The organism is Streptomyces sp. NPDC034103 (assembly GCF_055575395.1).
The window spans coordinates 16,614-131,956 of sequence record NZ_JBVISS010000006.1; the positions used below are offsets into that span (position 1 = coordinate 16,614).

Below are 115,343 nucleotides of genomic sequence, written 5' to 3' on the forward strand. Positions count from 1 at the left end.
GTCCCGGTGTCCCGGTGTCCCGGTGTCCCGGTGTCCCGGTGTCCCGGTGTCCCGGTGTCCCGGTGTCCCGGTGTCCCGGTGTCCCGGTGTCCCGGCGCGTCGGCCCGCCGGCGTGTTCCGGCGGCCCTAGCCGTCCCCTCCTTCAGGGGCTCCGCCCGTTCGAGAGGTCGGGTCGGCCGGCAAGTAGGGGGCCGTCGACGGCAGGCCCAGGTCCGAGGGGAGCAGGGAGCCCACCCAGCAGTCTCGTCGTACGCCCTTGTTGTTGAGCGCGGAGCGCAGGGTGCCCTCGACGGTGAAGCCGGCGCGTTCGGCCACCGCGCGGGAGGCGGTGTTGCCGACTTCCGCGCGCCATTCGAGGCGGTCGACGCGCAGGGCGGTGAAGGCCCAGCGGGTGGCTGTGGTGGTGGCCTCGGTGATGTAACCGTTGCCGCGGTGCTCCTTCGCGGCCCAGAAGCCGAGCTCCGCGACGCCGAGGGAGTGCATGGTGATGGCGAGCATGCCGGTCAGGTCGCCGGCGGGGAGGAAGACGCCGAAGGTGAACATGGAGTCGTTCGCCCAGCCGTCCGGGACGAACTGTTCGGTGAAGGCCCGTGCGTGCTCGGGGAGATAGGGCGAGGGGAACTGGGGGATCCAGCGCTGTGTCTCGGGGTCCTGGGCGGCCGCGTGCACGGCGTCGGAGTCATCAGGGCCGACTGCGCGCAGAACCAGGCGGCCGGTGATGAGCGTGACGGGTTCCATCGGCCGATTCTGCTCGGGGGTCACGCGGGAATGCCATCTATTTGCTCCGTGCGAGCTTTGTGTGAGCGCGTGATCACGGTTCGCGCAATTCGTCGGGAGAACGCGGCACCATCCACGACCCCCGCCCGTTGTCCCCTTTGACGGAGATTTGAAGCACCGGACGTTCGGCGTCCTCGGCAGGCTCCCGGCGTGGCCGGGTCCTCGCATACGATGGCCGTTGCTCAGCCACGTCATATGGAAACCGACCGTCCCAGGCCCGACCGGCAAGGAGACCAACCCCCGTGTCCGTCCTCTCGAAGATCATGCGTGCAGGCGAAGGCAAGATCCTGCGCAAGCTGCACCGCATCGCGGACCAGGTCAACTCCATCGAAGAGGACTTCGTCGACCTCTCCGACGCCGAGCTGCGAGCCCTGACCGAGGAGTACAAGCAGCGCTACCTCGACGGCGAGACGCTGGACGACCTGCTGCCCGAGGCGTTCGCCACCGTGCGCGAGGCCGCCAAGCGTGCCCTCGGTCAGCGCCACTACGACGTGCAGATCATGGGCGGCGCGGCCCTGCACCTCGGCTACGTGGCCGAGATGAAGACCGGTGAGGGCAAGACCCTGGTCGGCACGCTGCCCGCGTATCTCAACGCGTTGTCCGGCAAGGGCGTCCACCTCATCACGGTCAACGACTACCTGGCCGAGCGTGACTCCGAGATGATGGGCCGCGTCCACAAGTTCCTGGGCCTGAGCGTCGGTTGCATCCTTGCCAACATGACGCCGGCCCAGCGCCGTGAGCAGTACGCGTGCGACATCACCTACGGCACGAACAACGAGTTCGGCTTCGACTACCTGCGCGACAACATGGCGTGGTCCAAGGACGAGCTCGTCCAGCGCGGCCACAACTTCGCGATCGTCGACGAGGTCGACTCCATCCTCGTCGACGAGGCCCGTACGCCGCTGATCATCTCCGGCCCGGCCGACCAGGCCACCAAGTGGTACGGCGACTTCGCCAAGCTGGTCACCCGCCTGAAGAAGGGCGAGGCCGGCAACCCGCTCAAGGGCATCGAGGAGACCGGCGACTACGAGGTCGACGAGAAGAAGCGCACGGTCGCCATCCACGAGGCCGGCGTCGCCAAGGTCGAGGACTGGCTGGGCATCGACAACCTCTACGAGTCGGTGAACACCCCTCTGGTGGGCTACCTGAACAACGCCATCAAGGCGAAGGAGCTCTTCAAGAAGGACAAGGACTACGTCGTCATGGACGGCGAAGTCATGATCGTCGACGAGCACACCGGCCGTATCCTCGCCGGCCGCCGCTACAACGAGGGCATGCACCAGGCGATCGAGGCGAAGGAAGGGGTGGACATCAAGGACGAGAACCAGACGCTCGCCACGATCACCCTCCAGAACTTCTTCCGCCTCTACAAGCGCCACGACCACGACGGCAAGGAACAGCCCGGTCTGTGCGGCATGACCGGTACGGCGATGACCGAGGCCGCCGAGTTCCACCAGATCTACAAGCTCGGCGTCGTCCCGATCCCGACCAACCGGCCGATGGTCCGCAAGGACCAGTCGGACCTGATCTACCGCACCGAGGTCGCGAAGTTCGAGGCGGTCGTCGACGACATCGTCGAGAAGCACGAGAAGGGCCAGCCGATCCTCGTCGGCACGACGTCGGTCGAGAAGTCCGAGTACCTCTCGCAGCAGCTCAGCAAGCGCGGCGTCCAGCACGAGGTGCTCAACGCCAAGCAGCACGACCGGGAGGCGATCATCGTCGCCCAGGCCGGCCGCAAGGGCGCCGTCACGGTGGCCACCAACATGGCCGGCCGTGGTACGGACATCAAGCTCGGCGGCAACCCCGAGGACCTCGCCGAGGCGGAGCTGCGCCAGCGCGGCATCGACCCCGAGGAGCACATCGAGGAGTGGGCGCAGGCCCTGCCGGCCGCTTTGGAGCGGGCCGAGGCGGCCGTGAAGGCCGAGAAGGAAGAGGTCGAGAGGCTCGGCGGCCTGTATGTGCTGGGCACCGAGCGGCACGAGTCGCGCCGTATCGACAACCAGCTGCGCGGTCGTTCCGGCCGTCAGGGCGACCCCGGCGAGTCCCGCTTCTACCTCTCGCTCGGCGACGATCTGATGAGGCTCTTCAAGGCCCAGATGGTCGAGCGCGTGATGTCCATGGCGAACGTGCCGGACGACGTGCCGATCGAGAACAAGATGGTCACGCGCGCGATCGCGTCCGCCCAGTCGCAGGTCGAGCAGCAGAACTTCGAGACGCGTAAGAACGTCCTGAAGTACGACGAGGTCCTCAACCGTCAGCGTGAGGTCATCTACGGCGAGCGGCGCCGCGTCCTGGAGGGCGAGGACCTGCACGAGCAGATCCAGCACTTCATGGACGACACCATCGACGCCTACATCAGCGCCGAGACCGCCGAGGGCTTCGCGGAGGACTGGGACCTCGACCGGCTGTGGGGCGCGTTCAAGCAGCTCTACCCGGTGAAGATCACCGTCGAGGAGCTGGAGGACGCGGCCGGCGACCGGGCCGGACTGACCGCCGACTTCATCTCCGAGTCCATCAAGGAAGACATCCACGAGCAGTACCAGGCCCGTGAGACGCAGCTCGGCTCCGAGATCATGCGTGAGCTGGAGCGCCGGGTCGTGCTGTCGGTCCTGGACCGCAAGTGGCGCGAGCACCTCTACGAGATGGACTATCTCCAGGAGGGCATCGGTCTGCGCGCGATGGCGCAGAAGGACCCGCTGGTCGAGTACCAGCGCGAGGGCTTCGACATGTTCACCGCCATGATGGAGGGCATCAAGGAGGAGTCCGTCGGCTACCTGTTCAACCTGGAGGTCCAGGTCGAGCAGCAGGTCGAGGAGGTCCCGGTCGAGGACGCCGCGCCGTCGCTCGACAAGCAGGACTCGGTGCCGGCGCAGGCGGGTGCGCGTCCGGAGATCCGCGCCAAGGGGCTGGACGCTCCGCAGCGCCGCGATCTGCACTTCTCCGCGCCGACCGTGGACGGCGAGGGTGGTGTCGTCGAGGGTGAGTTCGCCGACGACGACGAGCCGGTGCGGTCCGAGGCGGACGGCCTCACGCGCGCGGAGCGTCGCAAGCAGTCGCGGGGTGGGCGTCGCCGCAAGAAGTGACGCTGTCCGCGACGTCTTAGCGGCTGGAGCGGTGTGAAGGGCCGGGTCACCTGGGGGTGGGCCGGCCCTTCGGCGTGTGGTTGCGGTGGGGGCGAGCGTGGCCTACGGCTGGGGCTGGCCCCGGGGAGCCCGTGGGTTTCGTCGGCGGGCGCGGGTGGCGCTTGTGAGGGCGAGCGCGGTCGCGGCGGCTGCCAGGGGCCGGGGCGTGGGTCGGGCGGGGCCAGGAGGGGCTTTGCGGGGCTTCCGGCCCCTGGTGTCGATGGTCGTCGCGGTGGCTGCCGGGGGCCGGAGCGTGGGTCGGGCGGGGCCAGGAGGGGACCTGCGGGGCTTCCGGCCCCTGGTGTCGGTGGTCGTCGCGGTGGCTGCCGGGGGCCGGAGCGTGGGTCGGGCGGGGCCAGGAGGGGCTTTGCGGGGGTTCCTGACCCCTGGTGTCATCGTCGTCGCGGCAGCTGCCGCGGGGGCCGGAGCGTGCCTCGGGCGGGCCAGGAGGAGCTATGCGAGGCTTCCGACCCCCGGTGTCAGTCCTCGGCCCGGCGGCTGCCGCCTGGGCCGCCCAGTTCCACCGCGGTGCAGCGCCAGCGGCGGTCCCGGCCCTGCTCCAGGCGGAAGGCCATGGCGCGGAGCTGGTCGCCGGCGCCGATGCGGGCGAAGGCCTCGACCGCGCCGTCGCGGGGGACGTAGTAGCCGATGTCGCGGACCACGGGCCGGGTGCCGCGGGTGCGCAGGGGGCCGCGTTCGGCGAGCTCGGCGAGTTCGTCGTAGGCCTGGCCGACGGTGTGGCGGAGCATCGAGTGGACGGGGCGTTGGCCGCTGAGGACCGCGAGGAGGAGGTCGGCGAAGACGTCGGTGGGGCGGGGCTGGGGGACGGAGACCGGCCTGCGGGGGGTCTGGGCGGGCACGACGGGGGCGGTGGGCGTGCTCGTGGGGGCGTCCGGGCCGGTTGTGCGCGGGACGTGTGCCGCTGGGCTTGTGGCGCGGGTGGTCGGGCCCGTCGTGGTGACCCGCGTGGTGGACGTGGGGCCGGAGGCCGGGCGGTTGTCGACGGGGGCCGTCCGCGTCCCGGGGCCGGTCGACGGGCCCGGGCGGGCGCCGTCAGCGGCCGTGAGGGTCGCGCCGCCGCTCGGGGTACGGGGCGGGGTGGTGCCCGGGCGACGGGAGTCGCGGCGGCTCGGCGGGCGGGTGCCGGGACGGTGCTGTGCCCTGGTCATGACCTTGTTCATGGGGTCCCCGTTTCAGCGGGCCCGGATGTGTACCGGGCAGTAACTTCCGTGGTTGAGGATCTTGTACGGGGTCGCGGGCGGCGGCGGCAAGGAAGCGGCGGCCCGGGTCGGGCGGCCGGATTCTTCACTTATCCGAGTGAGCGCGGGCGCCGGAGGCCCATGACGGCGGGGCGGCGCCGGGTGAGTTCCCGGACGGGGGTTGACGCCTCCCGGGGTCCGGGCAGGGACTCGAAAGGGGACGCCCGCACGTATCCTGAAGGCCCTCACCGAGGCCCTCGCGGAGCGTTCCGACCCCGCCCTCCGACCACGAAAGCGGCAGCCCATGCGTGTCTACGTCCCCCTGACCCTCTCCGGTCTCGCCGAGGCGTACAAGACGGGCGAGCTGGGCCCCGGACCGCTCCTCGCCTACGCCGTGACGCCCGCGTTGCGCGAGTGGTACCTCTCCGACGACATCGAGGAGCTGGAGTACGCGGCGCTGAACCGGGCCGCGTTCGCCTCGCTGCGGCTGTTGGCGGCGGACCCCGAGGCGGTACGGCGCCGGGTCGTGGTCGCCGTCGACGTGCCCGACGGCACGGCCCATGCCGACCCCGACCGCGGGCTCGACCCGGCGGCGCTCGGCGAGGTCAACGTCGCGGGCGCCGTGGCGCTGGCCAAGGCGGCGGCCGTCCACGTCGACGCCGGTGACGCGGAGGCGGACGTCACCGCCGCCGCGCAGGCACTGCCGGCGGCGGACGGCGGGGACGACGACGCGCAGTTCGTCGTGGACGGGGCCGAGGACCACGAGCTGCTCTGGTACGCCACGCAGGAGATCCCGAACCTGGTCGGGCTGGGGGACTGAGGGGCGCGACCCTGCTTGGAGGTGGGGGCGGTCCCTGCGCGACCCAGCCCGGAGACGCGTGTTCCTGCCTGGAGACGGGGGTGCGCCTGCCCGGATGCCCGGAGATGCGCATTACTGCCTCTGTGGCCTGCGGGCCCCTTGATTGTCAGTGGCGGCGGGTACCTTTTTGGGCATGGGGAAGCAAGCGGGCGCGCACATCGTCTGGGACTGGAACGGCACCCTGTTCCACGACAATGACGCGATCATCGGGGCGACCAACGCCGCATTCGCCGAGCTGGGGCTCGAGCCGATCACGCTGGAGCGGTACCGGGCGCTGTACTGCGTGCCGGTGCCGAAGTTCTACGAGCGGCTGATGGGGCGGCTGCCGACCGACGCCGAGTGGATGGTCATGGACGAGACCTTCCACCGGTACTACACCGAGCACCGGGTCCGGTGCCAACTGACGGCCGGAGCGGTCGAGTTGCTCGCGGGGTGGCGGTCGGCGGGGCGCAGCCAGTCGATCCTCAGCATGTACGGGCACGACGATCTCGTCCCGCTGGTCCGCGGGTTCGGGATCGAGGCCCACTTCCTCCGTGTCGACGGGCGGACCGGGCCCTCCGGGGGCAGCAAGGCCGAGCACATGACGCGGCATCTCTCCGCGCTGGTCGGGGTGGATCCGGCGCGGACGGTGGTGATCGGGGACGCGGCGGACGACGCGGTGGCGGCGCGGTACGTGGGGGCGCAGGCGGTGTTGTACACGGGGGGTTCGCACGGTCGGGCCAGCCTGGAGACGGCGGGGGTGCCTGTCGTGGACACGTTGGCGGAGGCTGTCGTGGAGGCGGAGCGGTTGGCGGCGTAGGGGGAGGGCGCGCCGGTGAGACGGGGCGCTGGAGCGAGGACCGCAACGGCACCCCGGCCCCTACGGCATCCCCCTCAGGCCACGGGCGCCTTGGCCCGCAGGATGATGGTCAGGAACTCGCGCATCCAGCGGGAGTGGTCAACCGACGGCCCCGAGCCGACCCGCGCCCCCGCCTACGGCTCCGAGCCGACCCTCGTGCCCGTGGCCCCGGGCCGATGCCCCCCGGACCGACCCGCGCCCCCGCGCCTACGGCTTCGAACCGCCCCGTACCCACGTCCCCGTACCCGCGCCCCCGCGCCTACGGCTTCGGACCGCCCCATACCCACGCCCCCGACCGCTCCCCGTACCCCCGCCCCCCACCAACCGCCCCTGTGCAGAACGTCAAAGTTCGACCCCCGGTTTTGTACACATACGGCTCATGACGGGCCCCCTGTAAGGAGCGATAGCCTTGGTGGCGTGATCAGCGCGATAGTTCGCGGGGGCATCGTCGCCCTTGCCCTGCGCCCGGAGAGCACGGACGACATCCGTGACCGGGCGGCAGTCGCTGGTCTTCGCGGGCGGGGCGGGGGTATACGGACCCCCGGGGCGCCGCACATCTCTCCGGAAGCGGCGTCGTGGAGAGCGGCGTCACATCCGTCAGGCGTGTCGAGAATGGCTGATAACCCCCCGCTCATCTCCCCTTGCGGCATAGCGTCGGAGCAGACCGGACACCCCGCGTCACGGCGTCACGTCGTAAGGGAAGCGACCGTTTTTCCTTCAACGTCACGCAATGGCGCGCGACAGGAGCCAGAGGACAATGCAGACCAAGCTGGACGAAGCCAAGGCCGAGCTGCTCGAGAGGGCCGCCCGGGTAGCTGAGAACAGCCCGGTCGGGGGGCACCTACCGACCGGGACGACGGACGAGAGCACCCCGGACCGGGAGACCGTGCTCGCGTTCCTCCAGCGCTACTACCTGCACACCGCCCCGGAGGACCTCGCCGATCGCGACCCGGTCGACGTCTTCGGAGCCGCGTACTCGCACTACCGGCTGGCCGAGAACCGGCCACAGGGAACGGCCAATGTGCGGGTGCTCACGCCCACCGTCGAGGAGAACGGCTGGGCCTGCACGCATTCGATCGTCGAGGTCGTCACCGACGACATGCCCTTCCTCGTCGACTCGGTCACCAACGAGCTGACCCGGCAGGGGCGCGGCATCCATGTCGTCATCCACCCGCAGGTCGTCGTCCGACGGGACGTCACCGGCAAGCTCGTCGAGGTGCTCCCGCAGCGGCCCAGCGGAGAGCTGCCGCACGACGCGTACATCGAGTCCTGGATCCACGTCGAGATCGACCGTGAGACCGACCGCGGGGACCTGAAGCAGATCACCGCCGATCTGCTGCGTGTCCTGTCGGACGTCCGCGAGACCGTCGAGGACTGGGAGAAGATGCGGGACGCGGCGCTGCGGATGGCCGATGAGCTGCCCGCCGAGCCCATCGCCTCCGACCTGCGCGAGCAGGAGATCGAGGAGGCCCGCGAGCTGCTGCGCTGGCTGGCCGCCGACCACTTCACCTTCCTCGGGTACCGCGAGTACCAGCTCCGCGAGGACGACTCCCTCGCCGCCGTGCCGGGCACCGGTCTCGGCATCCTGCGCTCCGACCCGCATCACGCCGAGGACGAGAGCCACCCCGTCAGCCCCTCCTTCGAGCGGCTGCCCGCCGACGCCCGCGCGAAGGCGCGCGAGCACAAGCTCCTGGTGCTGACCAAGGCCAACAGCCGGGCGACCGTGCACCGGCCGTCGTACCTCGACTACATCGGGGTGAAGAAGTTCGACGCCGAGGGCAACGTCGTCGGTGAGCGCCGCTTCCTGGGCCTGTTCTCCTCGGCCGCCTACACCGAGTCCGTCCGCCGGGTTCCCGTGATCCGCCGCAAGGTCGAGGAGGTGCTCCAGCGCGCCGGGTTCTCGCCCAACAGCCACGACGGGCGCGACCTGCTCCAGATCCTGGAGACCTACCCGCGCGACGAGCTGTTCCAGACCCCGGTCGACGAGCTCCAGGCCATCGTCACCTCCGTCCTCTACCTCCAGGAGCGGCGGCGGCTGCGGCTCTACCTGCGCCAGGACGAGTACGGGCGCTACTACTCCGCCCTCGTCTACCTCCCGCGCGACCGCTACACCACCGGCGTCCGGCTGCGGATCATCGACATCCTCAAGGAGGAACTCGGCGGTATCAGCGTCGACTTCACGGCCTGGAACACCGAGTCGATCCTCTCCCGGCTGCACTTCGTGGTCCGGGTCCCGCAGGGCACCGAGCTGCCGGAGCTGTCCGACCTCGACAAGGAGCGCATCGAGGCGCGTCTGGTGGAGGCCGCCCGCTCCTGGGCCGACGGTTTCACCGAGGCACTCAACGCCGAACTCGGCGAGGAGCGCGCCGCCGAGCTGCTGCGCCGCTACGGCAACGCCTTCCCCGAGGGCTACAAGGCCGACCACACCGCGCGCGCCGCGGTCGCCGACCTGGTGCACCTGGAGAAGCTCACCGAGGAGAACGACTTCGCGCTGAGCCTGTACGAGCCGGTCGGCGCCGCCCCCGAGGAGCGCCGCTTCAAGATCTACCGCAAGGGCGCCGCGATCACCCTGTCCGCCGTGCTGCCGGTCCTCAACCGGCTCGGCGTCGAGGTGATGGACGAGCGGCCCTACGAGCTGCGCTGCTCGGACCGCAGCATCGCCTGGATCTACGACTTCGGGCTGCGCATGCCCCGGTCGCAGAACGGCGCCGGTGACTACCTCGGCGACGACGGCCGCGAGCGTTTCCAGGAGGCCTTCGCCGCGACCTGGACGGGCCTGGCGGAGAACGACGGCTTCAACGCCCTCGTGCTCAGCGCCGGGCTGAACTGGCGTCAGGCGATGGTGCTGCGGGCGTACGCCAAGTACCTGCGGCAGGCGGGCTCCACCTTCTCGCAGGACTACATGGAGGACACCCTCCGCAACAACGTCCACACCACCCGGCTGCTCGTCTCCCTGTTCGAGGCGCGGATGTCGCCGGACCGGCAGCGCGCTGGGCACGAGATCGTGGACGCCCTCCTCGAAGAGCTCGACGCCGCCCTCGACCAGGTGGCCTCCCTCGACGAGGACCGGATCCTCAGGTCCTTCCTGACCGTCATCAAGGCGACCCTGCGCACCAACTTCTTCCAGGAGGCGAAGGGCGGCAAGCCGCACGAGTACGTCTCCATGAAGTTCGACCCGCAGGCCATCCCGGACCTGCCGGCGCCGCGTCCGGCGTTCGAGATCTGGGTGTACTCGCCGCGCGTCGAGGGTGTGCACCTGCGCTTCGGCAAGGTCGCGCGTGGCGGTCTGCGCTGGTCCGACCGGCGCGAGGACTTCCGCACGGAGATCCTCGGCCTGGTCAAGGCGCAGATGGTGAAGAACACTGTCATCGTGCCGGTCGGCGCCAAGGGCGGCTTCGTCGCCAAGCAGCTGCCCGACCCGGGTGTGGACCGGGACGCGTGGCTGGCCGAGGGCATCGCCAGCTACAAGACGTTCATCTCGGCGCTGCTCGACATCACCGACAACATGGTGGCGGGCGAGGTCGTGCCCCCGGCGGACGTGGTCCGCCACGACGAGGACGACACCTACCTGGTCGTCGCCGCCGACAAGGGCACCGCGACCTTCTCGGACATCGCCAACGGGGTCGCCGAGCAGTACAACTTCTGGCTGGGCGACGCCTTCGCCTCCGGTGGTTCGGCGGGCTACGACCACAAGGGCATGGGCATCACCGCGCGCGGCGCCTGGGAGTCCGTCAAGCGGCACTTCCGGGAGCTCGGTGTCGACACCCAGAGCGAGGACTTCACGGTCGTCGGCATCGGTGACATGTCCGGTGACGTGTTCGGCAACGGCATGCTGCTCAGCGAGCACATCCGCCTGGTCGCCGCCTTCGACCACCGGCACATCTTCATCGACCCGAACCCGGACGCGGCCACCTCCTACGCCGAGCGCCGCCGTGTCTTCGAGCTGCCGCGCTCCAGCTGGGCCGACTACAACGCCGAGCTCATCTCGGCCGGCGGCGGCGTGTTCCCCCGCAGCGCCAAGGCCATCCCGGTCAACGCGCACATCCGCGAGGCCCTCGGCATCGACGGCAAGGTCGCCAAGATGACCCCGGCCGACCTGATGAAGGCCATCCTCCAGGCGCCGGTGGACCTGCTGTGGAACGGCGGCATCGGCACGTACGTCAAGGCCTCCACCGAGACCCAGGCCGACGTCGGCGACAAGGCCAACGACCCGATCCGGGTGGACGGCGCGGACCTCAGGGTCAAGGTCGTCGGCGAGGGCGGCAACCTGGGGCTCACCCAGCTCGGCCGGATCGAGTTCGCGCTGCACGGCGGCAAGATCAACACCGATGCCATCGACAACAGCGCGGGCGTGGACACCTCCGACCACGAGGTGAACATCAAGATCCTGCTCAACGGCCTGGTCAGGGACGGCGACATGACCGTCAAGCAGCGCAACAAGCAGCTCGCCGAGATGACCGACGAGGTCGGCCGGCTGGTTCTGCGCAACAACTACGCGCAGAACACGGCCATCGCCAACGCGCTCGCCCAGTCCAAGGACATGCTCCACGCCCAGCAGCGCTACCTGCGCCACCTGGTGCGCGCGGGCCTGCTGGACCGGGCGCTGGAGTTCCTGCCCACGGACCGCCAGATCCGCGAACGCCTGGGCGCCGCACAGGGCCTGACCGGCCCGGAGACGGCCGTCCTCCTGGCGTACACGAAGATCACGGTCTCCGACGAGCTGCTGCACACCTCGCTCCCGGACGACCCCTATCTGCGCGGGCTGCTGCACGCGTACTTCCCGAGCGCGCTGCGCGAGAAGTTCGCCGAGCACATCGACAACCACCCGCTGCGCCGCGAGATCATCACGACCGTGCTGGTCAACGACACGGTCAACACCGGCGGTACGACGTATCTGCACCGGCTGCGCGAGGAGACCGGCGCCTCCCTTGAGGAGATCGTGCGGGCGCAGACCGCGGCGCGTGCGATCTTCCGCTCGGCCATGGTGTGGGACGGCGTGGAGGCGCTCGACAACCAGGTCCAGGCCGACGTCCAGACCCGGATCCGGCTGCACTCGCGCCGGCTCGTCGAACGCGGCACGCGCTGGCTGCTCAACAACCGGCCGCAGCCGCTGCAACTCGCCGAGACCGTCGAGTTCTTCGCCGAGCGCGTCGAGGAGGTCTGGTCCCAGCTGCCGAAGCTGCTCAGGGGCGCGGACCTGGAGTGGTACCAGCAGATCCACGACGAGCTGTCCGGCGCGGGTGTCCCCGACGAGGTGGCCACGCGCGTGGCCGGGTTCTCCTCCGCCTTCCCGACGCTGGACATCGTCTCGGTGGCCGACCGCATGGGCCGGGACCCGATGGACGTCGCCGAGGTCTACTACGACCTCGCCGACCGCCTCCACATCACCCAGCTCATGGACCGCATCATCGAGCTGCCCCGCGCCGACCGCTGGCAGTCCATGGCCCGCGCCTCGATCCGCGAGGACCTCTACGCGGCCCACGCGGCGCTGACCGCGGACGTCCTCGCGGTGGGCGACGGCACCTCGACCCCCGAGCAGCGCTTCAAGGCGTGGGAGGAGAAGAACGCCGCGATCCTGGGCCGGGCGCGCACCACCCTGGAGGAGATCCAGGGCTCGGAGACCTTCGACCTCGCCAACCTCTCGGTGGCGATGCGAACGATGCGCACCCTGCTGCGGACGCATTCGTAGCGGATACGACGAGAAGGGCGCCCCGGGCCGTGACGGTTCGGGGCGCCCTTCTCGTCTGTCGGCCGGGGGTGTTCCCGCACGAGGTGCCGATGACGGCGAGGGTCTAGACGGCGGCCTTCGGCTTGGGCTTGGGCTTCGGCTTGGTCGTCTTGTCGCCGGTGAAGGCCTCGTACTCCTTCAGGACGTCCTCGGTGGGCCCGTCCATGCGCAGCTCGCCGCGCTCCAGCCACAGCACCCGGTCACAGGTGTCGCGGATGGACTTGTTGTTGTGGCTGACCAGGAACACCGTGCCCGCGTGCTTGCGCAGTTCGCGGATGCGGGCCTCGGAGCGCTTCTGGAAGGAGCGGTCGCCGGTGGCGAGGGCCTCGTCGATGAGGAGGACGTCGTGGTCCTTGGCGGCGGCGATGGAGAAGCGCAGCCGGGCGCCCATGCCGGAGGAGTACGTACGCATGGGCAGGGTGATGAAGTCGCCTTTCTCGTTGATGCCGGAGAAGTCGACGATCTCCTGGTAGCGCTCCTTGATCTGCTCGCGGGACATGCCCATCGCGAGGCCGCCGAGGTAGACGTTGCGCTCGCCGGTCAGGTCGCCCATCAGGGCCGCGTTGACGCCGAGGAGGGAGGGCTGGCCGTCGGTGTAGATGGCGCCGCTCTCCACCGGCAGCAGTCCGGCGACCGCCTTGAGCAGGGTCGACTTGCCGGAGCCGTTGGTGCCGATGAGGCCGATCGCCTCGCCCTTGTAGGCGACGAAGGACACCTTCTTCACGGCGTGCACCTTGCGGACGCCGGAGGCCTTCTCGGTCTGCTCGCGGCGCAGGATGCGGTTGAGGGCGGCGGTCGCCGAACCGCGGCCGGCGCCGGTGCCGTTGACGCGGTAGACGATGTCGACGTCGTCGGCGATGACGGTGGGGGTGGTCTCGTTCTCAGCCACGGCCGTAGGTCTCCTCAGCCTTCCAGAAGTAGATGAAGCCGCCGACTCCGGCGAGCAGCGCCCAGCCCGCCGCGATCGCCCACACGTGGTGCGGCAGCTGGCTGGAGTGGAAGCTGTCGATCAGGGCGTAGCGCATCAGGTCGATGTAGACGGCCGCCGGGTTGGCCTGGAGCACCGGGCCGACCCAGGACGGCAGGTCGTTGTGCTTGCTGAGCAGGTGGTCGATGCTCCACATCACGCCGGAGACGTACATCCACGTGCGCAGCACGAACGGCATCAGCTGGGCGATGTCCGGGGTCTTGGCGCCGAGCCGGGCCAGGACCATCGAGACGCCGGCGTTGAAGGTGAACTGCAGGATCAGCGCCGGGATCGCCAGCAGCCAGGACGCCGAGACGGGGACGCCGAAGCAGAGCAGGATCACGACCAGGGCGGCCATCGAGAACAGCAGCTGCTGGAGCTGCTGGAGGCAGAAGGAGATCGGCAGCGCGGCCCGCGGGAAGTGCAGGGCGCGGACCAGGCCGAGGTTGCCGGAGATGGCGCGGGTGCCCGCGAGGATCGAGCTCTGGGTGAAGGTCCAGATGAACACGCCCGTGACCAGGAACGGGATGTAGTCCGGCACGCCGTTCTTGGTGCCCAGCAGCACGCCGAAGATGAAGAAGTACACCGCCGCGTTCAGCAGCGGGTTCATCACCTGCCAGATCTGGCCGAGCTTCGCCTGGCTGTACTGGGCGGTGAGCTTGGCGGTGGAGAACGCGGTGATGAAGTGGCGCCGGGCCCACAGCTGGCGGATGTACTCGGGCAGGGTGGGGCGGGCACCGCTGACCGAGAGGCCGTGGCGGGCGGCGAGGGCCGCGAGGTCGCCTTCGGCGGGCGCGGGGACGGGCGCCGCCGTCGGGGGCGGTGTGTGGAGGACCTGGCTCACATCCGCTGCTTTCGCTCGGGGGGTGGGGTCGTGCGGGGTGGTGCGTCGGGACTGCGTGCGGCCGGCTGCCCGTTCCCCGGCGTTTCCTTACGCTTCTCTTCACGTTCTCTTACGTCGGGACGGGACCGTATCGTCGCAACGTGAGCGTAGGCCGAGTCGGCGTCGGAACGCAACCGTTTCGTCGTGACGGATGGGTCGGGACGGGTCCGTTCCGTCGTCACGTTCCGCGTGGGGACGGGACCGTATCGTCGTAACGCCCTATGCTGGTCCGCATGACGAACGCCGACGAGCCGCAGCCCCGTCCGCGCCGCCGGGCCCCCGCCGGAGCCGCCGTGCTCCGGGAGGATGTGACGGACGCCATCCGGGCGGCGGTCTTCGAGGAGCTCGCGACGGTCGGTTACGCGCGGATGTCCATCGAGGGGATCGCGCGCCGGGCCGGCGTCGGCAAGACCGCGGTCTACCGGCGCTGGCCCTCCAAGCTGCACCTGGTCCTCGACGTGGTGTCGGCACTCGCCGTGCGGGGGCTGCCCGCGCCGGACACCGGCGCGCTGGAGAGCGACCTGCGGCTGCTGTACGAGGTGACCTCCCGTGCGCTGCGCCACCCCGTGGCCTCGCAGATCCTGCCGGACCTCCAGGCCGAGGCGGCCCGTAACCCCGAGATCGCCGAGGCGGTGCAGAAGGCGCTGCGGGACGGGCAGGAGGAGGTCGCCAGCAAGATCATCGTGGCGGCGGAGCAACGCGGGGAGGTCCGGGCGGGCCTCGACGACGAACTGGCCCTCGATCTGATCTCCGGGCCGCTGTACTGGCGGTCCGTGGTGATCCGGAGCCCGAAACTGCCCAGGGGCTACCTGGACGCGCTCGCGCGGGCGACGGCGGCGGGGCTCAAGGCGCTGTAGCCGGGCTCGGTCCGTTGCTCGCGGCGCAGGCACACCGGGGCCGGGACAGTGAGCGGAGAGGCCGGACGACGGTCGTGGGGCGGCGTGCTCCGACCGTGCCCCCCGCTGGTGCCGCCAGGTCCTAGTTCCGCGCCGCCTCCGGATGCAGGTGCACCCAGCCGTCCCAGGCCGAGGTGATCATGTCCTGGACGTCGTGGCGGGACTTCCAGCCGAGTTCGGTGGTGATGCGGTCGGCGCAGGCGACGACGCGGGCGGGGTCGCCGGGGCGGCGGGGGGTGACCGTCGGGGGACGGTCGTGGCCGGTCACGGCGTTGATGCGGTCGATCATCTCGCGGACCGACACGCCCTCGCCGCGGCCGATGTTGAGGGTGAGGTCGCGGCCGGGGGAGGCGTGCAGGGCGCGGGCCGCGGCCACGTGGGCCTCGGCCAGGTCGACCACGTGGATGTAGTCGCGGACGCAGGTGCCGTCCGGGGTGGCGTAGTCGTCGCCGAAGATGCGCGGGGGCGCGTTCTGCGTGAGCATCTCGAAGACCATGGGGATCAGGTTGGAGACCCCGGTGTCCGCGAGGTCGGGGCTCGCCGCGCCCGCCACGTTGAAGTAGCGCAGCGCCGCCGTGGCCAGGCCGGTCGCGCGGCCCGTCGCGCGGACCAGCCACTCCCCGGCCAGCTTCGTCTCGCCGTACGGCGACATGGGCGCGCACGGCGTCTCCTCCGTGACCAGCTCCACGTCCGGCATGCCGTACACCGCCGCCGAGGAGGAGAAGACGAAGGACGCGACGCCCGCCTTGGTCACCTGCTCCAGGAGGACGCGCAGGCCCTCGACGTTCTCCCGGTAGTAGTGCAGCGGCAGGTCCACCGACTCGCCCACCTGCTTCTTCGCCGCCAGATGCACGACCCCGGTGACGGCGTGGTCCGCCAGGGCCCGCGCCACCCGCCCGCCGTCCAGGGTGGACCCCACCACCAGCGGCACACCGGCCGGCACCCGCTCGGCGATCCCCGTCGACAGGTCGTCGTAGACCACGGCGGTCTCGCCCGCCTCGGTCATCGCCCGTACGACGTGCGCCCCGATGTAGCCGGCGCCGCCGGTGATCAGCCAGGTCATGTGCGGCCGTCCCCTCGTCAGTCCGGCTATCAGTGAATCAGGCGCCGCAGACCGTCGCGCACCATCGCGACGACTCCCCGTGAGCGCGCCGCTACGGCAGGTGTCCCTCCGGGGTCGTGTCCCTCGCGTATCGCCTGCGCCAGCTCCTCGCGCCCGGCGGCCAGCAGGATCCCGTGGGCCAGCCGGTAGGCCTCCCGGAGCGCCGGTGCGTCGGGGTGCGATGGGGCGCGCGGGACGTACACGCGCGCCGGTACGAGCGCGATGCGTGGGCTCGCGGCGAGCACGCGCGCGTGGAAGACGACGTCCTCGTGCGCGAAGCGGCCCTCGGGGAAGCGGATGCCGTTCTCGTGCAGGAAGCCGGTGCGGTAGAGCTTGCTGCCGCTCGCGGTGTCGTGGACCAGGGGCGGGCGCTGGGAGCTCAGCGCGCACAACCCGCTCGCGACCTCCGCGCGCGCCCCGACCAGCGCCTCCAGTGCGCCGGGCAGCAGGACGTCACCGCCGTCCTGGAACATCACATACGGCGCCGTCACGCGGTCGAGCCCGGTGTTGCGCGGGCTGCCGCGGCCGCCGCTGTGCACCCGGCGGCGGAGCACGCGCACGCGTGGGTCGACGCGGGCGAGACGGGCCAGCCGCTCCCCGCTGCCGTCCGTGGAGCAGTCGTCCACGACCAGGACCTCGCGCACGACGGCGCCCTGGGCGAGCGCGGAGCGCACGGTGTCCCTCACGCGCGGGGCGTTGTCGTACCCGGTCACGACGACGCAGACCTCGGGGGCGCGGTAATCCATGGCGGGTGTTCCGGAATCGTGGGACGGGGGACCGGACCCCGGTCAGGGGGCTGCCGGCGTCCGGCCCGGAAGACGGGGGGAGGCCTCGCCGGGTTCACTCGGGGGCGACGGGTCCGCCGCCGCCCGGGTGGCGCGCCACAGGCGGGTGAACGACAGCGCGGCGGCCGCGGCGAGCAGGCCGTTGCGTACGAGCATCAGCGCGCAGCCGGTCCAGGTGGCGGCCTCGACCTCGCCGTACAGGACCGGGTACACGACCGCGCTCAGCGCCGTCGCCGCCAGGATCAGCGCGGCCACCGGGCGCTGTGTGGTGTGCCGCGAGGTCAGGCAGACGGCGGCCAGGCCCAGCAGCCAGATCATGTACTGCGGGCTGATCACCCGGCTGGTGACGGTGAAGAGCAGGACGGCGGCCAGCGCGGCGTCGTACGGCGTCGCCGCGCTCCAGCGACGGGCCCGCACCCGCCACAGCAGGAGCAGCGCGAGGGCGGCGGCGGTGGCCGCGAGGCAGGCGGCGGCGACCAGCGACACGTACGGGCCGGTGTACTCCATGGCGCCGTACCGGTAGCGCACCACGCCCGGCCACCCGGCGTGCGTGGCGAGACCGAGTGCCGTGCCGCCGAAGGACTCGATCTGCACGCCCCGGCCGCCCTGCTGGCTCAGGAAGGCGAGGGGATGGGCGAACAGCACGGCGAGGACGGTGAGCGCCGCGGCCCCCGTCACCGTCGTCCACGTCCACGCCGACCGGGTCGCCCGCCCCCTCGGCGCGCCGACCAGGACCAGGGCCGGCCACACCTTCACCAAGGCGCCCAGCGCCGCGAACGCGCCGCACGCGCGCGTGGAGCGCTCCAACGCCAGCAGGGCGATGACGGCCAGGGCGGTGGCCTGCACGTCGTAGCGGGCGAGCGGGACGTGCAGGAGGAGCGGGAGGCCGCCCGTCCACAGGGCGGCGCCGCGCAGGCTGCGGCCCGGGCGGGTGCCCGCGCGGGCCAGCGCGACCGTGATCACCGCGTCGGAGGCCAGGGCGAGGGCGATGAAGGCCTGGAAGTACGTCAGGCCCGGCAGCAGTCCGGGCGACAGCAGGACCGGGCCCGCGCCCGGGGGGTACTGCCACAGCGTGTCGTGCGCCGGGAAGGCGCCGCGGGCCAGCACGTCGTACCACTGCCGGTACACCCACCACACCTCACGGCCGACCCCGCCGCCGCCCAGCAGGGGCGAGGTGCCGTGGGCGAGCAGCCACAGCATCAGGGCGCGGGTGGCGAGCCAGGCGGCGGCGAGGGCGGGGAGGCGACGTTTCATCACGGCGGATCGTAAGCCGGATGAATTGCCTTTTCATGGACATAAGGCGCGTATCCGGCGATCACGACCCGCTTTCTGGCGGCACCGGGCTCACGCCTCACCGTCCCGGGCTCACGCCTCACCGTCCCGGGCTCGCGCCTCACCGTCCCGGCTCGCGCCGCGCGGTTCCGGGCTCGCGCCTCACCGCCCCGGGCTCACGCCGTCCCGCGCTACTCCTCCAGCTGGGCCGAGTCCAGTGCTGTGGTCAGCTCGTCCAGCCTGGCCCGCAGCTCGCGGATCTCGTCCATGTCGAAGCCGGTCGCGGCGGCGATCCGGCGCGGCACCTCCAGCGCGCGCTCGCGCAGCGCGTCGCCCTCCTCGGTGAGCCGGACCTCCACGGAGCGCTCGTCGCGGACGCTGCGCTCACGGCGGACCAGGCCGGCCGCCTCCAGGCGCTTGAGCAGCGGGGAGAGCGTGCCGGAGTCCAGGCGCAGGTGTTCGCCGAGCTTCTTGACGGGCAGGTCGCCCTGCTCCCACAGCACCAGCATCACCAGGTACTGCGGGTACGTGAGGCCGAGGTCCTTGAGGATCACGCGGTACACGCCGCCGAAGGCGCGCGAGGCGGCGTTCAGGGAGAAGCAGATCTGCTGATCCAGGCGGAGCCAGTCGGTGGCGGGTGCAGGCGTGGTCATGTCTCCAGAATAGCGCTTGTTCGTCATTTAGTTGTGCGCAATTGAATTGTGTGCTCTACTTGTCGTCGTGAGCGGCCCGGACCGAAGGGAAAGGGCCGACCGCCCCCGCTTGACTCTTCTGAGAGGGATGGAACCCATGAGCGCGCTCTACACCGCTGTCGCCACCGCCACCCACGGCCGCGACGGTCGTGCCGTCAGCAACGACGGCCAGATCGACCTCCAGCTGGCCCCGCCGGCCGCGCTGGGCGGCAACGGTCAGGGCACCAACCCCGAGCAGCTCTTCGCCGCCGGTTACGCCGCCTGCTTCGGCAGCGCCCTCGGTCTCGTGGGCCGCCAGGCCAAGGTCGACGTGAGCGACGCCTCGGTGACCGGCGAGGTCAGCATCCACAAGCAGGGCGAGGGCTTCGGCCTGTCCGTCGTGCTCCGTGTCGAGCTGCCCGACACCGTGGACGAGGCGACGGGCCGCAAGCTCGTCGAGGCCGCCCACCAGGTCTGCCCCTACTCCAACGCCACCCGCGGCAACATAGAGGTCGAGCTCGTCATCGAGTAGTCACCGGCCCGGACCCCGGCGACGCTCTCCACGGCCGCCCGCACCCCTGCGGGCGGCCGTTCGTCGTCCGCGCGGGCAACCGCCCCTGACCGGGCACCAGATGCCGTACGCCCCGCCCCCCTCAGAGGCGTGCTCCGCCGGGGCGGCCGGACGGGCGCCAGGTGTGCGGTCGGGTCGGGGTGGGTCCCGAGCTGTTGGAGGGCATACGAACTCCCCTGGGTGCGAACGGCGTTCAGACGGTTTCGGTGACGACCGCAGGTGACGCCGGGCGCGGCACGAGAGCCGGTGGCCGCTCCTCCAGGGCCGCCGCCGCGGACGGGACCGGGAAGCGCTCGGCGAGCGGCACGAACGGCACCGGGTCGCTCTCGCCCAGCACCACCCGCCGCACCACCCGCTCGGCGGCGCGGCCGTCGTCCCAGGGGCAGAACCGCTCGCGGAACGCCGAGCGCAGCTGGGTGGAGCGGGAGCCGCGCCAGTGGCCGGTGGCGAAGATGTCGGTCAGCTCGTCCTCGCTGCGCGCGATCGCGCCCGGCGGGAAGGCACGCAGATCGAAGTAGGTGCCGCGAGCCGCCTCGTACGCCTCCCGGTCGTCGGCGTGGATCACGATCGGGCGGTCCAGGCCCGCGTAGTCGAACATCAGGGACGAGTAGTCCGTCACCAGGGCGTCCGAGGCCAGGCACAGGGACTCCACGCTCGGGTGGTCGCTGACGTCGATGACCCGCCCGCCGCTCGCCCAGAGCGGGCCGCCGTGCCGGTGATGGGCGCGGGCCAGGACGACGAAGCCGGGGCCCAGGCGGCGCGTGACGCGGTCCAGGTCGAGGGCGGGGCGCTGGGTGCGGCGGTAGTCGCGGTGGGTCGGCGCGTACAGGATCGCCACCGTGCCCCGCGGGATGCCGAGCGACTCGCGCAGCCGCGTCACGTCCTGCGAAGTCGCCTGCTGGAACACGTCGTTGCGCGGACAGCCGTACTCCAGCGTGGTGTACGCGCCCGGGTAGACCCGCTCCCAGGTCAGGGTGGAGTGGCGGTTGGCGGACAGCAGGTAGTCCCACTTGTCGACGTCCTCCAGGAGGGCGCCGAAGTCCACCTCGCGGGCGGCCGCGGGGCGTTCCTGGAGGTCCAGGCCCATGTGCTTGAGGGGGGTGCCGTGCTGGGTCTGCACGAAGACCTGGCCCGGCCGCTTGACCAGACGGCGATCGAAACCGACGTTGCTGACCAGGTACTTGGAGCGGGCCAGCGCCGTCCAGTAGGCGGCCGAACCGGGGCGCACCCGGCGGGTGGCGGTCGGGATCGTGTGGTGGTGCTCGGCGCCGGCGATCCACGCGGTGCGGAGGTGCGGGGCGTAGGTGCGGAACGCCTCCTCCAGCGCGCCCGGGTTGCAGCCGTGGCCGCGGCTGCCGTAGGCGGCGAAGACGGCGTGGTCCTCGCGCAGGGGCAGGCGCAGCTGGACGCGGTAGTGCAGCCGGAGGGCCGCCGCGCGCAGGGCCCGGGCGAGGCGGGTCGTGCGGCGGGCGGTGCGCCGGCCCAGCCTCCTGGCCGACTCCAGGGTCCGGTAGGTGCGGTGCAGGCCCAGGCGGACCAGGGTGTGGCGGAGCCGGGCGCGGAGCGGGACGGGGTGGCCGGGGGTCCGGTAACGGCGGTAGTGGGCGCGGGCCTTGAGCAGGAACTCGGCACGCATACCGCGCGGCAGGCTACGCCGCTCGGTGAACACCGTCGACAGGTGGTCGACCATGCCGCGGAACAACGCCGGTCGCCAGCCCGCGAGTTCGGGAGACTGGTCGACGTAGGCGAAGACCCGGTCGTACTGGTCGAAGACGTCGAAGTGGCGGCGGCCGGCGGTGCCGGGGACGCTGCCCCGGCGGCGCCGGCGGTGGTGGACGCAGACCCGGTCCAGGGTCGCGAGGGTCTCGGCGCTCATCAGGGCCGGGTACGTCCAGGGCGTGTCCTCGTACCAGCCCGGCGGGAAGGAGAACCGCGCCCGCTCCACGAACTCCCTGCGGTACGCCTTGTTCCAGGCCGCCGCGCGCACCCGCAGCAGTCCCGGCCGGTCCTCCAGGCGGAAGGGCGCCGGGCCCTGCTCGGTGAGCTGCGCGGCGCGGCCGTCGCGGACCGCCTCGCCCGTCCAGTCGGTCAGCGCGTGGTCGTAGACCAGCACGTCCGGGTCGCCGGTCTCCTTCAGCCGGTCGGCGATCGCCCGGAGCGCGTCCGGGGTGAGGGTGTCATCGCCGTCGAGGAAGACCAGGTAGTCCCCGGTCGCCACCGCGAGGCCGGCGTTGCGCGCGCCGCCCAGGCCCCGGTTCTCGGCCAGGTGCACCGGCCTGACCCGCGGGTCACGCGCGGCGAACTCGTCGATGACCGCCCCGCAGGCGTCCGGCGAGCAGTCGTCGACGGCGATCAGCTCCAGATCCGGGTACGACTGCGAGAGCGCCGAGTCCAGGCACGCGTGCAGATACGCCTGAACCTTGTATGCGGGGACGATGACACTGAACCTGGGCAAGGCACATCCAAGAGTCGGCGAGTCGGCGCGGGCGTTCGGCCCGGGAACTGCCGGCGGGGCGCGTTGGTTACGTGGTGTGCTGCATACGGGGGATTCTCGACGCATGACGAAGGGGTGGGCCGGTCGCGGCCCACCCCTTCAACGAAGCTGCCACAGGGGCTACTTGACCGCCCCGGCCATCACCCCGGACACGAACTGCCGCTGGAACGCGAAGAACACGGCCAACGGGATCACCATCGAGATGAAGGCACCGGTCGCCAGGATCTCGATGTTGCTGCCGAACTGCCGTACCTGCTGCTGGAGGGCGACCGTCAGCGGCTGGGACTCGGAGTCCGAGAAGACCAACGCGACCAGCATGTCGTTCCACACCCACAGGAACTGGAAGATGCCCAGCGAGGCCAGCGCGGGCGCCGCCAGCGGCATCACCACCGTCAGGAACAGCCGGGCCTCGCCCGCCCCGTCCAGGCGCGCCGCCTCCAGGAGTTCGCGGGGGATCTCCGCGAAGAAGTTGCGCAACAGGAAGATCGCGAACGGTAGTCCGAAGGCCACGTGGAAGAGGATGACCGCGATGATGTCACCGAAGATCCCGATGTCCCGGAAGAGGAAGGTCAGCGGGATCAGCGCGATCTGCACCGGCACCACCAGCAGCCCCACCACGACCATGAACCACGTGTCGCGGCCTTTGAACTCCATCCACGCGAACGCGTAACCCGCCATCGCGCCGATGATCACCACCAGCAGGGTCGCGGGCACCGTGATCCAGACGGTGTTGAACAGGGAGTCGGTGATCGCGCTGTTCTTCAGGATCGTCTCGTAGCTGTTCGCGGTCAGCTGGCCCGGCGAGCCGAACACCTTCCACCAGCCCGAGGTGGCGATGTCGGTCGGGTCCCGGAACGACGAGACCAGCAGCCCGAAGGTCGGCACCAGCCACACCAGCGCCACGATGATCAGGAAGACCCGCATCACCCCGCCGGCCGCCCCGCTCGCCACCCGGGAGGCCAGCGAGCGCTTCGCGCGCGGGGACGTGTCGAGAGCGGTCACCGCTCACGCTCCTTCCGCAGCCGACGGAGATTGACCCACATCACCGGCACCACCAGCAGCAGCAACAGGACGCCGATCGCACTGCCGATGCCGTAGCTGGCGCCCCCGCCGAACGAGGACTGGAACAGCTGCAGCGCCAGCACGTTGGCGTCGTCCTGGCTGGGCTGCGGGGCGATGATGTAGACCAGGTCGAAGATCTTCATCACGTTGATCATCAGCGTGACGAGGACGACCACCAGGACCGGCGCCAGCATGGGCACGGTGATCTTCCGGAACACCTGCCACTCGTTGGCGCCGTCGACCCGCGCCGCCTCCAGCAGGTTGCGGTCCACCCCCGCGAGTCCGGCCGCGATCAGGATCATCGCGAACCCCGCCCACATCCACACGTACGCCCCGATGATCGCCGGCGTGATCAGGGTCGGGCCGAGCCAGTCGATGCCGTTGTAGGGTGCCGCGAAGTTCGAGCCGGGCAGCCGGAGTTGGGCGCCGTCCGCCTCGCCGGGCAGGCTGAAGGTGCCGTCGGCGCCGCTCCGGGTGGAGGCGACCACCTTGCCGCCCTTCACGGCCTCGACTTTGACGCCCTCCAGCGCCTTCTCACCGGCGTCGATCTGTCCCTTCGTGCCGCCGCCGCCCAGCTTGAAGTCCAGCCAGACCGTGCCGGTGACGCCGTCCTTGGTGGGCGCCTTGGCGTCCTCGGGGCTGCCGGGCAGCTTGGTGGGCGCGATGCCGACGAGCGGGAGCAGCGCGGGAGTGCCCGCGCGCACGGTGCCGGTCGAGGTGAACGAGCCGCCGCCGGAGGCCTTGAGGTCGCTGACCGCGGCGTTGGGCCGGGCCTTGGGGAAGACCGAGGAGTCCACGAAGGTGTCGTGCACGCTCGTTACCACCGCGTTGGCGACGCCCTGGTCCGGGTCGGCCGAGTACACCAGCCGGAAGATGATGCCCGCGGCCAGCATGGAGATCGCCATCGGCATGAAGACGATCAGCTTGAACGCCGTTCCCCAGCGCACCCGTTCGGTCAGCACCGCGAAGATCAGACCGAGTGCGGTGACCAGGGCGGGGGCGACCGCGACCCAGATCGCGGTGTTCTTGACGGCGGTCAGGGTGGCGTCGTTGCTGAAGATGTCGCCGTAGTTGTCCAGCCCGACGAAGCCGGAGCCGTCGGCGTCGTACAGGCTGCGCCAGACCGACCAGCCGATCGGATAGACCACGAGCGCGCCGAGGAGCACCAGCGCGGGCAGCAGGAACAGCACCGCCGCCCACAGCCGGGTCCCCGTCACGCTCTTGCGCGGAGGCACGGAGGGCGTCGGCATGGCGCCGGCGCCCTCCGTCGTGTTCGCCACGGAGGCCATCGCGTCAGCGGGCGCCGTACGCCTTGGCGGCGTCGGCCTCCAACTTCCGCTGGGCGCCCGCGACATCACTCGGGTCGGCCAGGAAGTCCTGAAGGTCCTTCCACTCGCCGGTGCCCTGCGTGCCGCCGAACGCCGCCGGTGCCTGGTCGGACATGTCGAACCGGAAGTCGTCGCCCGCGTCGATCAGGGCCTTGGCGATCTGCCGGGTCACGTCGTCCTTGTACGTGCCCTGGTCCATCTCCTTGTTGGGGGAGAGGATGCCGCCCTGGGCCGCCCAGACCTCGGCCGCGTCGGTCGAGGCGAGGAAGGTCAGCAGCGCCTGGGCGCCCTTGCTGTCCTTCAGCGCCACGGCCACGTCGCCGCCGCTGACCACGGGGGAGTCGGAGCCGACCGCCGGGAACGGGAAGACCTTGGCGTCCGTGCCCACCTTCGCCTTGGTGTCGGCGTTGATGTTCGCGGTGACGAAGTCGCCCTCGAAGACCATCGCGGCCGGGGTGTCACCGGTGAAGGTCTGGGTGACCGACTTCGGGAACTCCGTGTCCAGCGCGCCCTTGCGGCCGCCCGCCAGCAGGTCGTCCTTGCCCCACAGCTCGGCGAGCGTGGTGAGGGCCTGCTTGACCGAGGGGTCCGTCCACTTGATCTCGTGCTTGGCCAGCTGGTCGTACTTCTCCGGACCCGCCTGGGACAGATAGACGTTCTCGAACCAGTCGGTGAGCGTCCAGCCGTCCGCGCCGCCGACGGACACGGCGGGGGAGCCGGCGTCGGACAGCGTCTGCGCGGTGGTGAGGAACTCCTTCCACGTCTTCGGTACCTCGGTGATCCCGGCCGCCTCGAAGGCCGCGGTGTTGTACCAGATCAGCGACTTGTTGGCGGCCTTCGCGTAGACGCCGTACTGCTGGCCCTCGTACGCGCCGAGGTCCCGCCACCCCTGCGAGAAGTTCTTGTCCAACTGGGCCTTGGCCTCGGTGCCGAGGGGCTTGAGCCACTTCTTCTGCGCGAACTGGTGCAACACGCCGACCTGCGGCAGGAACGCCACGTCCGGCGGCTGCCCGCCCTCGATCTTGGCGGCGAGGAAGGTGGAGGTGTTGTTGCCGGTCGGCACGAACTTGACCTTCGCGCCGGTGCGCTTGGTGAACTCGTCGAGGACCTTGGTGAAGTTCTCCTGTTCGGCTCCGGTCCAGACGGCCGCGACCTCCAGGGTCTGGCCGTCCAGCTTGGGGAGGGTGACGGAGGTGCCGCCGGTCTCGGTGTTGCCACCGCCGCCGTCCCCGCCGTCGTCGTCATCGCCGCCGCACGCGGTGAGCGCGAGGGCTCCCGCGAGGAGGGCGGCTGTCGCGGTAGCCATACGTGCCCGGTAGGTGCTCCTGCTGCGCATCACACTGCCCCGTTCTTCGTTCCTCATCGAACGTCGAGCGTCCCGTGGGCTCTGGTCTACGCCGGGGGCATGGGGTCGGCAAGACCGCGTGCGGTGTCAACCGGAAGATCGTGACCCCGTCGTAACGGGACAGCCCTCGTTCGGAGGAGGACGCGACCTACAGCAGAGACGGCACCTCGGTCGCCGCGACCTCCCGCGCCGCCCGCTCCAGGGCGCTCGCCAGCAGCGCCAGGTCCGTCGGTCCATTGCCCAGCTCCCGCACCGGGCGGCGGGCCGGCGGATCGCCCATGCGGTGCCAGTCCAGGGCGACCACCGTGGGACGCAGGGTCGCGGTGCGCGGGATGCGGCCCGTCACCCGGCCGCCCTGGAAGGCGGTCGTACGGCCGTCCGCCCAGGTCAGGCGGCCACGGCCGGGCGCCGGTTCGTCCGGCCCCGGGGTCGGGGCGTCCAGCGTGACGCGCAGGGCCGCGCGGCGGGCGGCCTCCGACTCCGCCGTACGGCCGCCGGAGGCCGCCGCGGCCACCAGGTGGACGCCGAGCCGCTCGCCCTCCCGGGCCACCGCCTCCAGCGCGCGCATCACCGAGCCCGCCGACGGCCGGCCGGGCGAGCCCAGCGCGGGGGAGACCAGGGCGTCCAGGTCGTCGACGATCACCACCAGCCGGGGCAGCGGCGGAGCCGGCTCCGCCTGCCGACGGGCCGCCGCGGGCCGCAGCCGGATCGTGGAACTGGGCGGGGTCTCCAGGTCCCCGGCCCCGCCGGAGGCTCCCCGCTGCGCGACCATACGGCCGGACAGCTCCCGCCCGGTGTGCCACTCGGCGAAGTCGGAGCGGCCCAGAAGCTCCCCGCGCCGCTTCAGCTCGGCGCTCAGCGACTGGGCGAACTCCCGCATCCGCACCGGGTCGTTGGCGGTCAGATGGGTCGTGACATGCGGTACGTCCGTACAGACCCGCAGTCCCTCGCCCTGGCCGCCGGAGCCCGCGCCCACGCTGTCCCGGCCGTCCATCAGCACGATGCTCAGCCGGTCGGGCCGCTCGGCGGCGGCCAGCGAGGCGACGACCGCCCGCAGCAGTTCCGTACGGCCGCTGCCCGCCGGGCCCTCGATCAGCAGATGCGGGCCGTCCGCGACGAGGTCCGCGCAGACCGGCCCGCGCGGCCCCGCCCCGAGCACCGCCCAGGCCCGGCCGCCGAGGGCCTCCGTGTCGTCCGCCGCGTCCGCCCAGCGCGTCATCAGCGACGCCGGGGTGGCCCGCGCCAGCCCCAACTCGTCCAGCAGCCGCGCCATCTGGGGCAGCGGCGCCGACACCCGCGGCTGCCGCTCGCCCCCGGCGCCGTCCGTACGCAGCGGCGCCAGCGCCCGCGCGAACCGCTCCGCCCAAGCGGGGGAGACGGCGTCCACCGCGGCGACCGTGCCGTGACCGACCGGGCCGGTGGTGTGCGAGCGGGGCGGCGCCGAGTGGCCACCGGGGGTGTCGGCGGCCGGACGGCGGCGGTCACCGGCGTCGGGCACGAGGGTGCTGTCGGTGCCGTGGGCCCCGCCCCGCGCCACCCGCATCAGCCGCAGCGCCGTCGCCACGTCCCCGCTGAGCAGCGCGACCGCGCCGCACTCCCGGAACGTCGGGGCGGCCGCGCACGCCGACTCGTAGGTCTCCGTCACCGGCGACGCGGGCGAGGCCGGCGGGGACTCGGCGAGACACACCACGTGGATCCCGGCCCGCGGACCCTCCAGCGCCAGCCGCGCCACGGCCTTGCGGACACCGGCGCCACCGGGGTCGCCGTCCACGAGCAGGACCGTGTACGGCCCCTCGAAGCCGGGCGCCGCCGCGTCGTCGTGAGCCCAGGACGGCCGCCGGGGCGTGCCCGGCGTCTCACCGGCCGTCGGCTGCGGTGTCTCCTCCAGCCGCCGCAGGAGCTCGTCCGTACGGGCCGTGGCCTGCTCCCGGTCGTAGGCGAGCAGCAGCCGGCAGTCCTGGCCGTGGCCCGGGCGCAGATGCGGCAGCCAGCCCAGCCAGGACCACTCGGCGGTGCGCTCCTGAAGCGGGCGCGCGCGGTCCGCGCTGAGCAGGACGATCTCCAGGGTGTCGGGAGAGTGCAGGGCTGCGAGCTGGGCCACCACCGCGCGGGCCAGCCCCGCCAGCCGCGCGCGCGGGCCCGCCAGCCCCAGCGCCCCCACCTCCCGCAGATCGGCGGTCACCGGTACCGCGGGCAGCAGACCCGAGCCGTCGGGGGCCGCCCGGTCGGCTGTGCCGAGCCGCACCGTGAGCGCCTCGGGGTGGTCCGGGCCGCGCTCCCAGAGCCGGGGGCCGGGGCCCAGGGCCGTCAGCAGCAGCGCCGCCGGGTCCGGCCAGGTCTCCGGCTGCTGGGGCGCGGGGGACGCGGGCGCCGGCGTCGGCCGCGGTGCCTCCTCGTCGTAGGTCTCGCTCTCGGCGGCCTGGCTCGGCTCGCCCCGGTTGCCGGTGAGCCTGCGGGCCCACGCGCCGAGCCCGCCGCGCTTGCGGACGCCCTGCGGCACGTCGGCGCCCCGCAGCGGGGTGCCCCCGCGCCGGCTGCCCGCCTCGGGGTCCGTGGCGCGCGCGTGCTCGTCGATGGCGGCGGGACCGCCGGGGGCGGGCGCGGTGTGCTCGCCGGGTGCCGGGGTGCCCGCGGGGGCGGGGGTCCTCGGGACCCCGCTGCCGGTGCCGGTGCCGGTGCCGAAGTCGCGGGCCGCTGCCGCCGTGCCGCCGAGGGGTCGGTCCGGCGCGGCGCCTCCCGGACGGCCGCCGGGGGCCGTTGAGGACCCGGAGGGGCGGTTCGTCGTGGTCGCGTCACCCGAATGGCCGCCGGGGCCTGTCGAGGTGCCGAGGGGTCGGTTCGCGGTGGCCGCATCACCCGAGTAGCCCCGGGCTCCTGTCGAGCCGCTGAGGGGTCGGTCCGACGCGGCGTCACCCGAATGGCCGCCCGGACCCGTCGATTTGCCGGAGGGTCGGTTCGTCGTGGCCGCGTCACCCGAATGGCCGCCGGGGCCTGTCGAGGTGCCGGGAGGTCGGTTCGCGGTGGCCGCATCACCCGAGTAGCCCCGGGCTCCTGCCGAGCCGCCGAGGGGTCGGTCCGGTGCCGCGTCACCCGGATGGCCCCCGGCGCCCGTCGAGGCGCCGACGCCCTCGGCGGAGCCGGTCGCTCCGAGGCGCCCCGCGTGGGTCTCGCCGCCGTCCCGCGCGTACGCGCCCCCGGAGACCACTCCCGGGGCCCCGGCGACGCCGGACACCCGACGGCGGGAGACGGCACCCCGGGTCTCGTACGGCCGTGCCCCCCTGCTCTCGATCCGGGGCGCCTGGCCCTGTTCCGGGACGGCCGGCTGCTGTCGTGCCGGGGCCAGGTCCGCCGTGCCGTACGCATGGCGGGTCGGTCCGGGAGGGCCTCCGGGAGCGGCGTCGGTCCGCGTCGCGGCCGTCACGCGCACGTGCCCCTCGCCGTCCGGGGCCGTGGGCAGGCGGGTGCCGGGGCCACCGGCCGGGGCCAGCCGGAGGGCGGACTCGCCGATGCGGAGCAGCGCGCCCGGAGGGAAGCGGACCGGGCGGGGACCCACGCGCGTGCCGTCCAGGACCGTGCCGTTGGTGGAGTCGAGGTCGGCGACCGAGACCCGGCCGTCGGTGCCGACGGTGACCGCGCAGTGCAGCCGGGAGACGTCCGGGTCGTCGAGCGGGACGTCGGCGTCGGCGGAGCGGCCGATCTCGATACGGCCGCCGTGCAGCAGATGGACCCCGCCCGCGTCCGGGCCCGCGACCACGTCGAGGCGGGTGGGCGCGTCGTCCACCTCGGGGTGCGGCTCGGGGTCGGTGGGGGCGCCGAGGGCGAGCACGGCGCCGTCGGTCAGCGGGGGTTCGCCGAGGGTGCAGCGCTGGGCGTCGAGCCGCTCCGCGCCGACGTACAGCGCGGGCTGGCCGCTCCCGCCGGTGAGCGCGCCGTCGCCGGTGACGGCCGAGGCCAGCGCGGACGTGATCGCCGCGAGGGCCGTCCCGGCGGGCGCCGTGACCAGCACGTCGCAGCTCGCGGCACGGCCGGGGGCCGCCTCCGCGGACGGGGCCAGCGGGTCTACGACGGTCAGCCGGATCTGCATCGCCGTCAGCGGTCCCTTCTGCGCGGCACCCGCGCAACGGGACGAAGCCGCCCCACGGTCCCCCACACCGCGGACTTCCCCCACCGCCACACGAGCACATCGGCCAGTACTGGAGGCATCCTCGCACCTGCCACTGACACTCTGCCCACGTCCCGGCATCAAGTGATCTTGATTGGTCAGCTCTGCCCCTAAAAGTGCCTGACCGGTGCGGTGCCGGTGATCACTTGAGATCAGTCACGTCCAGGGGTGGCAACCGGGAGGCGGAGGTGGGCGTCTTTCCTTCGAACAGGCTTCGCAGCACATACGTAGTGCCCAGGGAAGCGGCACTACAGTGGGTCGGAACATACGCAAGCAACAGGGAGCGCATGACGTGCGGCCGGTAGGCAGCAAGTACTTCCTCGAGGAGCCGCTCGGACGCGGGGCCACGGGCACCGTCTGGCGCGCCCGGCAGCGGGAGGCCGCGGGCGCCGAGGCGGCCGTGCAGGGCCAGCCCGGAGAGACCGTCGCGATCAAGGTCCTCAAGGAGGAGCTCGCGAGCGACCCGGACATCGTGATGCGGTTCCTGCGGGAGCGCTCCGTCCTGCTCCGGTTGACCCACCCGAACATCGTCCGGGTGCGCGACCTGGTCGTCGAAGGCGATCTGCTCGCCCTCGTCATGGACCTCGTCGAGGGCCCCGATCTGCACCGCTACCTGCGCGAGAACGGCCCCTTCAGCCCGGTCGGCGCCGCCCTGCTCACCGCGCAGATCGCCGACGCGCTCGCCGCCAGCCACGCCGACGGCGTCGTGCACCGCGACCTGAAGCCCGCCAACGTCCTGCTGCGCCAGGACGGCGGCGGGATGCACCCGCTGCTCACCGACTTCGGCATCGCGCGTCTCGCCGACTCCCCCGGCCTGACCCGCACCCACGAGTTCGTCGGCACGCCCGCGTACGTGGCCCCCGAGTCCGCCGAGGGCCGCCCGCAGACCTCCGCCGTCGACATCTACGGCGCCGGCATCCTGCTGTACGAGCTGGTCACCGGCCGTCCGCCGTTCGCAGGCGGCTCCGCCCTCGAAGTCCTCCACCAGCACCTCAGCGCCGAACCCCGCCGCCCTTCCACGGTCCCCGAACCGCTGTGGACGGTCATAGAGCGCTGTCTGCGCAAGAACCCCGAGGACCGGCCCAGCGCCGAGAACCTCGCGCGCGGCCTGCGGGTCGTCGCCGAGGGCGTCGGCGTGCACGCGAACTCCGCGCAGATCGCCGCCGCCGAGAACGTCGGCGCCCTCCTCGCCCCCGACCCGGCCCCCGCGGCCGTACCGGGCTCCGCCGACCCCACGCAGGTGCTGCCGCACGGCGCGGGCGCGTACGACCCGAACGCCGCGACCAACGTCCTGCCGCACGTCGGCGCCGCCGACCCCACCGCCGTACTGCCCCATCGGGGCGCCGCCGACCCGACGGCCGTCATGCCGCCGGTGCCGCCCGGTCAGCCGGGACAGCAGGGGCAGGGCGGCCCCGAGGACCCGCACCCCTGGCAGAACCAGCTGCGCGCGGCCCGCGACCGCAACGAGCAGACCCAGGTCCAGTACCTCGACCCTAACGAGGACCCGCTGCGCCGCCGCCCCCAGCGGCAGGTCCAGCGCCCGCAGCAGCCGCCGCAGCGCCAGCAGCGCCCGCAGCCGCAGCAGCCCCAGCAGGGACAGGGCTACGGCGGCCGTCCGCAGCAGCAGCAGCGACAGCAGCCGCAGCGTTACGCCCCGCCGCCTCCGCCCCAGCCGCAGCCGCAGCGGTACGCGCCGCCGCCGCAGCAGCCCCAGCGCGAGCCCCGGCAGCCGCGGCAGCGCAGCGCCAACCCGATGAGGATCCCGGGGCTGGGCTGCCTCAAGGGATGCCTGTTCACGATCGTCATCCTCTTCGTCGCGAGCTGGCTGATCTGGGAGCTGAGCCCGCTCCAGGACTGGATCGGCACGGGCAAGAGCTACTGGGACCAGATCGGCGACATCATCAGCACGGTCTCCGGGTGGATCGGTGATCTGAGCAGCGGCACGTCCGGGCAGTAGCCGTTCCCGCGGCGACTCTGGAGATTTGTCGACACCTGGCGGGTGATTTCGGTCTCCGTGGTGAAGATGGCCTCGCCGGGCGCGTAGTTTTGTCGACCGGGGGTCTGGGGGCCCGCGGCGCAGCCGTCGACGGCACAGCCCCCAGGCTGGCGCAGCGGCGACAACACGCGTCTGTAGGAGCAGCCTTGGCACGGAAGATCGGCAGCCGGTACACCGCCAACCAGATCCTGGGGCGGGGCAGTGCCGGCACGGTGTGGCTGGGCGAGGGCCCCGAGGGGCCCGTCGCCGTCAAGCTGCTGCGCGAGGACCTCTCGTCCGACCAGGAGCTCGTCGGGCGGTTCGTGCAGGAGCGCACGGCCCTGCTCGGACTCGACCACCCCAACGTCGTCTCGGTCCGCGACCTGGTGGTCGACGGCAACGACCTCGCCCTGGTGATGGACCTCGTGCGCGGCACCGACCTGCGCACCCGGCTCGACCGGGAGAAGCGGCTGGCGCCCGAGGCCGCGGTCGCCATCGTCGCCGACATCGCCGACGCGCTCGCCGCCGCGCACGCCGCCGGGGTCGTGCACCGTGACGTCAAGCCGGAGAACGTCCTGCTGGACATGCAGGGCCCGCTCGGGCCGGGCGGCTCGCACCGCGCCCTGCTCACGGACTTCGGCGTCGCCAAGCTCATCGACACCCCGCGCCGGACCCGCGCCACGAAGATCATCGGCACGCCGGACTACCTGGCCCCGGAGATCGTCGAGGGACTGCCCCCGCGCGCGGCCGTGGACATCTACGCGCTCGCGACGGTCCTGTACGAGCTGCTGGCCGGCTTCACGCCCTTCGGCGGCGGACACCCGGGCGCGGTGCTGCGCCGCCATGTCACCGAGACCGTCGCCCCGCTCCCCGGCATCCCCGACGAGCTGTGGCAGCTGATCGTGCAGTGCCTCGCCAAGGCCCCGGCCTCCCGGCTGCGCGCCTCGGAGCTCGGCGCGCGGCTGCGGGAGCTGCTGCCGCTGCTGGCCGGGATGACGCCGCTGGACGTGGACGAGCCGGACGCGGAGGAGGACGCGGAGGAGCCCTACGAGGCGCCCTCGGAGCAGCCCGCCACGGCGCCGGTGCGGCGGGGCGCGGTGCCGCTGGTGCGCGGTGCGAAGCCGGCCGACTCCAACCGGGACACCCACACCTCGATGCGGGTGCCGGCGCCGGACGAGCTGGCGGGGGGCGCGCGGGGCACGGCGCGGGTGCCGCGGGCGGCGGGGGCCCCGCGGCCCGGTTCCGCGCGCAACCGGGCCGCGACGCGTCGACGCCGGGTCGTGGTGAGCGTCGCCGCGGTGGTGCTCGTGGCGGCCGGGGTGGGCACCTGGGCGGCGACCTCGGGGGACGACGCGGGAACTCCCCAGGACACGAAGAACTCGGCACCGGCGTCCCCGTGACGGATGGGGGCGACCGGTCGAGCTCGCCCCGCCGCCCTTACCTGCCCCCTCCCTGAGGGCAGCGTCCCCGCTGTCGGCCCCGAGCGGGCCTCGTCCTCGCACGTCGGGCGGGCTGGATGATGCCGTGGCCCGCTGTCCGGCCGAGGTCGGTTGCCACAGCCGTTAGGCTGGGAGCGTGGCAGTCGTCGATGTATCCGAAGAGCTCAAGTCCCTCTCCTCGACCATGGAGTCGATCGAGGCCGTTCTGGACCTCGACAAGCTGAGGGCAGACATCGCCGTGCTCGAGGAGCAGGCGGCCGCGCCGTCCCTGTGGGACAACCCGGACGAGGCGCAGAAGATCACCAGCAAGCTGAGTCACCTCCAGGCCGAGGTCAGGAAGGCCGAGGCGCTGCGCGGGCGGATCGACGATCTCTCCGTGCTCTTCCAGATGGCCGAGGAGGAGGACGACCCGGACACCCGCGCCGAGGCGGAGTCCGAGCTCGTGTCCGTGAAGAAGGCGCTGGACGAGATGGAGGTCCGCACCCTCCTCAGCGGTGAGTACGACGCCCGTGAGGCGCTCGTCAACATTCGCGCCGAGGCCGGTGGCGTCGACGCCGCCGACTTCGCCGAGCAGCTCCAGCGCATGTACCTGCGCTGGGCCGAGCGCCACGGCTTCAAGACCGAGGTCTACGAGACGTCGTACGCGGAGGAGGCCGGCATCAAGTCGACCACCTTCGTGGTGCAGGTGCCGTACGCCTACGGCCAGCTCTCGGTCGAGCAGGGGACCCACCGGCTGGTGCGGATCTCGCCCTTCGACAACCAGGGCCGCCGCCAGACCTCCTTCGCGGGTGTCGAGGTGCTGCCCGTCGTGGAGTCGTCCGACCACGTCGACATCGACGAGTCCGAGCTGCGGATCGACGTCTACCGGTCCTCGGGCCCCGGCGGCCAGGGCGTCAACACGACCGACTCCGCGGTGCGCATCACGCACCTGCCGACCGGCATCGTGGTCTCCTGCCAGAACGAGCGCTCGCAGATCCAGAACAAGGCCACGGCCATGAACGTGCTGCAGGCCAAGTTGCTGGAGCGGCAGCGCCAGGAGGAGCGGGCCAAGATGGACGCCCTCAAGGACGGCGGCAGTTCCTGGGGCAACCAGATGCGTTCGTACGTCCTGCACCCGTACCAGATGGTCAAGGACCTGCGCACGGACTTCGAGGTCGGCAACCCGCAGGCCGTGCTCGACGGTGAGATCGACGGTTTCCTCGAGGCCGGAATTCGCTGGCGCAAGCAGCAGGAGAAGTAACCGACAGAGATTTGTCGACAAGGCAACTGCCGCCCGTGAGGCGGCAGTTGCCTTTTCTGTGACCGGATGTCTGGGTTTTACGTCACACTCACAGGCTTCAACTCCCCGCAAAGATCGCTTACCTGGACATCGCGTGCGCAACGGCCTTGACGTTGCTTTGAAAAATGGGAAGGGTAAAGCGCGGCATGCGTGTCTCTGGGGCGCATGTGAACCGGGGGAGAGTTGCGAACCGCCACCCCCGTCGATCACCGCCCCGAGCGCCGCCTCACTGACGATGAGCTACTGGGGGTAGCAACCTTATGACCAAGAAGACGCGGATCCGGATCGCGCGCATAGCCGCCGGTGCCGTGATCGCGGCCGGCGCCTCGCTGACCGCCGCCGGCGCCGCCTCCGCCGCGGAGGCGGACGACTGCCTGCTCGGCGTCCTGTGCGGCGAGGAGTCGCCCAGCCCGGACCCGACGCCGACGGACACGGTCCCCACCGACCTGCCGACGGACCTGCCGACGGACCTCCCGACGGAGGAGCCGCCCATCACCGACGAGCCCACCACCGAGCCGACCGAGCCCACGGAGGAGCCCACCGAGGAGCCGCCCACCGCGGAACCGACCGACGACGGCGGCAACGGCGGCGGCAACGGCAACGGTGACAACGGCAATGGCAACGGCAACGGCGGGGGCAACAACAACGACCCCGACGGCGGCTCCAACACCGGCACCCAGGAGGAGGGCACCTCGGCGCTGACCGACACCGGCGCGCAGACCTCCAACGGCACCGCCGCCCAGGGCAGCGGTGACGAGCTCGCCGAGACCGGTGCCGCGGAGACCACCTTCCTGCTGCTCGGCGCCGCGACGATGATCGCCGGCGGCATCGGCTTCCGCGTCCTGCCGCGCCTCGTGGGCGGCCGCGGCGGCGCCACCGCCTGACGGTAGCCGCGCGCACACGCCAGGTGCGCACGTCGTACGACGAGGGGCCCGGAGCGGACATCCGCTCCGGGCCCCTCGGGCGTCTGAGGGTGGCCGGCTAGGCGGTCTGGTGGGCCAGCAGGGCCAGCGCCGCGATCAGCACAACGAGCAGGGCGATCAGCGCCATGGGGCTGAGCTGGGCGAACGGGTTCTCCTGGGAGAGCCGCTCACGGTTCGCACGGCAGACGGGGCAACGGCCCTCGTTCACGGGCGCGGCGCAGTTCGCGCACACCAGCCGGTCGTACGTCATGCGCTCGCCCTCCTAGTGCCGGTTCCATGTACAGAACGCTCCCCGGGTCCGGAACGTTCCCCCTCCACTGTGCCAGGTTCCTCCGAAAACGGCTCGAGCGCTCTTCGAGTCACCCCCTGGGCAGGTACACAAAAGGCACATCAGGCACGGAACCGCAACCGGTGCCTGCGGACGCGCACCCCGGTCGCGTAAGGTCACGCACATCTACCCCCGGCCAACCGTGGTGCATCCGTGATCCGATTCGACAACGTCTCCAAGGTCTACCCCAAGCAGACCCGCCCCGCACTCAGGGATGTGTCCCTGGAAGTGGAGAAGGGCGAGTTCGTCTTCCTCGTGGGGTCCTCCGGCTCCGGAAAGTCCACCTTCCTGCGGCTCGTCCTCCGCGAGGAGCGGTGCAGTCACGGACAGGTGCACGTCCTGGGCAAGGACCTCGCGCGCCTGTCCAACTGGAAGGTGCCGCAGATGCGCCGCCAGTTGGGGACGGTCTTCCAGGACTTCCGGCTCCTGCCCAACAAGACGGTCGCGGAGAACGTGGCCTTCGCCCAGGAGGTCATCGGCAAGTCGCGCGGCGAGATCCGCAAGTCCGTGCCCCAGGTGCTCGACCTCGTCGGGCTCGGCGGCAAGGAGGAGCGCATGCCCGGTGAGCTCTCCGGTGGTGAGCAGCAGCGCGTCGCCATCGCGCGGGCCTTCGTCAACCGCCCCAAGCTGCTGATCGCCGACGAGCCCACCGGCAACCTCGACCCGCAGACCTCCGTCGGCATCATGAAGCTCCTCGACCGGATCAACCGGACGGGTACCACCGTGGTCATGGCCACGCACGACCAGAACATCGTGGACCAGATGCGCAAGCGCGTCATCGAGCTGGAGCAGGGCCGCCTCGTCCGCGACCAGGCGCGCGGCGTCTACGGCTACCAGCACTGACCGCCCAGTCCACGGAAAGGCCCAACCAGACGCCATGCGCGCCCAGTTCGTACTGTCCGAGATCGGTGTCGGTCTCCGTCGCAATCTGACGATGACGTTCGCCGTCATCGTCTCCGTCGCCCTGTCACTCGCCCTCTTCGGCGGCTCGCTCCTCATGAGCGACCAGGTCAGCACCATGAAGGGCTACTGGTACGACAAGGTCAACGTCTCCGTCTTCCTCTGCAACAAGAGCGACGCCGAGTCCGACCCCAACTGCGCCAAGGGCGCGGTGACCGCCGACCAGAAGAAGGAGATCCGCGCCGACATCGACAAGATGCCGGTCGTCGAGAAGGTCACCTACGAGTCGCAGGACCAGGCGTACAAGCACTACAAGGAGCAGTTCGGCGACTCCCCGCTGGCCGCCTCCCTCACGCCGGACCAGATGCAGGAGTCGTACCGGATCAAGCTGAAGGACCCGGAGAAGTACCAGGTCGTCGCGACGGCCTTCGACGGCCGGGACGGCGTGCAGTCCGTGCAGGACCAGAAGGGCATCCTGGACAACCTCTTCGGCCTCCTCAACGGCATGAACTGGGCCGCGCGCGCGGTGATGGCGCTCATGCTGGTCGTCGCCCTGATGCTGATCGTCAACACGGTGCGCGTCTCGGCGTTCAGCCGCCGGCGTGAGACCGGCATCATGCGCCTGGTCGGCGCCTCGGGCTTCTACATCCAGGCCCCGTTCATCATGGAGGCCGCCGTCGCCGGTCTCATCGGAGGCGGGGTCGCCTGCGGATTCCTGGTGATCGCCCGGTACTTCATCATCGACCACGGCCTGGCCCTGTCCGAGAAGCTCAACCTGATCAACTTCATCGGCTGGGACGCCGTCCTGACCAAGCTCCCCCTCATCCTGGCGACCAGCCTGCTGATGCCGGCTCTGGCAGCGTTCTTCGCGTTGCGCAAGTACCTGAAGGTGTGACACACGCCAAGAGGGCCGTCCGGTCAACCGACCGTGCGGCCCTTCGTGTTGTCCTAGACTCACCCGCATGTCAGGCCGTGACCTGTTCTGTCAGCCCCGCCGTATCGGCCGCGGGGCGGCTCTGACGTTGGTGTTCGCCAGCGTGCTGGTCGCGGGGGCCGCGACCGGGTCGCTGCCCGAGGGCGACCGGAAAGGCACTCAGGACAGGGCCGGTTCGGCCGCGCCGGCCGGGCATCACGAGAACGTGACGGAGGCCGCCGCCCGCGCCATGGCCGCCGGGAAGTCCCCCGTGGAGGCGGCCGAGCGGGCCGTCAGCCGCAGCGGGGACCGGTGGGGGGCCGTCTACTCGCCGGGGGAGTACGAGGAGTTCGAGGACGCCCTCGACGGGCGCTACACCGGCGTCGGGCTGTGGGCGCGACGGGAGCGGGACGGGCGGATCGAGGTGACCAAGGTGCGCGCCGGGTCGCCCGCGGCCACCGCCGGGATCCGGGCCGGGGACCGGCTGCGCAGTGTCGACGGACGCGCCGTCGACGGGCGGCCCGTGACCGAGGTGGTCTCCTTACTGCGCGGTGACGCCAAGGACGCCACCGCCGGCACGGCGGTCACCCTCGGGCTGGAGCGCGGCACGCACGCGTGGCGCGAGACGCTGCGGCGGGCCCGGCTGTCCACGGACTCGGTCACCGTCCGTCGGCTCCCCGACGGCACCACCGTCATCAAGATCGACTCGTTCACCAAGGGCGCCGGCGCCGCCGTCCGCACCGCCGTGGCCCGCGCCTCCGCCGCCTCCGGCATCATCCTCGACCTGCGCGGCAACTCCGGCGGCCTGGTCACCGAGGCCGTCACCGCCGCCTCCGCCTTCCTGGACGGCGGCCTCGTCGCCACCTACGACGTCGACGGCGCCCAGCGGGCCCTGCACGCCGATCCCGGCGGCGACACCACCAGCCCCGTGGTCGCGCTCGTCGACGGCGGCACGATGAGCGCGGCCGAGCTGCTCACGGGTGCGTTGCAGGACCGGGGGCGCGCGGTGGTGGTGGGCTCCCGGACCTTCGGCAAGGGGTCGGTGCAGATGCCCAGCCGGCTGCCGGACGGGTCGGTGGCCGAGCTGACCGTGGGGCACTACCGGACACCGTCCGGGCGCGGCGTCGACGGCAAGGGCATCACCCCCGACCTCGACGCCGACCAGCGGATGATCGAGCGCGCGGAGACGGTCCTGAGCGGACTGAGCCCCCAGTCGTAAACGACTTCCCGTACACCCCCTCCGTAGTGCGAAAATGGACGACACTATGAGCAAGGGAATGTACGTACCGAAGGAGTCCCAGCCCAAGCCGGGCGGGACGGCCGCCAAGGCCAGGGACGGCGAGAAGGGCGGCAAGAAGAAGATCGTCGCCCAGAACAAGAAGGCCCGGCACGACTACGCGATCGTCGACACCTACGAGGCGGGCCTCGTCCTCATGGGCACCGAGGTCAAGTCGCTGCGCGAGGGACGGACCTCGCTGACCGACGGCTTCGTCCAGATCGACCGGGGAGAGGCGTGGCTGCACAACGCCCACATCCCCGAGTATCACCAGGGCAGCTGGACCAACCACTCCGCGCGCCGCAAGCGCAAGCTGCTGCTGCACCGCGAGGAGATCGACAAGCTGGAGGCGAAGGCCCAGGAGACCGGGCACACGATCGTGCCCCTCGCCCTGTACTTCAAGGACGGCCGGGCCAAGGCCGAGATCGCGCTCGCGCGCGGAAAGAAGGAGTACGACAAGCGGCAGACCCTGCGCGAGAAGCAGGACCGGCGCGAGTCGGACCGGGCGATCGCCGCGGCCAAGCGGAAGCAGCGCGGTCAGTAGGGCGGGGCCGCCGGAATACGGTGGCATCGGCCCGCGTTGGTCACGTACGATGGCACTGCACCCCACAGCGGGTGCGGCCCCCTCTCACGAGGGACTTTGAAAAAACAACATGGGGATGATCGGTTTCGACAGCGGATGTCGAGGCAGGGGAAGCGTGTCGAGGAAGCGGCAATGATCTCGTAAACCATATGTCGCAAAAAATAATCGCCACTAACAAGAGCGATTCCCGCGCCTTCGCCCTCGCTGCCTAATAAGCAGTGAGTGGAGGCCCTAACGGGTGTCAGCCCGGGAGTGTTCCCGACCCGGACCCTGGCATAATCTAGGGAACTAAACCATCGAGCCCGGTCACGGGGTTCGATGGGAAACCAAACAGTGACTGGGCCCGTCGGCGACTTGTTCGCGTGATCGCCGGGGCCGAGAAAATCACAGCGAACTGCACACGGAGAAGCCCTGGTTCTGCACCGTTGGACGCGGGTTCGATTCCCGCCATCTCCACCATTTCCCATGTGGGCGAAGGCCCCGCGGCCTACGGGCGGCGGGGCCTTCGTCATGCCGGAATGCCGGAAGCCGCGCGGGGGGACGATGACACGACGGGACGAGCACGAGCCGTACTACGTGCTGTACGACACGGATTTCGGGCTCAGCGGTCTCGCCGGGCGGGCGCCGGAGTTCGAGAGGGACGAGCAACTCGGCGCGGACGCCCGGAGCCTGCTGGCGTCCGGCCTGCCCGAGGACGTGCTCCGCACCCTGTGGCGGGCCGCCGACCGGGAGCGGTCCGACCCGGGCCGGTCCGGCACGACCGTACGGTCCTGGCTGCGCGCCTGGTCGGACGCCTGGCCGCCGCAGGCCTCGCAACGCCCCCCGTTCCCGGTCGGGCTGAAGGACGCCGTGCTCGCCGAGATCGAGGCGCTCGCGCCCGACCTGGCGCGGGCGGCGCCGACGGACACCGTGCCGGCACTGCGGAGGGCCGTCGCCGAGGCCGGACCCGATCTCGGCTTCCGACTGCTGCTGCGCGTCCTGAAGACCTGGTCCGTGCGCGTCGACAAGGCGCGCTACGACCGGTTCATCCAGCTCAGCGACCCTTTCGGATATCCCTACGCGGTCGTCCGTGACGGCCTGGCCGTCGACTGGCCGCCGCTCGACGCCGACCGGCGTGACTCCGACTGGGACTTCGGCCTCTCCGCGCTCACGGCACGGTTCGCCGGCGAATGGTACGAGGCGACGGCCGAGGAGGTCGTCCGTGAGGTGGCCGCGGGTGACGGTGCCCTCCAGGCGCCGGGCAGCGCGGCCGCCGAACTGCTGGAGGACGTGGTGCGGCTGCTGGACTCGCCGCTGCCCGACGAGACCATCGGCAGGGTGTGGCTGGCCGCCGCCGACGGTGGCTTCGGTATCGGACCCGACGGCACGGGCGTACGGCCCTGGCTGGAGGAGGTCGCCGGGATCTGCCGGGACCGACTGCGGGCAACCGCGCCCGGTCACCGCCCCCGGGCGGCGCCGGCCCGCTCCGACCTGACGGACGCGGTGCTGACCGAACTGCGGGACCTGGCACCGGAGTTCGCCTCCAGGACCGTACAGCCCCACGGCCGCGCCCTGTCCGGGGCCGACGCGCTCGGGGCACTGGAGCGGGTCGTCGCCGAGGTGGATCCCGACCTGGGCTTCCGTATGTTCCTGCGGGTCCTGATCGTGCTCTGGGTGCCGCTCGACCCGCGGCGCTATGCCCGCTACCAGGCGCTCGGGGACCGCTTCGGCTACGGGGAGTTCCATGTGAGCGACGTCGAGGGCCTCGTCCGCAGTGACCTGTGACACCGCTGTGACCGGAGGTGTGGCTTCCGCCACTGCCGCCGGGCCCCGCCCCTGGTGGGGTGGGCGGATGTCCAGCGTCTCGCGGGCCGTGCCCGCAGTACTCGCCGGTGTTCTGCTGCTCGCCGGGTGCGGTTCCGAGCGTGCCCCGCGGGAGGGGGACGCCGCCGACGGTCCGCTCGGCGCCACCCCGTTGTGCCCGTCGGAGTTCGCGCGGTACGGCGCCACGCCCGCGTCCGCCCCGCCCTCCTTCACTCCCTCCGGCACCCCGACGCCGGTCCCCCTGCCGTCCACCGGCGGCCCCGACGAGGACGGTGTGCGGGTCACCGGCCTGTACGCGTGGGCCGCCGACAGCGGCTGCGAGGCCGATCTCACGGCCGAGTTCGAGGTGACCAACCCGGGACCGGCGGCGGCCGCCTACACGGTGACCCTCGGCTTCGTCACGGCGTCCGGGAGCGTGGTCGAGGACGCCGAGGGGACCGTCGCGTCGGTGGGAGCGGGGCGGACCGCCAAGGGGACCGTCGTCCTGGCGCGGACGGCCGGTCACGCGCCCGAGGTGTCGGGGGTGCGGGTGGTGAAGGTGCGCAGCGTGCCCGTCGACGAGGCGGCGACCGCTTCCGGACCGTGCCCCGCGTCCGGCATCCGCCTCCACCTGGACCAGGGGGACGCCGCCATGGGCCTGCGTGTCGTCGGCCTCCACCTCGTCAACTGCGGTACCCGGCCCTACGAGCTCGACGGCTACCCGGAACTGCGGCTCCTGGGCGAGGACCACGCCCCGATCGACGGGGTGCGGGTCCTCGACGGGACCGAGCGGATCAGCACCGCCGTGGGCGGCGGCACCCCGCGCCCCGTGACGCTGCGACCGGGCGAGGCCGCACGGACGACCCTCGCCTGGCGCAACACCACCGAGGCCGGGGTCGACGGCCCGGTGAACGTGCCGTACCTCCGGGTGCGCCCGAAGCCCGGTGCCGACCCGGTCACGGTGGTCCCCGAACTGGACCTCGGGACGACGGGGCGGCTCGGCGTCGGGCCCTGGGAGAAGGACGAGGCGTACCGGGGGACCGACACGGGCGGCGCCGCGCGCCCGACCGCGCCGGCGGCTCCGTGACCGGGTTCCTCGCCGTCCTCGGTTGTGCCGTCGCCCTGCTCCTGCTCGGCCATCCGGCCATCGCGCCCGGCGTCAAGGTCTTCGTGCTCACCGCGCCCCCGGTGGCCGCGGTGGTCTGGCTGCTGGAGGAGGTCTTCGGGGAGCCGACCGCCGCGTTCGTCGTCGCCGTGGCGTTCGGCGTCGTGCAGATCGCGCTGAACGGGGTCCTCGGCCACCCCCGGCTGCCGGCCCCGGCGAAGGTCACCGTCTTCGTCACGATCCCGGTGGCGGCCTTCGCCTGGCTGCTGACCGTCGCGGCCGACGACTCGCTCAAGGACCCTGGCGAGGACCCGTGCTCCCAGCGCTACGGGGGCGAAGGCGTCTCCCGGGCGTTTCCCCCGCAGGCGTACTGCCGCTACGAGGACGGCAGCACCCACGACCTCGCCCCCGGCGCCCAGTTCGTGTTCTGGGTCTGCTTCGCCGTCAGCGCGCTGCTGCTCGCGGCCGGTCTGTGGCAGGTCATCCGCCACCCCGGCACGCTCGTGCGGCAGTTCGGAAGGGACCGCGCTCCCCGGCTGTGAACCACCACGGCGGGCCCGCCCTCCGCCGAGGCGACGGGCCCGCGTCACGCGGTCTCAGCGCAGGGTGAACGTCGCCAGCCGCAGGCCCTTGCCCCTGAGCACCAGGTAGACGTCGGTACGGCCCTTCGCGGCGCGCGAGAGGTCCGCGGTCACCGTCTCGTAGGCGTACGGCGACGAGGTGCCGTCGAAGGACGCCGTACCGGCGAGGGTGCCGGTCGGGGAACCCAGCCGGACCTCGACCGTGCCGGACGCGCCGGCCACGCGGGCGGTGAACCTCTTCGGGCCCGCCCCGAGCCGGGCGTCGCCGAACTTCAGCCACGCCCGGTCGGCCGCCACGCCCACCGCCGTACCGCGCTCCTTCGACTCGTCGACCAGGCGCGTGCCTTCGTAGTCGTCGAAGTTCTCGGCGCGGGTGGTGCGGGACAGGTCGCGGGCCGGGATGGTCTCGCCGGAGACCCGCCAGGTGGCCCGGGCGCGGACGTCCGCGGAGGAGGCGCCGACCATGACGTCGTACGTGCCGTTCTCCACCACCCACCTGGAGCGGGTGACGTCCCAGTGCGCGAGGTCCTTGCGCGTCACCCTCAGCTTGACCGTCCTCGTCTCGCCGGGCTTCAGCGTCACCCGCTGGAAGGCCTTCAGCTGCTTCAGGGGCTGCTTGTCCCGGGAGACCCGCTGGTGGGCGTAGAGCTGGACGACCTCGGCACCCGCGCGGGTGCCGGTGTTGGTGACCTTCACCTCGTACCCGCCGGGCACCTGCTGGAGGGCGCCGTAGCGGAAGGAGGTGTAGGACAGGCCGTGGCCGAAGGGGTGGAGGGGGCTGCCCTTGAAGTACTGGTAGGTGCGGTCGGACTTGATGATGTCGTAGTCGAGGATCGACGGGAGGTCGGACTCGTCGCGGTACCAGGTCTGGGTGAGGCGGCCGGAGGGGTTGGCGTCCCCGTACAGCAGGTCCGCCAGCGCGTTGCCGGTCTCCTGGCCCGCGTGGGACGTCCACAGGACCGCGGGGACCTCGCGCTGGAGGGCGCCGAGGGTGGTCGGGTAGCTGTTCTCGACGATCACGACCGTCTTCGGGTTGGCCTGGCGCACCGCCCTGACCAGGGCTTCCTGGGCCGTGGCCAGGCCCATGTCGGTGCGGTCGTGGGCCTCGCGGCCGTTGATCGAGGGGTTGGAGCCGACCACCACCACCGCGGCGTCCCTGCCCTTGACCGCGGCGACGGCCTCGTCGACGCCGCTGCGGACGACGTCCCTGGTGTAGTGCGCGGCCGCGTCCTTGGCGACCAGGCCGAGCGTGCCGTCCGCGCCGGTCGGGCCGAGGTAGACGGGGTTGCCCCACCAGGGTTCCTCGGTCTCGTAGCCCGCGTAGCGCAGCAGGTGGGTGCCGTCGGCCTGCTCCTCCAGCCTGAACTGCTGCTGGGCGAACCAACCCCCGGGCTGCACCTGGTCGTTGACGAACGAGGACCAGTTGTAGCCGACGTACTTGCCGTTGGCGGCCGAGCGCAGGGTGACCACACCGCCGCCCCAGTCGAAGACGTCGAACTGGGCGCTCGCGTCCGAGGCCGTGGTCTCCTTCAGCGGCTCGCCGTCCGCGTCCGTGCCCGCCGTGACGTACTCGCCGGTCGCCGCGTTCCGCAGCGCGATCCGGTCGACGCCCTCGCTGCTCGTGACGTCGGTGCCGAGCTTGGCCGCGATGCCCTCGGCGGGGGTGACCGCGTAGGGGAGGGTGCCCGAGTACCAGTCGGTGTAGAGGGTGTCGGCGAGCGGGCCGACCACGGCGACGTCCTTCGCGGACTTCCGCAGCGGCAGCGTGCCCGCCTGGTTCTTCAGCAGCACCGCCCCCTCGGTCGCCGCCTCGCGCGCCAGCTTCCGGTGGGCGGGGCTGTTGATGACCGATTTGTCGATCGCGCCGTACTTTCCGCCGCCGGGGTCGAACTCACCGAGCCGGACCCGGACGGACAGGATGTGCCCGGCGGCCTCGTCGACGTCCCCCTCCGCCAACAGGCCCCGCTCCAGAGCCGACTTGACCGCGCCGGTCGTCACCGCGGAGTTCGTGTCGTTGTCCGTGAAGCTGTCGATGCCGGCCTTCAGAGCGGCCGCGTCGCCCTCCGTCACGCTCGGGTAGTACTTCTGGTCGCCGGGGAGGTTGCCGGGGGCGAAGGCGTCGGTGACGTTCAGAAGGTCGTAGGAGGTCCACTTGCGCACGACGTCGTTCAGGTCCGGGTTCACCGTCGCGGGGCGGCCGTTGACCAGGTTGTAGGAGGACATCACGCCGGTCGCCGCGTCCGCCTCGATCGCCGGTCTGAACGCTGCCTCCTCGTACTCCTTCGCGACCCGCGGGCGCAGGTCGGAGGAGGTGGTGGTGCGGTGCCACTCGTTGTTGTTGGCGAGGTAGTGCTTCAGCGTCGGAGCCGTCTTGAGGTGGTCGGGGTCCCCGCCGGTCAGGCCCTCGCCGTACGCCGTCGACAGCGCGCCGGTCAGCTCGGGGTCCTCGCTGTAGCCCTCCTCGTTGCGGCCCCAGCGCGGGTCGCGGAGCAGGTTCACCACCGGCGCCCACAGGTTGAGGCCCCAGCCGGCCGGGCGGTCCTGCTGGAAGCCGCGAACCTCGTCGCCGACCGCCGAGCCGACCCGCTCCATCAGGGCCGGGTCCCAGGTCGAGGCGAGCCCGATGGCCTGCGGGAAGACGGTGGTCTCGCCGAGCCAGGCGACGCCGTGCAGGGCCTCGGTGCCGGTGCGGAAGGACTGGATGCCCAGACGGGGGACCGCGGCCTGGTACTGGTGGAGCAGGCCGATCTTCTCGTCGAGGGTGAGACGGTCGAGGAGGTCCTCGACCCGCTGGTCCACGGACAGGGACGGATCGCGGAAGGGGTACGTCTCCTCCGCGTGGGAGGGAACGGTGGCGCCGAGCCCCGCGATCAGGGCCAGCGCCACCACCAGGGTGGATCTGCGTCTCTTGCTGCCTCTCATGCCACGGCTCCTTCGGGTAGGGCCTTGCACTGGGTGGGTCAGGGCGTGTTCCGCGGTGCCGTGCTCGCGCGTTCCGTCATCCGGGGCGGCAGCAGCGTGGCCTCGGGCACCGTCCTGCTGTCGAGCTTCCGCACCAGCAACTCCACCGCCAGGGCGCCGACCTCGGCGGAGGGCAGGGCGATGGAGGTGACCGGCACGCGGAGGTTCCCGGCGAGTTCGTCGGGGCAGATCGCGGTGACGGAGAGGTCGGCGGGCACCCGCAGGCCCAGCTGCTCGAAGGCGTCGACGAGCGGCTCCAGGATCGCCTCGTTGTGCACGACCACCCCGGTCAACGCGGGCTGCTCGCGCAGCAGTCGCTCGGCGACCTGGCGGGCGGCGGCGGGCGTGGCCTCGCAGGGGTGCACCGAGGAGGCGAGCCGGCCCCGGTCCGCGGCGGCGGTGAACCCCTGCACCACACGCTGCGCGAACGCGGTCTGCCGCACGTACACCTCCGGCGGTGAGCCGACCAGCGCCACCACCCGGTGCCCGAGCCGCGCCAGATGCTCCACGCACGCCTCGCCGGCCGCCTTGAAGTCGAGGTCGACACAGGTCAGCCCGGCCGCCTCGGCGGGAAAGCCGATCAGCACCGAGGGCCGGTCCAGGGAACGCAGCAACGGCAGCCGTGGGTCGTCGAGTTGGACGTCCATGACGATCATCGCGTCCACCAGCGCGGTGTCCGCGACCCGCCGCAGCCCGTCCTCGCCCTCCTCCTGCGTCAGCAGCAGCACGTCATGGTCGTGGCGCCGGGCCGTCGTCACCACCGAGACCGCGAACTGCATCACCACCGGCACATGCATGCCGGTCCGTAAGGGCACCACCAGCGCCAGCACGTTCGACCTGCTGCTGGCCAGCGCCCGGGCGCCCGCGTGCGGCCGGTAACCCAGCTCCCGGATGGACGCCTCCACACGCCGGCGGGTCTCCTCGGAGATCGGCCGCTTGCCGCTGAGCGCGTAGGAGACGGTGCTCGGCGAGACACCCGCGTGCCGGGCCACGTCCGTGATCTTCACCATCAGCCCAGCTCCACCGTGAGGAACCCGGTCCCGGCCGGCGCCCGCACGACCCGCTCCCCGGCCGCCAGCGCCCACGGGACGCGGGGGTCGGCGCACGACGCCCGCAGCGTGTCCCCTTCGCGTACGACGGTGAAGGCCGCGTCCCCGACCCGGACCGTCACCTGCGCCCCGCGCCGCAGACCGTACGCCCGCAGGGTCACTCCGTCGGCGTGGTCGTAGTCGGGCCGGTCGGCCACCGCGCCCACCGGGATCACCGCGCCGGGCCGCACCAGCAGCGGCACCCCGAGGAAGTCGTGCCGCTCCCGCACCCAGCGCGGCCCGGTGACCGTCTCACCGGTCACGAAGTGGGTCCAGGTGCCCTCGGGCACGTAGTACGAGACGTCCCCCTCGTCGCTGAAGACCGGCGCCACCAGCAGATCCGGGCCGAGCATGTACTGCCGCTCCAGGTGCGCGCACCCGGGGTCGTCCGGGAACTCCAGGACCATGGCCCGCATGACCGGCGTGCCCTCGGTGTGGGCGGTGCGGGCGGCCTCGTAGAGGTACGGCATCAGCTGGAGCTTGAGCCGGGTGAAGTGCCGCAGCACGTGGACCGACTCCTCGTCGAAGTGCCACGGGACGCGGTAGGAGGAGCTGCCGTGCAGGCGGCTGTGGGAGGACAGCAGGCCGAACGCCAGCCACCGCTTGAACAGCGCGGGTGTCGGCGTCCCCTCGAAGCCGCCGATGTCATGGCTCCAGAACCCGAAGCCGGACAGGCCGAGGGAGAGACCTCCGCGCAGGGACTCCGCCATCGACTCGTAGGTCGCCTCGCAGTCGCCGCCCCAGTGCACCGGGAACTGCTGGCTGCCGGTGGTCGCCGAGCGGGCGAAGACCACCGCCTCCTCCTCGCCGCGGTGCTTGCGCAGCACGTCGAAGACGGTCCGGTTGTAGAGGTAGCTGTAGTAGTTGTGCATCCGCTCGGGGTCGGAGCCGTCGGACCACTCCACGTCCAGCGGCACCCGTTCGCCGAAGTCGGTCTTGAAGCAGTCCACGCCCTGCGCGAGGAGCGCCTCCAGCTTGGCCGCATACCAGTCGCGGGCGGCCGGGCTGGTGAAGTCGACCAGCGCCATCCCGGGCTGCCACAGGTCCCACTGCCAGACGCTGCCGTCCGGGCGCCTGAGGAGGTGACCGAGCGCCTTGCCCTCGGCGAACAGGGGCGACCGCTGGGCGATGTACGGGTTGATCCAGACCGACACCCGCAGACCCCGCTCGTGCAGCCGCGCGAGCATGCCCTCCGGGTCGGGGAAGACCCGCGGGTCCCACTGGAAGTCGCACCAGTTGAACTCGCGCATCCAGAAGCAGTCGAAGTGGAAGACGGACAGGGGCAGTTCGCGCTCCCGCATGCCGTCGATGAAGGACGTCACGGTCTTCTCGTCGTACGACGTCGTGAAGGACGTCGACAGCCACAGGCCGAAGGACCAGGCGGGCGGGAGGGCCGGGCGGCCGGTGAGGGCCGTGTACTTGCGGATGATCTCCTTGGGGGTGGGCCCGTAGATGACGTAGTACGTCAACTCCTGCGTCTCGGCGCTGAACTGGACCCGCGAGACGGCTTCCGAGCCGACCTCGAAGGAGACCTTGCCGGGATGGTCGACGAAGACGCCGTAGCCCGCGTCCGTGAGGTAGAACGGGACGTTCTTGTAGGCCTGTTCGGTGGCCGTGCCACCGTCGGCGTTCCAGACGTCGACGACCTGGCCGTTCTTGACCAGCGGCCCGAAGCGTTCGCCGAGGCCGTACACCGAGGTGCCGACCCCGAGTCCCAGCTGCTCGCGCAGGTAGTGGGCGCCTGTCGCGTCCCGCATGATGCCCATGCCCTTGGGACCGCTGCCGGTCAGCAGCCGGCCGTCCGCGAGGAAGTCGACCTGCCAGGTGTCCGTGCGGGCCACCCGGACCGACAGGGCGCCGGAGGTGAGGGTCGCGTGCGCCTCGTCGTGCTCGGCGTACGCGGTGACGTCCTCCGTGCGCACCTCGAACCGGGGAACCTGCGGCTGCTCGCCCTCGAAGTGGGTGAAGGTGACGCCGATGACATCGGGTATCGGGGCGTGCGCGCTGATCGTCACGACCGGTCCCTTCAACAGGTCGCCGCGGCGGCGGATGGGCTGGGTCGGCGCGAGGATGTCCAGGCGGCCGTCCGACGCGCTGACCTCGTGGACCTGGGCCGGGTGGGCCGCGGTCACGCCCTCGCGCAGCAGCCAGTAACCGTCGGTGAACTTCATGTGGGGGGTCCTTATTTGACGGCACCCACGGCGATACCGCGGGTGAGGGTCCGCTGGAACAGGAGGAAGAAGACGATCGCCGGCAGGACACCGAGCAGGGCCGCCGCGTTGGTCATGGTGGCGTCCATCAGCCGCTGGCCCTGGAGGACGCCGAGGGCCACCGACACCGTCTGGTTGTCGTTGGAGATCAGCATGACCAGGGGGAGCAGGAACTCGTTCCAGGTCCAGATGAAGAAGAAGACCAGCAGCACGCCGAGGGTGGGGCGGCTGACGGGGACGACGATCCGCCACAGGATCTGCCACTTGGTCGCGCCGTCGATCCGCGCGGCCTCGATGATCTCGCGGGGGAACTGGCCCAGCACGGACGACAGCAGATACGTGCCGAACGCCGCCTGGATCACCGTGAACACGATGATCACGCTGAGCCGGGTGTCGTAGAGACCGGCCTCCTTGCTCAGGTAGTACACCGGGTAGACCAGCGCCTCCTGCGGCAGCATGTTCGCCAGCACGAAGAAGGCCAGCACCCAGGTACGGCCCTTGACCCGGCCGATGCCGATCGCGTACGCGTTCAGGACGGACAGGACCACCGCGAGGACGGCCACCGCGCCGCTGATCACCAGGGAGTTGAAGAGCTTCTGGCTGTAGTCGACGCGCTCCCAGAAATCCTTCAGACCGTCCAGGTAGAGACCGTCGGGCAGACTCAGCGGGCCGTGCTGGGAGTACTCGGTGGGGGACTTGACCGCGTTGACCGCCACGATCAGGAACGGCACGACCATGAACAGGGCCGCCACGCACAGCGCGACGAGGACGGGGTAACGGCGTAGCGCGGTGCTCATGCTCTCCCCTCCGCGCGGGTCTGGAGCTTCAGGCCGATCAGGGAGAGCGCCAGGATGATCACCGTGAGCACGGTGGAGATGGCGGCGCCGTACCCGACCTGCGTCTTCTCGAAGAACGTGGTGAAGGAAAAGTAGGAGGGGACGTTGGTCGCGCCGCCCGGTCCGCCCTTGGTCAGGACGTACACCGCGCCGAAGACCTTCAGGGCGGCGACCGTGCACCAGGTCAGCACGACGTAGATCTCCGGGCGGATCTGCGGCAGCGTGACGTGCCAGAACCGGCTCCACCAGCCGGCCCCGTCCAACTCGGCCGCCTCGTGCAACTGCGGGTCGACGCGCTGGAGCCCGGCCATGAAGACGACCAGCGGGAAGCCGATCTGCACCCACACCATCACGCCCATCACGCTGTAGAGCGCGATGTCGGGGTCGCCGAGCCAGTCCTGCTGCCAGGACCCGAGGCCGACGGCCTTGAGAAGCGCGTTCAGCGATCCGTTGTCGGGGGCGAGGATCCAGCTCCAGACGATGCCCGCGACGGCGATCGGCAGCACCTGCGGGAGGTAGAAGCACGCGCGCAGCACGGCGACGACCTTCGAGCCGAAGTGCTTGCCGACGTAGTCGAACAGGGCGGCGGCCAGGACCAGTCCGACCGCCGTCGGCACGGCCGCCATGGCGATCACCATGAACATGCTGTGCCGGAAGGACGCCCAGAACTCCGAGTCGTCCATCAGTTCGCGGTAGTTGGCGAGCCCGGTCCAGCTCGGGGAGCCCACGCCCTGCCAGTCGGTGAAGCTGACGCCCGTGTTCATCAGGAACGGCACGACGATCACGGCGAGGAAGGCGAGGACACCGGGGAGCAGGAACAGGGCGTAGGAGTCGCGGGGGCGGCGCCGAGGGGGACCGGCCTGGGCCTCCTTGCCGGTCACCCCTCGTTCGACGGTCACCGTCATGGCTTCGGCGCGCCCTTGTCGTACGCCTCCTGGAGGGCGTCCAGATAGCCGTCCGGCTGCTCGCTGCCGGTGATCAGCTTCTGGGTCTGGGAGACCAGGACGTCGTAGTAGCCGGGCACCGGCCAGTCCGGGTAGAAGGCCAGGCCGTCACGCTGGGAGAGGGTGTTGAAGTTGTCGATGAGCTCTTTCGACCTCGGTTCGGTGATGGCGCTCGCGTCGGCCGCGACCGGGACGCCGCCCTTGTTGCCGAGCAGGTTCTGGATCTTCTTCGACATGGTGATGTCGATGAACTCGTAGGCCAGCTTCTTGTTCTTGGCGCCCTTGGGGACGACCCAGATGTTGCCGCCGGAGCCGGGGCTGAGGTTCGTGTCGGGCCACAGGAAGGTGCCCCAGTCGAACTTCACCTCGTCGACGAACCGGCCGTACCACCAGCTGCCGGAGAAGAGGATCGGCGACTTGCCCCGGATGAAGGAGACACCCGCGTCCTCGGCCTTGGTGCTGCTGGAGGTCTTGGCGATGTAGCCCTTCTTCACCCAGTCGGCGAAGGTCTCGGCGGCGTGGGTCCAGGCGGTGTCGTGGAAGTCGGTCTTGCCCTTGTAGAGCTGGTAGGAGTCGACCCAGGCGCGGTCGGCCTTCGACAGGGCGAGCTGGTAGAGGTACTGCTGGGCCGGGTACTCGGCGCCGGCGTTGGCCAGCGGGGTGATCTTGTTCTGGACGAACTTGTCCATCGCGGCGGTCAGTTCGTCGAACGTCTTCGGCTCGGCGATCCCGTACTTCTTGAACAGGTCCTTGTTGTAGTACACCATCGTGTACTCGGCGTAGTTGGGCACGCCGTACCACTTGCCGGAGCCCATGACCCCGTTGGTGTCGTACACGCTGGTGGTGCGGACGCTCGCGCTGAGCTTCTTGTCCCAGCCGCGGGTCTCGGCTTCTTGGGTGAGCTCGGTGAGCAGCCCCTGCTTGGACAGCAGGCCGGCGCTCGCGTTGCCCTTGAGGTACTCCATGACGTCGGGCGCGTCGGAGGAGTTCAGGACCATCGGGGCGGTCTTCTGGATCTGTTCGAAGCCCTTCTCCTCGAACTCCACCTTCACGCCCGGGTGCTTGGCCTTGAATTCCTTGATCGCCTCGTTCCACGCCTGCCCCATCGCGCTGTTCGGGGCTTCGTAGTGCCACAGTTTGAGCGTCTTGCCGTCCTCGGAGGACCCGCTGTCCGAGTCTCCGCAGGAGGCCAGGAGCAGCGACCCGGTCAGGGCCACCGCCATCGCCATCACACGCCTTGGTGCCGTCAACATCCCGTGCCTCCAGGGAAGTTCGGAGCCGGATGGTGCTGGGGGAGACGTCACGCGACGGATCGTCGAATCGATTCGATGCGTGACGTCGAAGCGCTTCGACGGGCGAAGGTATGTGCGAGCTGTGGGGGCGTCAATGGGGTGCGCGCGAATTGGGGTGCGGGTGCGGGTGTTTCGCCCCGCCGCCCCTACCCGTTCCCGTCCCCAGGGGCATGCTGCCCTTCGACCCCGCTCCCAGGGGGCTCAGCCCCCAGTGGGGGTCACCCGCCCCAGCGTGATCATCAGCGCTACCGCCGCCGCAGCCACCGGTACCCCGAATCCCGCCGTCGCCGAGATGTGTTCCGCCGTCCAGCCGCCCATCGCACTGCCCCCGGCGATCCCGCCGAGGAGGCCGGTCACCGCGAGGGTCATGCCCTCGTTGAGGCGGCCCCCGGGGATGCGTTCCTGGAGGAGGGTCATGCCCGTGACCATGGTCGGGGCGGTCGCCATGCCGGCGAGGAGGAGGGCGGCCGCGAGGGCGAGGAGGGAGCCCGTGAGGGCCGCGGCGAGCAGCGGCAATGTCATCAGGACGGTCATCGCGGCCACGCACCACGGGTAGCGGCGCCCGGCCGGACCGGACGGCCTCCAGACGCCGTACAGCAGTCCGGCCGCGCAGGAACCGGCCGCCTGGAGACCGAGGACGACCCCGGCCGCCGACGGGTGCCCCTGGGCGTCCGCGAAGGCGATCGTGACGACCTCCATGGACCCGAACACCACGCCCATGGCCAGGCAGACCACGAGCAGCGGGGGGATTCCGGGAGCCCGCAGCGGCGCCTCGGCCCGCGTCGGCGCCCCGGACACCGGCGGCTCGGTCGAGCGCTGGGCCGTGAACACCAGCATGCCCGTGACCAGCAGCGCCACTCCGGCCACCGTCCCCGCCTGCGGGAAGAACGCGGTGCACAGCAGGACCGCCAGGGCCGGGCCCAGCATGAAACACAGCTCGTCCGCGGCCTGTTCGAAGGAGTTCGCGGTGTGCAGGGCCTGGTCGTCGTCCCCGAGCAGATGGGCCCAGCGGGCCCGGGACATGCCGCCGATGTTGGGCGTGGTGGCGGTGGCGGCGTACGCGAGGAACAGGGTCCAGGTGGGGGCGTCGGACCGTACGCACAGCACGAGCGCGAGAGAGCCGAGCGCCGCGAGCAGCGTGGCCGGTACGGCGACCCGCGCCTGGCCGTACCGGTCGACGAGCCGTGCCGTCCAGGGCGCGACCAGCGCGGTCGCCGCGAGGCCGGTCGCGCTGACGGCGCCGGCGAGGGCGTAGGAGTCCCGGGCGGCGACGATCATGACGATCGCGCTCACGCCGAACATGCCCATGGGGAGCCGGGCGAGCAGGTTGCCGACGGTGAAGGCGAGGGCGCCGGGGCGGGCGAAGAGACGGCGGTAGGGGCCGGGCGGGCGCGGCGGACGGGGGGTGAGGTCGACGGCGACGAGCATGTCCCCGGTGGTCGTGAACATCGGCTGCGGCATGGGTCCACCGTCGCCGGGGAGTGATCAGGAGGTCCAACACCTGTTCGGTCGGCATTCACGCACCTGGGTTGTGAATCCGCCGGAATTCCCGGTGCCGAGCCGCGCGCCCCCGTTGTAGCTTCGCCGGATGCCCGCCCCGCCGCACCTCGACCCCCGCCTCCTGCGCGCCTTCCTCGCCGTCGCCGAGGAACTGCACTTCACCCGTGCCGCGGCCCGCCTCTACGTCGCCCAGCAGGCGCTCAGCCGGGACGTGCGGCGCCTGGAGCGGGAACTGGGGGCCGAGCTCTTCGTGCGGACCACCCGGCAGGTCACGCTGACCTCCGACGGGGAGCGGCTGGTGCCGCACGCCCGCCGGGTGCTGGACGCGCAGGACGCCCTCCTCGCCGCCTTCGGGCAGGCCAGACCGCTGCTGGTCGACCTCAACTCGCCCGGCCTCGGCACCGGCCGCCGGGTACTGCACCGGGCCCGCGAACTCGCCCCCGACACCGAGCTGATGGCCCGCTACGAGAGCGGTCTGACCGGCGCGGCGGCCGAGGTCCTCGCCGGCCGCCTCGACGCCTCCTTCGGCCGGTGGGCGGGGCTCGCCCCGGCACTGCGCACGGGCCTCGACCACCAGCTCGTCCGCCTGGAGCGCATGGCCGTCGTCCTGCCCGAGGACCACCGGCTGGCCGCCCTCGCCGAGGTGCCGCTGGCCGAGCTGGCGGGGGAGGAGGTGTACGCGGGAGCCGGGAATCCCCGGACACCGGAATGGACCGATCTCGCCCGGCGGCTCTTCGAGGGCCGGGGGATCGCCGTGGCACCTCCCGCGCCGCTCGCGGTCGGGCACGAGGAGTTCCAGCGCGTCATGTCCAGGACACGCAACCCCATTCTCGCCGTGGTGGGTTTTCCAGCCATGCCGAACACCGTCCTGCGGCCACTGGTCGACCCGGTGCCCCTGTCGCCGGTGTCTTTGGTGTGGCGCAAGGGCTTGGCGCACCCCGGAATCGACGCCCTGCGCCGGGCCGCGGCCGAGCTCGCCGCCGCGGAAGGCTGGCTTCACCGGCCCGCCGAGGGATGGGTTCCAGCCATTGACATGGCAGGTAAGAATGTCCACAAGTGACACATGGCAAACACGGGCCCCGACCGTGCGCTACATTCGTGGCCTGAGCACGCTGTGGTAAGTGGGGGCGCTCGGGCCAGGTGGGGGCCTGGTTCGGTCGACGAGTGCTCGGGTCTGATGCGCACCCTGAACTGCCCGTGGGGGGATTGCGTGCGCGAGAACAATTGGCGAGAAGACGCCCAACCGGAATGGCCCGCAGCGGCTCCGGGGACAAGGGCGTTCCCAACGACGGGGTACGGCACCCAGGCCTTCCCGGACATGCGAGGAACCGATGTCCTCGCGTCGACGGACCAGACCGAGGTGCTGCCCCGGCTGGGCCCCGAAGGGGTCGGCTTCGACGATCCCTGGAGCGACACCGGCCACGGCAACGCCCACGACCCGCACGAGGTGACCGTCCAACTGGACGCCGTCGCCCTGCGGGCCGACAGCCGCATCGTCGGCCAGGCCGGGCCGACCCAGGAGAGCTCCGACGCGCCGGTCTTCGTCGACGAGTCGGGCCGCAGAAGCCGTAGATACCGCCGGATCGGGATCTTCGTCGGACTCGCCTGCGCGGTCTACGCCGTGGTCATCGTCATGACGCTGCTGTCCGGCAACTCCAACGCGCCCTGGCTGCCTGTACCGGGGCAGGGCGAGGCCCAGGAGGCCGGCCAGGTCGACACCTCCCCGCTGCCCGGGGAGACGGTCGCACCCACCGGCGCCGGCACCGTCTCGCCCGGCGTCTCACCGTCCGTGAGCGGCACCACGACACCGTCGTCGAGCGCCACCGCGCCCGGCACCTCCGTGACCGTCCCGGACGCGGGCACCCCCGCCGACCCGGAACCGACGGCGACGACGACCACCCCGGGCACGGGCAGCGAGCCGGTCCCGGACCCCGACGTCCCGACCGCCCCGGCGACGACCAACCCGCCGGACCCGACGCCGACCGAGGACCCCACGCCCGACCCGACGCAGACGCTGGGCGGCGACAGCGCGGGCACCGGCACCGACACGGTGGCCGGCGGGGCACCGGCCCCCGCGCCCGTCAGCACCACGACACCGCCCCCGGAGAGCACCGTCTGATGGCAACCCGCACCCGCCGTCCCCGGGCCGCCGATCGAGCCCGCGACGGCTCTCGGCGCCGCCTGCCCATGCGCCTGCTGCTGCCCTGCCTCCTGCTCGTCGCCCTGATGGCGATGCTGATGCTGCGCGGCTACGTCCACAGCGAGATCCTCGCCGACCACCGCGTCCAGGCCCCCGCCTCCTCCGACCGGGTCCCGGAGCGGATCCTGGAGGGCGGGCCCGTCATCGACACCCGCAGCGGCCGTACCCAGAGCATGAGCCTGAGGGACCACCACGTGGTCCTCACCTTCGACGACGGTCCGGACCCCGAGTGGACCCCGAAGGTCCTGGACGTGCTGAAGAAGCACCACGCCCACGCCGTGTTCTTCGTCACCGGCACCATGGCCTCGCGCTACCCGGACCTCGTCAGCCGCATGGTCGAAGAGGGCCACGAGGTCGGTCTGCACACCTTCAACCACCCCGACCTCTCCTACCAGTCGAAGAAGCGCATCGACTGGGAGCTGTCCCAGAACCAGCTGGCCATCTCCGGCGCGGCCGGCATCCGCACCTCGCTGTTCCGCCCGCCGTACTCCTCCTTCGCCGACGCCATGGACAACAAGTCCTGGCCGGTCACCGAGTACATCGGCACCCGCGGCTACATCACCATCGTCAACAACACCGACAGCGAGGACTGGCGCAAGCCCGGCGTCGAGGAGATCATCCGCAACGCCACGCCCAAGGGCGGCAAGGGCGCGATCGTCCTGATGCACGACTCCGGCGGCGACCGCCACCAGACCGTGCAGGCACTGGACCGCTTCCTGCCCCAGCTGAAGGGCCAGGGCTACGAGTTCGACAACCTCACCGAGGCCCTCGGCGCCCCCAGCGCGCACACCCAGGTCACCGGCGCCGAGCTGTGGAAGGGCAAGGCGTGGGTCTTCCTGGTCGGCGCCTCCGACAACATCACCGCGGTGCTGGTGGTTGCCCTCGCGATCATCGGGTTCCTGGTCATCAGCCGCTTCGTGCTGATGCTCCTGCTGTCCGGCGTGCACGCCCGCCGGGTGCGCCGCCGCGGCTTCCGCTGGGGCGACCCGGTCTTCGAACCGGTGTCCGTGCTGGTGCCGGCGTACAACGAGGCCAAGTGCATCGAGAACACCGTCCGGTCCCTGATGGCGAGCGAGCACCCCATCGAGGTCCTCGTCATCGACGACGGCTCCAGTGACGGCACCGCGCGGATCGTCGAGGCGATGGGCCTGCCCAACGTCCGGGTCGTCCGCCAGCTGAACGCGGGCAAGCCCGCCGCGCTCAACCGGGGCCTCGCCAACGCCCGCTACGACATCATCGTGATGATGGACGGCGACACCGTCTTCGAGCCGTCCACCGTCCGCGAGCTGGTCCAGCCCTTCGGCGACCCCCGCGTCGGCGCGGTCGCCGGCAACGCCAAGGTCGGCAACCGGGACTCGCTCATCGGCGCCTGGCAGCACATCGAGTACGTGATGGGCTTCAACCTCGACCGCCGCATGTACGACATCCTGCGCTGCATGCCGACCATCCCGGGCGCCGTCGGTGCCTTCCGGCGGTCGGCCCTGGAGCGGGTCGGCGGCATGAGCGACGACACGCTCGCCGAGGACACCGACATCACCATGGCGATGCACCGCGACGGCTGGCGGGTCGTCTACGCCGAGAAGGCCCGGGCCTGGACCGAGGCCCCGGAGACCGTCCAGCAGCTGTGGTCCCAGCGCTACCGCTGGTCGTACGGCACCATGCAGGCCATCTGGAAGCACCGCAGGGCGCTGGTGGAACGCGGGCCCTCGGGCCGCTTCGGCCGGGTCGGCCTGCCGCTGGTCTCGCTCTTCATGGTCCTCGCCCCGCTGCTCGCCCCGCTGATCGACGTGTTCCTGATCTACGGCCTGGTCTTCGGCCCCACCCAGAAGACGGTCATGGCCTGGCTGGGCGTCCTGGCGATCCAGGTCGTCTGCGCCGCCTACGCCTTCCGCCTCGACCGGGAGAAGATGACCCACCTCATCTCGCTGCCCCTCCAGCAGATCCTGTACCGCCAGCTCATGTACGTCGTTCTCCTCCAGTCCTGGATCACCGCCCTGACCGGCGGCCGGCTGCGCTGGCAGAAGCTGCGGCGCACGGGTGTCGTCGAGGCACCCGGCGGTCCGGTGCCGCGCCAACGGACGCGCGGCGCGAACGACAGCAGTGACCAGGGCGAGCGGAGGCCGGTGGGATGAGCCAGGGATACACACAGTCGTACGGTGCCGCGGCGGCACCCGGAACTCCCGGAGCGCCCGGAGTTCCCGTGGCCCCCCTCGGGGCGCCCGGTGACACACAGGCGCCCGCCCCCGCGGCGGCCGCCGCTGCGAAGAAGCCGGGCCGCGACCGCTACCTGGACCTGCTCCGCTCGATCGCCCTGGTCCGCGTGGTCGTGTACCACCTGTTCGGCTGGGCCTGGCTGACGGTCCTGTTCCCCTCCATGGGCGTGATGTTCGCGCTCGCGGGCTCGCTCATGGCGCGCTCGCTGAAGCGTCCCGCGTGGGGCGTGATCCGGGGCCGCGTCCGGCGACTGCTTCCCCCGCTCTGGGTGTTCAGCGCGGTGGTGGTGACGCTGATGCTGGCGGGCGGCTGGGACCTGTCGAAGGACCCGGACCACAGCGGCGCCTGGGGCCTGGTCGAGATGGCCAACTACATCGTCCCGTTCGGCGCGCCGCCCTTCCCGTGGAGCATCGGCTCCAAGTCCGGGCTGCTGGAGGACACCTGGGCGGTGCAGGCGGCGGGGGTGCTGTGGTACCTGCGCGCCTACCTGTGGTTCGTGATCGCCTCCCCGCTGCTGCTGTGGGCGTTTCGCCGGGCGCCGTGGCCGACGCTGCTGGCGCCACTGGGGCTGACGGCGATCGTCGGCACGGGCCTGGTGACGATTCCGGGCGAGACCGGCAACGCGGTCTCCGACTTCGCGGTCTACGGCGGCTGCTGGGTCCTGGGCTTCGCCCATCACGAGGGCCTGCTCACGCGGGTCCCGCGCTATATCGCCGTCTCCTGCTCGACGCTGCTGATGGCGTTCGGCCTGTGGTGGGCCTCCGGTCACCTGGGCCCCGACGGCTGGGACCTCAACGACATCCCGCTGGCCCAGGCGACCTGGTCCTTCGGTTTCGTCGTGATCCTCCTGCTCTACTCCCCCTCCTGGCAGGAGCTGCCGGGCCGGCTGGCGAGGTGGGACAAGCTCGTCACGCTCTCCAACAACCGCGCGGTCACGATCTACCTGTGGCACAACATGCTGATCATGGCCACGGTCCCGATCCTCGACCGCCTCTACGAGCTGCCGTTCATGCAGAGCGAGCGCGCGGTCTCCGCCCTGGACTCCACCTACATGATCTGGATGTTCTTCCTGGTCTGGCCCCTGATCGGCCTGGCGATCCTGAGCGTCGGCTGGATCGAGGACCTCGCGGCCAAGCGCAGCCCCCGCCTGTGGCCGAACGGGGCGAAGAAGCGGACCCGAGCGGGACACCGCGCCTGACCCGGCCGGTGTGGCTCAGCGACGCTTGAGCCACCCGGCCACTCCGGCCAGCAGGGCGATCGGGGCGACCGCGTAGAGCGTGACGGCCACGGCCGTGGCGGTGTCCATGGTGCCGAACATGTGCGTCTCCTTCAGGGCTTGCGGTAGCTGAGCAGGTCGCCCGGCTGGCATTCGAGGACTTCGCAGATACGGGTGAGGGTGGTGAAGCGGATCGCCTTGGCGCGGCCGTTCTTCAGCACGGAGAGGTTGACGTTGGTCACGCCGACGCGGGCGGCGAGTTCGGTCACGGTCATGCCGCGTTCGCTGAGGAGCCGGTCGAGGTGGACCTCGATGTGGTGGTCCTCCGGGCTCTCGTCGTCGGAGGCCATCAGACGACCCCTTCGAGGTCCTCGCGCATGGCGTTGCCCGCGCTGGTGATCCGGGCGAAGGTGAGCAGGCCGAGGCCGGTCAGGACGGCGAGGTAGGGGAACGACCACAGGCCCAGCCAGACCCCGGCGGTGTAGTCCACGCTCTGGGCGAGGTCCGCGAGCACGGCCGCGCTGGCGTTGGCCTCGATCATCTCGACGACCAGGCTCCCGAGGAGCAGCCACCAGCCGAGCAGGCGGAACCGGGAGGCCGTACGTGCCGTGTAGACACCGTCCCGTGCCGCTCCCTGAAGAAGCCGGTGCAGCAGGAAGAGGCTGCTGATCAGCAGCAGTGTCGTCGGCAGCGTGCCGAGTTCGTCCAGGAGGCGCAGGAGCGCGCCGGGGTCCTCGGCACAGTAGTGCGGGATCGACTCGACGACCGCCCCGGGCTCGGGGGAGAACCCGCCGGGGGCGGTGGAGCTGCCGGCCGAGTCGTCGGTGATACAGACACCGCCGCTGCCCCAGCTCCCGCGCACGACGTTGAGGACGACCCCCACCGTCAGGAGCCCCAGCAGGATGCGCAGCGCTATGGACACGACCGTGGCCATGGGCTCGAGCATCTTCCGGTCTTCACTCATGTTTCCCCCGCCTGGCTTATCGTTTATCGATGTTATCGAGAAACGATAAGTCCCGAGGGTGCCCAAGGCAAGCCGTCCGCCCCGTCCGTACCGGCGCCGGGATTTCGTGAGCCCGGGGGGCAGCGGTTTCCGCCTCGGCACGCGTGCGTGCGAGACTGCGGCCGTTGCGGGAGTGAACGGGGTGGCCCGGTGGGGAGTGGACGGCGATGAGCAAGCGGCAAGTGCAGAAGATGCTCCGGCTGATGGCGGGCGGGCAGCCCGTGGAGCTCACCAGCCCCATGGCGTCCGTGAAGAAGCTCGCCCGACTCGCCTTCACCGCCCAGCAGTTCGGGTACGAGTACGCCGATGTCCGGCAGAGCTCCGGGCGTAACGGCGCGCTCGTCATGCTGCTCCTCCCGGACCCGAGCCCGCAGGCCCGTGCCCGGGCCGCGCAGAACTGGGCCCAGTACCCGAACGCGAGTGACGGGGTCTCCGTGCCGCCGCTCGTGCCGGACGCCTTCGAACTGCTCAAGGCGCGCATCAACTTCGACCTCACCGGCAAGAGCGCCGAGAAGCGCATGGGCTACGGCGCCCTCGGTGTCACCCTCGGCTGCGTGATCCTCGCCCTCCGGCTCGGCGGCGAGTCCGGCGACGTCATCGCCGCGGTCTGCACCTGGGTGTTCTTCATGGCCGTCTTCGGCATCGGCCTCGCCGTCACCCGCAAGCGCAACGCCAAGTTCGCGGCCCGGCTCCACGCCGCCGGCTTCCTGCCGGTCACCGACGAGACCGGCCGGGTGCGCTATCTGCCGCCGGGCGCCCAGTTCCCGGGCCAGGCGAACCCCTTCGCCGCCGGCCCGTACGGCCAGCAGCCGCCGCCGCAGCAGCAGCCCTACGGCCAGCAGCCGCCGCCGCAGCAGCAGCCCTACGGCCAGCAGCCGCCGCCGCAGCCCTACGGCCAGCCCCAGCAGCCGTACCCGCCCCAGCAGCCCCAGCCCTACGGCTACCCCCAGCAGCCCCAGTCCTACGGCTACCCCCAGCAACCCCCGGCCCCCGGCCCCTACGCCGCCCAGCCGCCGTACCCCCAGCCGCCGTACCCGCCTCAGCCGGACCCCCAGCAGAACCCCAACTGGCAGGCTCCCCAACGCTGACTCCACCCGGTATCGAGTGACGGCGATCACGCTAAGAGGTGTTCGTAACGTGACGCGATGAAACCTCTCATCCTGCGTTCGCGTGGGGTGAGAGCAACGTTCCTTTCCGGTCACCCGCTGCCACAGTGAGGAAACGCGCCCTCCCTACCTTCGGGATGCAACATCGCTCATCACGAACAGCAGCACCGAGCCCCGGAGCCCCGTGGAGGCGCAATGACAGCCCCTAGCACCGTCCCCGCACCCCCGAGCAGGGGCGGCCGCTGGATCCAGCAGTGGGATCCGGAGGACGAGACCTTCTGGAAGAACGGCGGCGAGAAGGTCGCCCGCCGCAACCTCATCTTCTCCGTCCTCTCCGAGCACATCGGCTTCTCGATCTGGACCATGTGGTCCGTGCTGGTGCTCTTCATGGGACCGGAGTACGGCCTGACCCCGGCCGACAAGTTCCTGCTCACGTCCGTGGTCACACTCGTCGGTGCGGTCGTGCGCGTCCCCTACACCTTCGCCGTGGCCGTCTTCGGCGGGCGGAACTGGACGATCATCTCCGCGAGCCTGCTGCTCATCCCGACCATCGCCGCGTTCGTCGTGATCGAGCCGGGGACCTCCTTCAACACCTTCCTCCTGGTCGGCCTCCTCGCCGGCATCGGCGGCGGCAACTTCGCCTCCTCGATGACCAACATCAACGCCTTCTTCCCGCTCAGGAAGAAGGGGTGGGCGCTCGGCCTCAACGCGGGCGGCGGCAACATCGGCGTCCCCGTCATCCAGCTGATCGCCCTCGCGATCATCGGCGCCAGCGGCGGCCCGCGCGTGCTGCTCGGGATCTACATCCCGCTGATCATCGGCTCCGCGATCCTCGCCGCCACCTTCATGGACAACCTCGCCTCCGTGAAGAACGACACCGGCGCCGCGAAGGACGCCGCGAAGGACGCCCACACCTGGATCATGGCCTTCCTCTACATCGGCACCTTCGGCTCCTTCATCGGCTACGCCTTCGCCTTCGGCCAGGTCCTCCAGGTCCAGTTCGGCCGGACGCCGCTGCAGTCCGCCTACCTCACCTTCATCGGCCCGCTGCTCGGCTCCCTGATCCGGCCGGTGGGCGGCTGGCTCGCCGACAAGTACGGCGGTGCCCGGATCTCGCTGTACAACTACGTGGCCATGGCCGCCGCGACCGGCCTGCTCATCTTCGCGAGCATGCAGAAGTCGCTGAACCTCTTCGTCCCGGTGTTCGTCCTCCTGTTCGTCCTCAGCGGGCTCGGCAACGGCTCGACGTTCAAGATGATCCCCGGCATCTTCCAGGCCAAGGCGTTCGCCAAGGGGCTCCAGGGCGAGGAGGCCGCCGCGTACGGCCGCCGGCTCTCCGGTGCCTCCATGGGGCTGATCGGCGCGGTGGGCGCGCTCGGCGGTGTCGGCATCAACCTGGCCTTCCGCCAGTCCTACCTCTCCTACGGTTCCGGCACGGGCGCCTTCATCGCCTTCCTCGTCTTCTACGCCCTCTGCTTCGCGGTCACCTGGGCCGTATACCTTCGCCGCTCGGCCTCCCGGATCCAGGCCTCCTCGGCCACCTCCGAGGCGAAGCCGCAGCTCAGCTACGCCGAAGTGTGACGTAACACCGTCGACATCAAGCCGAACCGAGCCTGTCACGCACCGTTGACAGGCTCGCTCGGCATGCAGGTGCCATCACACCCCGTGTAGGTGCGAACGACTCGAGTGCGGGACGAGAGTTATGTACGACGAACAGCAGCGACCGGAACAACACGGCCCCCTGGCCGGCTTCACGGTGGGCGTGACAGCCGCGCGCCGGGCCGACGAGCTGGGCGCACTGCTGCAGCGACGGGGAGCCGCCGTTCTGCACGCCCCGGCCTTGCGGATCGTGCCGCTCTCCGACGACAGCGAGCTGCTCGCCGCGACCAAGGAGGTCATCGACGAGGTCCCGGACATCGTGGTCGCCACGACCGCGATCGGCTTCCGGGGCTGGATCGAGGCCGCCGACGGCTGGGGTCTGGGTGAGGAACTGCTGGCACGGCTGCGCGGCATCGAGCTGCTGGCGCGCGGGCCGAAGGTCAAGGGCGCGGTACGGGCCGCCGGGCTGACCGAGGACTGGTCGCCGTCCTCGGAGTCCATGGCGGAGGTGCTCGACCGGCTCCTGGAGGAGGGGGTCGAGGGGCGCCGGATCGCCATCCAGCTGCACGGTGAGCCGCTGCCGGGGTTCGTGGAGGCGCTGCGGGCCGCGGGAGCGGAAGTGCTGGGCATCCCCGTGTACCGGTGGATGCCGCCGGAGGACATCGGGCCGGTGGACCGGCTCCTGGACGCGGCGGTCTCCCGGGGGCTGGACGCGCTGACCTTCACGAGCGCGCCCGCCGCGGCCTCGCTGCTGAACCGGGCGGAGGAGCGGGGGCTGCTGCCCGAACTGCTCGCCGCCCTCAACCACGACGTGCTGCCGGCCTGTGTCGGCCCCGTCACCGCGCTGCCGCTCCAGGCCCGCGGCGTCGACACCGTGCAGCCCGACCGCTTCCGGCTCGGCCCGCTGGTCCAGCTCCTGTGCCAGGAGCTGCCCGCGCGGGCCCGGTCCCTGCCCATCGCCGGGCACCGGGTCGAGATCCGCGGTCACGCGGTGCTGGTCGACGGGGTCCTGCGCCCCGTGCCGCCGGCCGGGATGTCACTGCTGCGGGCGCTGTCCCGGCGGCCCGGATGGGTGGTGGCCCGGGCGGAACTGCTGCGGGCGCTTCCGGGTGCCGGGCGCGACGAGCACGCGGTGGAGACGGCGATGGCCCGGCTGCGCACGGCACTCGGAGCGCCGAAGCTGATCCAGACGGTGGTCAAGCGGGGCTACCGACTGGCACTGGACCCGGCGGCGGACGCGAAGTACGCGGACACGTAAGCGACTTCCCGGCTTCACCCCCGTCCCCGCGCGACGCCACGGCCAGGGCGGGGGAGCGAGCCTGACCACCGGCGGCCGGTCACGCGCGGCCCGTCCGGCCATCACGCGCGCGTCGTCCGGCCGTACCCCACCAGCCCTCGCGCCAGGCACCCCGTCGCCACCGTCGACAGCACCGCCCGCACCGCGTTCCACAGCACCCACGGGTCCTCGAAGTCCTCGCGCGCCGTACGCACATCGGTGGCGCTGTCGAGGGCGTCGTTGAGCGGGATGTTGAAGGCGACCGTCACCAGGAAGGCGAGGGCGTAGGCGAGGAACCCCGCCCACACCCACCGCCGGTACGACCGCCCCCGTCCCTGCCACACCGCCACCCCCGTCAGCACCAGCGCCCCGAGGAAGCTCAGCAGGAACACGGGGTTCACGATCACGTCGTTGATGTTCCGCATCACCTCGACGTAGACCTCGTCGTCGCCGCGCGCCAGTCCCGGCATCACCGCGCAGGCGAAGACGTAGAAGGCCCCGGCGATCAGGCCCATGGCGACCGTGGCCGCGCCCAGTACGGTTCCCGTGCTCCGCTTCGTCGTCATGCCCTCGAGTCAACGGCCTCGGGGCCGGCCGGACCATGGTCCAAAAGCGCGGCGGCATACGCGGACGTCCACGCCTCACCGGTACGAGGGGTTCCGGCGGCGCGAACGGGAAGGCACTGTGAGAGGGAACCTTCCAGACCCACCTCACCGGCCCCTCACGCGCAAGGCATCCCTAGGCGGTGACAGGCACATGGCACTGGGTACGGCCACGGCCCCGTACGAGCTGCGGTTCGACGCGGGGCGGATCTGCCTCGACCTCCTCGCGACCACCCATCCCGTCGAACGGCTGGACGCGACCGAGGTGTTGTTCGCGTGGGTCACCGGAGCCGGGCTCGTGCCACCGGAGACCCCCCTGGCGCACGCCGACGCGTCCTGGCTCCTGGCGTTTCGTGAACTGCGGGGGTATATCAGCCAGTTGGTCCGGGCCCGGCTCGGCCCCGAGCCCCGCCCGTCGTACGACCTGGCGCTCGCCCGGGTGAACGACCTCGCCCGGACCGCGCCGCCGGCGCCCCGGGCCGTACCGGGGGAGGACGGCCTGCTCGTGCGGGAGTTGGCGGCGCCGCCCGAGCTCGCCGCGCTGCTCGGGGCGATCGCCCGGGACGCCGTCGAGCTGCTCACGGACCCCGTCGCGCGGGCCTGTCTGCGGCAGTGCGCGGGCGACAGCTGTCCGATCGTCTACCTCGACACATCCCGGGGGCGCAGGCGGCGTTGGTGCTCCAGTGAGGTCTGCGGAAACCGGGAAAGGGTGGCCCGGCACCGGCGTCGGGCGGCACTCGCGCGGGCCTGAGCCATTCTGAGGGAGCGTTATGTCCCTTCTGTGGAGCGGCTGTCGAAGTGATTTCGATTACACGATGTTTGCCCGCGGTCGCGTCCGGGCAGCCGTCCCCTTCGCGCCAATGTGGCGGAAATGTAAAGAACGAGGGGCGGGAATGTGCACCCATGTCCCCCTCGTCTCGGCAGATACAAGAAATCTGTCATGTCACGTTGAACACTCGACGGCCCACGTCCGTACCCCGTGTGGAGCGACTGGCTGGGGGAACCCCCGGACATCGGAGGTGGGCGTGCGCAAGGATTCCGTCGTGGCCAATGAACGTGGATCGAGGGCCCGACATCGCATGTCCCAGCCCTCGGAACCTGATGAGGAGCTCATGCGTGCTCTGTACAGAGAGCACGCAGGACCCCTGCTCGCCTATGTGCTGCGGCTGGTCGCCGGAGACCGCCAAAGAGCAGAGGACGTGGTGCAGGAGACGCTGATCCGTGCCTGGAAGAACGCCGGTCAGCTCAATCGAGCGACCGGATCTGTACGCCCCTGGCTGGTGACGGTCGCCCGGCGCATCGTCATCGACGGCCACCGAAGCCGGCAGGCCCGGCCGCAGGAGGTCGATCCGTCGCCGCTGGAGGTCATCCCCGCGGAGGACGAGATCGACAAGGCGCTGTGGTTGATGACGCTGTCGGACGCGCTCGACGACCTGACTCCCGCGCACCGGGAGGTTCTTGTCGAGACGTACTTCAAGGGGCGTACGGTCAATGAGGCGGCCGAGACGCTCGGGATACCCAGCGGCACGGTCCGCTCGCGGGTCTTCTACGCCCTGCGGTCGATGAAGCTGGCACTGGAGGAGCGGGGGGTGACGGCGTGATGAGTGTTTACGGGGGAAACCAGGGATTCGGCACAGGTGGTTCGGGTATGTCTGGTGCCATGCAGGGATCCTCGGGGCCGAACGAGCACGAGACCGTCGGCGCGTACGCCCTCGGGATTCTCGACGACGCCGAGGCGACCGCGTTCGAGATGCACCTCGCCACCTGCGAGTGGTGCGCCCAGCAGCTCGACGAGCTCGCCGGGATGGAACCGATGCTGGCCGCGCTCGCGGACCTGCCCGGCTCCGGCACCCCCGCGATCGGCGAGTCGCTGTCCGCCAAGCCCAGTCCGCGGCTGGTGAACAAGCTGGTCGACGAGGTCGCCGAGCGCCGCGCCCAGAAGCGCCGCCGCGCCTTCTACATGGTCGCCGCCGCGGCCGCGCTGATCGTCGGCGGCCCCCTGGTCGCCGTAGGAGCGACCGGAGACGACTCCGGCAAAAACGTCTCGGCGCACACGACGAGCAGCAGCCCCGCCAAGGAAGCCTTCGACGCCATCGACGACAAGCTGGCGGCGACCGACCCCAGCACGGACGTCAGTGCGACCGTCGCCGTGGAGGAGAAGGCCTGGGGCACCCACGCGGTGCTCCAGCTGAAGAACGTCAAGGGCCCGGAGAAGTGCTCCCTCATCGCCGTCGGCAAGAACGGCGAGCGGGAGACGGTCGCCTCCTGGTCGGTCCCGACCTGGGGTTACGGCATCCCGGACGCCAAGACGGCACAGGCCAAGGAGCCCTTGTACGTCCATGGCGGCGCCGCCTTCGACCTCAACGACATCGATCACTTCGAGGTCATGACCTTCGGCGGCAAGCGACTCGTCGAAGTAGACGCGTAGCCGACGTAGCTATGCCGGGTCCCCTTCGCGTACGGTTGACGGCTGCCCAGCACGTCAGAAGGGGGCCCGGTGGCCGCTCAGGCTCAACCATCCGTGGTCGGAACGGTTCACGACTCGGTTCACGACTCGGTCCGGGACCGGGAGATCAGCGTCGAACAGGAACATCTGGACCGGGTGTACCGGCGTCTCGAGGAGAAGATCCACGAGGCTGAGTTCCTCATGAACGACGCGGCCCAGCGCGGCCAGGTCGGTACGCCCGGCGCGCTCGCCGAGCGGGACGCGCAGGTGTTCCGGGCGGGGGTGCACCTCAACCGGCTCAACAACGAGTTCGAGGACTTCCTCTTCGGCCGCATCGACCTGCTCCTCGGCGAGGACGGCAAGAAGGGGCCCGACGGCGCCTACACCGCCGTCGAGCCCGCCGAGGGCGCGGTGCGCGAGGACAACACCGCCGACATCGCCGAGACCCTGCACATCGGCCGGATCGGGGTCCTGGACTCCGAGTACGCGCCGCTCGTCATCGACTGGCGGGCCCCCGCCGCGGCGCCCTTCTACCGCTCCACCCCGGTCGACCCGGGGCGCGTGGTGCGGCGCCGGGTGATCCGCTCCAAGGGCCGCCGCGTCCTCGGCGTCGAGGACGACCTCATGCGCCCCGCGCTCAAGGCCTTCCTCGACGGCCAGGAGCTGCCCGTCATCGGCGACGGCGCCCTGATGGCCGCCCTCGGCCAGGCCCGCAGCCACACCATGCGGGACATCGTCGCCTCCATCCAGGCCGAACAGGACATGGTCATCCGCGCCCCCGCCGCCTCCGTGACCTACGTCGAGGGCGGCCCCGGCACCGGCAAGACCGCCGTCGCCCTGCACCGCGCCGCCTACCTGCTCTACCAGGACCGGCGCCGCTACTCCGGCGGCATCCTCATCGTCTCGCCCACCCCCCTGCTGGTGGCGTACACCGAGGGCGTGCTCCCCTCCCTCGGCGAGGAGGGCCAGGTCGCCATCCGGGCGATCGGCTCGCTCGTCGACGGCGTCGAAGCCACCCTCTACGACTCCCCGGCCGTCGCCCGCGCCAAGGGCTCGTACCGCATGCTCAAGGTGCTGCGGAAGGCGGCCCGCGGGGCGCTGGAGGGACCGGGCGGCGGTGCCCCCTCGGGCGTCCCCGGCGGGCGGCGCGGTTCCGGTGGGCGGCGTGGCCGCGGTGAGACCGCGGGGCAGCTCGCCCTCGGCGCCGAGGACACCCCGGTCGGCCGGCTCGTCCCCGACGACGACGCCCCCGCCCCCGCGGGCCCGCCCTCCCGCCTCCGCGTGGTCGCCTTCGGCCGCCGCCTGGAGCTGGAGGCGCCCGAGCTGGAACGTATCCGCCGCACCGCCCTCGGCGGCACCGCGCCGGTGAACCTGCTGCGCCCCCGTGCCCGCAAGCTCCTGCTCGACGCCCTGTGGGAGAGATCCGGCGCGGGCTCCCGCCACAGCGACCCGGAGCTCGCCGCCGAGCTGCGCTCCTCCTTCGACGAGGACGTCAGCACCGAGGACAGCTTCACCGCCTTCCTGGCCGCCTGGTGGCCCGAGCTGACCCCGAAGGACGTCCTCACCGCCATGGCCGACGAGCGGCGCCTGGGCCGCTGGGCCCGGCGCATCCTCAACCCCGGCGAGGTCCGCAAGGTCGCCCGCTCGCTCCGCCGGGACGGCTGGTCCGTGCACGACATCGCCCTGCTCGACGAGCTCCAGGCGATCCTCGGCACTCCGGCCCGCCCCCGGAAGCGGCGCGAGCTGGACCCCCTCGACCAGCTGACCGGCCTGGAGGAGCTGATGCCGGTCCGCGAGGAGACCCAGCGCGAACGCGCCGAGCGGCTGGCCCAGGAGCGCACCGAGTACGCCCACGTCATCGTCGACGAGGCCCAGGACCTCACGCCGATGCAGTGGCGCATGGTCGGCCGCCGCGGCCGGCACGCCACCTGGACGGTCGTGGGCGACCCCGCCCAGTCCTCCTGGTCCGACCCCGACGAGGCCGCCGAGGCCCGCGACGAGGCCCTGGGCAGCCGCCCCCGGCGCCGCTTCGAGCTCACCGTGAACTACCGCAACCCGGCCGAGATCGCGGAGCTCGCCGCCAAGGTGCTGGCCCTGGCCATGCCCGGCTCCACGTCCCCGTCGGCCGTACGCTCCACGGGTGTCGAGCCGCGCTTCACCGTCGTACGGGACTCCCTGGCGAAGTCCGTCCGCGAGGAGGCCGCCCGTCTCCTGGACCGGGTCGACGGCACCGTCGGTGTCGTGGTGGCCATGCAGCGGCGCGAGGAGGCCGCCCGCTGGCTCACCGGCCTCGGCGACCGGGTGGTGGCCCTCGGCAGCCTGGAGGCCAAGGGGCTGGAGTACGACGCGACGATCGTCGTCTCCCCGGCGGAGATCGCCGACGAGTCCCCGGCCGGCCTGCGGGTGCTGTACGTCGCCCTCACCCGGGCGACCCAGCAGCTGACGGTGGTGTCGGCCGAACGGGACCAGCCGGACGAGGCGGGGGTGCCCGATCTGCTCAGGGACTGAGCCAGGTTCCGTGGAATTGATCCACAGGAACTCTCGAGACGGGAATGGCCTTCCGGGATCCGTTTGTTAGCCTGGGTGTGACACCGGCCCGATCCAAGCCCCCGGGCCCAACCTTCGTCCCTCAGAGGGACCACTTGCCGCGAGGCGAGCATGGCGGGTCGGTGTCATTGACGTCGTGGGAGGCCCACGCCACCGAAAAGGTGGCGTGGGCCTCCTTCGTTGTGAACAAAACGATCGCAATCCAACGCGGCTAACGCCTACCGGTCAGTAGGTGCGACGATCGGACAGCATTCAGCACAGCACCACAGGTGAAAGCAGAGGAAGTCGGCCATGGCAACGGCGCCCAGCGTCTCCTACTCGATGACGGTCCGGTTGGAGGTGCCCGCGAGCGGAACCGCCGTTTCGCAGCTCACCACCGCCGTGGAGTCCTCCGGAGGCTCGGTGACCGGCCTCGACGTCACCGCCTCCGGCCACGAGAAGCTCCGGATCGACGTCACCATCGCGGCCACGTCGACCGCGCACGCCGACGAGATCGTCGAGGAGCTCCGCGGCATCGAGGGCGTCACCCTCGGCAAGGTCTCCGACCGTACGTTCCTCATGCACCTCGGCGGCAAGATCGAGATGCAGTCCAAGCATCCCATCCGCAACCGTGACGACCTCTCGATGATCTACACCCCGGGTGTGGCCCGCGTGTGCATGGCGATCGCCGAGAACCCCGAGGACGCGCGCCGCCTGACCATCAAGCGCAACACCGTCGCCGTCGTGACGGACGGCTCGGCCGTCCTCGGTCTGGGCAACATCGGCCCGATGGCCGCGATGCCGGTCATGGAGGGCAAGGCGGCCCTCTTCAAGCGCTTCGCCGACATCGACGCCTGGCCGCTGTGCCTGGACACCCAGGACACCGACGAGATCGTCGCGATCGTCAAGGCGATCGCCCCGGGCTTCGCCGGCATCAACCTGGAGGACATCTCCGCGCCGCGCTGCTTCGAGATCGAGGCCCGGCTGCGCGAGGCCCTCGACATCCCCGTCTTCCACGACGACCAGCACGGCACCGCGATCGTCGTCCTCGCAGCCCTGAAGAACGCCCTGCGTGTCACCGGCAAGGCGATCGAGAACATCCGCGTCGTCATGTCCGGCGCGGGCGCGGCCGGTACGGCCATCCTGAAGCTGCTGATCGCCGCCGGGGTGAAGAACGCCGTCGTCGCCGACATCCACGGCGTGGTGCACGCGGGCCGCGAGGACCTGGTCTCCGCCGCCGCGGACTCGCCGCTGCGCTGGATCGCCGACAACACCAACCCCGAGGCCCTGACCGGCACGTTGAAGGAGGCCGTGCGCGGCGCGGACGTCTTCATCGGCGTCTCCGCCCCGAACCTCCTCGACGGCGACGACGTGGCCGCGATGGCGGAGGACGCGATCGTGTTCGCGCTCGCGAACCCCGACCCCGAGGTGGACCCGGCGGTCGCCCGTCGGACGGCGGCGGTCGTGGCCACCGGCCGCTCCGACTTCCCGAACCAGATCAACAACGTGCTGGTCTTCCCGGGCGTCTTCCGCGGTCTGCTGGACGCCCAGTCCCGCACGGTCAACACCGACATGATGCTGGCCGCCGCGAGCGCCCTCGCCGAGGTCGTCACCGAGGACGAGCTCAACGCCAACTACATCATCCCCAGCGTCTTCAACGACAAGGTCGCGGGCGCGGTCGCCGGAGCGGTGCGCGAGGCGGCGAAGGCGGCCACCTCCTCGTAGGGCGGGTACGCGCTGTGAGGATCACCACGGCGAGGCCTTGAACCGGCGCGTCGTGGAACCCGGGCCCTGTGGCCGACGTTTATCGTGTCGGCCAGGCTCGGGACCTCTCTTCGTGTGACACCCAAGGGTGTTCTCACGACTCCAGCGGGTGCCGGATTGGCTTTCCCGCAGCAGGTAGGGGCAGGATGCGTCCCTGGGCGCGAGCGCATCGGCTTCGCTGTGCCTTGCGCGGTCCGGCCGCGTGGCACACCCCAACGGCAAGAAGAACACGGGAGTAACAACATGAACCGCAGTGAGCTGGTGGCCGCGCTGGCCGACCGCGCCGAGGTGACCCGCAAGGACGCCGACGCCGTGCTGGCCGCGTTCGCCGAGACCGTCGGCGAGATCGTCGCCAAGGGTGACGAGAAGGTCACCATCCCCGGCTTCCTGACCTTCGAGCGCACCCACCGTGCCGCTCGCACCGCGCGCAACCCGCAGACCGGCGACCCGATCCAGATCCCGGCCGGCTACAGCGTGAAGGTTTCGGCGGGCTCCAAGCTCAAGGAAGCCGCCAAGGGCAAGTAAGCGCTCCGCTTCGAGCGCCGGGTAACTGCGGGCCGTCCTGCGGCTGACAGGATCGCCGTGGCTGGTCGCGCAGTTCCCCGCGCCCCCTTCGGGGCGCTCAGCACAACGCCGATGGGGCGGTCACCCGAGTCCGGGTGACCGCCCCATCGGCGTCGCTGTGGGTCAGCCGAGTGCCTTGCCCGGCAGTTCCACCTTCGCGCCGAGTTCCACGAGCTTCTCCATGAAGTTCTCGTAGCCGCGGTTGATGAGGTCGATGCCGTGCACCCGGGACGTGCCCTGGGCCGCCAGAGCGGCGATCAGGTACGAGAAGCCGCCGCGCAGGTCGGGGATGACCAGGTCGGCGCCCTGGAGCTTGGTGGGGCCCGAGACGACGGCCGAGTGCAGGAAGTTGCGCTGGCCGAAGCGGCAGTTCGAGCCGCCCAGGCACTCGCGGTACAGCTGGATGTGAGCACCCATCTGGTTCAGCGCGGAGGTGAAGCCGAGCCGGGACTCGTAGACCGTCTCGTGGATGATGGACAGCCCCGTGGCCTGGGTGAGCGCCACGACCAGCGGCTGCTGCCAGTCCGTCTGGAAGCCCGGGTGCACGTCGGTTTCGAGCGCGATGGACTTCAACTGGCCGCCGGGGTGCCAGAAGCGGATGCCCTCGTCGTCGATCTCGAAGGCACCGCCCACCTTCCGGTAGGTGTTGAGGAACGTCATCATCGAGCGCTGCTGGGCGCCGCGGACGTAGATGTTGCCCTCGGTGGCCAGCGCGGCGGACGCCCAGGAGGCGGCCTCCAGACGGTCCGGGAGCGCCTGGTGGTTGTAGCCGCCGAGCGAGTCCACGCCGGTGACGCGGATCGTGCGGTCGGTGTCCATCGCGATGATGGCGCCCATCTTCTGCAGCACGCAGATGAGGTCCTCGATCTCCGGCTCCACGGCCGCGTTCGAGAGTTCCGTGACGCCCTCGGCCAGCACCGCGGTCAGCAGCACCTGTTCGGTCGCGCCGACGGAGGGGTACGGCAGCCGGATCTTCGTCCCGCGCAGACGCCGCGGCGCCTCCAGGAACTGTCCGTCCGCCCGCTTCTCGATGGTCGCGCCGAACTGCCGCAGCACCTCGAAGTGGAAGTCGATGGGCCGGCCGCCGATGTCGCAGCCGCCGAGACCGGGGATGAAGGCGTGCCCGAGCCGGTGCAGCAGCGGACCGCACAGGAGGATCGGGATACGGCTGGAACCCGCGTGGGCATCGATGTCAGCGACGTTCGCGCTCTCGACGTGCGTGGGGTCCATCACGAGTTCGCCCGGCTCCTCACCCGGACGGACCGTCACCCCGTGCAGTTGCAGCAGGCCGCGTACGACACGCACGTCACGGATGTCCGGAACGTTGCGCAGTCGACTCGGCCCACTGCCCAGCAGTGCGGCGACCATGGCCTTCGGTACGAGGTTCTTCGCACCGCGGACACGGATCTCGCCCTCCAGCGGGGTTCCGCCGTGGACAAGCAGTACGTCGTCAGAGCCGTTGACGGTCATGTATCTCGCGTTCCGATGAGTGGGGCAGGGGCCAGAAGGGAAAGGGTAGTCGCCGTCCACCCCCCTTCCGTAAGCCCGAGGACGGCTCAGCCACGTCATAGCTGTGTCACAACACGAGGCGTTGAGGGACGGGCACATGGGGTCACCGGGGTGTGCGCCGGGCACGGGGCGCGCGGTTGCGCTCTGAGCTGCATTCCCTGTCGTACCGGCATTGCCTCCCCACGCGCGGGGAAGATGCGGGATCATGTCTGGCATGACCGAGGTGTCCTCGCTCACAGGGCGGTTGCTCGTGGCCACGCCCGCCCTGGCGGACCCGAACTTCGAGCGTGCGGTGGTGCTCCTTCTCGACCACGACGAGGAGGGCTCCCTCGGTGTCGTCCTCAACCGGCCCACCCCGGTGGACGTCGGCGACATCCTGGAGGGCTGGGCGGACCTCACCGGTGAGCCCGGTGTGGTCTTCCAGGGCGGCCCGGTCTCCCTCGACTCCGCGCTCGGCGTCGCCGTCATCCCGGGCGGGGCGTCCGGCGAGCGGGCCCCGCTGGGCTGGCGCCGGGTGCACGGCGCGATCGGTCTGGTCGACCTGGAGGCCCCGCCGGAACTGCTCGCCTCGGCCCTGGGGTCGCTGCGGATCTTCGCCGGGTACGCGGGCTGGGGCCCCGGTCAGCTGGAGGACGAGCTCGTCGAGGGCGCCTGGTACGTCGTCGAGTCCGAGCCCGGCGACGTCTCCTCCCCGGCCCCCGAGAGACTGTGGCGCGAGGTCCTGCGCCGCCAGCGCAACGAGCTGGCGATGGTGGCCACGTACCCGGACGACCCTTCGCTGAACTGATGCGTGTGAGCTTCAGTACGCTTGCCTTTATGAGCACTCTTGAGCCTGAGACCCAGCCGCAGCGCGGGACTGGTACGGGGACCCTCGTAGAGCCGACGCCGCAGGTGTCCCACGGCGACGGTGACCACGAGCGCTTCGCCCACTACGTCCAGAAGGACAAGATCATGGCGAGCGCCCTCGACGGCACCCCCGTCGTGGCGCTGTGCGGCAAGGTCTGGGTGCCGGGCCGCGACCCGAAGAAGTACCCCGTGTGTCCCATGTGCAAGGAGATCTACGAGTCCATGGGTGCCGGCGGGGACGGCGACGGCAAGGGCGGCGGCGACAAGTAGGCCCTCCGCCGGGCCTGCCCGCCTGATCGGATGTCGCGAGGCCCCCGGGCGCGTTTCGACGTGCCTCGGGGGCCTTTGTGCTGTCCCTCGGGGGCCTTTGCCGTCACGGAGTGGTGGAGACCTCTTGTGGGCGAGTTGCCGCACTCCCTAGCCTCCGTTGTGCGGAGCGAAACCCGTCGTTGCGTATGTTGCAACGCATGGGCGTGGTGGAGCGGTAAAGGACTGACTGGTGGAACTGATTCCCGCACCTCGGCACGTCACCCGGACCTCGTCCGGCCCCGGGTGGCTCGACGAGCGGACGCGGCTGCTGGCCGGGCCGGGCACCGAGGGCGTCGCGCGCTGGCTGCGGGCGACCGTCGGCGCGGCGACCGGCTGCCCCCTGCCGGACGGCGGCGAGAACGCGTCCCCGCTGGTGCTGGGCATCGAGCCGGACCTGCCCCCGGAGGGCTACCACCTCGCCCTCGGCGACACCGGGTTGCTGATCCGGGGCGGCAGCGCGGCCGGTGTCTTCTACGGCGCCCAGACCTTCCGTCAGTTGCTCGGACCGGCGGCCTTCCGCCGGGCGCCGGTCACCGCCCGGCGGGTCTGGGAGGTGCCCGCGGTCACCGTCCGCGACGCGCCCCGCTTCCGCTGGCGCGGCCTCCTGCTCGACGTCGCCCGGCACTTCATGCCCACGGACGGGGTCCTGCGCTACCTCGACCTGATGGCCGCCCACAAACTCAACGTCCTCCACCTCCACCTGACGGACGACCAGGGGTGGCGGATCGAGATCAGGAGGCACCCCCGGCTGACCGAGGTCGGCTCCTGGCGGGCGCGTACGAAATTCGGCCATCGGGCCTCTCCGCTGTGGGAGGAGAAGCCGCACGGCGGCTACTACACCCAGGACGACATCCGGGAGATCGTGGCCTACGCCGCCGAGCGGCACATCACCGTCGTCCCCGAGATCGACGTCCCCGGACACTCGCAGGCCGCGATCGCCGCGTACCCGGAACTCGGCAACACCGATGTCATCGACACCAGTTCCCTCTCCGTCTGGGACACCTGGGGCATCTCGGCCAACGTCCTCGCCCCCACCGACACCACCCTGCGCTTCTACGAGGGCGTCCTCGAGGAGGTCCTGGAGCTGTTCCCGGGTGAGTTCGTGCACGTCGGCGGCGACGAATGCCCCAAGGACCAGTGGCGGGCCTCACCCACCGCACAGGCGCGCATCAAGGAACTCGGCGTCGGTGACGAGGACGGCCTCCAGGCGTGGTTCATCGGGCACTTCGGCACATGGCTCTCCGCGCGCGGGCGCCGGCTCATCGGCTGGGACGAGATCCTGGACGGGGGTCTGGCGCCGGGCGCGGCCGTGTCCTCCTGGCGCGGCTACGCGGGCGGGGTGACGGCCGCGCGCGCGGGCCACGACGTCGTCATGTGCCCTGAGCAGCAGGTGTACTTGGATCATCGCCAGCACGAAGGGCCGGACGAGCCGGTCCCTCTCGGCCATGTCCGCACCCTGGAGGACGTGTACCGCTTCGAACCCGTCCCACCGGAGCTGACGCCGGCGCAGGCGGAGCATGTGCTCGGGACCCAGGCCCAGGTGTGGACCGAGGTGATGGAGGGCCACGCGCGCGTGGACTACCAGGTCTTTCCCCGGCTTTCGGCCTTCGCCGAGGTCGCCTGGAGCGACCTGCCCGCCCCGGCCGAACGGGACTTCGCCGACTTCGAGCGGCGAATGGAGCGGCACTACGGGCGACTTGACGCCCTGGGCGTCTCCTACCGTCCGCCCACCGGGCCGTTGCCCTGGCAGAAGCGCCCGGGCGTGCTGGGCCGGCCGATCGAGGGGGCGCCCCCGAACAGGTAGCGGAACCTCCGAACAGGGAGCGGAAAACCCTCGCAAGCATCACCGAAGAGTGTCAATCCGTGCGCACCGGTGATGCCGGACGAAAACGGACCATCTCCCCGACGACATGGGCGAATGCCTCCTAGCGGACCCCTGTCTTCGGCCCCTGCGAAGATGTGCCAGAGTTGCCACGTCCGCCCTGTCAGCACGTACCGTACGGCAGCAACAGGCGGGACCAGCTGGGACCAGGTGGGGCAGCGGGAAGGGGCAGCCGGTTTGACCACGCACGCACCGCAGGCGGCGCAGGCCGTCACGCTGCCCACGACACTGGACGAGGCGGTGGCGGCCCTGACCGCCATGCCCGCCGCCGTGCCCGTCGCGGGCGGCACCGACCTCATGGCCGCGGTCAACTCCGGCCAGCTCAGGCCCGCCGCACTGGTGGGCCTCGGCCGCATCAGCGAGATCCGTGGCTGGCAGTACCAGGACGGGCACGCGCTGCTCGGCGCCGGGCTCACGCACGCGCGCATGGGCCGCCCCGACTTCGCCGCCCTGATCCCCGCGCTCGCCGCCTCGGCGCGCGCGGCCGGCCCGCCGCAGATCCGCAACGCGGGCACCCTCGGCGGCAACATCGCCACGGCCGCACCGACCGGGGACGCCCTCCCGGTGCTGGCCGCCCTGGAGGCGACGCTGATCATCGCGGGCGCGGGCGGGGTCCGCCGCGAGATCCCGGTGTCGCACCTGCTGGCCGGCATGGAGATGCTGCGCGCCGGCGAACTCATCGGCTTCGTGCGCGTGCCGCTGCTGCACGCGCCGCAGGTCTTCCTCAAGGCCACCGGGCGTACCGGCCCCGGCCGGGCGATGGCCTCCGTCGCGCTCGTCCTCGACCCCGCCCGGCGTGGCGTCAGGTGCGCCGTCGGGGCCATAGCGCCGATGCCGCTCAGGCCCCTGGACGCCGAGCAGTGGGTCGGCCGGCTGATCGACTGGGACAACAACCGCGCGCTCGTCCCGGAGGCGCTGCACGCCTTCGGCGAGTACGTGGCCGCGGCCTGCATCCCCGACCCGGTACCGGCCGAGGACGGCTCCGTGGAGCAGCTCCCGCCCGCCGTACTGCACCTGCGGCGCACCGTCGCCGCGCTGGCCCGACGAGCACTGGGGAGGGCGCTGTCGTGACCGACGACCGGCACGGAGAGGGCACGCCCCAGGGCGGCGGTCGCTGGGACCCGCTGCCCCAGGGCGACTACGACGACGGTGCCACCGCCTTCGTGAAGCTCCCCGAGGGCGGCATCGACGCGCTGCTGGCCTCTGACAGCCCGCTGGCCGCGCCCGGCCACGGGTACGTGCCGCCGCAGATAGAGGCCGGCCTCGGTGGCCCCGTCGGCACCGACCCGGCGGCCACCGGCACCTGGGCGGTGCCGGCGGACGGCACCCAGTGGCCCGACCCGAACGCGGTGCCGGTCGCCGGCGACCGGTTCGCGTACCACCCCGGGGCGACCGGGCAGTGGACCTTCGGGGAACACACGGAGCAGACAGAGCACGCGGAGCACACCGGGCACGCGGAGCACACCGGGCACGCGGAGCAGACAGGGCACGCGGAGCAGACAGGGCACGCGGAGCACACGGAGGCCGCTCCCGCGCCGGGTCACGATGTGACCGGGCAGTGGTCGATCCCCGTGGCTAACGGTGATCTTCCGGACGAATCGGGCGAGTTCACCACCTCGTCCCTGGTCGAGCAGTGGGGCGGCACACCTCCGGCCACGCTGCCCGGCGGCGCGTCCGCGCCCTGGGCCACGCAGACGGGGCAGCCGTGGGGGACGCAGCCACCGGACACCGCTCCGGAGCACGCCGGACCGGAGTACGGCGGCCCGGAGCACGCCGGACCTGAGTACGGCGATCCCGGGTACGGCGGGCCGGAGCATGCCGGGCCCGAGCACGGAGGGCCGGAATACGGCGGATCCGAGCACGCAGGGCCCGAGCACGCAGGGCCGGAGTACAGCGGATCCGAGCACGCAGGGCCCGAGCACGGCGGACCTGAGCACGCAGGGTCCGAGCACGCCGGGTCCGTCGGTGACGGGCACGCGCACGTGCCCGCCGGTGACACGCCTCCGCACGCCGCCGCGGACGTCCACGCGCACGTGCCGCCCGCCGCGCACCCCGGTGCCCTCGCGCCCGAGGACGCCCCGGACCGGACCGCGCCGGACGCCCCCGCACACGAGGGGGCGGACCCCGAGCACGGCCACGCCCCCGCCGAGCCGCTCCCGGACGCCCCCGTCCCCGCCGCCTCACAGCCCGCTCGCGGCCCCGGTGAGGCCGCGGTGGCGGCGGAGGGGCCCGAGGGCGCCCAAGAGGCCCTGGAGGGCGCTGAGACGGCCGCCGAGCCGCACGCGGAGCACGCCCCGGCCGACGACGAGGGCGAGGCCGCGCCGGACTCCGCCGACGAGCCCGCGGCCGACCCCGAGGCCGCCGTCCCCTCCGAGGACGAGCCCGCCCCCGCGCTCCCCGGCGAGGAACACCCCCTCGCCTCCTACGTCCTGCGCGTCAACGGCGTCGAACGCCCCGTCGCCGACGCCTGGATCGGCGAGTCGCTGCTCTACGTCCTGCGCGAGCGGCTCGGCCTCGCGGGCGCCAAGGACGGCTGCTCGCAGGGCGAGTGCGGGGCCTGCAACGTCCAGGTGGACGGGCGGCTCGTCGCCTCCTGCCTGGTCCCGGCCGTCACCGCCGCCGGCAGCGAGGTCCGTACCGTCGAGGGCCTCGCCGAGGACGGACAGCCCTCCGACGTGCAGCGCGCGCTCGCCCGGTGCGGCGCCGTGCAGTGCGGGTTCTGCGTGCCCGGCATGGCGATGACCGTGCACGACCTGCTGGAGGGCAACCCGGCGCCGACCGAGCTGGAGACCCGCCAGGCGCTGTGCGGCAACCTGTGCCGCTGCTCCGGCTACCGGGGCGTCGTCGACGCCGTCAAGGAGGTCGTCGCGGAGCGCGAGGCGCATTCCGCGGGGAACTCCGAGTCGAACGCCGACGAGGCGCGTATTCCCCACCAGGCGGGTCCCGGCGCCGGCGGGGTCAACCCGTCGGCGTTCGAGCCGCACAACCAGGCGTACGGACAGGACGGAGGCCAGGCGTGAGCAACGAAGCCGCCACCGCGCCCACCCCCGCGGAGGCAGCCCCCGCCCCCGAACCGATCCCGCACGGCCTCGGCGCCTCCCTGCCGGCCGCCGACGCCCGGGCCAAGACCGAGGGCACCTTCCCCTACGCGGCCGACCTGTGGGCCGAGGGCCTGCTGTGGGCGGCCGTGCTGCGCTCCCCGCACGCGCACGCGCGCATCGTGTCCATCGACACCTCCCACGCGCGCGAGATGCCCGGCGTCCGCGCGGTCGTCACCCACGAGGACGTCCCCGGCAGCCCGGTGCACGGCCGCGGCAAGGCCGACCGCCCGGTCTTCGCCTCCGAGGTCGTACGCCACCACGGCGAGCCCATCGCCGCCGTCGCCGCCGACCACCCCGACACCGCGCGGATGGCCGCCGCGGCCGTCATCGTCGAGTACGAGGTGCTCGACCCGGTGACCGACCCCGAGCAGGCCTTCGAGGCCGAGCCGCTGCACGCCGACGGCAACCTGATCCGGCACATCCCGCTGCACCACGGCGACCCGTCGGTGACCGGCGAGGTCGTCGTCGAGGGCCAGTACCGCATCGGCCGTCAGGACCCCGCCCCCATCGGCGCCGAGGCCGGCCTCGCCGTGCCGCGCCCGGACGGTGGCGTCGAGCTGTACCTGGCCTCCACCGACCCGCACGCCGACCGGGACACCGCCGCCGCCTGCTACGGCCTGGAACCCGAGCGCGTCAAGATCGTCGTCACCGGTGTCCCCGGCGCCACCGCCGACCGCGAGGACCAGGGCGTCCAGCTCCCGCTGGGCCTGCTGGCGCTTCGGACCGGCTGCCCGGTCAAACTCACCGCCACGCGCGAGGAGTCCTTCCTCGGCCACGCGCACCGCCACCCGACGCTGCTCCGGTACCGCCACCACGCGGACGCCGAGGGCAGGCTGGTGAAGGTCGAGGCGCAGATCCTGCTCGACGCGGGCGCCTACGCCGACACCTCCGCCGAGGCCCTCGCCGCCGCCGTGGGCTTCGCGTGCGGCCCGTACGTCGTCCCGAACGCCTTCATCGAGGGCTGGGCCGTGCGCACCAACAACCCGCCCTCCGGCCATGTGCGCGGCGAGGGCGCCATGCAGGTGTGCGCCGCCTACGAGGCGCAGATGGACAAGCTCGCCAAGAAGCTCGGCGTGGACCCGGCGGAGCTGCGCCTGCGCAACGCGCTCGCCACGGGTGACGTGCTCCCCACGGGCCAGACGGTGACCTGCCCCGCGCCGGTCGCCGAACTCCTCCAGGCCGTACGGGACTTCCCGCTGCCGCCGCTGCCCAAGGACACCCCCGAGGACGAGTGGCTGCTGCCCGGCGGCCCCGAGGGCGCGGGCGAACCCGGCGCGGTCCGCCGCGGGGTGGGCTACGGCCTGGGCATGGTGCACATGCTCGGCGCTGAGGGCGCCGACGAGGTCTCCACGGCCACCGTGAAGGTCCACGACGGTGTGGCGACGGTCCTGTGCGCGGCGGTCGAGACCGGCCAGGGATTCACCACGCTGGCCCGCCAGATCGTCCAGGAGACCCTCGGCATCGACGAGGTGCACGTCGCGCCCGTGGACACCGACCAGCCCCCGGCCGGCGCGGGCTGCCGCGGCCGCCACACGTGGGTGTCGGGCGGCGCGGTGGAACGGGCCGCGAAGATGGTCCGCACCCAGCTCCTACAGCCCCTCGCGCACAAGTTCGGCATGTCCACCGAGCTGCTCCAGATCACCGACGGCAAGATCACCTCGTACGACGGCGTCCTGTCGACCACCGTCACCGAGGCGCTGGAGGGCAAGGAGCTGTGGGCGACCGCGCAGTGCCGCCCGCACCCCACGGAGCCGCTGAACGAGGCCGGACAGGGCGACGCCTTCGTGGGCATGGCCTTCTGCGCGATCCGCGCGGTGGTGGACGTCGACATCGAGCTCGGCTCGGTCCGGGTCGTCGAACTCGCCGTCGCCCAGGACGTGGGACGGGTCCTGAACCCGGCCCAGCTCGCGGCCCGTATCGAGGCCGGGGTCACCCAGGGCGTGGGGATAGCCCTCACGGAGAACCTGCGCACCGCGCGCGGTCTGATCCGCCACCCCGACCTCACGGGGTACGCGCTGCCGACGGCCCTGGACACGCCGGACATCCGGATCGTGAAGCTCGTCGAGGAGCGGGACGTGGTCGCGCCCTTCGGCGCGAAGGCGGTCAGCGCGGTGCCGGTGGTGACGTCCCCGGCGGCCATCGCCTCCGCCGTGCGCGCGGCAACCGGGCGCCCGGTGAACCGGCTGCCGATCCGTCCGCAGGCCGCCGTGGTGACGACCCCGTGAGTGCGCGGGACCCGCAGCGCTACGAACCACCGCCCAGCACGGGGAAGCTGCTGCTGTGGATCCTGGTGTTCGCGCTGGCGGCGCTCGTGGTCGTGCTCGGCGGCGTGTACCTGACGTGAGGTGCCGGCCGCACGGCTGACGGTGGGGGAGACGGCGGATGAGATCCCGGCGGGGAGGCAACGCGCCGGGCTGGTCCGAGCGTCTTATGACCGAGGGCGTTGTCAGTGGTGCCGCGTAGTCTCCGAGCAGTGGGGAACGGCGGTGAGACCTCGCGAGGATCCGCCCTGCCCCACTCGGGGACTGTGAGCTTGTACGCACGGGGGAAGAGCTATGAGCACGACCGGCGCCGCGACCGCGGTGATCACCCTGACCGACGACGACCTGGACGCCTTCGTCACGCACGCCTCGACGCGCCGCTGGCTGACGGGCCCCGGACTGCCCGCCGGGATCGGCCTGCTGAGCTTCGAGGAGCTGGCCCGCGAGGGACTGCGCACGGTGGCGGACGTGACCGGCGACCCCGAGGACCGCCTCGCCGTGGAGCTGCGGGGCCAGCTGGTCATAGGCGGGCTGCTCGACCGCGAGGGCCAGGAGACCGAGCCGGTCCTGCTCGACGGCGTCACCGGCGAGGTCTCCACGACCGACTTCTGGTACGACACCCCGGAGCTGATGGAGCGCCGCCCGCTCGCGCCGTCGCTGGAGAAGCTGGTGGGGTTCGCGTCGACGGCGGAGGAACTGGCGGGACTGCGCGGGCGGTTCGCCTCCTACGCCGACCGCTTCGGACCGCAGGTCGCGGCGGAGGCCACACGTCAGCTGCTCGCTGTCTACGAGGACGGCACGGACGGGGAGGTGCCGCCGTACTGGCTGATGACGGCACTGATCCGGCCGCTGGCGCTGACGGCGGGCCCGGGCCGGTCGTCCGGGCTGGCGCTGGACCTGCCCGCCCGGCTCCTGCACCAGGAGTTCGGCCAGGGCGAGGTGTGGCGCTTCGAGGACGTCGACTTCCCGCCGGCCCTCACCCATGAACCCACCCGCCGTTTCCTGCGCGAGACGGGCCTGCCCGAGGACGCGGTCCTCTTCCACCTGGACACGGACGTCCCGCTGTCCACCCTCGCCGAGCACCACGCGGACGAGCCCGGCGCCCGACTGCCCGCCGACGCCGGGCAGCTGATCCGGCTCGGCCGCCTCGTCGAGGACGACAGCCTGGTGATCGACGGCGCAACGGGCGCGGTCTGGCACTGGAGCGCGCCGCAGGCCACCCTCCACCCGCTGCACACCGACGTCTCCACGCTCGCGTTCACGCTCTGGCTGCTGCACCACGAGCGCGCCCTCGACGGGAGCGTGGACCACGGGCTGTCCGAGGGGCCCTACGCCCAGCTGGCGGCCACCGTGCTCCAGGTCATGTCCGCCGTGGACCCGACCGGCACGGACACCGACCGGCACTACTGGACGGAGGCGTTCCAAAACGAGGCGGGCGGGGTGCTGGCGGCGGCCTAGGCCGCGGCGCGGGGGTGTGAAGGTGTGTGGAGGCCGTGGCGGGAATCGAACCCGCGTAAGTCGCTTTGCAGGCGACTCCCTGAACCACTCGGGCACACGGCCAAGCTGCTTGAGAAGACCGTAGGGCGCGGTCGCGGGCGGGCTCAAGACAATCGCGGGGGCCGCAACGGGACTGCCATGCGCCGTTCACAAACCGGGGTGGGACCGCGGTCGTACGACCAAAGACCGGGGGCGGGACCATCCACCGACAGGGGTCAAAGCCTGTCGTGGCCCTTACGCTGGCGACCATGACAGCCCTCGAACCGCGCGACACCCATGCCGCGCACCTCGCCCCCGAGCCGGCCGCCGTCGACGAGGAGCGGGTGCTGGGCCGCTCGTACCGGGCGCTCAGCGTCGGGATCGTGTCGGTGGTGCTGCTGATCGCGTTCGAGGCGACCGCGGTCGGTACGGCGATGCCGGTCGCGGCACGGGAGCTGGACGGCGTCCCGCTGTACGCGTTCGCGTTCTCGGGGTACTTCACGACGAGCCTGTTCGGCATGGTGCTCGCCGGTCAGTGGTCCGACCGGCGCGGTCCGCTCGGCGCGCTGACGACGGGCATCGCCGCCTTCGCCGCGGGGCTGCTGCTGTCCGGGACGGCGACCGCGATGTGGCTGTTCATCCTGGGGCGGGCCGTGCAGGGCCTCGGCGGCGGACTGGTCATCGTCGCCCTGTACGTCGTCGTCGGCCGGGCCTACCCCGAGCGGCTGCGCCCGGCGATCATGGCGGCGTTCGCGGCCGGCTGGATCGTGCCGTCGATCGTGGGACCGCTCGCCTCGGGCGCGGTGACCGAACACCTGGGCTGGCGCTGGGTGTTCATCGGCATCCCCGCCCTGGTCGTGTTCCCGCTGGCCCTCGCCCTGCCGCAGATCAGACGCCGGGCCGCCGGACCGGTCGACGGCACGGACACCTCCGCGTTCGACCGCCGCCGCATCCGGCTCGCCCTCGGCATCTCCCTGGGCGCCGGACTCCTTCAGTACGCCGCCCAGGACCTGCGCCTGCTCTCCCTGGTCCCCGGCGTCGCCGGCGCCGCGCTCCTCGTGCCCGCCGTGCTCGCGCTGCTCCCGCGCGGCACCTACCGGGCGGTGCGCGGGCTGCCCTCCGTGGTGCTGTTGCGCGGGGTGGCCGCGGGCTCGTTCATCGCCGCCGAGTCCTTCGTCCCGCTGATGCTGGTCACCCAGCGCGGGCTGTCCCCGACGCTCGCCGGGTTCTCCCTCGCCGCGGGCGGTCTCACCTGGGCGCTGGGCTCGTGGGTGCAGTCACGGCCCCGGGTGGAGCCCTACCGGCAGCGGCTGATGACGCTGGGCATGGTCCTGGTCGCCGCGTCCATCGCCGCCGCGCCGAGCGTGCTGATCACCGCGGTGCCCGTCTGGACCCTGGCCGTGGCCTGGGGCTTCGGCTGCTTCGGCATGGGGCTGGTGATCGCCTCCACCAGCGTGCTGCTGCTCCAGCTCTCCGCCCCGGCCGAGGCGGGCACCAACTCCGCCGCCCTGCAGATCTCCGACGCCCTGGCCAACGTCGTCCTGCTGTCGACGGGCGGCGCCGCCTTCGCCGCCCTCGGCGGGGGCACGGTCAGTCATACGGCGACGGAGGCCACCGGCTCGCATCCGGCCGCCTTCGCCGCGGTGTTCCTGCCGATGGCGGCGGTGGCGCTGCTCGGGGCGTGGGTGACGACCCGCCTCAGGGAACGGCCTGCGGACGAGGGGCCGGTCAGCGAGCGGTAGGCCGGTCCGCGGGGCGCGTGAGCCGCCGTACCTGCTCGGCGAACCCCCGGACCGTCGGCTCCCGCAGCGGGGCCGCCGGCGGGATCTGCGCGGTCAGGCGCTCCCTGAGCCGGGTGACGGTCCGCACGACCGCGCCCCGCCCACTGCGCCACCACCGCGAGGCCCGCGACCCCGGACGGCGCCGAGCGCCGCAGGGTCTCCAGCGCGATCACGGCACCCGAGCACACCCCGACCACCAGCAGGGGCGCCGGAGCCCGGCAGGTCCCGGACGGCGGCGGCGACGTCCGCGGTGAGCGCGTCGAGGTCGGCGCCGGCCTCCCGGACCCGCGACTCCCGGCCGGGCAGCCGGGCCGTCGCCACCAGCCAGTCGCCCCGGAGCGTGCGCGGCGAACGGCTGCCCGCTCGCCGCGCCCGCTCCCGCGTGCGGCACGATCAGAACCCGCAGTGCGGCCCGCTCCGGGTCGGCCCCTGCCAGGGTCACGTTCCTCGAGGACACCTTCCGCCTTTCCGCCGTACGCCATGGATGTGCCCGCCGGTTCCCGCGCGCCCGCGCGCCTCAGTCCGCCGCGACGAACTCCCTCAGCGCCCGGGTCAGATACCCGGGGTCCGCCGCCCCGCACAGCTCGCGCGAGGAGTGCATGGACAGCCCCGGCACGCCGACGTCCACCGTGGTCACGCCCAGCCGGGCCGCGGTGATCGGCCCGATCGAGGTGCCGCAGGGCATGGTGTTGTGGGACACGAACCGCTGCCAGGGCACCTCGGCCCGCTCGGCGGCGGCGGCGAACGCGGCGTAGCCGGTGCCGTCGGTGGCGTACCGCTGGTTGACGTTGACCTTGATCACCGGGCCGGCGTTGGGCAGCGGGTGGTTGTCCGGGTCGTGCCGCTCGCTGTAGTTGGGGTGCACCGCGTGGGACATGTCGGACGAGACGCAGATGGTGCCCGCGAGCGCCCGCGCCCAGTCCTCGGCACCGCCGCCCCGGGCGCTCACCACCCGGCCCAGGACCCGTTCCAGGAGCGGGCCCTGCGCGCCGGTCTCGGAGCCGGAGCCGACCTCCTCGTGGTCGAACGCGGCGAGCACCGGGATGCGTTCGGCGCGCGCCGGCCAGGACTGCGCGACGGCGGCCAGCGTGGCGGCGCCCGCGTGCACGGAGACGAGGTTGTCCAGCCGCGCCGAGACCAGGAACTCCCGCTGCGCGCCCAGCAGTCCGGGCTTCTGCACGTCGTGCAGCATCAGGTCCCAGCCGAGCACGTCGGCCTCCGCGACACCGGCGTCGGCCGCGATCCGCCGCAGCAGCGCGCCCGGCTCGGGCCGGCCCAGCGACCACACGGGCTGGAGCTGACGCTGGCGGTCCAGGGACAGGCCCTCGTTCACCGTGCGGTCGAGGTGGATCGCCAACTGCGGTACCCGCAGCAGGGGTTCGTCGATCTTGACCAGCTTCGCGGTGCCGTCGCGCAGCGTCAGCCGGCCCGAGACACCGAGGTCGCGGTCGAGCCAGGTGTTCAGCGGGACCCCGCCGTAGATCTCCACGGCGACCTGCCGCCAGCCCGCCGTACCCGTGTCGGGGGTGGGTTTGACCCGCAGGTTGGGGGAGTCGGTGTGGGCGCCGATGATCCGGAACGGCGTGTGCGCGGGCGCGCCCTCGGGGACGTACCAGGCGAGCAGCGCGCCGCCGCGTACGACGAACCGGCCGCCGCTGTGACCGGTCCACTCCTCGGTCTCGCGCAGTTCCTCGAACCCCGCCTTCTCCAGGCGCTGCACGGCCTGTGCCACCGCGTGGTACGGCGAGGAGGCGGCTTCCAGGAAGGCGAGGAGGTCTTCGTTGTGCGTGGGATCGATGGCCTTGGTCATGCGGTGATGCCTCTCCGGGTGTGGTGGGGGGCGAGCAGCTCGCCGACGGCACGGTCGGGGCAGTCGCACAGGTCGTCGAGGACGGACAGGTAGGAGTCGAGGATGCGCTCCGCCGAGTTCCTGTCCCACAGGTCCGCCGAGTATTCGACGTATGCCCGGAAGCCGAGGGCCGGATCCCGCCGCGGTGCCAGTCCGAACGTCAGCTCCGCGTCTCCCCGGAGACGACCGCGCGCAGGATCGCCTGCTGGAGGTCGGAGGAGACCTGCGCGGAGCTGGTCGCCCGCACCGGGGCCGAGACGCCGGCCGCCCTCGCGAACGTCCTGCCGACGGCGGAGGTGCGGCAGGCGCCGCGGGAGGCGGGGGTGCGCGAGGTCCCCGAGGTGGTGGCGTGCCTGCCGGCCTTCCAGAACACCTGGAGGACGAGGACCGGTGACCCGCGACAACGGTCGGTGACCGGTACGAGCGGGGCCGGTGCCGGGACGTCCGGTGCCCGTGTGACGTCGGTCCCACCCAGGGGGGACCCGGGCCTGTCCGCGCGTTGACCCAGCCGAGCCGCCGGTAGGGTGGCCCGGTTGTCATACGTAGCCGACCCGTCCGTCCCGCTCGACCCCTGTACGGAGACCGTGACTACCACCGCCGCCTCCTCCTCGCACCACCTCTCCCCGGCCTTCCCCGGCCGCGCCCCCTGGGGTACCGCCAGCAAGCTGCGTGCCTGGCAGCAAGGGGCGATGGAGAAGTACGTCCAGGAGCAGCCGCGCGACTTCCTCGCCGTCGCCACCCCCGGCGCCGGCAAGACCACCTTCGCGCTGACCCTCGCCTCCTGGCTGCTGCACCACCACGTCGTGCAGCAGGTGACCGTGGTCGCGCCGACCGAGCACCTGAAGAAGCAGTGGGCCGAGGCGGCGGCGCGGATAGGGATCAAGCTGGACCCCGAGTACAGCGCGGGTCCGCTCGGCAAGGACTACCACGGCGTCGCGGTCACCTACGCCGGCGTCGGCGTGCGGCCCATGCTGCACCGCAACCGCGTCGAGCAGCGCAAGACCCTCGTCATCCTCGACGAGATCCACCACGCCGGTGACTCCAAGTCCTGGGGCGAGGCCTGCCTGGAGGCCTTCGAGCCGGCCACCCGACGTCTCGCGCTCACCGGAACGCCCTTCCGGTCGGACACCAACCCGATCCCCTTCGTGACGTACGAGGAGGGCAACGACGGGATCCGCAGGTCGGCCGCCGACTACACCTACGGCTACGGCAACGCCCTCGCCGACCACGTCGTCCGCCCGGTCATCTTCCTCTCCTACAGCGGCAACATGCGCTGGCGCACCAAGGCGGGCGACGAGATCGCGGCCCGGCTCGGCGAGCCCATGACCAAGGACGCGATCAGCCAGGCCTGGCGCACGGCCCTCGACCCGCGCGGCGAGTGGATGCCGAGCGTGCTGCGCGCCGCCGACCAGCGGCTGACCGAGGTCAGGAAGGCCATCCCGGACGCGGGCGCCCTCGTCATCGCCTCCGACCAGGAGTCCGCGCGCGCGTACGCCAAGCTGATCCGCGAGATCACCGGCACCAAGGCGACCCTGGTGCTCTCCGACGACGCGGGCGCCTCCAAGCGGATCGACGACTTCAGCGGCAGCGACGACCGTTGGATGGTGGCGGTCCGGATGGTGTCCGAGGGCGTCGACGTGCCCCGGCTCGCCGTCGGCGTCTACGCCACCACCATCTCCACCCCGCTCTTCTTCGCCCAGGCCGTCGGCCGTTTCGTGCGGTCCCGCCGCCGCGGCGAGACCGCGTCCGTCTTCCTGCCGACCGTCCCCGACCTGCTCACCTTCGCCAACGAGATGGAGGTGGAACGGGACCACGCCCTCGACAAGCCGAAGAAGGAGGGCGAGGACGACCCGTACGCCGAGTCCGAGAAGGAGATGGAGGAGGCGAACAAGGAGCAGGACGAGGACACCGGCGAGCAGGAGCAGTTCTCCTTCGAGGCGCTGGAGTCCGAGGCCGTCTTCGACCGGGTCCTCTACGACGGCGCCGAGTTCGGCATGCAGGCGCACCCGGGCAGCGAGGAGGAGCAGGACTACCTCGGCATTCCCGGGCTGCTGGAGCCCGACCAGGTGCAGCTGCTCCTCCAGAAGCGGCAGGCCCGGCAGATCGCGCACAGCCGCAAGAAGCCGGACAGCGAGGCGGACCTCCTGGAGCTGCCCGCCGAGCGGCGGCCCGTCGTCTCGCACAAGGAGATGATGGAGCTGCGCAAGCAGCTCAACACCATGGTCAGCGCCTACGTCCACCAGAGCGGCAAGCCGCACGGGGTCATCCACACCGAGCTGCGGCGGGTGTGCGGCGGACCGCCGAGCGCGGAGGCGACGGCCGGGCAGCTGCGGCAGCGGATCGCCAAGGTGCAGGAGTGGGCCACCCGGATGCGGTGACGCCGGGCGTCGTGCCCGAGCGGCGGCGGCCGCACGTCGACGACATCTCCGCGCCCCTTTCCGGGCGCCCCACGCGCCGTACGTATCAGGGCAAACCCGAGCGGTCCGTACCGGCCACTGCCCGGATTCTGGACGGAGCCTTCCGCTCAGCGAACCGGCTTCGCTACTGTCCCGCTACGCACACGCCCCGTGGCAGCGCCGCCGCGGAGCGCAGCCGTGAAGCGACGCGGTCCGGAGAACGCTCCGGATCGCCGGCCGATCGGCGGCCTCTGAAGCGCGTCAGCGACGGGACTCGATGACGCATCGCCGCGACAGGGCCGCCGACCTCACCACTGGAGGAGTGGGCGTCGTGACCGCGGAGACCTCTCAGACGCTCGACCGAGGACTGCGTGTCCTCAAGCTGCTGGCCGATACGGACCACGGGCTGACCGTCACCGAGCTATCCAACAAACTGGGCGTGAACCGGACCGTGGTGTACCGGTTGCTCGCCACCCTGGAACAGCACGCACTCGTACGGCGTGACCTGGGCGGTCGTGCCCGGGTCGGGCTCGGCGTGCTGCGCCTGGGCCGTCAGGTGCATCCGCTGGTGCGCGAGGCGGCGCTGCCGGCCCTGCGCGCCCTGGCCGAGGACATAGGGGCGACCGCCCACCTCACCCTGGTCGACGGGGCGGAGGCGCTCGCCGTCGCCGTGGTCGAGCCGACCTGGACCGACTACCACGTGGCCTACCGGGCGGGATTCCGCCACCCCCTGGACCGCGGGGCCGCCGGCCGCGCCATCCTCTCCGCCCGCGTCCAGCCGCCGCGGGACCCCGGCTACACCCTCACGCAGGGCGAACTGGAAGCGGGCGCGAGCGGCGCCGCCGCACCCCTGCTCGGCGTCACCGGCGTCGAGGGCAGCGTCGGCGTGGTGATGCTGGCCGACTCCGTACCGGAACGGGTCGGGCCGCGGGTCGTGGACGCGGCACGGGAGGTCGCCGAGGCACTGCGGTGAGCCGCGGAGGGCGGCCCGGCCGCGGTCGTACGTCCGTCGTACGCCGTCCCGCGCCCGCCCTCCCGCAACCGGCCGGAAGTCGCCGTCCCGTAGATTGACCCCGTGCTCTCTCGCCTCACACGCCCCCAGGCCGTAGCCGTCTGTGCCCTGCCCGTCGTGGCCCTGATCGCCACCGCGGCCCTGGCACCGCTGCCGTTCTCGCTGGCGCAGCCGGGCATGACGGCGAACGTCCTCGGCGAGAACAAGGGCACCCCCGTGATCACGATCTCCGGCGCGCCGACCCGGAAGACCAGCGGCCAGTTGCGGATGACGACCATCGAGGCGACCAACCCGGACACCCGGATCTCGCTCGGCGACGTGCTCGACGCCTGGTTCGACACCGACCGCGCGGTCATGCCGCGCGACTCGGTCTACCCCAGCGGGCAGTCCACCAAGGAGATCGAGCGGCACAACACCGAGCAGATGAAGGAGTCCCAGGACGCGGCGACCGAGGCGGCGCTGAACTACCTGGGACTGAAGGACGACGACGTCAAGGTCGCGCTGAAGCTGTCCGACGTGGGCGGCCCCAGCGCGGGCCTGCTCTTCACGCTGGGCATCATCGACAAGCTGGACGGCGACGGGGACGGCGGCGACCTCACCGGGGGCCGCACCATCGCCGGGACCGGCACGATCGACCCGGACGGCACGGTGGGCGCGGTCGGCGGCGTGCCCCTGAAGACCCAGGCCGCGAAGCGGGACGGGGCGACGGTGTTCCTGGTCCCGAAGGACGAGTGCGCGGACGCGCAGGCCGAACTGCCCCCGGGGCTGCGCCTGATCCCGGTGACCACGCTGAAGGGCGCGGTGAGCGCGCTGGTCGCGCTGGACTCGGGCAAGGGCTCCGTCCCGAGCTGCTGAACCCCGGATCTCCTAGCCCTCCTTCACGAAGCCCTCCTTCTCCATCCAGTCCAGCGCCACCTGGTGCGGGTCCTGTCCGTCCACGTCCACCTTGGCGTTCAGCTCCCGCGCCACCGTGTTGTCCAGCTTCCTCGTGACCGGGTCGAGCACCTTCCGGATCGCCGGCCACTTCTTCAGCGTCCGGGAGTTGATCTCGGGGGCGGCGTTGTAGTTGGGGAAGAACTTCTTGTCGTCCGCCATCACCACCAGGTTCATGGACCTGATACGGCCGTCGGTCGTGAACACCTCCCCGTAGGCGCAACTGCCCTTCGCCACCTGGGTGTAGATGATCCCGGTGTCCATCTGGGTGATGTTCCGCGCCGGGACGCTCATCCCGTACGCCTTCGCCATCCCCGGCAGCCCGTCGGCCCGGTTGGCGAACTCGCTCTCCACGCACAGGGTCACCGCGCCGGGATCCGACCTGGACAGCCTGGCCACGTCGGACAGGGTCCTCGTGCCGTGCTTCCTGGCGTGGGCCTGGTTCATCGCCAGGGCGTAGGTGTTGTTCAGGGCCGCGGGCGGCAGCCAGGTCAGCCCGTTGCCCAGATCGGCCTTCCGTACGGCCTCCCACTGCGCCCGCGGGTCGGCGATCGGCTCGCTGTTGCCCTGGTAGGTGATCCACGCGGTGCCCGTGTACTCGTACATCCCGTCCGCGTCACCGGACTTGACCGCCTCCCGCGCGCCGACGGAGCCCTGGACGCCGGTGCGGTCCAGGACGTCCGCGCCCGCCGCCTCGAAGGCGATCCCCATGATCGCGCCGAGGATCAGCTGCTCGGTGAACTCCTTGGAGGTCACGGTCAGATCGGCCCCCTTCAGCGGCCGGCCCCGGCCGATCGACCCCGGCCGCACGTCGTCGACCATGGGGGAGCCGCTGGTCAGTCCGCACGCCGAGGCGAGGACCAGCGCACCGGCTGTCGTCAGTACCCCGGCGCGTCTCATGTCCCCACCTCCAACCCCCGGGGCCTGAGCAGCAGTTCGGCCAGGGACGCCAGCCAGTCCACGAGGAGGGCGAGGGCGACGGTGAGGATCGAGCCGAGCATCAGCACGGGCATGCGCTGGTTGGTGATGCCGGTCGTGATCAGCACGCCCAGACCGCCGCCGCCCCCGAAGGTCGCGAGGGTCGCCGTACCGACGTTGAGCACCAGTGCCGTCCGTACGCCCGCGAGGATCAGCGGGACCGCCAGCGGCAGTTCGACGCGGGAGAGCACCCCCAGCGGGGACATGCCGATGCCGCGGGCCGCCTCCAGCAGGGTCGGGTCGTTGGCCTTCAGGCCCGCGACGGTGTTGGACAGCACCGGCAGCACGGCGTAGGCGATGATCCCGATCAGGGCCGCCCTGGTGCCGGTGCCCAGCCAGATCACCAGCAGGGCCAGCAGACCGATCGCCGGGGTCGCCTGGCCCATGTTGGCGACGGCCATCGCCACCGGGGTCGCCGGCCGGAACGCTGTGCGGGTCAGCAGCACACCCAGCGGGATCGCGATGATCAGCACGAAGAACGTCGAGACCACCGTCAGCCACACATGCTGCCAAAGGGCCTTCGACACCTGCCCGTTCGACAGCGCGTTCTCGGAGATCGAGTCCAGGTCCGCCTGCTGGAACCACAGCCAGGTCGCCAGCAGCAGCGCCACCAGCACGGCCGGCAGGAAGGTCAGCTTCTGCCAGCTGACCCGTCGCCGCACCGGCGCCGGTGGCGGCGCCGTCCGCTCGGTCTCCTGCTCCTCCTCCAGCTCGGGGACGGTCACGCCTTCCTCTCCCCTCCGTAGCCCTCCTGCTCGGCATGGGTGACGGCGGCGCGCGTCCGCTCCAGCTCGTGCTGGTGCTCCAAGGCGTCCAGCCGGTCGGCCTCCAGCAGCTCGTGCACGGAGTTCAAGAGCGTCTCCATGTCGACGACGCCGGTGTACTCCCCGCGCCGCCCGGTGACCGCGACCCGCCCCGCGTTGTCGGTGAGCACCGCCTCCAGGGCGTCCCGCAGGGTCGCGTCCCGGGTCACCGTGTCGCGGACCAGGGTGCCCGCGCGGGCCAGCGAGCCCCGCGCCCGCATCAGGTCGCCGCGCCGCAGCCACTTGTAGGGCCGGCCGCGCCGGTCGAGCAGCAGGATCTCGTTGGTGCCGCTGGAGCGGAGCCTGGCGAAGATCTCCTGGAGCGGGTCGTCGACGGTCACCGTCGGATAGTCGGTGATCCCCACGTCCCCGACCCGGGAGAGGTTCAGCCGCTTCAGGGCCGCCCCGGCGCCCACGAAACCGGAGACGAAATCGTCCGCCGGGTTGGTGAGGATCGCCTCCGGGGTGTCGAACTGCGCGATGTGGGAGCGTTCGCGCAGCACGGCGATCCGGTCACCGAGCTTGATCGCCTCGTCGAAGTCGTGGGTGACGAAGACGATCGTCTTGTGCAGTTCGTGCTGGAGCCTGATCAGCTCGTCCTGGAGATGGTCGCGGGTGATCGGGTCGACCGCGCCGAACGGCTCGTCCATCAGCAGCACCGGCGGATCGGCCGCGAGCGCCCGCGCCACGCCCACGCGTTGCTGCTGGCCGCCGGAGAGCTGGCGCGGGTAGCGGCCGTGGAACTCACCAGGATCGAGCCCGACCAGGTCGAGCAGCTCCTCCACCCGGTCCTTGATCCGGCTCCTGCCCCAGCCGACCATCTTCGGCACGAGCGCGATGTTCTGCGCGACCGTCATGTGCGGGAAGAGACCGGCCGACTGGATCGCGTAGCCCACCTTGCGGCGCAGCTTCACCGGGTCCATGTCGGTGACGTCCTCGCCGTTGATCCGGATGCGGCCGCCGGTCGGCTCGATCAGCCGGTTGATCATCTTGAGCGTCGTGGACTTACCGCACCCGGAGGGACCGACGAAGATGACGATCTCGCCCGCCTTGATCTCCATGGTGACGTTGTCGACGGCAGGCTGCGGATTGCCGGGATACCTCTTGGTCAGGTTCTCCAGCTCGATGGCGGCACCGGAGGCCTCAGGCACGGATCCCCCTGGGAATGGTCAGCCGTCCGATCAGGACGTACGCGGCGTCGAACAGCAGGGCCAGGACGATGATCCCGAGCGTGCCCGCGAGCACCTGGTTGAGCGCGTTCTTGCTGCCCAGCGAGGCGATCCCGCGGAAGATCTCGTTGCCGAGGCCGGGCCCGGAGGCGTAGGCGGCGATGGCCGCGATGCCCATCAGCATCTGGGTGGAGACCCGGATGCCGGTCAGGATCGGCGGCCACGCCAGCGGCAGCTCGACGCGGACCAGCCGCATCGGCCGGGACATCCCGATGCCCTTCGCCGCGTCCACCAGCGAGGGGTCGACACCGCGCAGCCCGACGATCGCGTTGCGCACGATCGGCAGCAGGCCGTACAGGGTCAGCGCGATCACCGTGGGCGGCACGCCCAGGCCGACGATCGGGATGAGCAGACCGATCATGGCGAGCGACGGAATGGTCAGGATGGTCGAGGTGGCGGTCGTGGCGAGGTTCCCGGCCCAGTCGCTGCGATAGGTGACCACACCGATCAGGACCCCGATCACCGTCGCCACGACCATGCACTGGAAGACCGCGCTGACGTGTTGGTAGGCATCCGTGAGCAGCTGCTGATGGCGGTTGCCCAGGTACTCCCAGAAGGTCACGCGGTCACCCCACGACGGTCAGGTCCTCTCCGAGTCCTCGGCCGCCTGCTCCACCAGCGGGATGATCCGCAGCGGAACGGGGTTCTCCATCACGATCGCCGTGGCGGCCCGGACGATGCCATCGAAACCGACGACCAGGTCGATCACACGTTGGAGATCGGCGTTCGAGCGGGCCACGAGGCGGCACAGCATGTCCCCGCTGCCGGTGGTGGTGTGCAGCTCCAGCACCTCCGGCACGGTTGCCAAGTGGGCCCGTACGTCCGCCCCTTGGCCCTGCCGGATCTCCAGCGTGGCGAACGCGGTGACCGGGTAGCCGAGCGCCGCCGGGTCCACCTGCGGCCCGAAGCCCCGGATGACGCCATTCGACTGAAGCCGGTCCAGCCGCGCCTGCACCGTCCCGCGCGCCACCCCCAGCCGCCGGGACATCTCCAGCACCCCGATCCGCGGCTCCCGCGCCAGCAGCACGATGATCCGTCCGTCCAGCCCGTCGATCCCCACGAGAGCCACCCCTTCCCAGTGGTCATCCTGTACAGAAGGCCCGCGGAAACGGGCCCGGTACTGGTCATTCTGCACAGCGGAAACGCAAACTATTGCGCATCTTGCGTGCCGGGGGAAAGCTGCGGCTATGACGCAGACCACACACCAGACCCCCGACACCGCCCGGCAGGCCGACCCCTTCCCGGTCAAGGGAATGGACGCGGTCGTGTTCGCCGTGGGCAACGCCAAGCAGGCGGCGCACTACTACTCCACCGCCTTCGGCATGCGGCTCGTGGCTTACTCCGGACCGGAGAACGGCAGCCGCGAGACCGCCTCGTACGTCCTGGAGAACGGCTCCGCCCGGTTCGTGCTCACCTCGGTGATCAAGCCCGCCACCCCCTGGGGCCACTTCCTCGCCCAGCACGTGGCCGAGCACGGCGACGGCGTCGTCGACCTCGCCATCGAGGTCCCGGACGCCCGCGCCGCCCACGCCTACGCCCTGGAGCACGGCGCCCGCTCGGTCGCCGAGCCGTACGAGCTGAAGGACGAGCACGGCACCGTCGTCCTCGCCGCCATCGCCACCTACGGCGAGACCCGCCACACCCTCGTCGACCGCTCCGGCTACGACGGCCCGTACCTGCCCGGGTACACGGCGGCGGCCCCCCTCGTCGAGCCGCCCGCCCACCGCACCTTCCAGGCCATCGACCACTGCGTCGGCAACGTCGAGCTCGGCCGGATGAACGAGTGGGTCGGCTTCTACAACAAGGTCATGGGCTTCACGAACATGAAGGAGTTCGTGGGCGACGACATCGCGACCGAGTACAGCGCCCTGATGTCCAAGGTCGTCGCGGACGGCACGCTCAAGGTCAAGTTCCCGATCAACGAGCCCGCCATCGCCAAGAAGAAGTCCCAGATCGACGAGTACCTGGAGTTCTACGGCGGCGCCGGCGTCCAGCACATCGCGCTCAACACCAACGACATCGTCCAGACCGTACGGACCATGCGGGCGGCGGGAGTCCAGTTCCTCGACACCCCCGACTCCTACTACGACACCCTCGGCGAGTGGGTCGGCGACACCCGCGTCCCCGTCGAGACCCTGCGCGAGCTGAAGATCCTCGCCGACCGCGACGAGGACGGCTATCTGCTGCAGATCTTCACCAAGCCGGTCCAGGACAAGCCGACCGTGTTCTTCGAACTCATCGAACGGCACGGCTCGATGGGCTTCGGCAAGGGCAACTTCAAGGCCCTCTTCGAGGCGATCGAGCGGGAGCAGGCCAGGCGCGGCAACCTGTGAACCAGCTTTGAATCCACCAGCCGCACCGGCAGAGCCTTGAAACCGCCGAACGCGAGTTGACACTCTCGGTCCCGTGGACGTCACCCGGACGCCCACGGGAACCAGGGGACACCGTGACCGACCGCATCGACCTCGGCGTACCGGCGCGGCGCCGGCTCAGGGAGAAGGCCCTGCACGAGGGCACGGTCCTGCAGTCCTTCGCCTTCGACGAGGTGCACCGGCACCTCTACGTCCTCCAGGTCCGGCGCGGCGGCCTCGACGCCGGGAACCTCTGCCTCAACAGGCTCGGCCACGACGGCGAACTCCTCGGCCACATGCACCTCCACGGCTTCGGGCACGGCGTCAGCATGGGCGTGCAGAACGCCGCCGACGGCAAGGTCTGGATCTGGACCGAGGCCGACGCCGACGGCGGCTACGGCCAGGGCGTCACCCGCTTCCAGTTCGCGAACGGCGCCACCCGCACCCGCGAGGACGTCAGGATCCGCAAGCCGATACCGGGTTCGACCAACAACCAGCCCTCGGTCTGCATGGCCTCGCGGCGCATCGCCGTCCGCTACCGCGTCAAGGGCAGACCCCGCTACCGGATCTGGGACCTCGACGCCTTCGGCGCCCGCGACTACGACCACCCCGTCGCCGACCTCGCCCAGCCCGACGCGCACCCCGACCGGACGATCCCCTTCCAGGGCTACGCCCTGCACGGCGACCACCTCTACCAACTCGCCGGCACCGCCTACGACGCCGGGACCAACCCGCCCGCCCGGCACGGCAACGCCCACCTGTCCTGCGTCGACATCACCACCGGCGAACTCCTCCAGCGGCTGCGCACCGAGGCCGGCCGCTCCCTGACCTTCCGCGAGCCCGAGGGCGTCGCCGTCCGCCACCAGGGCGGGACCCGGCTGTATCTGGGCCTGGCCTCCGGGGCGGCCGGCAAGCGCAGGTTCTCCCTCTACTACAAGCCCGCCTCGCGGGAACATCCGTAGGCTGGACCCATGGCCAGGATCAACGACGTCGGCGGCACCCAGGGCTTCGGCGCCATCGACACCGCCGACGACACCGAACCCTTCCACGCGGACTGGGAGGCGCGGGTCGTCGGACTCTTCAACACCCTGCGCGGGCAGGGGATCTTCAACACCAACGAGTTCCGGGACGCGATCGAGGCGATGCCGCCCGCGCAGTACCTGGCGGCCTCCTACTACGAGCGCTGGTTCACCGCGCTCTGCGCCCTGCTGGAACGCAAGGGCGTCATCGCACCGGGGGAACTCGATGACTGACCGCTTCCCGCCCGGCACCCGCGTGCGCACCTTCCCCCACGACCCGCCGCACCACACCCGGCTGCCGCGGTACGCGCGCGGCAAGCGGGGCGTGGTCGTCGAGCCGGAGGGACCGGCGGAGCTGGCCGACGTCAGCGCGCAGGGCCGCGCGGACGCGCCGGTCGAGCAGATCTACGCGGTCCGCTTCGAGGCCCGCGACCTGTGGGGCGAGGGCGACCACCACGTCGTACTGGACCTGTGGGAAAGCTACTTGGAAGCGGACGCGGAGGAGCGGACCGATGAGCGGTGACCACACGGACGCGACCCTCGCCCGCCGGGTGCGCCGACTGGAGACCCTGCTGGAGGAGAGGGGCGTGATCAGCGGCGAGAAGGTCGACGAGGCGATCGACGCGTTCCTCGCGCAGTCGTCCCCGGCCAACGGCGCCCGCGTCGTCGCCCGCGCCTGGACCGACGCGGCCTTCAAGACCCGGCTGCTGGCGGACGGCACCGCCGCGGTGCGCGAACTGGGCTACCTGGAGGGCTCGTACCAGCGGCTGCGCGTGGTGGAGAACACGCCCACCACCCACAACGTGGTCGTCTGCACCCTGTGCTCCTGCTACCCGCTGCGCCTCCTCGGCCCGTCCCCGAGCTGGTACAAGTCCGAGGCCTACCGCTCCCGCGTGGTGCGCGAACCCCGGGCGGTGCTCCGGGAGTTCGGCCTCGAGCTGCCCGCCACCGTGGACATCACGGTGTGGGACTCCAGCGCCGAGACCCGCTACCTGGTGCTGCCCCGCCGCCCGGAGGGCACCGAGGCGCTCACGGAGGACGAACTCGCGGCGCTCGTCACACGCAACGCCCTCATCGGCACCGCCGCCGTCTGAGCCCTGCCGGCCCTAGGACGCCCCCTTCGCGTCCATCACCGGCACGTTCTCCACCGGCGGCTCACCCAGCGCCGCCAGCGCCTGCCGGGCCGCGCGCACGTGCAGCGGCGAGAAGTACGGGTTGATCCGCAGCGCCTCCTGAAGGTGCCGCCGCGCCGGCCCGTACCGCTCCAACCGCCGCTCGATCATGCCCCGGTGGTAGACGTACAGCGCGCTGCGCACCCCGCCGCCGCGCACCGTGTCCGTCGCCCGCACCGCGTACCGCAGCGCCTCCTCGTCCTCACCCGCCCGGTACAGCGCCCACCCCAGCGCGTCGGCCACCGCGATCCCCGGCTGGCGCTCCCACTCGGCCCGCAACCGCCGCACCGCCGCCCGCGGATACCCGTGGTCCGCCTCGAACACCCCGAGCACCAGCTCCTCGTCCGCCCCACCCGCGGCCGCCTCACGCACCCGCTCCCGCAGCAGGTCGTACTGGACCTGGGCGCCCTGCCGCAGCCCCAGCGACTCGTACAACTCGCCCAGCTCCAGGGCGTACTGCGGATCCGGCCGCTTGGCCAGCGCCGCCCGGTAGGCGCTCAGCGCCTCCGAGTTCCGCCCCAGCGCCGCCAGCACCCGCCCCTGCCCGGCCTGCGCGGCCCGCTGGTCCGGGTCGATCCGCACCGCCTCCTGGAAGTTCCGCAGCGCCGGCTCACGGTCACCGCGCTCCCAGGCCAGCTGCCCCACCCGCTCCAGATACGCCGCCCGCTCGGCCGGCGCCTGAGCCCCCGCCGCCGCGTCGGACAGCTGCGCCATCGCGTCCTCCCGCCAGCCCCGGTCCCGGTACACGGCACCGGCCCGCGCCATCACCGCCGGCCCGCCCCGCAGCTCCTGCAACCGCTCCAGAGCCCGCCCGGCCGCCTTCCAGTCGCCGAGCCCGGTGTAGGCGTCGATCAGCGCCGGATACGTCGTCCAGCGCTTCGGCTCCCGCTGCCGGGCCGCCTCGCCCCACTGCTTGGCCGCCCCGAAGTCCCGCCGCGCGTTCGCCAGCGCCGCCATGCCGGCCAGCGCCTCGGCGTTCCGGTCCACCTTCAGGGACGTACGCAGCGCCCGGTCGGCCTTCGGGTAGTACCCGGGCTGTGCGGTCCGCCGCCCCTGCTCCACGTACGCCGCCCCGAGCACCGCCCAGGACTCGGCGTCCCGCGGATGCCGGCGCAGGTGCGCCTCCCGCTCGCCGATCAGCACCGCGAGGTCGGGCAGCGCGGCCGGCACCCCCGCGACGACCGCGGCCCGCGCCTGCGCCCCCGGGGCCGGCGGTGCGGGCGCCCTCGTCCGCGGCGGCTGCCACGGCAGCGCCATCAGCGCCCCGCCGAGCACCAGACACCCGGTGACGGCGGCGATCAGAACCCGTCGGCCGGCACGCGGACGCCGAGGGGCCGCCTCCTCTTGGTTCTCCATGGCGCTCACCATGCGCCAGTACGACGACCACACCCGGGCAGGTGACGGTCGCCGCAGACGGGGTTCACACCGATGGCCCCGGGTGCGACGCTGTGATCATGAGCCGTATCGAAGCGCCTCGCGACGAGGTCACCGGAAACCTGGTCGACCGACTCCTCAGCGGCCTGCCCGCCGAGGCCGTCCTGACCGACCCGGACATCACGGCCTCCTACGCCCACGACATGGCCAGCTTCTGCCCGGCCGGCGCCCCCGCCGTCGTCGTCCTGCCACGCACGGTCGAACAGGTGCAGCACGTCATGCGCACCGCCACCGACCTGCGCGTCCCGGTCGTCCCGCAGGGCGCCCGCACGGGCCTGTCCGGCGGCGCCAACGCCACCGACGGCTGCATTGTGCTGTCCCTGACGAGGATGGACCGCATCCTCGAGATCAGCCCCGTCGACCGCATCGCGGTGGTCGAGCCCGGCGTCCTCAACGCCACCCTCTCCCGCGCGGTCAACGAACACGGCCTCTCCTACCCGCCGGACCCCTCCAGCTGGGAGATGTGCACCATCGGCGGCAACATCGGCACCGCCTCCGGCGGGCTGTGCTGCGTGAAGTACGGCGTGACGGCCGAGTACGTCCTCGGACTCGACGTGGTCCTCGCCGACGGCCGCCTGATGTCCACCGGCCGGCGGACCGCGAAGGGCGTCGCGGGGTACGACCTGACGCGGCTGTTCGTCGGCTCCGAGGGCTCCCTCGGCATCGTCGTACGGGCCACCCTCGCCCTGCGCCCGCAACCGCCCGAACAGCTGGTGCTGGCCGCCGAGTTCGCCTCGGGGGCCGCCGCCTGCGACGCGGTCTGCCGGATCATGGCGGCCGGACACGTGCCGTCCCTCCTCGAACTGATGGACCGCACCACGGTCAAGGCCGTCAACGACCTCGCCCACATGGGGCTCCCGGAGACCACCGAGGCCCTGCTGCTCGCCGCCTTCGACACCACCGACCCGGCCGCCGACCTCGCCGCCCTCGGCGCGCTGTGCGAGACCGCCGGCGCCACCCAGGTGGTCCCCGCCGACGACACCGCCGAGTCCGAACTCCTCCTCCAGGCACGCCGGTTGTCGCTCCCCGCCCTGGAGGCCGTCAAGGGCACGACGATGATCGACGACGTGTGCGTGCCCCGCTCCCGCCTCGCCGAGCTGCTCGAGGGCACCGAGCGGATCGCCGAGCGGCACGGGCTCACCATCGGCGTCGTCGCCCACGCCGGGGACGGCAACACCCACCCCACCGTCTGCTTCGACGCCGCCGACCCCGACGAGTCCCGGCGGGCCCGCGCGTCCTTCGACGAGATCATGGCCCTCGGCCTGGAACTCGGCGGCACGATCACCGGCGAGCACGGCGTCGGCGTGCTGAAGAAGGAGTGGCTGGCCCGCGAGATCGGGCCCGTCGGGGTGGAGATGCAACGGCAGATCAAGCAGGTCTTCGACCCGCTGGGGATCCTGAACCCCGGCAAGCTGTTCTGACCTACGGGGTGCCGGGATCACCGGGCGAGCAGCTGGTCGAGCGCGTCATCGATCCCGAGCTGCTCGCTCTCGGTCCCCGGGGGCACCACCCGCAGCGTCCGCTCCAGCCAGGCGGACACCTGGGCGGTCGGCGCCTCCAGCAGGGCGTCACCGTCGGGTGAACTGAGCGCCATCAGCACGACGCCGCGCCCCTCCGTCTTGGTCGGCCACACCCGCACGTCCCCGTGCCCGCACGGCCGGAACACCCCCTCGATCAGCAGATCGCGGGAGAACGTCCAGTCCACCGGATGGTCGGAGTTGATGTGGAAGGCGACGTGGACGGCGTAGGGGTCGTCGGTGCGGTAGCTCAGCCGGGCCGGGACCGGGATGCTCCGCTCCGGGGACAGGACGAGCCGCAGCTCCAGTTCGCGTTCCACCACGGTGTAGTACATGTCGTACGGTTCCTCTCCGCTCGTGCGCGGCCCTGTGGCGGGCCCGCGGAAGGAGAGAGCGGGGTGGGGCCGCGGGCATTACGCGGGTTCGGGGAACTTTTCTCCGGGCCTCTCGAAGGTGTGGGTCCGGTGGGACTGGAGGCCGGGGGCGGCGCCGGTCTGATAGATGTGGAGCCCCCTCTATTCACCCCCGAGCAGATACGGGACGACGGACATGAGCGCCCCAACCCCGGCACCCGGTGACGACAGGCCCCGCGAGGGGTATTACCCGGACCCCTCCATCCCTGGATACGTCCGGTACTGGAACGGCGCCTCCTGGGTGCCGGGCACGAGCCGTCCGGCCCCGTCCGACGGCGAGGCGGCGGCGCCCGCGCAGGGCGCGTCCTCGGTTGTCCCGCCGGTGGAGGAGACGGGTCCGCACTTCTTCGACGAGGACCCCCGGCCCGCGTCCGAGGTCCAGCACGGCAGCCGTCCCGAGCCCGCCTCCGCCTGGGGCGCCGACCGCGTCCACCAGTCGGGCTTCGGCGGCGACCCGGACCGCCGGGTCTCCTGGGGCGCGGCCGCGGGCACCGACCCCCGCGTCCCCTCCGACACCACGACCGGCGACGGCACCGCGACGATCCCGCCCGCGGAGTCCGACGCCCCGCCCTCGGGCAACACCTTCGTCTTCCGCAGGCCGACGCCCGGGGGAGCGGCACCCTCCGCACCCTCCCCGACGCCCCCGGCGGCACCGGGCACCCCCGGCCCCGCCCCGGCCGGTCCCGGTGTCTCCGGCGGCCCCGCCTTCCCGGCCCCCGCCGGCCCCGGTGGCGACGAGGGGACCATGACCTTCCGGGCGCTCTCCCCGCGCACGGCCCCGCAGGGCGGGGCGCAGGGCGGGGGCACGGGCGGCGCACGCTCCGAGAGCGCGGCGGCGGGCGGCTTCGGACCCCCGTCGGCCACGTCGGCCCCCGGTGCCGCGGCGGGCCCGCAGTCCGCGCCCGGCGGCCAGGGGTTCGCCGCCGGCAAGGTCGCCGCGGAGCGTGCCGCGGCCGCGCAGGTCCAGGCGCCCGCCCCCGCCTCCCCCTCCGGACCGCAGCCGCCCCTGTCCGCGTCCCCCGCCCCGTCCGTGCCGGCGCAGTCCACGCCCATGGCCAGTGGCGTCGGGGGCGGTCAGCCCTCGTGGGCCCAGCAGGTGCACCGCCTGGCGGCGAACCCGGACGAGGAGCAGCCCGTCACGCCCTGGAAGCCGCCCGTCGAGGACATCTTCCAGGCCGCCGCCCGCCGGCAGGCCTCCGCCCGTCCCGCCGGGCTCGGCAAGCGGCTGGCCGCGCGGCTGCTGGACACCGTCGTCCTCGTCGGGGTCACCGGCGCCGCGGCCGTCCCGCTCGGCATCAGGGCGCTCGACCACGTCAACGAGAAGATCGACGCGGCCAAGCTCTCCGGCGAGACCGTCACGGTCTGGCTCCTGGACGGCACCACCTCGGTCTACCTCGGCATCGTCCTCGCCGTCCTGATCCTCTTCGGCGTCCTGTACGAGGCGCTGCCCACCGCCAAGTGGGGCCGCACCCTCGGCAAGAAGCTGTTCGGCCTTCAGGTGCGGGACATCGAGGGCGGCGAACCCCCCACCTTCGGCGCCGCCCTGCGCCGCTGGCTCGTCTACAGCGTCCCCGGTCTGCTCGCCATCGGTGTCGTGGGTGTCGTGTGGGGGCTGTTCGACAAGCCGTGGCGCCAGTGCTGGCACGACAAGGCCGCACATACGTTCGTGGCGGGATAGCCGGATACGGCGAGAGAGCCGGACGATTCCGTACCCCGGACGGCCGCTCGCCGGATGCGGAGCCGGGGGGTTCGCGGTCGACTCGGGCCATGAGCAGCGAACCGCCCCCCGGCTCCGGCCGGCAGCCGCCGGAAGACGACCGGTTCAGGAAGCAGCCCCCGCCGCCGGGCGACGCGGGCTCGCCGTACGGCAGCCAGCCCCCGCCGTACGGCGGCAGCCCCTACGAGGGCGGCCCTCAGGGAGGCAGCCCCTACGGCGGTGGTGATCCGTACGGCGGCGGCTCGTACCCGAACGATCCGCTCGCCGGTATGCCCCCGCTCGCCGACAGCGGCAGGCGCACCCTCGCCCGGATCATCGACATGATCCTCGTCGGCGTCGTCGTCGCCCTGCTCACCTGGGGCTTCAACGTCAACGAGTACGACGTGGACACCGACAAGGTCGAGTACGGCAAGTCGTTCACGCAGTCGCTCGTGGCCGCCGTGCTCTACATCGCCTACGACACTGTCATGATCAGCCGCTCCGGCCAGACGCTCGGCAAGAAGTGGCTCGGCCTGCGCGTGGCCAACCTGGAGAACGGCTCCACGCCCTCCGTGCAGACCGCGCTGGCGCGTGCGGCGGTGCTGTGGATCCCGTTCGCGTTCTGCTGCGCCTGCGTGTGGACCGCCGTCTCGGGCGGCTGGAGCTTCTTCGACAAGCCCTACAAGCAGGGCCTGCACGACAAGGCGGCCAAGACGGTGGTGGTCAGCACCGCCTGACCGGCACCGCCGAACGCGACGGTCAGGCGGCGGTCCTGGAGCTCGTGGCCGCGGCCGGCACGGGCTCCTGGGCCGCCTCGGTGGCGGGCTTGCGCATGGCGACCACACGCGCCCTGGGCGTCGGTACCGTCAGGGCGACGAGCAGCCCGAGGACGAGCGCGGCGACGGTGATGACCACGATCCCCACGCCCGAACTCGTCTGTGACAGCAGCAGCATGGCGAGCGTCGAGAAGATCACGGTGAACGAACCGTAGGCGAGCTGTGCGGCAGTCGGACGAGGCATGGCAATCGTGTCCTCGGAAGTGGGGGTCCACGGGGGTGTCGGCCTGGCATTCCGTCGGTTCCGGAGCGTTCCGCCAAGCGACTCTATTCGCGTGCATGCCCGAGCGGAACGAACGGTAAGCGTGACCTAACCAACAGTACCGGTGCACGGGGGGCGCACGGAGTCATACCGTCCACGAAGTGGACGGACGCGAGCGCCGGTCGAGGACCGCTCCGGACCCGCCCGAGGCGTTCGCAAAGCGGACACCGGATCCGCATAGTGCAGTTGTCCTGTTCAAGTCAAGGTCTGTCTTTTCTGCCGAACCTCTAGTCGAATGCCGTCACTTGACTAGGGGAGGAAGACTCCAGTGCCCAGCAGACCCTGGACGTTCAGAGCGGCCGCGACCACCGTCGCGCTGGCCGCCGCGATGGCGGCGACCACCACGTTCGCCGCGGCGCAGGCCGACCCGGCGGCACCGGCCGCCGCACAGCGCACCGACCCGCAGCCCACGAAGACCACGCGGGAGCACGACCTCGACGGCCCGCTCTCCAAGACCCGCGAGGCGCAGCGCGAAGAGGCGCTCAAGCAGGTCATCTCCGGTGCCGCCACGGTGAAGGACCGCGACGGCTCCCAGGTCGTCGCGCTCAAGAGCCGCAAGGGCGACAGCAAGTACGTCGAGCTGGGCCGCGAGCGGACCGACAAGATCTTCACGATCCTCGTCGAGTTCGGCGACCAGGTCGACAGCCGCTACGGCGGCACCCCCGGCCCGGCCCACAACGAGATAGCCCGGCCGGACCGCGCCGCGGACAACTCCACGGCCTGGCAGGCGGACTACGACAAGGCCCACTACGAGGACCTCTACTTCGGCGACGGCACCGCGTCGATGAAGAGCTACTACGAGAAGCAGTCCTCGGGCCGGTACTCGATCGAGGGCGAGGTCACCGACTGGGTCAAGGTCCCCTACAACGAGGCCCGTTACGGCTCCAACTCCTGTGACACCTGCGCCTGGAACGCGGTGCGGGACGGAGTGGACGCCTGGGTCGCCCAGCGGAAGGCGGCGGGGCGCACCGACGCCCAGATCAAGACGGAGATCGCCGAGTTCGACCAGTGGGACCGCGACGACTTCGACGGCGACGGCGACTTCAACGAGCCCGACGGCTACATCGACCACTTCCAGATCGTGCACGCCGGTGAGGACGAGTCCGCGGGCGGCGGCGCCCAGGGCGAGGACGCGATCTGGGCGCACCGCTGGTTCGCCTTCGGCACCGACGCGGGCGCCACCGGCCCCACGGGCAACCTGCTCGGCGGCACCCAGGTCGGCGGCACCGGCATCTGGGTCGGCGACTACACCATCCAGCCGGAGAACGGCGGACTCGGCGTCTTCGCCCACGAGTACGGCCACGACCTCGGTCTGCCGGACCACTACGACACCTCCGGCGGCGGCGAGAACTCCACCGGCTTCTGGACCCTGATGTCCTCCGGCTCCTGGCTCGGCACCGGCAAGGACACCATCGGCGACATGCCCGGCGACATGACCGCCTGGGACAAGCTGCAACTGGGCTGGCTGGACTACGACGTGGCGAAGGCCGCGACCCGGTCGAAGCACAAGCTGGGGCTCGCCGAGTACCACACGAAGAACAAGCAGGCGCTCGTCGTAGAGCTGCCCGAGAAGCCCGTCACCACCGAGCTCGTGGCCCCCGCCCAGGGCGCCACCCAGTGGTGGAGCGGCAGCGGCAACGACCTCAAGAACACGCTGGCCCGTTCCGTCGACCTCACCGGCCGGTCCTCGGCGACGCTGACCCTCGACGGCTGGTGGGCCACCGAGAAGAACTACGACAACCTCTACACCGAGGTCTCCACCGACGGCGGCGCCAACTGGACGCCGATCGACGGCACCGCGGACGGCCAGGCCCTCCCGCGCGACGCCGGCGACAAGCCGGTGATCACCGGGTTCTCGGAGACGTACAAGAAGCTGTCCTTCCCGCTGGACGCCTACGCGGGCCGGAAGATCGACCTGCGCTTCCGCTACGCCACCGACGGCGGCGTGGCCGGGCAGGGCTTCACGGCCGACCGGATCTCGGTGGTCGCCGACGGCACCGCGCTGTTCGCGGACGACGCCGAGAGCGCGGACGCGGCCTGGACGGCGAAGGGCTTCTCCCGGGTGGGCGCGTCCTTCACCAAGGACTACGCGCAGTACTACCTCGCCGAGAACCGCCAGTACGTGTCGTACGACAGGACGTTGAAGGTCGGCCCGTACAACTTCGGCTTCTCCACGACCCGTCCGAGCTGGGTGGAGCACTTCCCGTACCAGAACGGCCTGTTGATCTGGAAGTGGGACACCTCCCAGCCGGACAACAACACCAGCGAGCACCCCGGCGTCGGTCTGCTGCTGCCGGTCGACTCGCACCCGACCGCGCTGAAGTGGTCCGACGGGACGCCGATGCGCAGCCGCATCCAGTCCTACGACTCGCCCTTCAGCCTGTACCGCACGGACGGCATCACGCTGCACAACGCGGACGTCGCGACGCGCGTCCCGTCGTCGAGGGGGGTGCCGGTCTTCAACGACCACACGAGCACCTACTACGACGAGACGACCCCGTTCGCGGGCGTCAGGCTCACTGACACCAACACCAAGATCAGGATCGTCAAGGAGGCCAAGAACGGCTCCGTGATCACGCTCGAAGTGGGCCGCGCGACGAAGTAAACCGCGTTTGCGCAGGTCAGAGGCGAATCGGCGGTGACCCCCTGGCGGGTCGCCGCCGATCGTGTTTAGGTGCGTCCTGATGGTTCTCTTATTGACACCGGTGCACACGGGGGTGTGACTGCATGGCCGCAGGAGGTTTCTGCAAGCTGCCGACCGGCAGCGTGGTGGTGGCGCTGAACCTGCCCAGACCCGCCACCGACGGCACGGGCTGCGTCCGTGTCCTCGTCCATGCCCAGAACCGCGCACGAGCCCTGACCAGGCTCCGCAACCTGGGCCTTCGAGCGGTCTACCTCCGCGGCAACGCGGCGCCGCCGAGCCCCGACGAGATCACCGCCGTCCTGCACCACCCGGACGGCCTCATATGGCGCACCGCCCCTGACAACGCTGTCGCCCTGGGCCCGGAACTCGCCCAGGAGCTCTGGCACCCGATCAGGGCCCTGCTGAGGAGGCCGACGGCACCGGCCTGAGACCCCGGGCCTGAGACCCGGCGGGCCTGATCTCCCGAGCCGCCGGGCCACGGCTCAGGACGCGCCGCCGGGCCACGGGCGACGCCCCGGCGGTCCGCGTCCGGCTACTGCACCACCGGCTTGCCCGAGAGGTCCACGCCCGCGTCGCGCATCGCCTCCAGGGCCCGCTCGGTCGTCTCGGCGGCCACCCCGGCGGTCAGGTCGAGGAGCACCTGGGTGCGGAAGCCCTGGCGGACCGCGTCCAGGGCGGTGGCCCGTACGCAGTGGTCGGTCGCGATGCCGACCACGTCCACCTCCAGGACGTCCCGCGCCCGCAGCCAGTCGCCCAGCGGGACGCCGTTCTCGTCGGCGCCCTCGAAGCCGCTGTAGGCCGCCGCGTACGCCCCCTTGTCGAAGACGGCGTCGACGGCGCCGGAGGCGACGGCCGGGGCGAAGTTCGGGTGGAAGCCCACGCCCTCGGTGCCGGCGACGCAGTGCGCGGGCCAGGAGTGGACGAAGTCGGGGTTGTCGGCGAAGTGGCCGCCGGGCGCGATGTGGTGGTCGCGGGTGGCCACCACGTGCTGGTACCCGGAACCGGCCGCCTGTCCGATCAGCTCGGTGACGGCGGCGGCCACATCGGCACCCCCGGCCACCGCGAGGCTGCCCCCTTCGCAGAAGTCGTTCTGTACGTCGACGACGATCAAGGCGCGGCGCATGGTGGGTGTCCTTCGACTAAGAGTGAAGTTACGAGTCTGGAGACTTCGGCGGCGCTGCGGGAGGGCGTACCCGCGAGGGAGCCCGGTCCGGCCCCTACTGGCTACCCGAGCGCCCCTGGACGTACTCCGTCGGAAGGACGGGTTCCCCGCGCGACAGCTGGGTCGCCGACAGCGGCAGCCCGTCCCGCGCGGCGGTGTGCCGGTCCCGTACGACGTCCAGCGGCTCGCGGGCGACCACGTCACCGCCCTTGACGAGCTCGACGAGCAGCTGCCGGTCGGCGTACTCGGCCGGGACCGCCCCGGTGCCGACGACCTCCGCCTCCGCGATCCCGTCCGCGTCCAGTCGCCGGGCCGCCCACTTGCGGCCGCCGACGGAGCTCTTGCCGCCGGAGGACTTCTTCGCGACCGGCACCAGCGGCGCCTTCGGGTCGGCGGACTCGGCGCGGGCGACCAGCTTGTAGACCATCGAGGCGGTCGGGTGCCCGGAGCCGGTCACCAGCTGGGTGCCGACGCCGTACGCGTCCACGGGCGCCGCGGCGAGCGAGGCGATGGCGTACTCGTCGAGGTCCGAGGTCACGATGATCCTCGTGTCGGTCGCCCCCAGCTCGTCCAGCTGCTGCCGCACCCGGTGCGCGACGAGGAGCAGGTCGCCCGAGTCGATGCGGACGGCGCCCAGCTCGGGCCCGGCGACCTCCACCGCCGTACGGACGGCCTCCGTCACGTCGTAGGTGTCGACGAGCAGGGTGGTGCCCCGGCCCAGCGAGTCCACCTGGGCCTGGAAGGCGTCGCGCTCCCGGTCGTGCAGCAGCGTGAAGGCGTGGGCGGAGGTGCCGACGGTCGGGATGTTGTAGCGGAAGCCGGCCGCCAGGTCGGAGGTGGAGGCGAAGCCGCCGACGTACGCGGCGCGGGAGGCGGCGACGGCGGCCAGCTCGTGGGTGCGGCGGGCGCCCATCTCGATCAGCGGGCGGCCGCCGGCGGCCGAGGACATCCGGGAGGCGGCCGCGGCGATCGCCGAGTCGTGGTTGAGGATGGACAGGATCACGGTCTCCAGCAGCACGCACTCGGCGAAGGAGCCCTCGACCCGCATGATCGGCGAGCCCGGGAAGTACACCTCGCCCTCCGGGTAGCCCCAGATGTCACCGGAGAAGCGGTAGGAGGCGAGCCACTCAAGGGTCTCCGCGTCCACGATGTCCCGCTCGGCCAGGAAGCCCAGGACGCCGGGGTCGAAACGGAAGTTCTCGACGGCGTCCAGGACCCGCCCGGTGCCCGCGACGACGCCGTAGCGGCGCCCGTCCGGCAGGCGCCGGGTGAAGACCTCGAAGACGCTGTGCCGCTCGGCGGTACCCGCCTTCAGCGCCGCCTGGAGCATCGTCAGCTCGTACTGGTCCGTGAAGAGCGCCGTCGAGGGAACGTCCACTGGCAGCCCAAGGTCCGCTGTGTTCATAACAACGGATGCTACCCCACTTCGCGTCAGTGTGACGATTTGTGGGGCTCGTGGCAGCATGGGCCCTGTGACGTCACCCGCTCCCGTAGAGATCGAACGCACCGAGTCGGCGGAAGAGGTCTTCGCCGCCCCCGAGCCGGACGTCCCCTGGGTCACCATCGTGCACAACGACCCGGTCAACCTCATGAGCTACGTGACCTACGTCTTCCAGACCTACTTCGGGTACTCGAAGGACAAGGCCACCAAACTCATGCTCGACGTTCACCACAAGGGCCGGGCGGTCGTCTCCAGCGGGACCCGCGAGGAGATGGAACGCGACGTGCAGGCCATGCACGGCTACGGCCTGTGGGCCACCCTCCAGCAGGACCGGAAATGACCCGACCCCGCTCGCAGGACCGGAAGTAGCTGAACTGACCTTCATGCCTGGACACTTCGAACCGCTCCCCGGCGGCGGCGCGGCCGTCGCCCTCGACGACGTCGAGATCTCGATCATCCGGTCGCTGGCCGTCCAGCTCCTGGAGCTCATCGGTCCCGGCCCCGCCGAGGACACCTCCGGCGACCCCCTCGCCGAGCTCTTCGCCGACGGCCCGAGCGAGCCGCCCTCCGACCCGGTCCTCCGGCGCCTGTTCCCCGACGCCTACAGCGACCCCGAGGGCACGCCGGGGCCCGAGCGGGCACAGGAGCAGAAGGCGTACTCCTCGGAGTTCCGCCGGTACACCGAGAACGACCTCAGGGCCGGCAAGCGGGAGAACGCCCTCGCGGTCGTCCGGTCCCTGGACGCGCTGCGCCCGGTGGGCGACGGCGGGGCGGTGCTCAAGCTGTCGCCGCAGGAGTCACGGCAGTGGCTCGGTTCCCTCAACGACCTGCGCCTCGCCATCGGCTCCCGGCTGGAGATCACCGACGAGGAGGACACGGACCTCCTCTACCGGCTCCCGGACGAGGACCCCCGTAAGCCGATGGTGATGGCCTACCTGTGGCTGGGCGGACTCCAGGAAACCCTCGTCACGACCCTTCTGCCGTAGTTTGTGACGATTTTGTGTTCGCTCAGCGGACGCTCAAATCCGGATAACGATCACGTCACCGTGGTCACGGCGTATGCCCGTCCCGGTGGCCCTTTGTCCGCTTCTTCCTGTGTGCTGCGCCACATCTCGCCCAGGTGATCGATGGTGCGGCCGTGATAAATCTTCACGACCGCCCGACGAACACCATCCGTATGTTCGGTCGGGTGCGCCACCGAGCCGGCGGATCGCCGGCCAGGCACGAGCGGGCCTCGCACGCCCGCTCAGCTCCATCCATCCGGGGGGATCGAGAACCGATCCGGGGCCGACGAGAGGCCCGGGTCGGCATGGAGAAAGGCGCACCACACACATGACCTCCGCTCAGGTCGACACAGGTTCGGAGAAGACCTCCGAAGAGGGTTACGAGCGTGGCCTCGGCAGTCGCCAGGTCCAGATGATCGCGATCGGCGGCGCCATCGGCGTCGGCCTCTTCCTGGGAGCCGGGGCGAACATCGCCAAGGCCGGGCCCAGCCTGATCCTCATGTACGCCCTCGCCGGCGTGATCATCTTCTTCATCATGCGGGCGCTCGGTGAGCTCCTGCTCTACCGCCCGGTCTCGGGTTCGTTCGCCGAGTACTCCCGGGAGTTCCTCGGCCCGTTCTTCGGCTACTTCACCGGCTGGACGTACTGGCTGATGTGGGTCGTCACCGGCATGGCCGAACTCACGGCCGCCGCGATCTACGTCCACTACTGGTTCCCGGACGTCCCGCGATGGGTCACCGCCCTGGCCTTCCTGGTGATCCTCTTCGGGGTCAACCTGATCTCCGTGAAGGTCTTCGGCGAGCTCGAGTTCTGGTTCTCGATGGTCAAGGTCACCGCCCTGATCGGCATGATCGTGATCGGCCTGGGCGTGCTCACCTTCGGTTTCAGCGCCGCCGGCGACACCGCCGCCGTCTCCAACCTCTGGGCCTTCGACGGCTTCTTCCCGCACGGCGTCGGCTCGTCCCTGATGACCCTGCAGGGCGTCATGTTCGCCTACCTCGCGGTCGAACTGGTCGGCGTCACCGCCGGTGAGTCGGAGAACCCGGAGAAGACCCTCCCGAAGGCGATCAACACCCTGCCGTGGCGTATCGCGCTGTTCTACGTCGGCGCCCTGACCGTCATCCTGTGCGTGGTGAAGTGGACCGAGTTCGCGGAAGGCGTCAGCCCCTTCGTGAAGGCCTTCGCGGTGATCGGCATCCCGACCGCCGCCGGCATCGTCAACTTCGTCGTGCTGACCGCGGCCCTGTCCTCCTGCAACTCCGGTATGTACTCCACGGGCCGCATGCTGCGGAACCTGGCGGAGAGCGGCGAGGCGCCGGCGGCCTTCAAGAAGCTGTCCTCCACCAAGACCCCGGCCCTCGGTATCGCGGTCTCCGTCGCCTTCATGGGCATCGGGGTCGTCCTCAACTACGTCGTTCCCGAGAAGGCGTTCGGGTACGTCGTCTCCGTGGCGACCGCGGCCGGCATCTGGACCTGGCTGATGATCCTGATCAGTCATGTGCTGTACCGCCGTGCGGTCGACGCGGGCCGCCTGCCCGCCTCCTCCTTCCCGGCGCCGGGCGGCGCGAAGTGCTCGTACGTCGCCATCGCCTTCCTGCTCTTCGTCACCGGTCTCATCGCGTACGACGCCGACTCGCGCGTCTGCCTGTACGTCATGGCGGGCTGGGCCGCGGCCCTCGGTATCGGCTGGACGGTGCTCAAGAGCCGCAACCCGGAGATCACCCGGCGGCGTGAGCCGGGCGTCGAGAAGGCGGACGTCGAAAAGGCGGGCTGACCCCCTCCCACAGGACGTCCGGTGGACGGGAGCTCTCGTGGAACCCCCTGCCACAGCCACAGCCACAGCCACAGCCGCAGCGGCAGCCGCTGTCACTGTCGCTCGGCGTCCGGCATATGGGCCGCCCCGTACCACCTGTCGGTACGGGGCGGCCCTTTGCTTATCCTGGCCAGCATGCTGACCATCACCCAGGCCCTCGTCGACCAGATCGTCGCGCACGCGCGCAAGGACCACCCCGACGAGGCCTGCGGCGTCGTCGCGGGCCCGGCCGGCTCCGACCGCCCCGAGCGCTTCATCCCGATGCTGAACGCGGCCATGTCACCCACGTTCTACGAGTTCGACTCCGGCGATCTGCTCAAGCTCTACCGCGAGATGGACGACCGCGACGAGGAACCGGTGGTCATCTACCACTCCCACACCGCCACCGAGGCCTACCCCTCCCGCACCGACGTCTCCTACGCCAACGAGCCCGGCGCCCACTACGTCCTGGTCTCGACGGCGGACACCGACGGCCTCGGCGACTTCCAGTTCCGCTCCTACCGGATCGTCGACGGCGAGATCACGGAGGAGGAGGTCACGGTCGTGGAGGCGTACTGAGCGAGGCGTACCGCCGTCGTCCCCGCCCGGCTGGTCCTGCGCGCGTCCGTCTGAGCTGTGCGGTCTCATATTCCGGCCGGAATCCGTCCACCATGTGGGATCACATTCGGGGACCCCGACCGGGAATCGATACGATGAGCCCATGGTTTTCGATGACGTGAGCGACAAGACGCCGGGCATGCTGCTCGTGGCGCGGCTGCACGTCGACCTGTGCAGGCTCGCCAGCGCCATCTGTTGACGCTGCCCCCTGCCGCCGTACGGCCGTGAGCCGCGGCGCTCCCGCCCGCACCACCCGCATGCCGGCGCTGCCGCGCGCCACCGACCAGACCCTTCCGACAGGAGCCCTCAGCCATGGCCATCGAGGTCCGCATCCCCACCATCCTCCGCACCTACACCGACGGCCAGAAGGCGGTGGAGGGCAACGGGGACACCCTCGCCGAGCTCTTCGCCGACCTCGAGACCCGCCACCCGGGCGTCCAGGCCCGCATCGTGGACGGCGGCGAGCTGCGCCGCTTCGTCAACGTCTACCTCAACGACGAGGACGTCCGCTTCCTGGAGGGCATCAACACCAAGCTCGCCGACGGCGACAACGTCACGATCCTGCCGGCCGTGGCCGGCGGCATGGCCTGATCCCCATGCGCTACGACTCCCCGCTGGCCGCGGTGGGCAACACCCCTCTGGTGTGCCTGCCGCGGCTGTCGCCGTCCGCCGACGTCCGCATCTGGGCCAAGCTGGAGGACCGCAACCCCACCGGCTCGGTCAAGGACCGCCCGGCCCTGCACATGATCGAGCAGGCGGAGAAGGACGGGCGCCTCACACCGGGCTGCACCATCCTGGAGCCGACCAGCGGCAACACCGGCATCTCCCTGGCCATGGCGGCCAAGCTCAAGGGCTACCGCATGGTCTGCGTGATGCCCGAGAACACCTCGCAGGAACGCCGGGACCTGCTCGGCATGTGGGGCGCGGAGATCATCCCCTCGCCCGCGGCGGGCGGCTCCAACACCGCCGTCCGGGTCGCCAAGGAACTCTCCGCCGAGCACCCCGACTGGGTGATGCTCTACCAGTACGGCAACCCCGACAACGCGGGCGCCCACTACGCCACGACCGGCCCGGAGATCCTCAACGACCTCCCCTCCGTCACCCACTTCGTGGCGGGCCTCGGCA

At 71.7% G+C, this 115,343-nt stretch carries 95 protein-coding genes, 1 tRNA gene, 1 other RNA gene and 1 pseudogene (1 of these 98 only partly in view); 60 read left to right on the plus strand and 38 right to left on the minus strand.

Annotated elements, in window-relative coordinates:
* Positions 1-126: 126 nt before the first annotated feature.
* On the minus strand, positions 127-738 hold the full coding sequence (locus ACZ56U_RS14195) for a GNAT family N-acetyltransferase (RefSeq protein WP_469084298.1): 612 nt from the start codon (positions 736-738) through the stop codon (positions 127-129).
* Positions 739-1,019: 281 nt separating this feature from the next.
* On the opposite strand from ACZ56U_RS14195, the gene secA reads away from it, so the two are divergent.
* Positions 1,020-3,860 carry a preprotein translocase subunit SecA gene (secA, locus tag ACZ56U_RS14200; protein ID WP_469084299.1) on the plus strand — a complete coding sequence of 947 codons (2,841 nt, stop codon included), beginning with the start codon at positions 1,020-1,022 and terminating at the stop codon, positions 3,858-3,860.
* Positions 3,861-4,378: 518 nt separating this feature from the next.
* On the opposite strand, the gene ACZ56U_RS14205 is transcribed toward secA, so the two are convergent.
* Positions 4,379-5,080, minus strand: coding sequence for an Rv3235 family protein (locus ACZ56U_RS14205; protein WP_469084300.1), 702 nt, complete (start codon positions 5,078-5,080; stop codon positions 4,379-4,381).
* A gap of 322 nt (positions 5,081-5,402) precedes the next feature.
* On the opposite strand from ACZ56U_RS14205, the gene ACZ56U_RS14210 reads away from it, so the two are divergent.
* The 3 genes from ACZ56U_RS14210 (at position 5,403) to ACZ56U_RS14220 (ending at position 12,484) form a co-directional block, all read left to right on the plus strand.
* The gene (locus tag ACZ56U_RS14210) at positions 5,403-5,918 is read left to right on the plus strand and encodes a DUF6912 family protein (RefSeq protein ID WP_469084301.1); all 516 of its coding nucleotides are present in this window, start codon (positions 5,403-5,405) and stop codon (positions 5,916-5,918) included.
* A gap of 172 nt (positions 5,919-6,090) precedes the next feature.
* Positions 6,091-6,756, plus strand: a complete 666-nt coding sequence (locus ACZ56U_RS14215; RefSeq protein ID WP_469084302.1) for an HAD family hydrolase — start codon at positions 6,091-6,093, stop codon at positions 6,754-6,756.
* 796 nt (positions 6,757-7,552) lie between these two features.
* The gene (locus ACZ56U_RS14220; protein WP_469084303.1) at positions 7,553-12,484 is read left to right on the plus strand and encodes an NAD-glutamate dehydrogenase; all 4,932 of its coding nucleotides are present in this window, start codon (positions 7,553-7,555) and stop codon (positions 12,482-12,484) included.
* A gap of 103 nt (positions 12,485-12,587) precedes the next feature.
* Here ACZ56U_RS14220 and ACZ56U_RS14225 read toward each other — a convergent pair whose 3' ends face one another.
* The gene (locus tag ACZ56U_RS14225) at positions 12,588-13,412 is read right to left on the minus strand and encodes an ABC transporter ATP-binding protein (RefSeq protein ID WP_469084304.1); all 825 of its coding nucleotides are present in this window, start codon (positions 13,410-13,412) and stop codon (positions 12,588-12,590) included.
* A complete protein-coding gene (locus ACZ56U_RS14230) occupies positions 13,405-14,334 on the minus strand; it encodes an ABC transporter permease (RefSeq protein ID WP_469084305.1) in 930 nt (309 codons plus the stop codon). Before ACZ56U_RS14230 ends, ACZ56U_RS14225 begins: the two co-directional genes overlap by 8 nt.
* A 260-nt stretch (positions 14,335-14,594) precedes the next feature.
* On the opposite strand from ACZ56U_RS14230, the gene ACZ56U_RS14235 reads away from it, so the two are divergent.
* Positions 14,595-15,230 carry a TetR/AcrR family transcriptional regulator gene (locus ACZ56U_RS14235; protein ID WP_469084306.1) on the plus strand — a complete coding sequence of 212 codons (636 nt, stop codon included), beginning with the start codon at positions 14,595-14,597 and terminating at the stop codon, positions 15,228-15,230.
* Between the two features lie 121 nt (positions 15,231-15,351).
* On the opposite strand, the gene galE is transcribed toward ACZ56U_RS14235, so the two are convergent.
* The 4 genes and pseudogenes from galE to ACZ56U_RS14255 all read right to left on the minus strand — a co-directional run bounded on the left by galE (position 15,352) and on the right by ACZ56U_RS14255 (position 19,081).
* On the minus strand, positions 15,352-16,332 hold the full coding sequence (gene galE / locus ACZ56U_RS14240; RefSeq protein ID WP_469084307.1) for a UDP-glucose 4-epimerase GalE: 981 nt from the start codon (positions 16,330-16,332) through the stop codon (positions 15,352-15,354).
* Between the two features lie 125 nt (positions 16,333-16,457).
* Positions 16,458-17,117, minus strand: a pseudogene (locus tag ACZ56U_RS14245) (glycosyltransferase family 2 protein); the annotation flags it as partial.
* A gap of 42 nt (positions 17,118-17,159) precedes the next feature.
* Positions 17,160-18,410, minus strand: a complete 1,251-nt coding sequence (locus tag ACZ56U_RS14250; RefSeq protein WP_469084308.1) for a glycosyltransferase 87 family protein — start codon at positions 18,408-18,410, stop codon at positions 17,160-17,162.
* Between the two features lie 209 nt (positions 18,411-18,619).
* Positions 18,620-19,081: a MarR family winged helix-turn-helix transcriptional regulator gene (locus tag ACZ56U_RS14255; protein ID WP_469084309.1), complete on the minus strand. Its 462-nt coding sequence runs from the start codon at positions 19,079-19,081 to the stop codon at positions 18,620-18,622.
* Between the two features lie 136 nt (positions 19,082-19,217).
* Between ACZ56U_RS14255 and ACZ56U_RS14260 the strand changes: the two genes are divergently transcribed.
* On the plus strand, positions 19,218-19,631 hold the full coding sequence (locus tag ACZ56U_RS14260; RefSeq protein WP_469084310.1) for an organic hydroperoxide resistance protein: 414 nt from the start codon (positions 19,218-19,220) through the stop codon (positions 19,629-19,631).
* Positions 19,632-19,863: 232 nt separating this feature from the next.
* Here ACZ56U_RS14260 and ACZ56U_RS14265 read toward each other — a convergent pair whose 3' ends face one another.
* From ACZ56U_RS14265 to ACZ56U_RS14285, 5 genes are all read right to left on the minus strand, one after another.
* Positions 19,864-22,125 carry a bifunctional glycosyltransferase/CDP-glycerol:glycerophosphate glycerophosphotransferase gene (locus ACZ56U_RS14265; protein WP_469084311.1) on the minus strand — a complete coding sequence of 754 codons (2,262 nt, stop codon included), beginning with the start codon at positions 22,123-22,125 and terminating at the stop codon, positions 19,864-19,866.
* A 159-nt stretch (positions 22,126-22,284) separates the two neighbouring features.
* Positions 22,285-23,166, minus strand: coding sequence for a carbohydrate ABC transporter permease (locus ACZ56U_RS14270; RefSeq protein ID WP_391236326.1), 882 nt, complete (start codon positions 23,164-23,166; stop codon positions 22,285-22,287).
* Complete coding sequence (locus ACZ56U_RS14275) at positions 23,163-24,515, minus strand: carbohydrate ABC transporter permease (protein WP_469084312.1); 1,353 nt, start codon at positions 24,513-24,515, stop codon at positions 23,163-23,165. The genes ACZ56U_RS14270 and ACZ56U_RS14275 overlap by 4 nt, the downstream gene beginning before the upstream one ends.
* Before the next feature lie 4 nt (positions 24,516-24,519).
* Complete coding sequence (locus ACZ56U_RS14280; protein ID WP_469084313.1) at positions 24,520-25,890, minus strand: ABC transporter substrate-binding protein; 1,371 nt, start codon at positions 25,888-25,890, stop codon at positions 24,520-24,522.
* A 157-nt stretch (positions 25,891-26,047) separates the two neighbouring features.
* Complete coding sequence (locus ACZ56U_RS14285; protein WP_469084314.1) at positions 26,048-29,983, minus strand: FHA domain-containing protein; 3,936 nt, start codon at positions 29,981-29,983, stop codon at positions 26,048-26,050.
* Positions 29,984-30,353: 370 nt separating this feature from the next.
* Here ACZ56U_RS14285 and ACZ56U_RS14290 point away from each other — a divergent pair, with 370 nt between their 5' ends.
* The 4 genes from ACZ56U_RS14290 to ACZ56U_RS14305 all read left to right on the plus strand — a co-directional run bounded on the left by ACZ56U_RS14290 (position 30,354) and on the right by ACZ56U_RS14305 (position 35,638).
* Positions 30,354-32,018 carry a serine/threonine-protein kinase gene (locus tag ACZ56U_RS14290; protein ID WP_469084315.1) on the plus strand — a complete coding sequence of 555 codons (1,665 nt, stop codon included), beginning with the start codon at positions 30,354-30,356 and terminating at the stop codon, positions 32,016-32,018.
* A gap of 185 nt (positions 32,019-32,203) precedes the next feature.
* Positions 32,204-33,436: a serine/threonine-protein kinase gene (locus tag ACZ56U_RS14295; protein ID WP_469084316.1), complete on the plus strand. Its 1,233-nt coding sequence runs from the start codon at positions 32,204-32,206 to the stop codon at positions 33,434-33,436.
* 175 nt (positions 33,437-33,611) lie between these two features.
* A complete protein-coding gene (gene prfB, locus ACZ56U_RS14300) occupies positions 33,612-34,715 on the plus strand; it encodes a peptide chain release factor 2 (protein WP_469084317.1) in 1,104 nt (367 codons plus the stop codon).
* 299 nt (positions 34,716-35,014) lie between these two features.
* Positions 35,015-35,638 carry an LPXTG cell wall anchor domain-containing protein gene (locus ACZ56U_RS14305; protein ID WP_469084318.1) on the plus strand — a complete coding sequence of 208 codons (624 nt, stop codon included), beginning with the start codon at positions 35,015-35,017 and terminating at the stop codon, positions 35,636-35,638.
* A gap of 97 nt (positions 35,639-35,735) precedes the next feature.
* On the opposite strand, the gene ACZ56U_RS14310 is transcribed toward ACZ56U_RS14305, so the two are convergent.
* A complete protein-coding gene (locus ACZ56U_RS14310) occupies positions 35,736-35,927 on the minus strand; it encodes a hypothetical protein (RefSeq protein ID WP_469084319.1) in 192 nt (63 codons plus the stop codon).
* Between the two features lie 231 nt (positions 35,928-36,158).
* Between ACZ56U_RS14310 and ftsE the strand changes: the two genes are divergently transcribed.
* From ftsE to ACZ56U_RS14350, 8 genes are all read left to right on the plus strand, one after another.
* Positions 36,159-36,848 (plus strand): cell division ATP-binding protein FtsE, encoded by a 690-nt coding sequence (ftsE, locus tag ACZ56U_RS14315; RefSeq protein WP_469084320.1) that lies wholly within the window; start codon positions 36,159-36,161, stop codon positions 36,846-36,848.
* 34 nt (positions 36,849-36,882) lie between these two features.
* Positions 36,883-37,800 (plus strand): permease-like cell division protein FtsX, encoded by a 918-nt coding sequence (gene ftsX, locus ACZ56U_RS14320; RefSeq protein ID WP_469084321.1) that lies wholly within the window; start codon positions 36,883-36,885, stop codon positions 37,798-37,800.
* Positions 37,801-37,867: 67 nt separating this feature from the next.
* The gene (locus ACZ56U_RS14325) at positions 37,868-39,037 is read left to right on the plus strand and encodes a S41 family peptidase (RefSeq protein ID WP_469084322.1); all 1,170 of its coding nucleotides are present in this window, start codon (positions 37,868-37,870) and stop codon (positions 39,035-39,037) included.
* A 58-nt stretch (positions 39,038-39,095) separates the two neighbouring features.
* A complete protein-coding gene (smpB, locus tag ACZ56U_RS14330; protein WP_469084666.1) occupies positions 39,096-39,638 on the plus strand; it encodes an SsrA-binding protein SmpB in 543 nt (180 codons plus the stop codon).
* 111 nt (positions 39,639-39,749) lie between these two features.
* Positions 39,750-40,136, plus strand: a transfer-messenger RNA (tmRNA) gene (ssrA, locus tag ACZ56U_RS14335).
* A gap of 84 nt (positions 40,137-40,220) precedes the next feature.
* Positions 40,221-41,441, plus strand: a complete 1,221-nt coding sequence (locus ACZ56U_RS14340) for a serine/threonine-protein kinase (protein WP_469084323.1) — start codon at positions 40,221-40,223, stop codon at positions 41,439-41,441.
* 67 nt (positions 41,442-41,508) lie between these two features.
* A complete protein-coding gene (locus tag ACZ56U_RS14345) occupies positions 41,509-42,546 on the plus strand; it encodes a DUF4232 domain-containing protein (protein ID WP_469084324.1) in 1,038 nt (345 codons plus the stop codon).
* Positions 42,543-43,106 (plus strand): hypothetical protein, encoded by a 564-nt coding sequence (locus ACZ56U_RS14350; RefSeq protein ID WP_469084325.1) that lies wholly within the window; start codon positions 42,543-42,545, stop codon positions 43,104-43,106. Before ACZ56U_RS14345 ends, ACZ56U_RS14350 begins: the two co-directional genes overlap by 4 nt.
* Positions 43,107-43,160: 54 nt before the next feature.
* On the opposite strand, the gene ACZ56U_RS14355 is transcribed toward ACZ56U_RS14350, so the two are convergent.
* The 7 genes from ACZ56U_RS14355 to ACZ56U_RS14385 form a co-directional block, all read right to left on the minus strand.
* Positions 43,161-46,067, minus strand: coding sequence for a glycoside hydrolase family 3 C-terminal domain-containing protein (locus tag ACZ56U_RS14355; protein WP_469084326.1), 2,907 nt, complete (start codon positions 46,065-46,067; stop codon positions 43,161-43,163).
* A 38-nt stretch (positions 46,068-46,105) separates the two neighbouring features.
* Positions 46,106-47,116: a LacI family DNA-binding transcriptional regulator gene (locus ACZ56U_RS14360; RefSeq protein ID WP_469084327.1), complete on the minus strand. Its 1,011-nt coding sequence runs from the start codon at positions 47,114-47,116 to the stop codon at positions 46,106-46,108.
* Positions 47,116-49,365, minus strand: a complete 2,250-nt coding sequence (yicI, locus tag ACZ56U_RS14365) for an alpha-xylosidase (RefSeq protein ID WP_469084328.1) — start codon at positions 49,363-49,365, stop codon at positions 47,116-47,118. Before yicI ends, ACZ56U_RS14360 begins: the two co-directional genes overlap by 1 nt.
* 11 nt (positions 49,366-49,376) lie before the next feature.
* On the minus strand, positions 49,377-50,201 hold the full coding sequence (locus ACZ56U_RS14370; protein ID WP_469084329.1) for a carbohydrate ABC transporter permease: 825 nt from the start codon (positions 50,199-50,201) through the stop codon (positions 49,377-49,379).
* A complete protein-coding gene (locus ACZ56U_RS14375; RefSeq protein ID WP_469084330.1) occupies positions 50,198-51,145 on the minus strand; it encodes a carbohydrate ABC transporter permease in 948 nt (315 codons plus the stop codon). Before ACZ56U_RS14375 ends, ACZ56U_RS14370 begins: the two co-directional genes overlap by 4 nt.
* Positions 51,142-52,413 carry an ABC transporter substrate-binding protein gene (locus tag ACZ56U_RS14380; protein ID WP_469084331.1) on the minus strand — a complete coding sequence of 424 codons (1,272 nt, stop codon included), beginning with the start codon at positions 52,411-52,413 and terminating at the stop codon, positions 51,142-51,144. The genes ACZ56U_RS14375 and ACZ56U_RS14380 overlap by 4 nt, the downstream gene beginning before the upstream one ends.
* 264 nt (positions 52,414-52,677) lie before the next feature.
* Positions 52,678-53,937, minus strand: coding sequence for an MFS transporter (locus tag ACZ56U_RS14385; protein WP_469084332.1), 1,260 nt, complete (start codon positions 53,935-53,937; stop codon positions 52,678-52,680).
* Positions 53,938-54,064: 127 nt separating this feature from the next.
* Here ACZ56U_RS14385 and ACZ56U_RS14390 point away from each other — a divergent pair, with 127 nt between their 5' ends.
* From ACZ56U_RS14390 to ACZ56U_RS14405, 4 genes are all read left to right on the plus strand, one after another.
* A complete protein-coding gene (locus tag ACZ56U_RS14390) occupies positions 54,065-55,036 on the plus strand; it encodes a LysR family transcriptional regulator (RefSeq protein ID WP_469084333.1) in 972 nt (323 codons plus the stop codon).
* A 258-nt stretch (positions 55,037-55,294) separates the two neighbouring features.
* On the plus strand, positions 55,295-56,095 hold the full coding sequence (locus ACZ56U_RS14395) for a hypothetical protein (RefSeq protein WP_469084334.1): 801 nt from the start codon (positions 55,295-55,297) through the stop codon (positions 56,093-56,095).
* Positions 56,095-58,308, plus strand: a complete 2,214-nt coding sequence (locus ACZ56U_RS14400) for a polysaccharide deacetylase family protein (RefSeq protein ID WP_469084335.1) — start codon at positions 56,095-56,097, stop codon at positions 58,306-58,308. Before ACZ56U_RS14395 ends, ACZ56U_RS14400 begins: the two co-directional genes overlap by 1 nt.
* Positions 58,305-59,588, plus strand: a complete 1,284-nt coding sequence (locus ACZ56U_RS14405; protein WP_469084336.1) for an acyltransferase family protein — start codon at positions 58,305-58,307, stop codon at positions 59,586-59,588. Before ACZ56U_RS14400 ends, ACZ56U_RS14405 begins: the two co-directional genes overlap by 4 nt.
* Before the next feature lie 131 nt (positions 59,589-59,719).
* Here the strand turns inward: ACZ56U_RS14405 and ACZ56U_RS14410 are convergent, their stop codons facing one another.
* Together ACZ56U_RS14410 and ACZ56U_RS14415 are read right to left on the minus strand one after the other, a co-directional pair.
* Positions 59,720-59,956 (minus strand): helix-turn-helix domain-containing protein, encoded by a 237-nt coding sequence (locus ACZ56U_RS14410; RefSeq protein WP_469084337.1) that lies wholly within the window; start codon positions 59,954-59,956, stop codon positions 59,720-59,722.
* On the minus strand, positions 59,956-60,570 hold the full coding sequence (locus ACZ56U_RS14415) for a hypothetical protein (RefSeq protein WP_469084338.1): 615 nt from the start codon (positions 60,568-60,570) through the stop codon (positions 59,956-59,958). Before ACZ56U_RS14415 ends, ACZ56U_RS14410 begins: the two co-directional genes overlap by 1 nt.
* Positions 60,571-60,776: 206 nt before the next feature.
* On the opposite strand from ACZ56U_RS14415, the gene ACZ56U_RS14420 reads away from it, so the two are divergent.
* The 3 genes from ACZ56U_RS14420 (at position 60,777) to ACZ56U_RS14430 (ending at position 64,572) form a co-directional block, all read left to right on the plus strand.
* Positions 60,777-61,697: a hypothetical protein gene (locus ACZ56U_RS14420; protein WP_469084339.1), complete on the plus strand. Its 921-nt coding sequence runs from the start codon at positions 60,777-60,779 to the stop codon at positions 61,695-61,697.
* Between the two features lie 213 nt (positions 61,698-61,910).
* A complete protein-coding gene (locus ACZ56U_RS14425; protein WP_469084340.1) occupies positions 61,911-63,296 on the plus strand; it encodes a nitrate/nitrite transporter in 1,386 nt (461 codons plus the stop codon).
* Positions 63,297-63,417: 121 nt separating this feature from the next.
* Positions 63,418-64,572, plus strand: a complete 1,155-nt coding sequence (locus tag ACZ56U_RS14430) for a uroporphyrinogen-III synthase (RefSeq protein WP_469084341.1) — start codon at positions 63,418-63,420, stop codon at positions 64,570-64,572.
* A 101-nt stretch (positions 64,573-64,673) separates the two neighbouring features.
* Here the strand turns inward: ACZ56U_RS14430 and ACZ56U_RS14435 are convergent, their stop codons facing one another.
* Positions 64,674-65,156, minus strand: a complete 483-nt coding sequence (locus ACZ56U_RS14435) for an anthrone oxygenase family protein (protein ID WP_469084342.1) — start codon at positions 65,154-65,156, stop codon at positions 64,674-64,676.
* Between the two features lie 190 nt (positions 65,157-65,346).
* On the opposite strand from ACZ56U_RS14435, the gene ACZ56U_RS14440 reads away from it, so the two are divergent.
* The 6 genes from ACZ56U_RS14440 (at position 65,347) to ACZ56U_RS14465 (ending at position 72,453) form a co-directional block, all read left to right on the plus strand.
* A complete protein-coding gene (locus tag ACZ56U_RS14440; RefSeq protein WP_469084343.1) occupies positions 65,347-65,943 on the plus strand; it encodes a CGNR zinc finger domain-containing protein in 597 nt (198 codons plus the stop codon).
* Between the two features lie 328 nt (positions 65,944-66,271).
* The gene (locus ACZ56U_RS14445; RefSeq protein WP_010039908.1) at positions 66,272-66,793 is read left to right on the plus strand and encodes a sigma-70 family RNA polymerase sigma factor; all 522 of its coding nucleotides are present in this window, start codon (positions 66,272-66,274) and stop codon (positions 66,791-66,793) included.
* Positions 66,793-67,620 (plus strand): zf-HC2 domain-containing protein, encoded by an 828-nt coding sequence (locus ACZ56U_RS14450; protein ID WP_469084344.1) that lies wholly within the window; start codon positions 66,793-66,795, stop codon positions 67,618-67,620. The genes ACZ56U_RS14445 and ACZ56U_RS14450 overlap by 1 nt, the downstream gene beginning before the upstream one ends.
* A gap of 69 nt (positions 67,621-67,689) precedes the next feature.
* Positions 67,690-70,146 carry a HelD family protein gene (locus ACZ56U_RS14455; RefSeq protein ID WP_469084345.1) on the plus strand — a complete coding sequence of 819 codons (2,457 nt, stop codon included), beginning with the start codon at positions 67,690-67,692 and terminating at the stop codon, positions 70,144-70,146.
* A gap of 330 nt (positions 70,147-70,476) precedes the next feature.
* Positions 70,477-71,889, plus strand: a complete 1,413-nt coding sequence (locus ACZ56U_RS14460) for an NAD-dependent malic enzyme (protein ID WP_469084346.1) — start codon at positions 70,477-70,479, stop codon at positions 71,887-71,889.
* A gap of 282 nt (positions 71,890-72,171) precedes the next feature.
* Complete coding sequence (locus tag ACZ56U_RS14465; RefSeq protein ID WP_007382399.1) at positions 72,172-72,453, plus strand: HU family DNA-binding protein; 282 nt, start codon at positions 72,172-72,174, stop codon at positions 72,451-72,453.
* Between the two features lie 162 nt (positions 72,454-72,615).
* On the opposite strand, the gene murA is transcribed toward ACZ56U_RS14465, so the two are convergent.
* On the minus strand, positions 72,616-73,962 hold the full coding sequence (murA, locus tag ACZ56U_RS14470; protein WP_391236226.1) for a UDP-N-acetylglucosamine 1-carboxyvinyltransferase: 1,347 nt from the start codon (positions 73,960-73,962) through the stop codon (positions 72,616-72,618).
* Positions 73,963-74,215: 253 nt separating this feature from the next.
* On the opposite strand from murA, the gene ACZ56U_RS14475 reads away from it, so the two are divergent.
* The 8 genes from ACZ56U_RS14475 to ACZ56U_RS14510 all read left to right on the plus strand — a co-directional run bounded on the left by ACZ56U_RS14475 (position 74,216) and on the right by ACZ56U_RS14510 (position 83,858).
* On the plus strand, positions 74,216-74,788 hold the full coding sequence (locus tag ACZ56U_RS14475; RefSeq protein ID WP_391236223.1) for a YqgE/AlgH family protein: 573 nt from the start codon (positions 74,216-74,218) through the stop codon (positions 74,786-74,788).
* A gap of 29 nt (positions 74,789-74,817) precedes the next feature.
* Positions 74,818-75,117, plus strand: a complete 300-nt coding sequence (locus ACZ56U_RS14480) for a DUF3039 domain-containing protein (RefSeq protein ID WP_046259009.1) — start codon at positions 74,818-74,820, stop codon at positions 75,115-75,117.
* A gap of 226 nt (positions 75,118-75,343) precedes the next feature.
* On the plus strand, positions 75,344-76,960 hold the full coding sequence (locus ACZ56U_RS14485) for a beta-N-acetylhexosaminidase (RefSeq protein ID WP_469084667.1): 1,617 nt from the start codon (positions 75,344-75,346) through the stop codon (positions 76,958-76,960).
* A 255-nt stretch (positions 76,961-77,215) separates the two neighbouring features.
* Positions 77,216-78,109, plus strand: a complete 894-nt coding sequence (locus ACZ56U_RS14490) for an FAD binding domain-containing protein (RefSeq protein ID WP_469084347.1) — start codon at positions 77,216-77,218, stop codon at positions 78,107-78,109.
* Positions 78,106-80,058: a (2Fe-2S)-binding protein gene (locus ACZ56U_RS14495; RefSeq protein WP_469084348.1), complete on the plus strand. Its 1,953-nt coding sequence runs from the start codon at positions 78,106-78,108 to the stop codon at positions 80,056-80,058. Before ACZ56U_RS14490 ends, ACZ56U_RS14495 begins: the two co-directional genes overlap by 4 nt.
* Positions 80,055-82,364 carry a xanthine dehydrogenase family protein molybdopterin-binding subunit gene (locus tag ACZ56U_RS14500; RefSeq protein ID WP_469084349.1) on the plus strand — a complete coding sequence of 770 codons (2,310 nt, stop codon included), beginning with the start codon at positions 80,055-80,057 and terminating at the stop codon, positions 82,362-82,364. Before ACZ56U_RS14495 ends, ACZ56U_RS14500 begins: the two co-directional genes overlap by 4 nt.
* A complete protein-coding gene (locus ACZ56U_RS14505; RefSeq protein ID WP_469084350.1) occupies positions 82,361-82,483 on the plus strand; it encodes a hypothetical protein in 123 nt (40 codons plus the stop codon). The genes ACZ56U_RS14500 and ACZ56U_RS14505 overlap by 4 nt, the downstream gene beginning before the upstream one ends.
* A 211-nt stretch (positions 82,484-82,694) precedes the next feature.
* Entirely contained in the window at positions 82,695-83,858 is a 1,164-nt protein-coding gene (locus ACZ56U_RS14510) for an SUKH-4 family immunity protein (protein ID WP_469084351.1), read from the plus strand.
* 27 nt (positions 83,859-83,885) lie between these two features.
* Here the strand turns inward: ACZ56U_RS14510 and ACZ56U_RS14515 are convergent.
* Positions 83,886-83,960: transfer RNA gene (locus ACZ56U_RS14515), tRNA-Cys, on the minus strand.
* A gap of 185 nt (positions 83,961-84,145) precedes the next feature.
* Between ACZ56U_RS14515 and ACZ56U_RS14520 the strand changes: the two genes are divergently transcribed.
* Positions 84,146-85,618, plus strand: a complete 1,473-nt coding sequence (locus tag ACZ56U_RS14520) for an MFS transporter (protein WP_469084352.1) — start codon at positions 84,146-84,148, stop codon at positions 85,616-85,618.
* A gap of 556 nt (positions 85,619-86,174) precedes the next feature.
* On the opposite strand, the gene ACZ56U_RS14525 is transcribed toward ACZ56U_RS14520, so the two are convergent.
* Together ACZ56U_RS14525 and ACZ56U_RS14530 are read right to left on the minus strand one after the other, a co-directional pair.
* Entirely contained in the window at positions 86,175-87,467 is a 1,293-nt protein-coding gene (locus ACZ56U_RS14525) for a M18 family aminopeptidase (RefSeq protein ID WP_469084353.1), read from the minus strand.
* A gap of 199 nt (positions 87,468-87,666) precedes the next feature.
* Entirely contained in the window at positions 87,667-87,879 is a 213-nt protein-coding gene (locus ACZ56U_RS14530; protein ID WP_469084354.1) for a hypothetical protein, read from the minus strand.
* Positions 87,880-88,090: 211 nt separating this feature from the next.
* On the opposite strand from ACZ56U_RS14530, the gene ACZ56U_RS14535 reads away from it, so the two are divergent.
* The 3 genes from ACZ56U_RS14535 to ACZ56U_RS14545 all read left to right on the plus strand — a co-directional run bounded on the left by ACZ56U_RS14535 (position 88,091) and on the right by ACZ56U_RS14545 (position 91,769).
* Positions 88,091-89,884, plus strand: a complete 1,794-nt coding sequence (locus ACZ56U_RS14535) for a DEAD/DEAH box helicase (protein ID WP_469084355.1) — start codon at positions 88,091-88,093, stop codon at positions 89,882-89,884.
* Between the two features lie 349 nt (positions 89,885-90,233).
* Positions 90,234-90,875, plus strand: a complete 642-nt coding sequence (locus tag ACZ56U_RS14540; RefSeq protein WP_391236191.1) for an IclR family transcriptional regulator — start codon at positions 90,234-90,236, stop codon at positions 90,873-90,875.
* A 102-nt stretch (positions 90,876-90,977) separates the two neighbouring features.
* The gene (locus ACZ56U_RS14545) at positions 90,978-91,769 is read left to right on the plus strand and encodes a S16 family serine protease (protein ID WP_469084356.1); all 792 of its coding nucleotides are present in this window, start codon (positions 90,978-90,980) and stop codon (positions 91,767-91,769) included.
* Positions 91,770-91,781: 12 nt separating this feature from the next.
* Here the strand turns inward: ACZ56U_RS14545 and ACZ56U_RS14550 are convergent, their stop codons facing one another.
* The 5 genes from ACZ56U_RS14550 to ACZ56U_RS14570 are packed head-to-tail and all read right to left on the minus strand — an operon-like array spanning position 91,782 to position 95,917.
* Positions 91,782-92,747: a glycine betaine ABC transporter substrate-binding protein gene (locus tag ACZ56U_RS14550; RefSeq protein WP_469084357.1), complete on the minus strand. Its 966-nt coding sequence runs from the start codon at positions 92,745-92,747 to the stop codon at positions 91,782-91,784.
* Positions 92,744-93,550, minus strand: a complete 807-nt coding sequence (locus ACZ56U_RS14555) for an ABC transporter permease (RefSeq protein WP_469084358.1) — start codon at positions 93,548-93,550, stop codon at positions 92,744-92,746. The genes ACZ56U_RS14550 and ACZ56U_RS14555 overlap by 4 nt, the downstream gene beginning before the upstream one ends.
* On the minus strand, positions 93,547-94,779 hold the full coding sequence (locus ACZ56U_RS14560) for a betaine/proline/choline family ABC transporter ATP-binding protein (protein ID WP_469084359.1): 1,233 nt from the start codon (positions 94,777-94,779) through the stop codon (positions 93,547-93,549). The genes ACZ56U_RS14555 and ACZ56U_RS14560 overlap by 4 nt, the downstream gene beginning before the upstream one ends.
* On the minus strand, positions 94,772-95,419 hold the full coding sequence (locus ACZ56U_RS14565) for an ABC transporter permease (RefSeq protein ID WP_469084360.1): 648 nt from the start codon (positions 95,417-95,419) through the stop codon (positions 94,772-94,774). The genes ACZ56U_RS14560 and ACZ56U_RS14565 overlap by 8 nt, the downstream gene beginning before the upstream one ends.
* Before the next feature lie 18 nt (positions 95,420-95,437).
* Positions 95,438-95,917, minus strand: a complete 480-nt coding sequence (locus tag ACZ56U_RS14570; RefSeq protein WP_391236172.1) for an Lrp/AsnC family transcriptional regulator — start codon at positions 95,915-95,917, stop codon at positions 95,438-95,440.
* A 127-nt stretch (positions 95,918-96,044) separates the two neighbouring features.
* Between ACZ56U_RS14570 and hppD the strand changes: the two genes are divergently transcribed.
* From hppD to nthA, 5 genes are all read left to right on the plus strand, one after another.
* The gene (hppD, locus tag ACZ56U_RS14575; RefSeq protein WP_391236170.1) at positions 96,045-97,190 is read left to right on the plus strand and encodes a 4-hydroxyphenylpyruvate dioxygenase; all 1,146 of its coding nucleotides are present in this window, start codon (positions 96,045-96,047) and stop codon (positions 97,188-97,190) included.
* A gap of 113 nt (positions 97,191-97,303) precedes the next feature.
* Positions 97,304-98,170, plus strand: a complete 867-nt coding sequence (locus ACZ56U_RS14580) for a phage baseplate protein (protein ID WP_469084361.1) — start codon at positions 97,304-97,306, stop codon at positions 98,168-98,170.
* A gap of 9 nt (positions 98,171-98,179) precedes the next feature.
* Positions 98,180-98,461: a hypothetical protein gene (locus ACZ56U_RS14585; protein ID WP_469084362.1), complete on the plus strand. Its 282-nt coding sequence runs from the start codon at positions 98,180-98,182 to the stop codon at positions 98,459-98,461.
* Complete coding sequence (locus tag ACZ56U_RS14590) at positions 98,454-98,750, plus strand: SH3-like domain-containing protein (protein WP_469084363.1); 297 nt, start codon at positions 98,454-98,456, stop codon at positions 98,748-98,750. Before ACZ56U_RS14585 ends, ACZ56U_RS14590 begins: the two co-directional genes overlap by 8 nt.
* Complete coding sequence (gene nthA, locus ACZ56U_RS14595) at positions 98,740-99,321, plus strand: nitrile hydratase subunit alpha (protein ID WP_469084364.1); 582 nt, start codon at positions 98,740-98,742, stop codon at positions 99,319-99,321. Before ACZ56U_RS14590 ends, nthA begins: the two co-directional genes overlap by 11 nt.
* Positions 99,322-99,333: 12 nt before the next feature.
* Here nthA and ACZ56U_RS14600 read toward each other — a convergent pair whose 3' ends face one another.
* Positions 99,334-100,755, minus strand: a complete 1,422-nt coding sequence (locus tag ACZ56U_RS14600; protein WP_469084365.1) for a tetratricopeptide repeat protein — start codon at positions 100,753-100,755, stop codon at positions 99,334-99,336.
* A gap of 92 nt (positions 100,756-100,847) precedes the next feature.
* Here ACZ56U_RS14600 and ACZ56U_RS14605 point away from each other — a divergent pair, with 92 nt between their 5' ends.
* Complete coding sequence (locus ACZ56U_RS14605; protein WP_469084366.1) at positions 100,848-102,254, plus strand: FAD-binding oxidoreductase; 1,407 nt, start codon at positions 100,848-100,850, stop codon at positions 102,252-102,254.
* Positions 102,255-102,271: 17 nt separating this feature from the next.
* On the opposite strand, the gene ACZ56U_RS14610 is transcribed toward ACZ56U_RS14605, so the two are convergent.
* A complete protein-coding gene (locus ACZ56U_RS14610) occupies positions 102,272-102,685 on the minus strand; it encodes an SsgA family sporulation/cell division regulator (protein ID WP_469084367.1) in 414 nt (137 codons plus the stop codon).
* A gap of 214 nt (positions 102,686-102,899) precedes the next feature.
* Between ACZ56U_RS14610 and ACZ56U_RS14615 the strand changes: the two genes are divergently transcribed.
* Complete coding sequence (locus tag ACZ56U_RS14615; protein ID WP_469084368.1) at positions 102,900-104,441, plus strand: RDD family protein; 1,542 nt, start codon at positions 102,900-102,902, stop codon at positions 104,439-104,441.
* Between the two features lie 89 nt (positions 104,442-104,530).
* Positions 104,531-105,196, plus strand: coding sequence for an RDD family protein (locus ACZ56U_RS14620; RefSeq protein WP_469084369.1), 666 nt, complete (start codon positions 104,531-104,533; stop codon positions 105,194-105,196).
* A 22-nt stretch (positions 105,197-105,218) separates the two neighbouring features.
* Here the strand turns inward: ACZ56U_RS14620 and ACZ56U_RS14625 are convergent, their stop codons facing one another.
* Positions 105,219-105,479 (minus strand): hypothetical protein, encoded by a 261-nt coding sequence (locus ACZ56U_RS14625; protein ID WP_469084370.1) that lies wholly within the window; start codon positions 105,477-105,479, stop codon positions 105,219-105,221.
* A gap of 346 nt (positions 105,480-105,825) precedes the next feature.
* On the opposite strand from ACZ56U_RS14625, the gene ACZ56U_RS14630 reads away from it, so the two are divergent.
* Both ACZ56U_RS14630 and ACZ56U_RS14635 read left to right on the plus strand, forming a co-directional pair.
* Complete coding sequence (locus ACZ56U_RS14630; protein ID WP_469084371.1) at positions 105,826-108,162, plus strand: immune inhibitor A domain-containing protein; 2,337 nt, start codon at positions 105,826-105,828, stop codon at positions 108,160-108,162.
* A 122-nt stretch (positions 108,163-108,284) separates the two neighbouring features.
* The gene (locus ACZ56U_RS14635; protein ID WP_469084372.1) at positions 108,285-108,629 is read left to right on the plus strand and encodes a hypothetical protein; all 345 of its coding nucleotides are present in this window, start codon (positions 108,285-108,287) and stop codon (positions 108,627-108,629) included.
* A gap of 104 nt (positions 108,630-108,733) precedes the next feature.
* Here the strand turns inward: ACZ56U_RS14635 and ACZ56U_RS14640 are convergent, their stop codons facing one another.
* Together ACZ56U_RS14640 and ACZ56U_RS14645 are read right to left on the minus strand one after the other, a co-directional pair.
* Positions 108,734-109,324, minus strand: a complete 591-nt coding sequence (locus ACZ56U_RS14640) for an isochorismatase family protein (RefSeq protein WP_469084373.1) — start codon at positions 109,322-109,324, stop codon at positions 108,734-108,736.
* 94 nt (positions 109,325-109,418) lie between these two features.
* The gene (locus tag ACZ56U_RS14645) at positions 109,419-110,768 is read right to left on the minus strand and encodes a nicotinate phosphoribosyltransferase (RefSeq protein WP_469084374.1); all 1,350 of its coding nucleotides are present in this window, start codon (positions 110,766-110,768) and stop codon (positions 109,419-109,421) included.
* Between the two features lie 58 nt (positions 110,769-110,826).
* On the opposite strand from ACZ56U_RS14645, the gene clpS reads away from it, so the two are divergent.
* From clpS to ACZ56U_RS14680, 7 genes are all read left to right on the plus strand, one after another.
* Positions 110,827-111,144 carry an ATP-dependent Clp protease adapter ClpS gene (gene clpS / locus ACZ56U_RS14650; RefSeq protein ID WP_391236133.1) on the plus strand — a complete coding sequence of 106 codons (318 nt, stop codon included), beginning with the start codon at positions 110,827-110,829 and terminating at the stop codon, positions 111,142-111,144.
* 43 nt (positions 111,145-111,187) lie between these two features.
* On the plus strand, positions 111,188-111,790 hold the full coding sequence (locus ACZ56U_RS14655) for a DUF2017 domain-containing protein (protein ID WP_469084375.1): 603 nt from the start codon (positions 111,188-111,190) through the stop codon (positions 111,788-111,790).
* 346 nt (positions 111,791-112,136) lie between these two features.
* Positions 112,137-113,582 carry an amino acid permease gene (locus ACZ56U_RS14660; RefSeq protein WP_469084376.1) on the plus strand — a complete coding sequence of 482 codons (1,446 nt, stop codon included), beginning with the start codon at positions 112,137-112,139 and terminating at the stop codon, positions 113,580-113,582.
* Between the two features lie 174 nt (positions 113,583-113,756).
* Positions 113,757-114,179: a M67 family metallopeptidase gene (locus ACZ56U_RS14665; protein WP_327717362.1), complete on the plus strand. Its 423-nt coding sequence runs from the start codon at positions 113,757-113,759 to the stop codon at positions 114,177-114,179.
* A gap of 142 nt (positions 114,180-114,321) precedes the next feature.
* A complete protein-coding gene (locus ACZ56U_RS14670; RefSeq protein ID WP_469084377.1) occupies positions 114,322-114,417 on the plus strand; it encodes a putative leader peptide in 96 nt (31 codons plus the stop codon).
* 113 nt (positions 114,418-114,530) lie between these two features.
* Positions 114,531-114,809 carry a MoaD/ThiS family protein gene (locus tag ACZ56U_RS14675; RefSeq protein ID WP_353696802.1) on the plus strand — a complete coding sequence of 93 codons (279 nt, stop codon included), beginning with the start codon at positions 114,531-114,533 and terminating at the stop codon, positions 114,807-114,809.
* Between the two features lie 5 nt (positions 114,810-114,814).
* Positions 114,815-115,343, plus strand: partial view of a PLP-dependent cysteine synthase family protein gene (locus tag ACZ56U_RS14680; RefSeq protein ID WP_469084378.1) — the 5' portion only. The gene runs 422 nt beyond the window's last position; the window shows 529 of its 951 coding nt (coding positions 1-529); it begins with the start codon at positions 114,815-114,817; the stop codon falls past the right edge of the window.

Bases quoted from the DNA above. Each gene is read 5' to 3' on its own strand.
- ACZ56U_RS14195 (WP_469084298.1), bottom strand. From the start codon at position 738: ATGGAACCCGTCACGCTCATCACCGGCCGCCTGGTTCTGCGCGCAGTC.
- ACZ56U_RS14205 (WP_469084300.1), bottom strand. From the start codon at position 5,080: ATGAACAAGGTCATGACCAGGGCACAGCACCGTCCCGGCACCCGCCCG.
- ACZ56U_RS14210 (WP_469084301.1), top strand. From the start codon at position 5,403: ATGCGTGTCTACGTCCCCCTGACCCTCTCCGGTCTCGCCGAGGCGTAC.
- ACZ56U_RS14215 (WP_469084302.1), top strand. From the start codon at position 6,091: ATGGGGAAGCAAGCGGGCGCGCACATCGTCTGGGACTGGAACGGCACC.
- ACZ56U_RS14220 (WP_469084303.1), top strand. From the start codon at position 7,553: ATGCAGACCAAGCTGGACGAAGCCAAGGCCGAGCTGCTCGAGAGGGCC.
- ACZ56U_RS14235 (WP_469084306.1), top strand. From the start codon at position 14,595: ATGCTGGTCCGCATGACGAACGCCGACGAGCCGCAGCCCCGTCCGCGC.
- galE (WP_469084307.1), bottom strand. From the start codon at position 16,332: ATGACCTGGCTGATCACCGGCGGCGCCGGCTACATCGGGGCGCACGTC.
- ACZ56U_RS14250 (WP_469084308.1), bottom strand. From the start codon at position 18,410: ATGAAACGTCGCCTCCCCGCCCTCGCCGCCGCCTGGCTCGCCACCCGC.
- ACZ56U_RS14255 (WP_469084309.1), bottom strand. From the start codon at position 19,081: ATGACCACGCCTGCACCCGCCACCGACTGGCTCCGCCTGGATCAGCAG.
- ACZ56U_RS14260 (WP_469084310.1), top strand. From the start codon at position 19,218: ATGAGCGCGCTCTACACCGCTGTCGCCACCGCCACCCACGGCCGCGAC.
- ACZ56U_RS14275 (WP_469084312.1), bottom strand. From the start codon at position 24,515: ATGGCCTCCGTGGCGAACACGACGGAGGGCGCCGGCGCCATGCCGACG.
- ACZ56U_RS14280 (WP_469084313.1), bottom strand. From the start codon at position 25,890: ATGCGCAGCAGGAGCACCTACCGGGCACGTATGGCTACCGCGACAGCC.
- ACZ56U_RS14285 (WP_469084314.1), bottom strand. From the start codon at position 29,983: ATGCAGATCCGGCTGACCGTCGTAGACCCGCTGGCCCCGTCCGCGGAG.
- ACZ56U_RS14305 (WP_469084318.1), top strand. From the start codon at position 35,015: ATGACCAAGAAGACGCGGATCCGGATCGCGCGCATAGCCGCCGGTGCC.
- ACZ56U_RS14310 (WP_469084319.1), bottom strand. From the start codon at position 35,927: ATGACGTACGACCGGCTGGTGTGCGCGAACTGCGCCGCGCCCGTGAAC.
- ftsX (WP_469084321.1), top strand. From the start codon at position 36,883: ATGCGCGCCCAGTTCGTACTGTCCGAGATCGGTGTCGGTCTCCGTCGC.
- ACZ56U_RS14325 (WP_469084322.1), top strand. From the start codon at position 37,868: ATGTCAGGCCGTGACCTGTTCTGTCAGCCCCGCCGTATCGGCCGCGGG.
- smpB (WP_469084666.1), top strand. From the start codon at position 39,096: ATGTACGTACCGAAGGAGTCCCAGCCCAAGCCGGGCGGGACGGCCGCC.
- ACZ56U_RS14340 (WP_469084323.1), top strand. From the start codon at position 40,221: ATGACACGACGGGACGAGCACGAGCCGTACTACGTGCTGTACGACACG.
- ACZ56U_RS14345 (WP_469084324.1), top strand. From the start codon at position 41,509: ATGTCCAGCGTCTCGCGGGCCGTGCCCGCAGTACTCGCCGGTGTTCTG.
- ACZ56U_RS14355 (WP_469084326.1), bottom strand. From the start codon at position 46,067: ATGAGAGGCAGCAAGAGACGCAGATCCACCCTGGTGGTGGCGCTGGCC.
- ACZ56U_RS14360 (WP_469084327.1), bottom strand. From the start codon at position 47,116: ATGGTGAAGATCACGGACGTGGCCCGGCACGCGGGTGTCTCGCCGAGC.
- yicI (WP_469084328.1), bottom strand. From the start codon at position 49,365: ATGAAGTTCACCGACGGTTACTGGCTGCTGCGCGAGGGCGTGACCGCG.
- ACZ56U_RS14370 (WP_469084329.1), bottom strand. From the start codon at position 50,201: ATGAGCACCGCGCTACGCCGTTACCCCGTCCTCGTCGCGCTGTGCGTG.
- ACZ56U_RS14375 (WP_469084330.1), bottom strand. From the start codon at position 51,145: ATGACGGTGACCGTCGAACGAGGGGTGACCGGCAAGGAGGCCCAGGCC.
- ACZ56U_RS14380 (WP_469084331.1), bottom strand. From the start codon at position 52,413: ATGGCGATGGCGGTGGCCCTGACCGGGTCGCTGCTCCTGGCCTCCTGC.
- ACZ56U_RS14385 (WP_469084332.1), bottom strand. From the start codon at position 53,937: ATGCCGCAGCCGATGTTCACGACCACCGGGGACATGCTCGTCGCCGTC.
- ACZ56U_RS14390 (WP_469084333.1), top strand. From the start codon at position 54,065: ATGCCCGCCCCGCCGCACCTCGACCCCCGCCTCCTGCGCGCCTTCCTC.
- ACZ56U_RS14395 (WP_469084334.1), top strand. From the start codon at position 55,295: ATGCGAGGAACCGATGTCCTCGCGTCGACGGACCAGACCGAGGTGCTG.
- ACZ56U_RS14400 (WP_469084335.1), top strand. From the start codon at position 56,095: ATGGCAACCCGCACCCGCCGTCCCCGGGCCGCCGATCGAGCCCGCGAC.
- ACZ56U_RS14405 (WP_469084336.1), top strand. From the start codon at position 58,305: ATGAGCCAGGGATACACACAGTCGTACGGTGCCGCGGCGGCACCCGGA.
- ACZ56U_RS14410 (WP_469084337.1), bottom strand. From the start codon at position 59,956: ATGGCCTCCGACGACGAGAGCCCGGAGGACCACCACATCGAGGTCCAC.
- ACZ56U_RS14415 (WP_469084338.1), bottom strand. From the start codon at position 60,570: ATGAGTGAAGACCGGAAGATGCTCGAGCCCATGGCCACGGTCGTGTCC.
- ACZ56U_RS14420 (WP_469084339.1), top strand. From the start codon at position 60,777: ATGAGCAAGCGGCAAGTGCAGAAGATGCTCCGGCTGATGGCGGGCGGG.
- ACZ56U_RS14425 (WP_469084340.1), top strand. From the start codon at position 61,911: ATGACAGCCCCTAGCACCGTCCCCGCACCCCCGAGCAGGGGCGGCCGC.
- ACZ56U_RS14430 (WP_469084341.1), top strand. From the start codon at position 63,418: ATGTACGACGAACAGCAGCGACCGGAACAACACGGCCCCCTGGCCGGC.
- ACZ56U_RS14435 (WP_469084342.1), bottom strand. From the start codon at position 65,156: ATGACGACGAAGCGGAGCACGGGAACCGTACTGGGCGCGGCCACGGTC.
- ACZ56U_RS14440 (WP_469084343.1), top strand. From the start codon at position 65,347: ATGGCACTGGGTACGGCCACGGCCCCGTACGAGCTGCGGTTCGACGCG.
- ACZ56U_RS14445 (WP_010039908.1), top strand. From the start codon at position 66,272: ATGTCCCAGCCCTCGGAACCTGATGAGGAGCTCATGCGTGCTCTGTAC.
- ACZ56U_RS14450 (WP_469084344.1), top strand. From the start codon at position 66,793: ATGAGTGTTTACGGGGGAAACCAGGGATTCGGCACAGGTGGTTCGGGT.
- ACZ56U_RS14460 (WP_469084346.1), top strand. From the start codon at position 70,477: ATGGCAACGGCGCCCAGCGTCTCCTACTCGATGACGGTCCGGTTGGAG.
- ACZ56U_RS14465 (WP_007382399.1), top strand. From the start codon at position 72,172: ATGAACCGCAGTGAGCTGGTGGCCGCGCTGGCCGACCGCGCCGAGGTG.
- murA (WP_391236226.1), bottom strand. From the start codon at position 73,962: ATGACCGTCAACGGCTCTGACGACGTACTGCTTGTCCACGGCGGAACC.
- ACZ56U_RS14475 (WP_391236223.1), top strand. From the start codon at position 74,216: ATGACCGAGGTGTCCTCGCTCACAGGGCGGTTGCTCGTGGCCACGCCC.
- ACZ56U_RS14480 (WP_046259009.1), top strand. From the start codon at position 74,818: ATGAGCACTCTTGAGCCTGAGACCCAGCCGCAGCGCGGGACTGGTACG.
- ACZ56U_RS14510 (WP_469084351.1), top strand. From the start codon at position 82,695: ATGAGCACGACCGGCGCCGCGACCGCGGTGATCACCCTGACCGACGAC.
- ACZ56U_RS14520 (WP_469084352.1), top strand. From the start codon at position 84,146: ATGACAGCCCTCGAACCGCGCGACACCCATGCCGCGCACCTCGCCCCC.
- ACZ56U_RS14525 (WP_469084353.1), bottom strand. From the start codon at position 87,467: ATGACCAAGGCCATCGATCCCACGCACAACGAAGACCTCCTCGCCTTC.
- ACZ56U_RS14550 (WP_469084357.1), bottom strand. From the start codon at position 92,747: ATGAGACGCGCCGGGGTACTGACGACAGCCGGTGCGCTGGTCCTCGCC.
- hppD (WP_391236170.1), top strand. From the start codon at position 96,045: ATGACGCAGACCACACACCAGACCCCCGACACCGCCCGGCAGGCCGAC.
- ACZ56U_RS14585 (WP_469084362.1), top strand. From the start codon at position 98,180: ATGGCCAGGATCAACGACGTCGGCGGCACCCAGGGCTTCGGCGCCATC.
- ACZ56U_RS14590 (WP_469084363.1), top strand. From the start codon at position 98,454: ATGACTGACCGCTTCCCGCCCGGCACCCGCGTGCGCACCTTCCCCCAC.
- nthA (WP_469084364.1), top strand. From the start codon at position 98,740: ATGAGCGGTGACCACACGGACGCGACCCTCGCCCGCCGGGTGCGCCGA.
- ACZ56U_RS14600 (WP_469084365.1), bottom strand. From the start codon at position 100,755: ATGGAGAACCAAGAGGAGGCGGCCCCTCGGCGTCCGCGTGCCGGCCGA.
- ACZ56U_RS14610 (WP_469084367.1), bottom strand. From the start codon at position 102,685: ATGTACTACACCGTGGTGGAACGCGAACTGGAGCTGCGGCTCGTCCTG.
- ACZ56U_RS14615 (WP_469084368.1), top strand. From the start codon at position 102,900: ATGAGCGCCCCAACCCCGGCACCCGGTGACGACAGGCCCCGCGAGGGG.
- ACZ56U_RS14620 (WP_469084369.1), top strand. From the start codon at position 104,531: ATGAGCAGCGAACCGCCCCCCGGCTCCGGCCGGCAGCCGCCGGAAGAC.
- ACZ56U_RS14625 (WP_469084370.1), bottom strand. From the start codon at position 105,479: ATGCCTCGTCCGACTGCCGCACAGCTCGCCTACGGTTCGTTCACCGTG.
- ACZ56U_RS14635 (WP_469084372.1), top strand. From the start codon at position 108,285: ATGGCCGCAGGAGGTTTCTGCAAGCTGCCGACCGGCAGCGTGGTGGTG.
- ACZ56U_RS14640 (WP_469084373.1), bottom strand. From the start codon at position 109,324: ATGCGCCGCGCCTTGATCGTCGTCGACGTACAGAACGACTTCTGCGAA.
- ACZ56U_RS14645 (WP_469084374.1), bottom strand. From the start codon at position 110,768: ATGAACACAGCGGACCTTGGGCTGCCAGTGGACGTTCCCTCGACGGCG.
- clpS (WP_391236133.1), top strand. From the start codon at position 110,827: ATGGGCCCTGTGACGTCACCCGCTCCCGTAGAGATCGAACGCACCGAG.
- ACZ56U_RS14655 (WP_469084375.1), top strand. From the start codon at position 111,188: ATGCCTGGACACTTCGAACCGCTCCCCGGCGGCGGCGCGGCCGTCGCC.
- ACZ56U_RS14660 (WP_469084376.1), top strand. From the start codon at position 112,137: ATGACCTCCGCTCAGGTCGACACAGGTTCGGAGAAGACCTCCGAAGAG.
- ACZ56U_RS14665 (WP_327717362.1), top strand. From the start codon at position 113,757: ATGCTGACCATCACCCAGGCCCTCGTCGACCAGATCGTCGCGCACGCG.
- ACZ56U_RS14670 (WP_469084377.1), top strand. From the start codon at position 114,322: ATGGTTTTCGATGACGTGAGCGACAAGACGCCGGGCATGCTGCTCGTG.
- ACZ56U_RS14675 (WP_353696802.1), top strand. From the start codon at position 114,531: ATGGCCATCGAGGTCCGCATCCCCACCATCCTCCGCACCTACACCGAC.